Below are 115,343 nucleotides of genomic sequence, written 5' to 3'. Positions count from 1 at the left end.
GCCCACGTACGTGCGCGTCACCAATTTAGATAATCAAAAGCAAGTGATTGTGCGGGTGAATGACCGTGGTCCGTTTCACTCTGAGCGCTTGATTGACTTATCTTTTGCTGCCGCCTACAAGTTGGACATGATCGGTAACGGTACGGCCCCCGTCAAAGTCGAGGCGATAGAGTTTTTATCACCTGCCGTTGAACATCGCTATTATGTGCAGCTATTCGCCAGTGAAGATGCCGAGAAAATCGCGTCATTGCGTGAACAATTGCCCGAAAGTTGGCAATCTCATGCAACTACTCAGTCAAAAGAGAGTCTACATAAGTTACTTTTAGGGCCCCTGCCTCAAGTTGAAGCCAATAAATGGCTGCAGCAGGTGAGAACGGAAGGTTTTCCTAACGCATTTAGAGTTAAAATTACCGCGAATACTGCGGAAGCAACTGACTCGAACCGTCAAAATTGATATAATCCACATTACAAAAGATGTTAAAGCGATAACCATGAAGATAGCTAAAAAGATGATAAAACCACTCGTTACACTCGTTGCTGTGTTTTCCTTTGGTGTTGCAAGTGCTCAGTCGCTTGTGCCAAACCCACCCCAGGTCAATGCTAAAGCGTACATTCTTATTGACCATAAAACAGGTAAAGTACTTGCTGAGGGGAACGCCGATGAGAGCTTGCCGCCTGCAAGTCTGACTAAGATGATGACGAGCTATATTATCGGCAAGGAAATCCAGGCCGGTCGTATTAACAATTCAGACATGGTCACCATCAGCGAGAACGCATGGGCGAAGAACTTTCCTGAATCATCAAAGATGTTCATTGAGGTGGGTACCGAAGTCAGCGTATCAGACCTCAATCACGGCATCATCATTTCATCGGGTAACGATGCCTGTGTTGCGATGGCAGAATACATTGCCGGCAGCGAGGGTGCTTTTGCTGACTTGATGAACACTTATGCCCAAGAAATCGGCATGACTCATAGTCATTTTGCCAACAGTCATGGTCTGCCCGATCCAGAACAATATGTATCGGCACGCGATATGAGTAAGTTGGCCAGTGCGTTAATTAATGAGACGCCAGAAGAGTATGAAATATACGCGCAAAAGTCTTATACTTATAACAACATTAAGCAATATAACCGTAATGCCCTGCTGTGGGACCGAAGCATGAATGTCGATGGCATTAAAACCGGTCACACCAGTGAAGCAGGTTATAGTTTGGTCACCTCAGCGGTTGAGGGCGATACACGACTTATTTCAGTGGTTATCGGCACGAGCAGCGAACAAGCGCGTAAGATTGAAAGCAAAAAATTGCTTAACTACGGCTTCCGTTACTATGAAACCGTCACTGCTTATGAGGCGGGTGAGAGCTTCGTATCTCAGCGCATCTGGGGGGGTGATAAAGATCAAGTTGAGTTAGGTATTAGTGAAGATGTGGTTATCACATTACCGCGTGGCCAACGCGATAAATTGAAAGCTAATTTTGAACTCAATCAAGAGTTAGAAGCGCCATTGCAGAAAGGCGAGCATGTCGGCACCGTTTACCTTCAGCTTGAGGGCGAAGATGTCGCATCGTTCCCGCTCGTTACTTTACAAAGTGTCGAGGAAGGCGGTTTCTTCAAACAAGCAATGGACTATATTAAACGTAAGTTCTCTGAGGAATAAGCAATCAATATGCAAAAAACACGTTTTGATCAGCTAGTCGACTTTCCATGTCACTTTACTTTTAAAGTGATGGGCGTAGCCACTGCTACGCTTCCTGATCAAGTCGTTGAAGTATTACAGCAGCACGCACCGGGGGACTATAGTCCTTCGGTGAAGCCGAGTAGTAAAGGTAATTACCATTCTGTGTCGGTGTCTGTTCGTGTCGAGAGCCAAGAACATATCGAAACCCTCTATCGTTCGCTCGCCGACATCGATGATGTCCGCTATGTGCTATAACTGCTCGTAATAACGCAACGCTAGCCGCCACAATCGCATCTCGTTATAATAGGCCGATGATGGATAAAATTATTATTCGCGACTTAGGTCGTCAGGCATATGAGCCTATCTGGCGTGCCATGCAATCATTCACCGACACACGCGATGATTCGACGCCAGACGAACTTTGGATTGTCGAGCACTCACCGGTGTTTACGCAAGGCCAAGCAGGTAAAGAGGAACACTTACTTGCGCCAGGTGATATTCCTGTCGTTCCTGTGGATCGGGGTGGGCAAGTGACCTACCACGGCCCTGGACAACTGGTGGTTTATTTTATGCTCAATATCCGACGCTTGAGCTTAGGTGTTCGTCAGCTCGTAAACGAGATCGAGAATACCATTGTCGACGTATTAAAAGATTACGATATTGAAGCCGCACCACGCCGCGACGCGCCGGGTGTATACGTGAATGGTGATAAAGTCTGTTCACTCGGTTTACGGATTCGTAAAGGGTGCTCCTTTCACGGTTTGGCACTTAACGTCAATATGGATATGGAGCCCTTCAGCCGTATCAACCCGTGCGGGTTAACCGGCATTAAAATGATTCAAACGGCGGACTTAGGCGGTCCGCAAAGCTTCGATGAAGCAGCAGAGAGGGTAACGCAACGCTTTATTAGTCGCGTTGGCTACCGAAATACTCAATCGGAAACAGGACTTGCAGAAGCTTATGTCAAAGCCAGTTAGAGTGGAACCCGGCGTCAAAATGCGCGATGCCGACAAAATGGCCCTTATTCCTGTTCAGATCGTTCCGACTGAACGCGATCAGATGTTGCGCAAACCTTCGTGGTTGAAGGTCAAGCTACCTTCCAACACACAGCGCATTGACGAAATTAAACAGGCCATGCGCAGTCACGGTTTACACTCAGTATGTGAGGAGGCTTCTTGCCCAAACCTACCTGAGTGTTTTAATCACGGTACAGCAAGCTTTATGATCCTGGGTGATATCTGTACGCGCCGCTGTCCATTCTGCGATGTCGCCCATGGGCGTCCGTTGCCGCCTGATCCAGAAGAGGCTGTAAAACTCGGCAAGACCATCCATGACATGGGTGTGAAATATGTCGTTATTACCTCTGTTGATCGCGATGATTTGCGTGATGGTGGTGCGCAACACTTTGCCGATTGTGTCCGCGAAATCCGTAAATACACGCCGGAAATTCAAGTCGAGATATTGGTGCCTGACTTCCGCGGGCGTATGAAAGTAGCGCTAGATATTTTATCGGATGAGGCACCTGATGTATTCAATCACAACTTAGAGACAGTGCCGCGTTTATATAAAGCCGCGCGTCCTGGCGCAAACTACCAGTGGTCACTGGACTTGCTGAAGAAATACAAGGAAGCGCGTCCGGATGTGCGCACGAAGTCGGGTCTCATGGTTGGCTTAGGTGAAACTAAAGAAGAGATCTTAGAGGTGATGCGCGATTTACGTGCTCATGATTGCGATATGCTGACGATTGGTCAATATCTACAACCAAGCCGTCATCATATTCCGGTCGCACGTTACGTTCACCCTGACGAGTTCGAGGAACTGCGTGTTGCAGGCGTGGAGATGGGCTTTAGCCATATCGCGAGTGGACCATTAGTGCGTTCATCGTACCATGCCGATCTACAAGCAGCGGGTGAAACCGTACGATGAGCACACTACTTTGGTGTTTATTAATCGCAGGTGTCTTGCCGGTTCTGGCTAAGGCGCCTGTGGTGTTTTTTCAGAATCGCGAAAGCCGCTATGACAACCACCACCCGCGCGCTCAACAATCCCGCCTCACAGGTGTTGGTGCGCGCGCTGTGGCGGCACATTATAATGCTTACGAGGCATTTCCGCTCTACGCAGCCGCTGTACTCGCTAACTTGGCCAGCGAGCAAATCAGTCCGCATGCCATAGCACTTGCGGTCAGCTTCATTGTACTTCGCATCGCTTACAACATCCTTTATTTGCTTAATTGGGATAAGCTACGCTCATTGGTGTGGTTTTTCGCGTTCTTGTGCCCTATCTTGATGTTGGCTCAATTGGCTGTCATGCAATAAAAAGGGCTTTTGTAGTCGCTGATATAGTTCGGGCCAGACACCCGATTGATGGCGTTCCATTAAGGTTTCTTGCGCAACAGGCTTCCATGCAAAGCGTCCCGCTACAGCCTCGCAAGTCTGCGCAGCATATAATCCGACACGCTCTAAGTTATTTGAAGACCCCAACTGCCACTGGTCGGCACCCAATGGATGTGCCAGCATGCGCCAATCGCTTACCTGTTCGCGCCACGGCAGTCGATGCCATAATGCCCGTAATTCATCGCTTGTCATGCGTTGCTTTTCCGTAACCACGATATTGACCGGCTGGCTGGCATAGCGTCCTAAGCAAAAATCTCTCGCATACGGCATACGCATGGCATACTCATCAGCAAAACCGAGCCAATGTGCCCATTCATGCTTAATCACATCACTGTCGGCTCGTTGTCCAAGTACCATCACTTTAGGGCGTGTATAAGAGCGTCCTGCCTCGGCAAAAATAATGGTTCTCACGGCGCTGGATAAGTATGCCTCATCACATTGCGCTTGTTGATTATCCGCCACTGAACAGTGTTGTTCGGGTTTACGCTGCCAAGCAAAGCACACAGGGTTATCACTGAATTCGCCTTGCGTACTACTGACCGCGTTAAGCAGTGCAACATAACGCGCTTTGCTCGCGTTTGAACGTGCGATGACAGGCACAACGATAGTACACAACTGTTTATTTTGCGCGGCGATAAGTTTGCGCGCTCGAGCGGATAGTTCAGACTCACCAAAGCGCTCATACCAATCTGACCAAGCGACCACCGGATCGTGTAATGCCAAATCGGCTAACTGCTGCTGAGCGCTCTCGTCGCCTTGTTTGGCAGCGATATTGAGCCAACGTCTATTGTGTTGCGGAAATTCGGACTGTAGTTGCTTAATGGCGTTTTGCGAACCATTTTGGGCGGCACGTTGCCACCATATTAACGCATCACTGGCGCGTTGCTTGTGCCAATAAAGTTCACCCACTTCAAACTGGGCACTAGCGTCTCCTTTAAGCGCCGCGGACCAACGCAATTGTGTTGAGGTGGGATAAGTATCTTGAGCAATAAGGGTCACCGCCAGAGTGACCACTATTAGAACACAGAAGGTTTTCATTGCAGTTGTTTGCGGGTTTGCTCCAATTCAATATCAGCATAACGATGCTCAACAAATTCATGCACATTGGTCGTTAGTGCCAACTTAAAGTAATTTGCTGCTTTACTCCACTGTTGCTGACGCTGACTGTATTTACCGAGGTAAAAGTAAGCCTCGCACAGACGTTCGGCTAGGGTTTCATCCCCTCGTAACTGGGTTGTAAGCTGTTGCAAAAACTCGCTCTCACTGAGTTCTCCCAAGTACAACTCAATAATCCGATTTGCCCAATCTTCTTCGTCAATGCCTTGCTGGTTACGTGCAAGTGCGTTAAGTGCTTCATTGGGTGACTCACGATATTGCGCCAAGAACAACCAAATCACGCGATAAGGGTCACTGGGATCGTTGTTAAGGTGTTGCTGGAAGTCATTGACTGCAAACTTTACTCGATTGTCGTAGTACTCAGCGATACCGCGATTAAGCAATGCATACGGGTGGTCAGGGTCCAGTTCAAGTGCAGAATCAAGTGCCTCAAAAGCAAAGTCAAACTCACCTAACTCGGTGTACTGTATACCTAGATAGTTATAAGCATCAGCTAAACGCGGCTGAATCTCAATCGCTCGCATGAAATCCATGCGCGATAAGGTGCGTAAACCGAGCGCGTCATACAGCGCTCCGCGACGATAATAAGCGAAAGCCAACTCTTCGTCAGATAACGAGTCGTCGCTAACCATCTGATTAATACGCGCGATCTCGATTTCATAGCGAAATTCAGCTTGCTCGGGTTCAGCTAACACCACATTGGGTGTCGGTGCTGCGACTTGCTTTGCTTGATTCGCCGGCTGGGTTGCACATCCTGTTAGGGTCATAGCAAGCAACGCTGCCAAAGAAAGTAATCGCATAGAAAATACCCTTAAGAATTTACTCCATTAGAGCAAAAAAAGCCCCGTTGAGCTAGCTCAACAGGGCTTTTACTGAATAAAGATTAACGATTAATCTTCGCTTTTCTCTTCAGTTTGCTCGGTTGCTTGTTCGTTGCTGGCTTCAGCGGGCTTTTCAGCCGCTTCTTTCATGCTCAAACGAACACGGCCTTGACGGTCAATTTCAAGCACTTTAACTGGCACTGTGTCACCGACTTTCAAGTAGTCATTGACATCATTCACACGTTCTTCAGCGATTTGTGAAATGTGTACCAAGCCATCTTTACCCGGTAATACCGTAACGAACGCACCGAAGTCCACGATACGTGCAACTTTACCTTGATAGATTTTGCCTACTTCAATTTCAGCAGTCAGCTCTTTAATACGCTTAATGGCTGCGTCGGCATCATTTTGGTCGCTAGCAGCGATCTTAATAGTACCGTCATCACCAATTTCAATGTTGGTATTGGTTGACTCAGTCAACTCACGGATAACCGCGCCACCTTTACCAATCACGTCTTTGATCTTATCTTGATCAATCTTGATGGTCGTGAAGCGAGGTGCGTAAGTAGACAGCTCATCACGGTGTTCACCAATCGCCTCATCCATCACAGATAAGATGTGCAAACGTGCTGCTTTAGCTTGGCCTAGCGCGCTTTCCATGATGTCGCGAGTGATACCATCAATTTTGATATCCATCTGCAACGCGGTAATACCTTCGTTGTTACCGGCTACTTTAAAGTCCATGTCACCTAAGTGATCTTCATCACCTAAAATGTCAGACAAGACAACGTGCTTATCGCCCTCTTTAACAAGCCCCATAGCGATACCCGCTACTGAAGACTTGATTGGAACGCCTGCATCCATCAATGCTAACGAAGAACCACACACTGATGCCATTGAACTAGAACCATTTGATTCTGTGATTTCAGACACCACACGAACGGTATATGGGAACTCTTCGTGGCTCGGCATAACCGCTTGAATACCACGCTTAGCAAGACGACCATGACCAATCTCACGGCGTTTAGGCGCACCGACCATACCGGTCTCACCCACACAGTAAGGAGGGAAGTTATAATGCAGCAAGAAACGACTCGTTGACGTGCCAGTCAATTCGTCAATCATCTGCGCGTCACGGTCAGTGCCGAGCGTCGCTGTAACTAACGCCTGAGTTTCTCCACGCGTAAACAAGGCTGAACCGTGAGTACGTGGCAACACGCCTGTTGCTACACTGATAGCACGCACCATGTCTGGGTCACGGCCGTCAATACGCTTTTCGCCCGCTAAGATGCGGCTACGCACGATATCTTTTTCGACGTCGTGGAAGATTTTGCCCGCTTCATCAGTATCGGCTTCTTCGTTTTCAGCAACGAGTTGCTCAATCATCGCTTGCTTAACTTCAGCGATCTTGCCGTAGCGCTCAGCTTTGTCAGTAATACGATAGGCTTCACCAATGCCCGCTTCGGCGAGTGATTTCACTTTCTCAACCAAAGTGGCGTCTTTTTGCGGTGCCTGCCAATCCCATTTTTCTTTACCCGCTTCTTGAGCAAATTCATTGATCGCATCGACCACAACTTGCATCGACTCATGACCAAACATCACTGCGCCAAGCATGGTGTCTTCTGATAAAAGGTTGGCTTCTGATTCAACCATCAAGACCGCTTGTTGCGTACCGGCAACCATCAAATCGAGCTTTGATTCAGCGAGTTCATCTTGAGTTGGGTTAAGTACATATTCGTCGTTGATTACACCAACGCGTGCAGCACCAATTGGACCGTTAAATGGCACGCCAGAGATAGCGAGTGCTGCCGAGGTACCAATCATTGCTACGAGATCTGGGCTTACTTGTGGGTTTACCGAAACAACGGTAGCGACCACTTGTACTTCGTTCATGAACCCTTCAGGGAACAATGGACGAATCGGGCGATCGATCAGACGTGATGTCAATGTCTCGTTTTCGCTAGGACGGCCTTCACGTTTAAAGAAACCACCTGGGATTTTACCCGCTGCATAGGTCTTTTCTTGATAGTTAACCGTTAGCGGGAAAAAGTCTTGTCCTTCACGCGCTTCTTTCTTAGCTACTACGCTGACAAGTACGGTTGTATCGTCCATGCTGGCCATGACAGCCGCAGTCGCTTGACGAGCTACAACGCCCGTTTCCAATGTAACTGTGTGTTGACCATACTGAAATTGTTTAGTTATTGGATTCACGTTTTGCTTTCCTTTACCTAACTGAATGTGAACACCCGGATTGGTGTTCGTTTTCTATCTATTTTCAATCGTCACATAGTATAAGGCATAGATGACAGAATTAAGACCCCTTAACAAAAAATAAGCATAAAAAAAGGGCCCCAAAGGGCCCTTTTTTCGAAATCTTTTGACTTAGCGACGGATGCCAAGCTTTTCAACAACCGCGACATAACGGCTTTGATCTTTCTTTTTAAGGTAATCTAGCAATTTACGACGCTGACTTACCATACGCAACAATCCACGACGTGAGTGGTGGTCTTTCTTGTGCGCTTTAAAGTGGCCTTGCAATTCCGCCAAGTTTTTAGTCAACAAAGCGATTTGCACTTCAGGAGAACCCGTATCGTTCTCGCCTTGACCAAATTCTTTTACGATTTCTGCTTTTTGCTCAACAGTTAGTGACATAATAACTCCTTAAGTTTTAAATGACCCGCTTCCGATCACTAATTCAGCAGCGGAGAGAGCGCGTATTATAAGGCGCTCAGCGAATATTTCAATGACTATTTCAAATCGGACAACTGAAAACCGCAATATTCCAGTGCAAGCACACGCTTGGGCCACAGTTTGCCATCTTTACGTAGCGCTACAACACCCACAAACACCGGTTCACCGTCATTATTTTCGGCACACAAACGGCATTCATCGCCCACTGCCATTGTATCCAGTGTACGATTAAACACCGGCTGCCCGTGCATGACATCACGTGCCTCAGACTGACTAATCGTCTGCGTGGGCAAGGCACTCAGTAAGGTATCAACAGGTTGAAGGCAGGCTAATCGCTGTTCATCCGACAACGTTTCAAGGGCATCAAGTGACCATTGCTGGTCATCCGTCAAATTCGCTACGTGGGTGCGATGCAAATCGCGTACATGAGCGCCGCAGCCGAGCGCTTGACCCATGTCATCCACTAACGTACGAATATAAGTCCCTTTTGAACAGGCGACTTGCAAGGTCACAAAGTCACCATCACGATGCAGCAGCTCAATTCCATGAATACTTATCGTGCGCGTTTTACGCGGCACTTCAATACCCCGCCGAGCGTAATAATAAAGTGGCTTACCTTCGTACTTCAGCGCCGAATAGATGGACGGAGTCTGAGTTTGTTCACCGATAAATTGTTCGATGATTTCATCCAACTGCGCATCGGACACCTGAACCGGGTTTTGTTCAACCACCTCGCCTTCGGCGTCACTGGTGCTGGTGCGAACACCAAGTTGCGCCTCAACCCGATAGGCTTTATCCGCATCTAACAAATACTGCGAAAACTTAGTCGCTTCGCCGAGGCAAACCGGCAATAACCCGGTAGCTAGCGGATCAAGCGCACCGGTATGGCCGACTTTCTGTGCTTCGTATAACCGTTTAATCACTTGGATTGCACGGTTAGATGTCATTTCTTTGGGTTTATCGAGTAACAGTACGCCGTTTATTGGCCGACCCTTACGCGGACGTGCCTGACCCATTTATTCACCCTCAGATCCGTTCTTATCCCGCTTACGCGCTTCATCCACCAAACGACTCATTCGAATGCCCTCGTTAAGCGAGCCATCGTGCTGAAACTTAAGTTCTGGAACCACACGCGCTTTGATGCGTTTGCCTAACAATGAGCGAATAAAGCCTGCCGCTTGGTTTAATACTTTAAGACCGGCTTTGACCTGGTCATCGTCATCATGCAAAAAGGTGACGAAAACTTTGGCATACGCCAAGTCCCGCGAGACTTCAACATCAGATACAGTCACCATGCTGACACGCGGGTCTTTTACTTCGCGTTGCAAAATCATCGCGATTTCGCGCTGTAGCTGATGGCGAACACGTTCTGTACGACTAAATTCTTGTGCCATAACCCTTCCAAACTGAAACCGCGGACAGGACGCCCGCGGTTTTATCATAATCGAAAACAAGCCATCGAGGTTTACAGTGTACGTTCGACCTGTACAGTCTCAAACACCTCGATCTGGTCGCCTTCTTTAACATCGTTGTAGTTCTTAACGCCGATACCACATTCCATACCATTACGGACTTCTTGTACGTCATCTTTAAAGCGGCGTAGTGATTCCAGCTCACCTTCATAGATAACAACATTGTCACGCAAGACACGGATAGGCGCTGAACGCTTAACGATACCTTCAGTGACCATACAACCTGCAATAGCACCGAGTTTCGGAGATTTAAACACATCACGGACTTCTGCAAGACCGATGATTTGTTGTTTAAACTCAGGGCGTAACATACCCGTCATTGCCTGCTTAACTTCGTCGATCAAGTCATAGATAACGCTGTAATAGCGTAAATCTACATTTTCTTGCTCGACCAGCTTCTTCGCAGCTGCTTCCGCACGTACGTTAAAGCCAACAACGATAGCGTTCGATGCGCTTGCCAGTGAAATATCGGTTTCGGTGATACCACCGACGCCACTACCAATGATGTTCACTTTGACTTCGTCTGTCGATAACTTCACCAGCGCGTCAGAGATAGCTTCCAACGACCCTTGTACGTCTGATTTCAATACAATATTGAGTTCAGATACGTCACCTTCGGCCATGTTGGCGAACATATTCTCAAGTTTGGCTTTCTGCTGCTTCGCAAGCTTAACTTCACGGTATTTGCCTTGACGGTAGTTAGCAACTTCACGTGCTTTACGCTCGTCTTTAACAACCGTTGCTTCATCACCCGCTTGAGGGACACCCGACAAACCGAGAATCTCTACAGGAATAGAAGGACCCGCCTCTTTAATCTCTTTACCTGTCTCGTCGCGCATCGCACGAATACGACCATATTCGAGACCACAAAGAACAATGTCGCCCTGACGCAGCAAGCCGCGCTGTACCAATACTGTCGCAACGGGACCGCGACCACGGTCTAAGCGTGATTCGACCACGATACCCGATGCCATACCTGTTTTTTCTGCTTTCAAGTCAAGTACTTCTGACTGCAACAAGATAGCTTCAAGTAGTTCATCAATACCCATGCCACTGTGCGCTGAGACAGGAACGAACATCACATCACCACCCCAGTCCTCAGGGATAACATCATGTTGTGCCAGCTCGTTTTTCACACGGTCAGGGTCAGCTTCTTCTTTATCCATCTTGTTGATGGCAACCACGATAGGTACACCGGCCGCTTTAGCGTGTTGCACCGCTTCCTTGGTTTGCGGCATGACACCATCGTCAGCAGCGACTACAAGAATAACAACGTCTGTCGCACCTGCACCACGTGCACGCATCGAAGTAAACGCCGCGTGACCTGGAGTATCCAAGAAGGTGATCATGCCATGGTCGGTCTCAACGTGATACGCACCAATATGCTGGGTAATACCACCCGCCTCACCCGACGCAACTTTCGCCTTACGGATGTAATCAAGCAATGAGGTTTTACCATGGTCAACGTGACCCATTACAGTAACAACCGGCGCGCGTGGCTCTTCTTCGCCACCTTCAGAACGATCCGATAGCACCTCTTCCTCAAGCGCGTTGTCTTTAACAACAACCGGCTTGTGACCTAACTCTTCAACCACTAATGCAGCTGTTTCTTGGTCGAGAATCTGGTTAATCGTCACCATCTCGCCCATCTTCATCATGGTTTTGATCAGCTCACTCGCCTTGACCGCCATACGGCTTGCCAGTTCGCCTACGGTGATGGTCTCACCAATTTTAACTTCGCGCTCAACAGGTTGTGCTGGCTTATTAAAGCCCTGTTGCAAGCTTGAGCCACGGCGACCACCTTTGCGGCGTTTCTCACGACGCGGGGTGCGCTCATCAGCTTCTTCATCTTTACGACGACGCTTTTTGTTACGACGACGTGACTTACGCTCTTCGTCATAATCTTGAGCATCTTCAGCTTCTTGGGCAGTCGAAGAGGTGGTAAAGTGAACTTCTTCTTGTTCCGCTTTTTTACGCTCTTTCTCTTCTTCTTCCCAACGCTTGGCATTTTCTTCAGCTAAACGACGTGCTTCTTCCGCTTGCTTTTCAGCTTCTTTCTCAGCTTTTTTGCGCGCTTCTTCTTCTTGCTGCATACGTAGTTTATCTGCTTCTTGCTTGGCTTTATCGGCCGCTTCACGTTCCTCCGGCGTCATTGCCGCACGACGTTCTGCTTCCGCTTTCTGTTTAGCTTTTTCTTTCTCTTTACGAGCCGCTTTCTCTTTTTCTTCAGCCTCGCGTGCTGCTTTAGCTTTGGCTTCAGCCTCCGCTTGTTGGCGTTTTTCTTCTTCCGCCTTGGCTTTGGCTTCTTCTTCGCGACGCTTCGCCTCTTCCGCTTCCTTCTCTGCGGCAAGACGCTCTTGCTCTTCGCGCTCTTGCTCTTCAGCAGCTGAACGTTTTACATATGTACGCTTTTTGCGCACTTCGACTTGTACTGATTTGGCATCACGACCACCACCGACACTCAGCGTACTCTTAGTTTTACGCTTAAGGGTCATTTTGCTGGGCTCAGATGAGCCACCGCCGCCATGCTGCTTATTCAAATGTGCCAATAGTTTTTGTTTCTCATCTTCTGTCACGCCATCATCAGGCGTTTTTTTAATGCCCGCTTCAGCAAACTGCTGAATCAGACGATCAACTGTTGTACCGACATCTTTGGCCAGCTTTTCGAGCGTTACTTCTTCCATAGTCTGTTGTACCTCCGCTGATCGTGGTTATTCGCTGAACCAGCAAATATTGCGGGCTTTCATGATTAAGTCGCCAGCTTGCTGTTCATCCAGCTCTTCGATTCCGGCTAAGTCATCAATGCCTTGCTCCGCGAGCTCCTCCAATGAGGTCACACCGCGACTGGCAAGAACGTACGCCAAGTGGCGGTCCATTCCTTCAAGCCCAAGTAATGATTCGTCCGGCTCTGCTGACTCAAGAGACTCTTCGTCAGCCAGTGCTTTAGTTGTTAAATAAGCACGTGCGCGTCCACGTAATTCTTCAACAATATCTTCATCCATCCCTTCAATTTCAAGGAACTCGGCTACAGGAACGTAAGCCACTTCCTCGAGTGAAGAGAAACCTTCGTCTACAAGTACCGCAGCGAAATCTTCGTCGATATCGAGACTGGTAATAAATAAGTTTAATAAACGATTAGTTTCCGCTTCGTTTTTCTCGTTGAAATCATCAACGGTCATTACGTTGAGTGTCCAACCACTCAGCTGGCTTGCTAAACGTACATTCTGTCCGCTTTTACCAATCGCTTGCGCTAGGTTATCAGCTGCAACAGCGATATCCATGGTGTGGGCATCTTCATCGACTACGATTGAAGCCACTTCTGCAGGCGCCATTGCGTTAATAACGAATTGTGCAGGGTTATCATCCCAAAGAACGATATCAACACGTTCACCACCGAGCTCACCTGATACTGCTTGAACACGTGCACCGCGCATACCTACACATGCGCCCACGGGGTCAATGCGACGGTCATTGCTTTTCACAGCAATTTTAGCACGTGATCCCGGATCGCGAGCAGCGCCTTTAAGCTCGATCATTTCCTCGCCAATTTCCGGTACTTCGATACGGAACAGTTCCATCAAGAATTCCGGACGTGAACGTGTAACGAACAACTGCGCACCACGCGCTTCTGGGCGCACATCGTAAAGCAAACCACGTACTCGGTCACCCGGGCGCACAGATTCGCGCGGCAACATTTCTTCACGATACACAATCGCCTCAGCATTGTTACCTAAGTCTAGGATAACATGTTCACGGTTAGCACGTTTGACCGTGCCCGTAACCAGCTCACCAACTTGGTCGCGATACTCGTCAACCACTTGCGCACGCTCAGCTTCACGCACTTTCTGTACAATTACTTGCTTGGCGGTTTGTGTAGTGATGCGATCAAACTGAATCGACTCGATTTGCTCTTCTACATAATCGCCCAGTTGTAACTCTGGGTTTTCATATTGTGCCGCAGACAAGCTAATTTCACGATATGGATTTTCTAATCCAGTATCCGTATCTTCAACAACTAACCAACGACGGAACGTATCAAATTCACCGGTAGCACGGTCAATATCAATACGTACGTCAATATCACCGTCATACTTCTTTTTAGTTGCATGTGCTAACGCTGATTCTAACGCTTCAAAAATTTTCTCTCGAGGTACTGCCTTCTCGTTGGAAACAGCCTCAGCTACCAACAGGATTTCTTTACTCATGATTCTGCCTCACCAACGCAAATCGTTAATCAAATGACGGTACTAAGTGGGCCTTCTTTATTTCGTGCATGCCCACCGTCAACGACTCTTGACCAACGCTGAGTTGCAGTTGGTCATCTTCAATTCCTTCCAGAACCGCTTGAAACTTCCGTTTATTTTGCTTTGCTACGGTTAGCTCGAACGCTACCGTTTCACCAATATAAGGCTGCATTTGTGCAATCGAGAAGAACGGACGTTCCATCCCCGGAGAAGAAACTTCCAGGTTATATTCCGTATTAATCGGATCTTCTACATCGAGTACCGAGCTGACTTGATAACTGACATCGGCACAGTCATCAACACTGATACCTTCTTCTTTATCAATGTAGATACGTAACGTTGAAAACTTGCCCGCACGAACAAATTCGACGCCCCATAATTCAAATCCCAAAGCCTCTACAGCTGGGCGAAGCATGTCCGATAAACGCTCTTCTATACGTGCCAAATTGCCTCCTAAAACAAAAAAAGGGCGCGAGCGCCCAGTGTTGTGACTATCCTTAAGATAGCTAAGGCCACATAGCAAAAAGCCCCGAGCTTCTGCGGGGCTTTTTAAACACTGGACCCTTTGTCTATTTCAAACACTCAACTAGAGCATTCGAAATTGGTTGCGGGGGCAGGATTTGAACCTACGACCTTCGGGTTATGAGCCCGACGAGCTACCAGACTGCTCCACCCCGCGTCCGAAACTTGCTTGATATTATAGGGATTTTTGCACTCATTTCAAGCACTGAGTGCGATTAATATTGGTGCGGATGGCGGGACTTGAACCCGCACGCCCGAAAGCACTACCCCCTCAAGATAGCGTGTCTACCAATTCCACCACATCCGCGTAAACCCTATGCCAACTCAACTAAAATTAGTTTGTCGGCGGAACCTGCTGCCCGTCCTGCTCTTCAACAGGCGGTGTTTGCTGCTCTGGCGCGCTCAAGTCAGAGAAATCTTCTGCAGTATCAGAGGTTGCAGTTGATAAATTACCTAAAATCAACGCCAAAACAAAAAAGATAACAGCCAAAATTGCAGTAGTACGACTCAAAAAGTTACCTGAACCCGATGAACCAAACACCGTGTTTGATGCACCTGAGCCGAATGAGGCACCCATATCCGCGCCTTTACCCTGCTGTATCATGATGAAGCCAACAAGAACAATGGCTACAATAAGAAACATCACCATTAATACTTCAAACATAAACTCTATCCCTTGGCTGCCCGACAGATTGCACTGAACTCATCGCCTTTAAGGCTAGCGCCACCAATCAAGCCACCATTTATATCTGCTTCTGAAAACAATGATTCAGCGTTATTTGCTTTCACTGAACCACCGTATAAAAGTGGAACCTTCGCCCCTACTTGTTGGTAGTTTTCCACTAACCAACCACGAATTTTTGCATGTACTTCTTGCGCTTGTGCTGGTGATGCAGTTTCGCCTGTCCCAATCGCCCAAACAGGCTCATAGGCAACCACCACACGCGCCATTTGTTTAGCACTTAAGCTAGCCAAGCTGTTTTCAAGCTGCGCTTTAATCACTGACCATGTTTTATCAGCTTCACGTTGCGATTTATCTTCGCCTACGCATACGACCGCGGTCAAACCTGCTTGCGTAACAGCCGCAGCTTTCGCCGCTACAACTTGATCGCTTTCTTGCTGCTCGGCGCGACGCTCGGAGTGCCCGAGTAATACATATTCAACGCCTAATTCTTGCAGCATAGCTACCGATATTTCACCGGTATGAGCGCCACTTTCATGCTCGCTCACATTTTGTGCACCTAACGCTATTTCATCGTAATAGATGTGCCCCGCCATTTCGGCAAGTAACGTAAAAGGTGGACAAATGACTACCTTCACACCGTTAAAGTCGGCTTGATTGTCACGCAGAACTTCACTCATTGTGCGAGTAAGTGCTCGGTTACCGTTCATTTTCCAATTGGCAATAACCAGTGATGCGTTAGACATTGAAGCTCCTCTCTTTAAGGCGCGGGAATATTAGCTGATGCGAACCAAAGTTACAAGTACCAATTTCATTCCCGCGCACTGACTGCCTAATTTGTAGCCGCTTCGACCTCATGGGCAATTTGTTGTGCAAACGTCTTAACAATGCGTTTATCAGCACCTTCAACCATGACCCGAATCACTGGCTCAGTACCAGACTTACGCAATAAAACACGTCCATTACCGGCAAGCGCTGCTTCCACTTCGGCTACGACGGCTTTCACTTGTTCGGTTTCGAGCGGATCAGCACCCGGTGTATAACGAACGTTAACGAGCGTTTGAGGTAGCTTTTTAAAGCCTTCCAGCAGCGATTCAATATCGCGCTCTTCGGCCACCATGGCCGCTAACACTTGTAGACCCGCTAAGATGCCATCACCCGTAGTATGAAAATTACGATTGATGATATGCCCCGAATTCTCGCCACCAAGCGCCCAGTCGTGTTCTTTCAGTTGCTCAATGACGTAACGATCGCCCACTTTGGCTCGAATAAAAGGAATGTTAAGCGATTCACAGGCTTGCTCTAACGCAAAGTTACTCATTAAAGTGCCAACCACTCCGCCCTTTAACGTGCCCATACGCGATGCGTTAGTCATCAGCACGTACAGTATTTCGTCACCATCAAGAATACGGCCTTTATCACTCACCATCATGATACGGTCGCCATCGCCATCCAAGGCGATACCAATATCGGCCTTTTGCTTCAATACTTCTTGTTGCAAGCTATCTAAATGTGTTGCACCACAGCCTTCGTTGATATTGAGTCCGTCAGGACGGGTACCCACTTCAGTGACTTTGGCGCCCAGTTCGCGAAATACATTGGGTGCAATATGGTAAGTCGCGCCATTTGCACAATCGACGACAATATGCATGCCAGTCAGCGATAGGTGGCTTGGGAATACGCTTTTGCAAAACTCGATATAACGCCCTGCCGCGTCATTAATACGATTCGCTCGACCCAAATGTTCGGACGCGACGCAATCCATTGGTTCATCAATTAAGGACTCGATATCCAATTCGACTTGGTCAGGTAGTTTGTGTCCGTTGTCTGCAAAAAACTTGATGCCGTTATCATAATACGGATTATGAGACGCGCTGATAACAATACCAGCGGCTGCCCGAAAGGTACGTGTCAGATAGGCGATACCAGGCGTCGGCATCGGCCCAAGAAAATCAACATTAACCCCGGCAGCTGACAACCCGGCCTCGAGCGCTGACTCAAGCATATAACCACTAATTCGGGTATCCTTACCCACTAGTACTTTACGTGTGCCTTTGGCCGCCAGCACTTTACCCGCAGCCCAGCCAAGTTTTACAGCAAACTCAGGCGTTATGGGATGTTGTCCCACTAAGCCACGCACACCATCCGTACCAAAGTATTTCCTTTCTGTCACAAAAAATCTCCTTCCAGCGTTGCTGATACGATACGCATCGCATCGACTGTTTCTGCCACATCATGCACACGAATCATGCGCGCACCTTTATAGGCCGCTATTGTGGCCGCTGCAATACTTCCTGACAAGCGTTCATCAACAGTTTTGCCTGTCACGTGTCCAATCATAGATTTACGTGATACACCAATGAGCAGTGGGCAACGTAATTCATGAAAGGCTTGTAGCCGTTGCAACATTTGATAATTATGTCGTTGCGACTTGCCGAAACCAAAGCCTGGGTCGAGCCAAATTCGACTCGGTTCAATACCGCCTCGTTCACATTGCTGAATGCGATCTTCAAGAAATGTTTTAACTTCGCACACAACGTCTTCGTAGCGCGGATCATGCTGCATGGTGCGAGGTTCACCTTGCATGTGCATTAAACACACTTCGACATTACTCGCCGCCACCGCTTCAATAGCACCTGGTTCACGCAACGCATTAACATCATTGATCATGTCTACGCCTGTTTCGATAGCCGCGCTCATAACCGTCGGCTTGACGGTGTCGACAGATACCTTCACATCCAACCGTTGTTTAATAGCCTTCAGCACTGGAATTACGCGGTCGAGTTCTTCAGCTTCAGCAACTGCCTCCGCGCCAGGCCGTGTCGACTCGCCGCCAATATCCAGCCAAGTAGCGCCAGCCTCGATCATCGACTCAGCACGTCGTAGTGCATCATCAACATTATTGTAATGGCCACCATCACTAAACGAGTCTGGTGTAATGTTCAAAATACCCATTACACTCAGCGGTCGAGCAAGCTTACCCATGGTCTATTCCTCGCATTATTTATTCTCAAGCTACTGACAAAAAAAAGCCACCCAATTGGTGGCTTTTTACTGCTTAATTGTTACGACGTGGCGTCGCCGGGCTTGTCCACATTAATAGGACGCTCCGGTCGCTCTTCCTGCTCAGATTTCTCGGCAGTGCCTCCGCTGGTACCATTGCCATTGTCGTCTTGGTCGTCCCAACCTTTAGGTGGACGCACATCACGACGGTTCATCAAGTCATCAATCTGCTCTGCATCGATGGTCTCGTATTTCACCAAGGCATCTTTCATCGCGTGTAAAATATCAACATTTTCCTCTAAGATTTTCTTAGCACGTTGATAATTTTGATCAATAACTGATTTAACTTCTTCATCAATGGCACGCGCTGTATCGTCGGACATATGTTTATGCTGGGTGACTTGGCGCCCTAAGAAGACCTCATTTTCGTCTTCGGCATAAAGCAAAGGACCCATTTTTTCTGACAAGCCCCATTGCGTAACCATTTTACGCGCGATTTCTGTTGCACGTTCAATGTCATTCGAAGCACCAGTGGTAACTTTATCCACACCATAAATAATTTGCTCTGCGAGACGGCCACCAAACAAGCTCGAGATCATGCTCTCTAGATGTTGCTTAGAGTGACTGACACGATCTTGCTCGGGCAAGTACATCGTAACGCCTAAAGCACGCCCTCGCGGAATAATCGACACTTTATAAACCGGATCATGCTCGGGTACCAAACGACCAACGATTGCATGACCTGCTTCGTGATAGGCGGTCATCGCTTTCTCATCATCCGTCATCACCATCGAACGTCGCTCTGCGCCCATCATGATCTTATCTTTCGCTTTATCAAACTCTTCCATCGAAACAACGCGTTTGTTGCCTCGTGCGGCGAAAAGTGCAGCTTCGTTAACTAAATTGGCTAAGTCAGCACCCGAAAAGCCAGGCGTACCGCGAGCTATCAAGTCTGCACGCACGTCGTCACCTAACGGGACTTTACGCATGTGAACTTTAATAATCTGCTCACGTCCACGCACGTCTGGTAAGCCCACCATAACTTGACGGTCAAACCGACCTGGACGTAATAACGCAGGATCGAGCACATCAGGACGGTTAGTTGCTGCAATAACGATAATGCCCTCGTTACCTTCAAAGCCATCCATTTCAACGAGCATTTGGTTAAGTGTTTGCTCACGCTCGTCGTGACCACCGCCCAGACCTGCGCCGCGCTGACGACCTACCGCATCGATTTCATCAATAAAGATGATACAAGGAGCCGATTTCTTAGCTTGCTCGAACATGTCGCGAACACGTGAAGCGCCCACACCCACAAACATCTCAACGAAGTCAGAACCGGAGATGCTAAAGAAAGGTACTTTTGCTTCACCAGAAATTGCTTTTGCAAGCAACGTCTTACCTGTACCTGGTGGACCTACCATCAATACGCCTTTGGGAATTTTACCGCCCAAGCGCTGAAATTTTGATGGGTCTTTAAGATAATCAACCAGTTCAGTGACCTCTTCTTTTGCCTCATCACAACCCGCTACATCTCGGAATGTTGTTTTGATTTGGTCTTCGCTCATCAAACGCGCTTTGCTCTTACCAAACGACATCGCACCGCGACCACCGCCGCCTTGCATTTGACGCATAAAGAAGATCCACACGCCGATCAACAACAACATCGGGAACCAAGAAATGAAAATCGAGGTAAGAATGCTTGGCTCTTCAGGTGGCGTGCCCGAGAACTCAACATTTTTAGCCGCTAACTGGTCCACAATTTTAGGATCGGATTGGGTTGGAATGACTGTCTTATACGACTGGCCATTTCGAGTCATCACCGTGATGGTACGGCCATCTTCACCAAAATCGGCGCGCCGTACATTACCGTTGTCCACCTGCTTTAGAAACTCGCTATACGCCATGCGAGACCCAGCGTTTTCGCCAGGGCTAAAGCTCTGAAAAACGCTCATCAACACAACGGCTATGACGAGCCACAAGATGAGATTTTTTGCCATATCGCTCAAAGCCTATTACCTCTAGTGTATTTAAATAATCAATCTTTCATATCAGGGTACTACAACTTGTAGTCTGTCGCTACCAAGTAAACCTCGCGTGACCGTGATCGCGAAGAACTCGGCTTACGCGTCTTAACGGTTTTAAATGCCGCCCTGACATCCTTAAGAAACTCTTCAAAACCCTGTCCGTGAAACACTTTGACCGCAAAACTACCGCCAGGTTTCAGTACTTGATGACACATATCTAGCGCCAACTCCACTAAATACATAGCTCTTGGCTGATCGACATTATCATTACCGCTCATGTTGGGTGCCATATCAGACAACACTACATCTACGTTTTTTCCACCAATTCGGCTCAATAGTGCGTCTAAAACAGCTTGCTCACGAAAGTCACCTTGCAAAAAATCGACCCCTGCGATTGGGTCCATCGGTAAAATATCACAAGCGATAATTTGTCCGTCACCGTTAAAATAATCGGCCACGTATTGCGACCAGCCGCCAGGGGCCGCACCCAGGTCAACAACAGTTTGCCCTTTTTTAATCAATTTATCACGCTGTTGAATTTCTTCTATCTTAAATACGGCGCGTGAACGTAATCCACGTTTCTGTGCCTTTTGCACAAAAGGATCATCGAAATGTTCTTTTAACCAACGTTGGCTGCTGACGCTGCGCTTTTTACCCATTAATACTATCCAGACTGTCTGATTAAACTAGCGTGTACCCATTAGATGGCGTTACAATACATATAATTCAAGCTTAAATTACAGGATTATTATCATATGTCGTTAACCAATAAGCAAAAACAGTTTTTAAAAGGCGAAGCACATCCACTCAAACCTGTCGTTTTACTCGGTACTAATGGGTTAACTGAGGGTGTCGTTGCAGAAATCGAACAGGCGTTAGAAGACCACGAGCTGATTAAGGTAAAAGTGCCAGAGGAAGAGCGCGAGTTGCGCAAGCAAATGATGGCCGCGATTGTACGTGAAACCGGTGCAGAACAAGTTCAAGTGATTGGTAAAACACAGATCTTGTTCCGCCCCGCCAAAGAGCCTCGGATGCGTTTACCTAGAGCCTAGTTATAATCATAGGCTGGTGAATCAGGGCATGAGACACGTCTCATTGCCCGCGCCACGCATCCCATTGCCACCTCCGTTTTAACCCACCCCTCCTGAGCTAAAAAATATACATTTAATAGTTCGTTACGATGCGACTCCGAATTCTCTAACTGATGCTTTTTCAAAGTGGGCTCTACCATCTGCATCGCTTTCCAATAAAAACGATAATCTTGTTCACAGGTCAATGAACTCAAACTTTCTGAGAGTTCTGGTGTTGTTTTCGGGTACAGCAGCTTGACGCCCGGCGCGAATAGCCAGTCAATCGAGATCCCTTCATTCATCAGCTTTGTGATAAGTAACTTATGAGGAATGACCTGACGATAGCGCCAATTTTTGTAATCGTGATAACTCACACCTAACCACTCTACAACGCCTTTAATCGTTTGCGTTCGAGCAATCGGCTTGAGTCGTTCCATCAACTCCCTGATAGTCGGCTCACCCCAAGCGTAATTTGGGGCGAATACAGCGTTTCTTTCCATGAAACCTCCACAACATATTATTAACACAGCATTAATACTTTCTAAAAAATCAAAGTGTTTTGCAACCTCTAAGCATAAAAAAACCCAGTTTTAAAAAACTGGGTTTTTGTTAGATGCCGATGTAGGAGATTAAATGTATTTAACTTCGACAACCTCGTACTCAACCTCACCGTTGGGCGTTGTAACCGTAGCAATGTCGTCAATTTCTTTGCCGATAAGCGCGCGAGCTATCGGTGAATTAACCGATATCAAATTAGATTTGATATCTGCCTCATCGTCACCAACGATTTGGTAAGTCACTTCTTCATCAGTTTTGGTGTTGTACACTGTCACGGTTGAGCCAAAAATGACTTTACCGTTGTTAGGCACTTTAGTGACATCAATAATCTGCGCATTAGACAGCTTTGATTCGATTTCTTGAATACGCCCTTCACAAAAGCCCTGTTGCTCCCGTGCAGCGTGATATTCTGCATTCTCCTTCAAATCACCATGCTCACGCGCATCAGCAATCGCTTCCACAATACGCGGACGGTCTTCTGTTTTAAGTCTTTTGAGTTCTTGGCGCAGCTGCTCTGCGCCACGTTCCGTCATTGGAATCTGGTTCATACTAATGCAACCCTTTTATGTAATTCTTGTACCGAACTGACACGCGCACGGTCATCTGCCGTGTTCGCTTTCACGGTCGCGAATGCTGCGTTCAGCGTCGTGGTATAAATTACTTTGTTTAACAATGCCTCGCGACGAATATAAACCGAATCCTCGATGGCTTGACGGCCCTCGACGGTATTAATGATGTAACTATATTCGCCATTTTTAATCGCATCCACGATGTTCGGGCGACCCTCTTGTAGTTTATTGACTACCGAGCAGTCAATGCCCTCTTCTGCTAACATTTTAGCAGTACCGCGGGTCGCTTCCAATTTAAACCCGAGCGCCAACAAGCCACGTGCAAGATCCATTAAACGTCGCTTGTCACTATCACGGACAGAAATCAGCGCCTTACCTTTCTTAGCAAGCGCAGCGCCTGCACCGAGGTTGGCTTTGGCGTAAGCTTCTTCAAAGCTTTCACCGACGCCCATTACCTCACCAGTCGAGCGCATTTCCGGTCCGCGAATCGGATCAACACCTTGGAACTTAGCAAAAGGAATGACAACTTCCTTTACTGAATAATAAGGTGGAATGACTTCGCTCGTGTAACCTTGCTGTTTCAATGATTGACCCACCATTACACGGGCAGCGACTTTAGCAAGCGGTACACCCGTCGCCTTCGAAACAAAAGGTACGGTTCGCGCTGCGCGAGGGTTCACTTCGATGAGATAAATTTCATCATCTTTAACTGCGAACTGGGCATTCATTAAGCCTTTTACATTCAGCTCAAACGCGAGCTTACGGATTTGTTCGCGTAACTGTGCTTGAATGATGTCACTTAATGAGTAAGGTGGTAGTGAGCATGCTGAATCACCGGAGTGAACACCTGCTTCTTCGATATGCTGCATGATACCGCCAATCAACACATCCTCGCCGTCGCAAATAGCGTCAACATCAACTTCGATAGCATTGTCCAAGAAACGATCGAGCAATACCGGTGCATCATTCGATACTTTCACCGCATCCGTAAGATAACGCGTCAAGTCTTGCTCATCATAGACAATTTCCATCGCTCGACCACCCAGTACATATGAGGGACGCACAACGAGCGGATAACCAATACGTTTGGCTTCAGTTAACGCTTCTGAAATACCAGTAACCGTCGAGTTTTCTGGTTGCTTCAGCTTCAAACGGTTAACCGCAGCTTGGAAACGTTCGCGATCTTCCGAGCGGTCAATCGCATCAGGCGATGTACCAATAATCGGCACACCGTTCGCCTCAAGCGCACGCGCAAGTTTAAGCGGCGTCTGACCACCGTATTGCACAATAACACCTTTAGGCTGTTCGATACGCACGATCTCCAACACATCTTCTAAGGTGATCGGCTCAAAGTATAACCGGTCAGAAGTGTCATAATCAGTTGATACGGTTTCTGGGTTACAGTTAACCATGATGGTTTCGTAACCATCTTCACGTAATGCCAGTGCCGCATGAACACAGCAGTAATCAAATTCGATACCTTGGCCAATGCGATTAGGACCGCCACCAATCACCATGATTTTGTCGCGATCCGAGACGTCTGCTTCGCATTCATCATCATAGCTTGAGTACATATAAGCAGTGCTCGAGGCAAACTCAGCCGCACAGGTATCCACGCGTTTATAAACGGGATGGATTCCTAGCTTGTGGCGACGTTTACGAACCTCTGATTCGCTAACATGCAATACATCAGCAATACGTTCATCCGAGAAACCGCGACGCTTGAGTGCACGCATGACATGTTCATTCATGCCTGCAAGTCCCAATGCATCCAGCTCTTCTTCAAGCTTGATAAGCTCTTCAATCTGAATCAGATACCATTCGTCAATACGCGTTAATTCAAACACTTCGCGCACGGTCATGCCTAAGCGGAATGCATCACCAATGTACCAAATTCGCTCCGCACCCGGCTCTTTCAGCTCACGGATAACTTTGCCGCGCGCTTCATCGCTACTTAAATCAACCATGCTATCAAAGCCATTGGCGCCCAGTTCAAGGCCGCGCAATGCTTTTTGCATCGATTCTTGGAAGTTACGACCAATCGCCATCACCTCACCCACCGATTTCATCTGAGTGGTTAAGCGATCGTTACAGTTAGCGAACTTCTCAAAGTTAAAACGAGGGATCTTAGTCACAACGTAATCTAACGCTGGTTCAAACGATGCTGGGGTCACACCGCCGGTAATTTCGTTCTCGAGTTCATCCAGCGTATAGCCCACCGCAAGTTTGGCGGCGACTTTCGCAATTGGGAAGCCTGTTGCTTTCGAGGCGAGCGCTGACGAACGTGACACGCGCGGATTCATTTCAATGATCACCATGCGGCCGGTGTCAGGGTTCAAGCCGAACTGTACGTTTGAACCACCGGTCTCAACACCAATTTCACGCAATACCGCCATTGCCGCATCACGCATCAACTGAAACTCTTTGTCAGTCAATGTTTGAGCCGGTGCAACGGTGATCGAATCACCGGTGTGGATACCCATTGGATCAAAGTTTTCAATGGTACATACGATAATGCAGTTGTCGCTTTTATCACGGACCACTTCCATTTCGTATTCTTTCCAACCTAACAGCGATTCATCAATCAGTAGTTCGTTAGTAGGCGATAAATCCAGGCCGCGTCGACAAATTTCCTCAAATTCTTCACGGTTGTAAGCGATACCACCACCGCTCCCCCCCATAGTAAACGATGGGCGGATAATGCATGGGAAGCCAAGACGGTCAAGTACGTCAAACGCCTCTTCCATGCTGTGGGCCATTTCAGCATTCGGCGTCTCTAAACCAATCTTTTTCATCGCTTTATCGAAGCGGTCACGGTTTTCCGCTTTGTCGATAGCATCGGCATTGGCGCCAATCATTTCGACTTTAAAGCGGTCTAATACACCATGACGATCAAGATCAAGCGCACAGTTCAGTGCAGTTTGACCGCCCATGGTTGGCAAAATCGCATCGGGGCGCTCACGCTCAATAATTTTTTCGACCACTTCCCAGTGAATCGGCTCGATATAGGTTGCATCAGCCATTTCTGGGTCAGTCATGATCGTCGCCGGGTTCGAGTTCACCAAAATCACTCGGTACCCCTCTTCGCGCAGCGCCTTACATGCCTGTGCACCCGAGTAATCAAACTCACAGGCTTGACCGATGACTATCGGTCCTGCACCAAGAATCAGAATGCTTTTTATGTCAGTACGTTTTGGCATAGTTTCGTTCTATCCTTTGCTGCACTAGTTTAAGCGCGTGCTTGCATTAATTCGATAAAGTGATCAAAGAGCGCATCTGCATCATGTGGGCCTGGGCTCGCCTCCGGATGCCCCTGAAAGCTAAATGCGGGCTTATCGGTTCTGCGCATGCCTTGCAGGGTGCCATCGAACAATGACACGTGAGTCACCTCAATATTATCCGGCAAGCTCGTTTCGTCTACCGCAAAACCGTGGTTTTGACTGGTAATCATCACGCGCTTAGTGCGAACGTCTTGTACCGGATGGTTTGCACCATGGTGGCCAAACTTCATTTTGCTCGATTTAGCGCCACTGGCGATACCAAGTAATTGGTGACCCAAACAGATACCAAAAATAGGGATGTCTTTATCGAGTAACGTTCTAATTGCTTCAATCGCGTAATCGCAAGGTTCTGGGTCACCCGGTCCATTGGATAAGAATACCCCGTCTGGGTTTAACGCCATCACCTCATCAGCTGAAGTTTGAGCCGGGACCACCGTGATGCGACAGCCGCGATCCGCGAGCAGTCTTAGAATATTCTGTTTGCAACCATAGTCGTATGCGACGACATGGAATTTATCTTGCGCAGGTGAGGTATGTCCTTCGCCAAGTTGCCAACTCCCCTCGGTCCAAGCATGCGTTTCTTTGCAAGACACAACTTTAGCCAAATCCATGCCTTTAAGACCTGGGAACTCGCGGGCTAATTTCAATGCTTTTTCTTCGTCGATGGCTCCGGCCATAATGCAACCATTTTGCGCACCTTTTTCGCGCAAAATTCGCGTCAGCTTACGCGTGTCAATATCAGCAATACCCACTACATTGTGACGTTGCAAATATTCTGTCAAAGTCTCTTGCTTACGAAAGCTACTGGCTTTTAAAGCGTTATCACGAATGATCAAGCCTTTCGCCCACACTTCGGGGGATTCTTCATCTTCGTTGTTGGTGCCAGTATTGCCAATGTGGGGGTATGTCAGGGTGACGAGTTGTTCAGTGTATGAGGGGTCAGTTAGAATTTCTTGGTAGCCTGTCATGGCTGTGTTAAAGACGACTTCTCCAACAGCGGAACCTTCGGCTCCAATCGCTGTGCCATGAAAGATGGTGCCGTCGGCTAACACCAGTATGGCTCGGTTAGCGGATTGACTCGCTAAAATACTCAAGGGCAACCTCCGTACATAAAAAAACGGGTGAATCAATACAAAGTTGACTTCCCCGTTTAAGGTCCTTACCGCGCGTTCTTTGCTCACTGAAATTAGCAGATGACTAACATCAGGCAAATTGACCGTATTGTACGTCTTTTTTTACGTAGCGTCCAGCGCTGTTTTTAATCAAACAGTTGCGCAAGTTGCTTTTTTAAATCCAGCACATCAGCCATTCGATAGCACTCGCCTGGCGCCTGAGCCGTTAGCCACTTTGCCGCGCGCAACGCGCCCTCAGCAAAAATGCGACGGTCACTCACGCGGTGTGACAATTCGATACGCTCTCCAGCTTGCGCCAACCAAACTTGATGCTCACCGACAATATCGGCAGCGCGTAATACACTGAATCCTATACCCTGTTCGCTACGCTCACCATCACCCCGAATGCCATCATTAACGATCTCAAACCTAACTTTTCTACCGAGTGCTGCCGCCTCGCCTAGTGCTAAAGCAGTGCCTGATGGCCCATCCTTTTTGTGTCGATGGTGCGCTTCGAAAATTTCGATATCTGCGTCTTTAAACGCGCCTGCTGCGATGCGCGTTAGTTGCTCCATCAGTGCCACACCCAAACTGGTGTTACGCGCATGTAGTGTGGCTACTTTCTGCGCTGTATCCTGAAGTAGGTGCTGTTGCGCGGCATCGAGTCCGGTGGTGCAAACGACAATCGGGCATTGATGGGTTTGTGCATAAGCCAAGTTTTCTTCCAGCGCGTTGGGTAGGCTAAAGTCAATTAATACGTCAGGCGCATCACTCGCCTCTGCTACATGACGAAAGTGAGTTTCACCCACGGGGCTACCGAGCGAACGACTCTGCTTGCTTACGAAAGCATGCGACACATCAAAACCATAAGCCTCGGCATATTTAATAATTTGTTGTCCCATACGCCCACTGGCGCCCAATACACCTAATTTCATGCGCTTTCTCTAGCTTCCTTATAAGTGCTGTTATCCTGCAATAAGTTTTCGCTACGCGCAACTACGCGTGCCACCATCATATCGCCGGTGACATTAGTCATGGTGCGCGCCATGTCGATGATGCGGTCAATTGCGGCAATAAAAGCGATTCCCTCGAGCGGTAAGCCAACGGCATTTAACGTGACCGTTAACATCACTAATGCAGTACCCGGTACCCCCGCTGTTCCAACCGACGCCAAGGTCGCTGTCATCATGATTAAGCCATAGTCCATCCAATCGAGCGGAATGCCATACAGGTTAGCAATAAAAATGCTTGCCACGGCGGGATAAATTCCGCCACAACCGTCCATATTAATAGTGGCTCCGAGTGGCAACACAAAACTCGCGTAATCTTTCGACACGCCCAAGCGTTCAGTGACGGCACGGTGTGCCGCCGGCAAGGAACCAAATGAACTACAGGTTGTAAAGGCAACGACTTGTGCATCAAACACGGCTCGGAAAAATTGCCAAGTACTCATGCCTCCCATGGTGCGGATAAAGCCACCGTAAACCACCACAATGTGGATCAGCACCGCTAAATAGATCACGCCAACGAATTTGGCCAAAGGCAATAAACTTGCAATGCCGTATTCACCGATCACCCACGCCATTAAGCCTAAAACGCCAAGCGGTGTAAGTTGTAAGACCATGCGAGTGACCTGGTACATCAACTCAGCACCCGATTTAATCACTCGACGTACCGGTTCGGCAGGTTCGCCCAACTTCTGTATTGCAACACCGATGATCGCTGCAAAAACAACAATTTGAAGCACATTGCCTTCACTTAGCGCAGCAAATGGATTAGTTGGTACAAAGTTAAGTAGTACTTGTGAGACGCTCGGAATGACTTTTTCGGTTTGTTCTGTTGCGGTGAGCGCTTGAGCCGGGCTCATATCGATAAGCGTACCCAGAGTCAGGCCGATAGCGCTGGCGATAATGGCCGTCAGCATGAACATGCCAATCGTTTTAGCCCCTAAACGTCCTAGCTTTTGGCCATCGTTTAAATCGGTAATTGCACTGACGATGGCGCAAAATATAAGCGGTGCCACCAGCATCTTGATTGCACGAATAAACAGGTCGCCCAACGGCTTAAGTGCTTGTCCAACCTCTGGAAACAATGCACCTATCAACGCACCTAAAACAAATGCACCCAGTACGCGTTGCCAAAATGGAATATTAAACCAGAATTTAAACATAGAACGTCCGCGTTGAGAAAAATGCGGATAATCTAGCGCTAATCAGTCGGCCAGCGAAAGAAAATTTTTGACTAGCATATAACTAAAAGACCAAGCCAAAGCGAATTTGGCTTGGTCTTATCAATCACGAAGAAGGCTTCTCACAAGTCGGGTTGTGACCTTGTTGATGGGCTTGTTGTACTCGCGCGCTTAGGCTCGGCGCATAATCTTCTATGGCATCAATCCGCGTTTGCGGTGATGGGTGCGTTGATAGTAATTCTGGCGGAGCGCCTTTCGATTGCTTAGCCATGTTACGCCACAGATCAGCGGCTTCAATCGGTTTAAAACCTGCATCCGCCATATAGTCGAGTCCCAACTGGTCGGCTTCAGACTCATGCGTTCGACTGTAAGGCAACAAAATACCTACTTGCGCACCAATCCCCAGTGCACTCATCAGTAACGCTGCGTTTTCGCTCTCCAGCTCTTGATTGGCAAAAATGGCGCCGAGTTGCAAGCCTGCACCAACAGCCATATTGCTCGATACCCGCTCATTACTATGTTGCGCAATCACGTGACCAATCTCATGACCAATCACGGCGGCCAACTGATGTTGGTTTTCTGCAACATCTAATAACCCACGATAAACGCCGATGTTGTTACCCGGCAACGCGAAGGCATTTACGGTATCTTGATCGAATACAGTGATTTCCCAATCAGCCTTGCTATAAGGCTCAGGTAACACATCAATCAATGCATGACTGACACACTGGACATACGCATTGATAGCAGGGTCGTCACTAATTGGCGTCTCGGCTTTCATCTGTTCATAAGACTGCTCACCCATCTGGTTTAGCTGACCTTCAGGTAAAAAAGCTAACTGAGAACGCCCTGTGGGCGACTTTGAACAACTGACAACTGCAACAGTCGCAAGTGTCAAAGCCGCTATTTTCCAAGCCCGCATAATGCCTCCTTAGGGCAAAACAATTGATACTACTTACTAACGATATTAGCCTTAGCTACGCAAGTCATCAAAAAATTGTTTAACACCGTCAAAGAAGCCTTTTTCTTTCGGTCTGAACTTGGCCGCTTCATCACCTTGCCCCATCGAACTCTCAAGTTCATCGAGCAACTCACGTTGACGTGAGGATAAATTGACCGGCGTTTCGATAACCACTTTACAAATCAGATCGCCGACAGCCCCCGTACGAACTGACTTAACGCCCTTACCACGTAAGCGGAAATGTTTGCCCGTTTGAGTCTCTTTAGGCACTTTCAGTTTGACCTTACCTTCTAAGGTCGGAACCTCAATTTCGCCACCCAGTGCCGCTTTGGTAAAGCTCACCGGTACTTCGCAATATAAATTGTTACCATCCCGCGCAAAAATAGGATGTTCACGTACATGCACCTGAACGTATAAGTCGCCTGCTGGCGCACCTTTTTCTCCAGCTTCACCTTCGTTCGCTAAACGAATACGATCACCGGTATCCACGCCTGCAGGAATTTTAACCGATAGCTTTTTGGTTTTTTCAACGCGACCCTGACCATGGCAGGTATTACATGGGTCTTTGATGATAGATCCCGTACCACGGCAATGCGGACACGCCTGCTGCACAGCAAAGAAGCCCTGACGCATTTGAATCTGACCAGAGCCGTGACAGTGACCACAGGTTTCTGGTCGTGTGCCTTTTTTCGCACCTGAACCATCGCAGTCACCACACTCGACCATGGTCGGAATCTGCAATTCGACTTCTTTGCCCTTCACCGCATCTTCTAGCGACATTTCTAGGTTGTAACGTAAGTCCGCACCGCGCTGAGGACGCGCTTGCTGGCGGCGGCCGCCACCAAAAATATCACCAAATACATCGCCAAAGATATCAGCAAAATCGGCACCACCGCCACCGAAACCACCGGCGCCAGCCCCGCCACCTTGGCGCGCCTGTTGAAACGCTTCGTGCCCATATTGATCATACATCTGGCGTTTTTGTGGATCCGATAACACTTCGTAAGCCTGTTTAATTTCTTTAAACTTGGCTTCTAGTTCCTTATCACCTTTTGTGCGGTCGGGGTGATATTTCATCGCCATCCGCTTGTAGGCTTTCTTAATATCTCTCTCATCGGCGTCTTTGCCAACACCTAAAATCTGATAATAATCCTGCGCCATAATCGTAATCTTCTTTTGTGATTTAACACCTGTCTAAAATAAATACACGGGCATTACCTTTCGGCAACACCCGTGTTGATATCGAAGTTGCCTAGTTAAGCTTACTTCTTATCGTCGTCTTTCACTTCCTCAAACTCAGCGTCAACAACGTCGTCATCTTTAGATGACTGCGCTTGCTCTGCACCTGCTTCTGCACCACCTTGTTGTGCTTGCTGTTGCTGAGCTGCTTCCATCAGTTTTTGTGAAGCTTCCATTAACGCTTGAGATTTCGCTTCAATGGCCTCTTTGTCGCCATCTTTTGAAGCTTGCTCAAGTTCGTCGCAGGCGGTTTCGATAGCTTTCTTGTCATCTTCTGACAAGGCTTCACCGACTTCTTTCAACTGATTACGCGTTGCGTGTACTAAGCCGTCCGCTTGGTTACGCGCTTGCACTAACTCTTCAAACTTCTTGTCATCTTCAGCGTGCGCTTCCGCGTCTTTAACCATTTTTTCGACTTCGTCCTCATCAAGACCCGATGAAGCTTTGATGGTGATCTTCTGCTCTTTACCCGTGTCTTTGTCTTTCGCTGACACGTGCAGGATACCGTCGGCATCGATATCAAAGGTCACTTCGATTTGCGGAACACCACGTGCCGCTGCACGAATACCTTCTAAGTTAAACTGCCCTAACGACTTGTTATCGCTTGAACGTTTACGCTCACCCTGCAACACATGAATCGTTACAGCCGACTGATTGTCTTCAGCAGTCGAGAATGTTTGCGACTCTTTCGTTGGAATCGTAGTGTTTTTCTCGATCAGCTTGGTCATCACGCCGCCCATGGTTTCGATACCTAATGACAGCGGACAAACGTCAAGCAGCAATACGTCTTTCACATCGCCTTGTAAAACACCCGCTTGAACAGCTGCACCCAATGCAACCGCTTCATCAGGGTTAACGTCACGGCGAGGCTCTTTGCCAAAGAAGTCAGTCACAGCCTGTTGAACTTTAGGCATACGTGTTTGACCACCGACCATAATGATGTCTTTAACATCGCTCACTGACATATCAGCATCAGCCAACGCTTGCTTCAATGGCTCTAGCGACTTCTTAATCAAGTCTTCAACCAACGATTCTAATTTAGCGCGTGTTACTTTGATCGCTAAGTGCTTAGGGCCGGTGTTATCAGCCGTGATATATGGCAAGTTGACTTCCGTTTGTTGCGCAGAAGACAGCTCGATTTTCGCTTTTTCAGCGGCTTCTTTCAGACGTTGCATCGCCAACGGATCTTTACGTAAATCGATGCCTTGATCTTTCTCGAACTGCTCAACCAAATAGTTGATCAAACGGTTATCAAAGTCTTCACCACCTAAGTGCGTGTCACCGTTCGTCGCCAGTACTTCAAAGGTATGCTCGCCTTCGACTTCATCGATTTCGATGATCGAGATATCGAACGTACCGCCACCTAAGTCATAAACAGCGATAACGTTGTCGCCTGACTTCTTGTCCATGCCGTAAGCCAGTGCAGCAGCGGTTGGCTCGTTGATGATACGCTTAACTTCTAAGCCTGCGATTTTACCAGCGTCTTTTGTTGCCTGACGCTGCGCATCGTTGAAGTATGCAGGCACAGTGATAACCGCTTCGGTGACTTTCTCACCCAAGAACTCTTCTGCAGTTTTCTTCATTTTCTTCAATACTTCAGCAGAAATTTGCGGTGGCGCTTTTTTATCACCATCGATTTCTACCCACGCATCGCCATTGTCAGCTTTGACAATGTTATAAGGCATGATGCCGATATCGCGCTGAACTTCATCATCTTGGAAACGACGACCAATCAAACGCTTTATCGCAAATAAGGTTTTATTTGGGTTAGTGACTGCTTGGCGTTTCGCCGGTGCACCTACCAAAGTTTCGCCATCGTCGGTAAACGCGACGACAGATGGGGTTGTACGATCCCCTTCACCGTTTTCAATAACACGAGGTTTGCCGCCGTCTAAAACCGCGACACATGAGTTTGTTGTACCCAAGTCAATGCCGATGATTTTACCCATAATTAATCTCCACTACTTCTATTCTGTTCAAACCGCTCTGGTTTGAGCGTTAATGATTTCGATAACTGTTATTTGGGGGCTGTATCTAAAATTACAAGCCCTAACGCATAATTTCTCTTACAAATTATGCTTTTGTATCCACGCCGCCGTTACTATTGCGTGCCACCATCACCATGGCAGGGCGGAGTAAACGTCCGTTTAACTCATACCCCTTCTGCATAACGGCAATAATGGTATTATTTTTATGCTCTGCCGACTCTTGCATCGACATCGCTTGGTGCAGGTCTGGATTAAACACCTCGCCTTCTTCGCCTACCGCTTTAACACCAAACTTCTCGAGTGTTGAGGTCAAGCTTTTATAAGTCAGCTCGATACCTTCTAAAAAGTTTTTCAACTCAGCATTATCGGTGTCGGCGGCTTGCATCGCGCGCTCGAGATTATCGACACTGGTGAGTAGTTCGTTGGCAAACTTCTCTAACGCAAATTTATGTGCTTTCTCTACATCCTGACTTGCGCGGCGACGTACGTTTTCCATTTCAGCTTGGGTCCGCAAAACCGACTCTTTTTGTTCGTTAACTTTAGCTTCCGCCTTGGTCAACGCGAGCTCGAGTTCAGCGATACGGTCCGCCTGGTTGTCAGCTGCCGCTGCGGTTTGCTGCTGCGTTTCCGGCTGCTCATCGCTACCTAACGCTTGTTCAGCAGCTTTCTCGGCTGCTTCCTTCGCGGCTTCTTGTTGAGCGGCTTCTTGTGCTTGTTGCTCAAAGTTTTCGGTTGTTTGCTTCGATTGCTTATCACTCATAACCCATACTCTTTAAATGTCCAATGAACGTATGCGTTGTTATGTGGGGATAGTCGGATTAAGATTCAAGACCTTTATTTCGCTTGATAAAAATTAAAGCAACACGTAGCGTTAACTAACGACTTGAGGACAGCGGTAAGCCCTATGACACAACCCGCATTTAAGCGCGTCGCGCTTTTAGGAAAAATTAATGATACAGGCACTCGCCATACGCTTGAGGCGCTTATCAGTGCCTTGTGCGAAAGTCAGTATGAGGTCTGTTTAGAGGAACGTTGCGCAACCCAAGTGCGACCGGGCAGTTGTATCGATACAGGCTCGCTCGAAAAACTCGGTAAGTGGGCCGACATTGCCGTGGTAGTGGGGGGAGATGGCAATATGCTTGGTGCCGCTCGCGCTTTGTGTGACCATGATGTGGCGGTTATTGGAGTGAATCGCGGTAACCTTGGCTTCTTGACCGATTTAGCGCCAGAGGACGCAGTGAGCGCACTGATGGATGTACTGGCAGGCGACTATGTAAGAGAAGAACGATTTTTACTCTCTGCCTCGGTAAAAGGTGAATCAATCAAGCAACAAGGTGTGGCGGTGAACGAGATTGTGCTCCACTCAGACAAAGTGGCACACATGATCGAATTTGAGCTGTACGTGGATGATCAGTTTGTCTTCTCGCAACGCTCTGATGGCGTTATTGTCGCCACACCAACCGGCTCTACAGCGTATTCACTTTCGGGTGGCGGTCCCATTCTACACCCCAACTTGAACGCCATTACGTTAGTACCTATGTTTCCACATACGCTGAGTAGCCGCCCTATTGTGCTCGACGCAAACTCACAAGTGCGACTGCGAGCGGCTAAAGATAACGACCATCTACAAATTAGTTGTGACGGCCACGGCCGACTTGATGTGATGCCCGGAGACGAAGTCATTATCGAAAAACACCCGCACACGCTGACTATGGTGCATCCAACAACGCATAGCTACTACCACGTACTGCGAAATAAGCTAGGCTGGGGCAGTCGTCTTTTCTAGCTGACTAAAAAAAAGTCACTCGCTGCATTGCATTTGAACAATAATACTGTATAACTACTGTATATACTGTATAGGTAAACAGTGTTACTGTTATTTTTATTGTGAGGAGCCCAGCCATGTTGACTGAGTTACACATTCGCAATTTTGCAATCGTCAAGCAGTTAGATATTGAGTTTAAAAATGGTATGACCGCCATTACCGGCGAGACCGGTGCGGGTAAATCAATCGCGCTTGATGCGCTCGGGCTATGCCTAGGTGGACGTGCCGATGCCAATTGGGTAAGACCTGGTTGCGATAAAACGGATATCAGTGCCCGTTTCACTATTACCCACGAGAGCCCCGCTCACCGCTGGCTTATCGACAATGAGCTCGACGATGATTTAGAGTGTGTTTTACGTCGCACCATTAGTAAAGATGGGCGCTCACGCGCTTGGGTCAATGGCGCCCCCGTCACCCTGACACAACAGCGTACTTTGGCGCCGACGTTGGTCAATATTCATGGCCAACATGAGCACCAGCTGCTAGTAAAGGAAGAACACCAACGCGAGTTACTCGATCAGTTCGCACAACACGATGAACTGATTACAGAGGTGCAAAGCTGCTATGGAAACTGGGCGAGCACCGAAAAGCGCTTCCGCCAACATCAGCAGCGTAAAGAAGAGTTAGCAGCGCAGAAGCAACTGTTAAGTTACCAAGTTAAAGAGCTGAATGAATTTAATATCGCTGACGGTGAATTTGAACAACTGGAAAGTGATCATAAACGGCTGACTCATGTTCGCGCATTGACTGAAAACAGCGCCTTTGCTTTAAATGCGCTCTATGACGGAGAGCACAATAATGTGTCAGGACTCATTCAAGCAGCGCATGGTCGGTTAGAAGAATCTGCCGAGCTCGATGAACAGATTCAACCAATTTTGGCATTACTTGAACAAGCTAAAGTCCACATCGAGGAAACCGCTTTGGAACTGCGTAATTATCAAGAGCAGCTTGATATTGATCCCGAGCAACTTGAAGTCACTGAGCAACGCATGAGTCAAGCTATTGCCCTCGCTAAAAAACATCATGTTGCTCCGATCGACTTGTATCAACATCATCAACAGTTACAGCAACAGTTAGATGAACTCGAACGCGCCGAGGAAGACAACGAACAGTTGGTCGAACAGCGTCAAGCATTACGTAGTCAGTATCGGCAAGCCGCGCTTAAGTTATCGACTAGCCGAAAACAAGCAGCTGATCACCTCAGTGGAGAAATTTCCCGTGCCATGCATAAGTTAAACATGCCCCATGGTGAATTTGTCATTCAAGTCGATCACGACGATAAAGCCACGGCAACACGCTGGGGCACCGATGAAATTTGTTTTACCGTCACCACCAACCCTGGGCAGCCTCTGCAAGCACTGAGTAAAGTTGCATCAGGCGGGGAACTATCGCGTATTAGCCTTGCCATACAGGTCATGTGTGCCAATCAGAATACGGTACCTACCATGATGTTTGACGAAGTCGATGTAGGCGTCAGTGGCCCTACCGCAGCAGTTGTGGGTTCCATGTTACGTAGTTTAGGCGAGCAGTGCCAAATTATCTGTGTAACTCACTTACCACAAGTCGCTGCAAAGGGACATCATCAAATGCAGGTACTAAAGCAAACCGATGGCGCACAAACAGAAACACAAGTTTGGCAGCTTAATGAAGAACAACGAATCGATGAACTGGCTCGCCTATTAGGCGGCGATAGCATTACCGAAAAGACTAAAGATAACGCGCGTGAGTTACTTATTCATTAAGTTTTCCTGCGCCAACGCTAGCTAACTCGGTTTTGTTTGTTTATCATCGGTGACAACATTTAACGGTAAGAGTAGTTAATGAAACAAATCGGAAAAACTTTGGCCGCTGTAGCGGTCGTCGCAGGTCTATCAGGTTGCTCTGTATTAAATGACTGGGTGTATCGTATTGATATTCCTCAAGGCAACTATCTCGAACAGCGCGATGTCGATAAATTACGTATCGGTATGACACAAGAGCAAGTGGCTTTCGTTTTGGGTCGCCCTGTAGCGGAGAACAGTTTTAACAGTGATCGTTGGGTTTATGTATATGATATGAATCCAAACGAGGGCAAGCCGTTTCGAAAAGAGTTAGTTCTTGATTTTAACGAAGGGCAACTTGCAAGTTTATCGGGTGATTTTGATAAACCAGAAAACTTCGACACGCCGCTCGACCAGTAACGGTTTACAGCCCTATGACGCAACCGCTCAGAGAAGAGCTCGGTGAAGTTGTAAAGAGCCCCAAAGATGCACGGACCTTTCGTGCCATAAGACTGCAAAATGGACTGTCAGTTTTATGTGTGCAGATTCCGAACAGTAAAAAGGCGTCTGCAGCACTGGCTGTCAGAGCGGGTCATTTCAATGATCCGCTTGAGACCCAGGGTCTTGCCCACTTTCTCGAGCATATGCTCTTTTTAGGCAACAGCCAGTACCCTGACCCCAACGAATTCCCAGAGTTTTTAAGTGCCTATGGCGGCCAACAAAATGCGTGGACAGGGTCTGAATTCTGTAACTTCTTTTTTGATTGTCAAACGCGTGCCCTATCCCGCGCACTCGATTACTTTTCTGCTATGTTTACAGCACCGCTGTTTGATGAGTCATTAATACAAAAAGAACGTCAATCCATCGATTCCGAGTTTCGTTTAAAAGAAAAGGATGAATTACGCCGTCTGTATCAAGTGCATAAGTCGACGTGTAACCCCCAGCATCCCTTTAGCAAGTTCTCAGTGGGTAATTTAGATACGCTAGTCGAAAATAGTAGCCAAACATTACAAGAGCAACTACGCGAATTTTTCGATACCTATTTTAATGCCAACAATATGCGTTTAACGATTGTCGGTGCTCAATCAGTTGATGAGTTAGCCCAGCTTGCCGATCAGCACTTTGCCAAGCTTCCGAGCGGCATCGCAAACAATCCGCAACAATTAGAGGCTTTACCACTTTACTTACCCACGCAAATGGGTGTTTATATTCAGGTCAAACCGGTCAATCCAGCACGACGGTTGATTATTACTCTACCGTTGCCGGGCATCGATGATGATTACAATAACAAGACCACCAGTTTTATTGCTCACATTCTTGGCTACGAAGGTCCTCATAGCTTATACGCCGCGTTAAGAGCACAAGGTTGGGTAAATAGCCTTTCGGCGGGCGGCGGCATGAGTGGTAGTGGCTACAAAGATTTCAATATTAATATTCAACTGACCGAGGACGGTGTGGACAACGCGCTCAAGGTCGCGCAAACAGTCTTCAACTACATCCGTAAAATTAAAAATGAAGGTCTCGAAACTTGGCGGTATGAGGAGAAACGGTTAACTTCAGAGCTTTCTTTTCATTTTCAGGAAAGTCCACCGGCAGGCGAGCTAGCGCCGCAACTTTCGGTCAATGCGCATCATTACCCCATGCACGACGTTGTTTACGGCGATTACCGTATGGATGGGCTCTCGATTCAACGAGCGAGACACACGCTTGATCTCATGGTTCCCGAGCGAGCGCGTATTACGTTAATCCATTGTGATGTGACAACTGATCAGCAAACCGAGCTGTACCATACGCCATACAGCATTCGAGCTTTGTCGACAGATGAGCTGGCAATACTTAAGGCTTCGCGCGTGCTCATTGATACGCGCCTTCCAGCACAAAACCCTTACATCACCGATCATGTTGAGCCCTATCCATTGGAGCGTAAAGCCAACGAGCCTAGCGCTGTGATTAAGAAAGATGCGGTCACCATTTGGCATTTTCAGGACCCCGACTTCAGGGTGCCTAAGGGTCATATTTATCTCAATCTAGAATCGCCGACCGTTAATCAATCGGCCACGCATTTTGCGGTCGCGCGGCTTTGGTCTGAACTGCTCATCGACTCATTGAATGAAGCTTTGTACGATGCAGAAGTTGCTGGATTACACTTTAACATTTACCCGACTCAGTCAGGCATGACAATCCATACAATGGGTTTATCCGCAGGCCAGCTTCCACTACTTAAACAATTGATGAAACAAGCGTGGAAGGTAAAATTTCAACGTAATCGTTTTACTGCCGTTGCGCAGCAATTACAACAAAATTGGCAATCAGCGCACAAAAACCAACCACTGAATCGGCTATTTGCCGAGCTCAACTTAACGCTACAACCACGCCTGTTTGCCCTACACGATATGGCGGAGGGGCTGGGCCGCTTAAATTATAAAACGTTTTCTCAAATGAGCAGTGAGTTGTTTAAGTCAATGACTGTTTCGGCGCTCATTCACGGTGATTGGAAAGCAAAGACTGCTTGCGAGCTACATCAGTTGATTAGTGAAAGCGCAGAAGGACGTTTAACCGCGCAGCCACCGCAACTCAGCCCAACGCGACTTGAGCAAGGCGAAGTGCGCAAGCAAACGATCGCCCAAACGACAGACGATAACGCTACATTAGTATATTTCCAAGGCGATAATGATAGCCCTGAACAGCAAATAACATGGATGTTGGCGCAGCAACTATTAAATGCAGGCCTATTTGACGAACTGCGCACTCAGCGTCAACTGGGGTATGTCGTGGGCAGTCAATACTTCCCCGTGCGCCGTCTCCCTGGCTTTATGGTATTTATACAATCACCTACTCACGAGCCAGACCAGCTACATCAACACATCCTCTCCGTGCTCGCTGATAAAGTAGCACAATTGGATGATCTTTTGACTTTACAGCGTTGGAAACATGCGAAACATACCCTTGCAGAGCAGCTCACTGTCAATGACCGCAGCTTACGCACGCGTAGCCAAAGATTCTGGGCAGCGATTCAAATGGGTGAAACTAACTTCGATCGCAACCATGAAATGTGCCAAGCGTTGGAACAATTACAACTTTCTGATTGGCTTAATGAGACCAGACGCTTAATTATTGAACAACCAAGACAGATTGTATTGTTATCCTGCCAGCAGTAAGGGTTATAATAGCTTTGACAGATTTTTGTCTTTAAGTTAGCGTAACACTCAGTTAACAAATTATAAGAGCTGTAGAGCAGCCATTAATCAGGTCCTTAAGTTGCGTGCCTCATTCATCACCTTAGCTTGCCTTGTTTATTTCGCATTGGCTACTTTTAGTCCGCATTCTCTTGCGCATGACACGCCTCACGCGACCGCGCAACTCGACGAGCCCATTATTGACATTGAGTCTGGCCCGCTCGGCTTTCTGTGGTTAGCCACCCCGGAAGCGATTTATCGTTTTGACGGCTCCAGCTTACGTAAAATTGATCTGATCGACGTCGTTACCGGCAAAAGTGTCCCCAAAATCCATGGCTTAACGAATAACCAAAATCAGTCCCTACTCATTGGCAGCAGTCTCGGTATTTATTCCTTGCCATTCAGATCACATGATCTAAAGGCCGCTCTCATATTGCACAGTGAACACCTTCTTGATACAGGTATTCAACATATCACCGCCATTGCAGGCTCACCGCTTATCGCACAAAACCAAAATTCGTTATTAATCGAGCATCAAGGGGAGTTGTTGCCACAGCCCTTGCAGTACGATGATGAAGCCGTCCAATCCATTCGTTTTATCAAGCCAATTAATGACTGGATCTGGCTAGCCGAGGGGCGCGACATCTATGTGTGGGACGGGTTGGGCAGTAACCTATTCAAGCTCACTATCGAAAACCCGATTACCGCAAAGCTTCCCGAGGGACGCTTAATTGATATAGAGCCTACCGATAATGGGATGTATTTGCTTTATAGCGACTTCATCGTTCAACTCGATAGCAGCTACCGCTTAGTACATAGGCAACCGTTAGACGTACTAGATATCAAAGGTGCTGTGCGACAACTTAGTCTTGCGCAGAACCAAGAGTTGACCTTATTAACATCCTCTAATTTATATCGACTCGAAGCGTCCGCAGACGGCGCCATAGTTGCCAACTCATTTAATCCCTCTAAGCATATTACGGGCCCTTGGCAACAGTATTACACCGCCCACGGATTTAATGTGCTCATCAATAATCGCGGTGAACTTGAGGTGATCAATGCGCCCGATCCCTCTCAGGCTAAATTGTGGCTGAATGCCGAGGTAAGCTCATCAGGTGCGGTATACATAGACTATTCAAGACCTGCATTTAACCTTACACAACCGCAAACATTCGAATACCGTATTGACCCCATTCAAACGGCTTGGCAAAAAACCTTTCAGCCGCTTCAAGCGGTCAAGATTAAGAACTTAACAGACGGTGAATACACCTTGGTAGTGCGAGCAACGCTGCCCGTTCAAGATACCGAGGTGATCAGTCAACAAAGCTTTATTGTCGATACAGCCGGCTTTAGTTCAATGCACTACAGTTATGCAGGCTTAGTCCTCTTGCTAACCGGACTTGTCATTGGTTACTACTTCATCGCTGCCAAGCTAAAAGCCTACCGGAAACTCCAGGATGCTCACTCATCATTGCATCACTTGTTGGAAGGCACGAAACAACAAATGTGGACTTGGCATATACCTAAGAACGAAGTCGAACGCGTGCACATTTGGACACATTGCACTCAGTTTCCGCTCGATGGGGTGCGCTTCGGTCGGGATCAACATGAAGAAAGTAACATTCACCCCGAGGATATTCGCCAACTCGTTAAAACGCTAGAGCGCGTAAAATCAGGTGAATTAGCTCATTATCAGAGCACCTACCGACTACAAAACGATCAGAAGTGGCTGTGGGTTTTAGAGCGTGGTGAAGTGGCACAAACGGATCTGGACGGCGTGCCAATCAAAATTCAGGGTGTACTTAGTGATATTTCTGACATCATAAACAGTGATGAACGACTTGATATGTTAGCCACATCACTGACGAATATTTCTGATGGCATCTGCATATTTGATCGCTTTTTCAGGAAACGTGAAATCAATACCGCTTATGAGCGCATTACTGGCTACGAACGCGCTCAAGTTATCGGCCAAGCATTCACCTTAGCCCACTATGATAGGGACTTCACAGATCAGATAAAACATACCGTACTCCGCCAAGGACGCTGGTCGGGGGAAGTCACCGATTTTAAAGCCGATGGTTCGGAATTACTGCTTGAACTCACACTCGATGCGGTGCGTACAGATAATGGTGATATCAAACTAATCGTCGCCAGTTTTTCCGATATTACCGAGCGCCGTAATACAGAAAATGAGCTCCGTCGGCTATCCAATACTGATAGCTTAACAGGCTTACCGAACCGCTCCTACTTCCAAGTCAGTCATTCTAACCTGGTACGCAAACGTGTTTCTCACGCCTTGTTATTATTTGATTTGGACGATTTTAAACGAATTAATGATTCATTGGGCCACGAAGTCGGCGATGAACTTTTATGCCGAGTCGCTGACCGTTTAGCAGAGTTAGGAAGGCGGCAAGACACCCTGTACCGCCTTGGTGGCGATGAATTTGGTATTCTGGTTGAGGACAATACCGATATTAATGTCATCAGCTCCATTGCCCAACAAGTAAATACTGAAATAGCTAAACCTTACAGTGTAAAAGGGCATGAGATTGCGTTAGGTAGCTCAATTGGCATTGTGCTTTATCCGCACGATGCGCATACCTCTCAGGAATTACTGCAAAAGGCAGATACAGCGATGTACCATGCCAAGCAACGAGGGGGTAACTGTTACCAATTCTTTAACGCATCGATGAACGAAAACGCGATCCAAAGGCTAGTATTAGAAAGCCAAGTGCGTCATGCCATTCGCACCGAACAAGTCGAAGTGTTTTATCAACCGAAAATGGAAATTGCCACGGGGCATATCTCTGGTATTGAAGCGCTTGCGCGAATCCGCGATGAATACGGACAATTCATTAGCCCATCACAGTTTATTCCACTGTGCGAAGAAACTGGTCTGATTATTCCGCTCAGTGAACAAGTGTTACGCACTGCCTGTCGCGATATGCGTCAGCTACTCACGTTACAAGGTGCGCCTCGCAGTGTCGCGATTAATCTATCTGCACGCCAGTTTACGCAGTCAAGTTTGGCCCTGTTCATTGAGCAGGTGTTGCAAGAAGAAAACATGCATCCCCGTCACATCGAGTTTGAGATTACGGAAGGTATGGTGATGAGCGATCCTGAACGCGCGATTGCGATGCTAGAAAACCTCGCTGATATGGGCGTACAACTTGCACTTGATGACTTTGGCACAGGGTATTCCTCGCTCGCTTACCTTAAACGCTTCCCAATGCATACGCTTAAAATCGATAAGGAATTTGTTGACGACATTACCTTCGATGAACGCGATCGTAAGATGGTCGAATCGATAATCGGCATGGCTCATAATTTAGGATTGAAGGTTGTCGCTGAAGGCGTTGAACAAAAAGCTCAATTGGACATTTTGGAACGATTACAATGCGAGTATATACAAGGATTCTACTTCGCAAAACCGATGAGCGCCGAAGCGCTCATCGAATTCATTACTAAACAGCAGCCTGCTTACTCATAAAAGCGCTTACCCTGCTCAGCCATTTGCTTCAGTAGCGGAGCGGGTTGGTAACGATCACCGCGTTGCTCTGCTAAGCGCTCCATACGCTTCACAATACTGCCAATACCCTCGGCATCCATATAGCGGAACGGACCGCCTCGGAATGGTGGGAAACCAATACCAAACACCGAACCAATGTCACCGTCACGGGCACTGCGAATGATGCCCTCTTGCAGGCAATAAGCCGCTTCGTTAAGCATTGGCAAAACACACAGCTCAGCAATTTCATCCCCTTCATGCTTCGCCTGCGGTTCGATATTCAGTAAACCGTACACCGACTTATCAACCGGCTTGCCTTTCACACCTTTGCCATATTGATAGAAACCTTTGTTGTTCTTCTTACCCTTACGACCGTCATCAATCAGTTTGTCGAAAGCCGCAGGTGCCTCAAAGCGTGTACCGAGTTCCTTTACAAGAATCGGCGCAACTTTCGCGGCGACATCGATTCCTACCTCATCCAATAACGTAATTGGACCGACTGGAAAGCCAAATTTAACCAAAGACTTGTCAATATGCTCAATCGGCTCACCCGCGATCAACAAACGCGCCGCTTCGTTCATGTAAGGCGCTAAGATACGGTTAACAAAGAAACCGGCACCATCTTTGACAACGATAGGTGTTTTGCCTTGCTTTTTAGCCAACGCGACCGTGGTAGCAATGGTTTCCTTTGACGTATTTTCGTGGGTAATAATTTCCGCGAGTGGCATTTTATCGACAGGCGAAAAGTAATGCAGACCGATGACGCGATCGGGGTGTTGAGCGCCCTCGGCGATCTGTGTGATCGGCAACGAGCTGGTATTGGTCGCGAAAATGACGCCATCCTTACCATTGTTTTCGACATCAGCGACCATTTTCTTCTTCAGTTCGAGATCTTCGAACACGGCTTCAATCACCACATCAACACGGTCAAACCCGGAGTAATCAAGCGAACCGCTCAGCGAGAGCATAGTTTTCTCTAACTCTGCACGACGCATATGACGGCGTTTAACTTTCTTATTCAAACGCTCGTAACTGTAATGCAGTGCGTGAGTAATACCCTCAGGACTAATATCCTTGATGCGCGCTGGGATACCGGCTTTGGCCGCAGTAACAAAGGCAATTCCACCGCCCATTAAACCGCCGCCTAAAACACCCACACGCTTAATATCCGCTGGCTTAACACCATCCGCGCCGGTCTCTTTTTTCATTTCCGTTGTGGCAAAGAAAATCTGTCTAAGCTGATAAGACTCAGGGGTCATCGCGAGTTCCCCAAAAGCCCGCGCCTCATAGTCAAGACCCGCATCGCGACCTTTTTCAACGCCTGTTTTGACCGCCTTAATGATCTTATCGATGGCGGGATAATTGCCCTTCGCTTTAGCCTGCGCCTGCTCACCTGCCTTTTTATAAATGATGCCACGACCATAAGCGGTTGCCTCAAGCAACTTGCTCATGCCTTTTAGGTTCGCTTTTGAAGGCTTGGCCTTTGCCTTTTTAGCCTGTTTCACAGCAGCTTCTAGCAAGATTGATTGCGGTACAACCTCATCGACTAAGCCCGCCTTGAGTGCCTGCTTAGCGCGCAACTGTTTACCCGTTAGGATCATGGTGAGACCTTGCTGCACGCCTACTAATGCAGGTAGCCGCTGTGTTCCACCTGAACCGGGTAGTAAGCCGAGTTGAACCTCAGGTAACCCCAATGCTGTTTTATCACTGTCAGTACAGACTCGCACATGACACGCCATTGCTAACTCAAGTCCACCACCTAAGCAGGCGCCATGGATAGCGGCAACAACCGGAACATTAAGCTGTTCGATACGATCAAACATCGCCTGACCTTTGCGAGCCAAACTCTCTGTATCAGCTGCGGTTTCACAGTCATTAATCATGTTAATGTCGGCACCCGCGATAAAAGAGTCAGGCTTACCGCTTATAAATACGACACCTTTCAGCTCACTATTATCTTCAAGGCGGTTCATCAAACGACCTACCTCATCGGCAAAGCTATCTTTTAAAGTATTCATGCGTTCGCCGGGAACATCGATGGTAATCACCGCAATACCATCATCTCGGATATCTAGATGAAATGCGTTATTGTCTGTCATTATTCGCTCTCCAAAATCATCGCTGCGCCCAAGCCGCCCGCTGCGCAGGCTGTTGTCAGTGCAGTTCCACCGCCACGACGACGCAATTCATACAACATTTGTGTAATCATCCGTGTGCCCGTTGCTGCAAAGGGGTGTCCATAAGCAATCGAGCCACCCAATACATTGAATTTATCCGGGTCAACTTCACCAATTGCCGCATCACGTCCCAATTTTTCTTGCGCAAACTTCTTACTCGAAAACATTTTCAAGTTGGTCAGCGTTTGCGCCGCAAAGGCTTCATGCATATCGATCAACGTCAAATCATTGAGCGTCATACCCGCACGGTCTAGGGCGATAGGCGTCGCATAGCTCGGCCCCATCAACATGTCCTGCTCGACTTCAAGTGCAGCAAATGCGTAGCTACGCAGGTAACCTAAAATCGGGTAACCCAGCGCTTTGGCACGGCTTTCCGTCATCATCAATACCGCCGAAGCACCATCGGTCAGCGGTGTTGAATTAGCTGCTGTCACTGTGCCATGTTTTTTATCAAACACGGGTTTGAGTTTGCCGAGTTTCTCTAAAGAAGAATCGCCACGAATGTTGTTATCTCTATCAATGTGCTTTTTATAAGGCTCTGGATAAGCGGTCATAACCTCATCATCAAGGTAGCCTGCTTCCCAAGCTTCGTGCGCGCGGCGGTGAGAGTTCACCGTTAATTGGTCTTGGTCTTCGCGTGAGATATGATGGCTTTTTGCCATTTGCTCCGCAGTTTGCCCCATACTCAAACCGGTTGAGTATTCCGCCACTGCGGGGGGCACGGGAAGTAGATCTTTAAGACCTAGTCGACGTAATATCGCGATTCGCTGACCTAAGCTCTTGGCCTTATTCAAGTCAACCAATGCACGGCCTAGTTTTCGGCTCACGCCAATCGGTAACACCGACGATGAATCAGCGCCGCCGGCAATACCGATATCGACATGCCCTGCCATCATGGCTTCGGCGATATTAACCGCTGACTGGAAACTCGTCGCACAGGCTCGGGTTACACTGTAAGCATCTGTTGACACCGGAAGCTCCGTGCCGAGCACGATCTCACGGGCAATATTAGGTGCAGCTGGCATCTGTACCACCTGTCCAAATACCAATTGCTGTACCAATTTACCGTCAATTCCCGTACGATTGATAAGCTCTTGGACGACCATTTTGCCGAGATCGACAGCGGGGATGCCATGAAAGTCTGTTGCCTGGCGTGCGAAAGGTGTTCTTAGTCCCGCAACAAAAGCAATGCGGTCCCCTTTCGGTGTTAGCAACCGTTCAGTTGCAGACATATGATTTCTCCATTAAAAATTAAGCGTCAAATACTGGTCTGACCACACAAGATGTTACAAATTCTAGCTGTTTAATCTACAGATTAAAACCTTGGTTTTCGTTAAAGTAGAGAACATCATTGAAAATAGCATGCTCAGGCTGCATAACAATACAGCTGAGCACAAATCATTCGCAAAATAGATAGTATAAGCGGGAGCATCATGGCTGCTGAACAATTCAAACAACTGCAAGCATTTCTAGATAGTCAGGTATTGGGACAGCCCGAGTTCACCAAGAACTTGTTAATCGCGGTACTCGCAGACGGCCACCTACTTGTAGAGGGCCCACCAGGACTTGCTAAAACCCGTGCTGTACAAGCGTTGGCGAAAGGTATCGAGGGTGACTTTCACCGCGTTCAATTTACCCCGGACCTACTCCCTGCCGACTTAACCGGTACAGATATTTATCGACCTGAAACAGGTGCCTTTGATTTTCAACAAGGTCCGTTGTTTCATAACCTTATTCTCGCCGATGAGATCAACCGGGCGCCGGCTAAAGTGCAGTCCGCGCTGCTTGAAGCGATGGCCGAGCGGCAAATTACCGTGGGTCAACGTAGCTATCCGTTATCCGACCTATTTATGGTGTTAGCAACACAAAACCCGCTTGAGCAGGAAGGTACCTATCCTCTGCCTGAGGCACAATTAGACCGCTTTCTGATGCATCTAAACCTCGATTATCCCGATGCCGATACTGAATTGAAAATTTTACGTCTGACACGTGGCGAGGCAATTGATGGTCAAGCAACGATGCCCACGCCGCTGACGCAAGAACAACTTTTTCAAGCCCGCACCCAGGTAATGCAGCTATTCTTGGATGAGGCCGTTGAGCAGTATCTGGTACAGCTGGTCATGGCTACGCGCGTACCGACCAATTACGATGAAACACTTGCCAGTTGGTTAACCTATGGTGCGAGTCCTCGAGCCACAATAGCACTTGAGCGCTGTGCGCGTGCCAACGCATGGCTGAATGATCGCGACTTTGTCACCCCTGATGACGTCCGCGAAGTGTTCTTTAATACGTTACGTCATCGCATCATTATTAGTTATCAAGCCGAGGCCGACGGCATTAGCTCAGACACTGTGCTTGAACGTATTCTCGAACTTGTTCCATCGCCGTAACAATGATGCAAAGTTTAACCACTGAACAATGGCTAGAAAGACTGCATACCGATGGTTTGCAGCCCAGTATGCAAGAGCTGATGTACTATCGTACGAAGCTCCCCGCCTTTGCTCGCCATCAACGTCAACTACCCGCCTCTTCTCAGGCGGGCGCGTTAATGAGCAAAACACGTGGGCGCGGGATGGAGTTTGATGAAGTGCGTCATTATCAGCCAGGCGATGATGTTCGCTCAATCGATTGGCGTGTTACCGCACGAACGGGTAAAGCGCATACAAAGCTCTACCGAGAGGAAAAAGATCGTCCCGTTTACATTGTGGTCGACTTAGCGTTAACTCAGCTATTTGGTAGCCGCCTACTGTTTAAGTCCGTACAAGCCTGCCACCTTGCGTCCGCACTTGCATGGCAGACGCTTCAGCGAGGCGACAAAGTCGGCGGTATCGTAAGCAATGGATGGCTACAGAACGAGTACAAACCCAGTTTACAACATAAGTCAGTGATGCACTTCTTGCGTGGACTTACGGAGATTCATCAAGATAGTTTGGCGCGCTGGCGTCAGCAGACGCCCCCGCATGCCGCCCCGCTCGTCAAAAGTATCGAACATTTAACGCAACTAGTGAAGCCCGGTAGTCTCATCAACGTTATCAGTGACTTTGAGCACGTAAGTAACACGACACTGGAACAATTAGCTCGGTTGAACACTCGAAGTTCTGTGCGCACCTTTAAACTATTCGATCCGATGGAGCAGCAGTTGCCAGAAGGCTACTCGAGTCAACCCCTAAGCGTGCACGACGGTGAACGACAGGCGATGGTTAATTTAAATAATGTGCGCCAACGCCGTGATTACCACCAACGCGCTGTCAGCGAGCTGGAGCAGTTATCAGAACGCTTTAAACAGTATCGTCTACCCATGACGCAGGTGAGTTCTGCAATCGCTCTTGAGCAACAATGGCCCGAATTACGGTGATGACATGTCCGGTTTAATACAGCAACAAGCAGATATCAGTCAGTTAAAAGATATTGTTGAACCTCAAGGCGCCTCCTTTTTACCACTGGCAACGCCTGTATGGGTTATTTTAATTGTGCTTTTGGTCGTTATTTGCGTTACCACGATTTATATTTGGCGTGCGCGGCAACAACGCAAGCCGTTGCGTTATGCGCAACAAACACTCAGGCAACTTGAACACCCGACAGTCAAAGACATCACTTTCATTGCTAAGCGAGTCGCGTTGGTCTATTTCCCACGTCGTAAAATAGCCCAGTTGAGCGGACGCGCTTGGCTAGAGTTTTTAGGTGCTACCGAACAACAACACAGTGAACTGTTACGTAACGCTGATCGCGTGTTATTCCAGCCAGGACACAGCGAATGGGTAGATCAATACCAACAGTTAGTGGACGACTGGCTTAGCCAGTCGCCAAGGAGGTTAACTCGTCATGTTTGAATTTGCCTGGCCATGGCTATTTTTACTCATTCCACTGCCGTTGTTCGTACGTTATTTTTTACCCAAGGCGCAACAACAAGCATCTGCAATCCGTATTCCTAATCTTCATGGATTAAGTGACGGACACCGGGATGCGCGAGCACGGCCATTCATGTGGGCACTATTGTGGTTGTGCTGGCTATTGATCGTCGCTAGCGTTGCACGTCCTCAATGGTTGGGTGAGCCATTACCGGTGCGCAATGAAGGCCGTGAAATTATGTTAGCTGTTGATTTGTCCGGCTCCATGGAAATCGCCGACATGACACTGAATGGACGTAATGTTGATCGCTTGGAAATGGTCAAAGCCGTTTTAGGTGACTTTATTCAGCGGCGCACAGGCGACCGCCTCGGGCTCATTTTATTCGCCGATACTGCGTTCCTACAAACCCCGATAACCTACGACCGAAAAACCGTACAGAAAATGCTCAACGAATCTGTGCTTGGCCTTGTCGGCGAACGAACCGCTATTGGTGATGCCATTGCACTGGCAGTAAAGCGATTTAAAGGTAAAGAAGAAACCAATCGCGTACTAGTGCTTCTGACCGACGGACAAAACACAGCAGGTAACTTAACCCCGGAACAGGCCTTAGAGCTGGCTAAAGCCTATGATGTAAGAATTTATCCGATCGCTGTAGGTGCTGAAGAGGTCGTTGTAGATAGTGTATTCGGCCAACGTAAAGTCAATCCATCGCGCGATCTCGATGTGCCTTTAATGCAGAATTTGGCGGAAGAAACCGGGGGTGAATACTTTCGTGCGCGCAGTACTGCGGAACTCGAACGCATTTATCAATTACTGGACGAGTTGGAGCCCGTTCGAGGCGCAGAGCAGCAGTTACGTCCAAGACAAGCGCTGTTTTTCTGGCCATTATCAGGCGCGCTCATATTACTCACGGTGTTAAGTGTAATGCACTATCGACCATGGAGAAGTCAACATGGCTGATTTTCACTTTTTACGTCCAGCTTGGTTGTTCGCGCTACTACCTCTGGCATTTCTATATTGGCGCATTTTGTTTATGCGCAAGCACCAATCGGGTTGGCATCAGTGGCTTCCTAAACACCTGTCCAATGTACTGGTCGACAGCGCTGGACAAGTCACCTTTTGGTCAGCGCATCGACTGGGGCTTTTTTGGCTAGTCGCGATAGTGGCGCTCAGTGGTCCCACATGGGAGCGCTTACCTCAACCCGTTTACCAACTCGATAGCGGACAAGTCGTGGTACTCGACATGTCTCCGTCATTACTCGCCGAGGATGTTAATCCTAATCGGCTGACTCGAGTACGCTTTAAAGCCATGGACCTGGTTCGGTCTGGCCTCGATGGCGATACCGGATTAGTCGCTTACTCGGCTGATGCATTTACTATCAGCCCATTGACCGAAGACAATAATAACCTGTTAACGTTAATTCCCTCATTGGCGCCTGATATCATGCCGGCACCCGGTAATAATCCGTTACGCGCCCTTAAACATGCTAATCAACTACTCACCAATGCAGGCTATGCTCAGGGTGACATATATTGGATCACCGATGGTGTAGATAGCCAGGACATGGCGGATGTGAGCAATTATTTGCGCTCCACTGAACACCGTGTTTCGATTCTTGGCGTCGGCACATCCGATGGCGCCCCCATACGTAAAGAGGACGGCGCACTGGCAAAAGATAAGTATGGGCAAGTTGTAGTGGCTAAGCTCTATCCCGATCGCCTAGCGGACCTAGCTCAGCTGACGGGTGGCGTCTACGTCACCTCGACTTCAACTAACCAAGATATCGAGCAATTGACCGCGTTAGAACCGCTGTCACGTAAAGGCAAAGAAGGTGACAGTCAGCAACAAGGCGATCAATGGCTTGATATCGGTCCATTCCTTGCTCTACTACTTATCCCAATGGTTTTATTCAGTTGGCGGAAAGGCGGCACGCTAGGCAGCTTTTTTATCGGAATGATATTGATGTCCCTATCTACGCTACCGAATACAGCATTGGCACAAGAGCAAGTGGAAAGCCCAGGCTGGTGGTTGAATAACGAGCAGCAAGCGCAGCAGCTGCTGGAGTCAGGTAATTGGCGTGAAGCGGCAGAACGTTCACAAGCGCCCATGCGTAAAGGGGCCGCTTTGTATCGTAAGGGGGACTATGCAGCCGCCGCCGAGCAATATGCGCAAGTTGACACCCCTGAGGGTTGGTACAATCGAGGAAACAGTTTAGCACGGCAAGAACAATACCAAGCAGCCATTGACGCATATGACCAAGCTTTGCTTAAGCGTCCAAACTGGGAGGCAGCACAAGCTAACCGTCATTTGATGGAGCAATTATTGCAGCAACAACAGCAAAAGCAAGGTCAGAAACAAGGCGATAACAACAAGGGTGAGCAGGAGAAAGACGATAGCCAAGAAGGGCAAGGGCAAAATGACTCGGGACAGCAACAGGGCCAACAACAAGGTGATCAACAAAACCAGCAGCAAGGTCAGCAGTCCAATCCTCAATCCCAAGATGACCAGCAGCCGGAGACAAATAGCCAAAAGCAAAAGCAAGAGCAAGAGCAACAAAAGGAAGCTGAGGCGTCTCGAGAAGAATCTGAGCAGCAACAGCAGCAGAACGATCCTGCTCGACAGCAACGAAGTCAGCAGACCGAATTTAGCGATGACATTGATCCCGAGCGGGCGCGTCAACTGGAGCAATGGATGAATCGAGTGCCAGACGATCCGAGTCTATTATTACGTAGAAAAATGTATTTAGAGAGTCAACGTAGACAACAGCAAGGCGTGCGTGATCCAGAAGGAGTAGAGCAAAAATGGTAAGTCGTTGGTATCACTTATGTATCACATTAGTGTTGGTATTCGTATCGATCAGCGCTGATGCAGCGGTGACTAAAATCACCAGCACAGTCGACAAAAACCCCGTGATCGCAAAAGAGTCGTTTGTATTGACTGTGACGTTCAACGATGACGTGCCTAACTCAGCCTTTCAGCCAGATATTTTGTTGAACAACTTTGTTGTCGGTCGTACCAGCGTGAGTCGTCAAACATCGATTGTTAACGGCGACTTAAAAAAGCTGACGCAATTCACCACGGTACTCGTGGCCAAAGACCCTGGCGATTACCAAATACCGAGCATTAGCCTTGATGGAGCCAGCTCTGATCCCATTACCATGACGGTGGTCGAGCCGGGTTCTGATGCAGCTAAACGCAGTGATAAAGTGGCCTTTGTGGATGTATCGCTAGATACCTCAAAAGTATTTCTACAACAGCCCATTCACTACATAGTAAGACTTTACTTAGCCGCTGACCTTAATAAAGGTAACCTCGTCCCACCGCAAATGGACAATGCAGATATACGCCAAATTGGCAAAGATGAGGAATTTAGTGAAATGAACCACGGTCGTCGCTACCGTGTTTATCAGCGTACTTATCAAATTACTCCCAATCAATCCGGCTCGTTTGAAATCGAGGGTGCCCGATTTGATGGCGAGGTTTATGCATCGGGTCAACGCTCTATTTTTTCTTCGTTTTCAAACACCCAACCGGTCAGCGCCATTGCCGAAACAAAGACTGTTGAAGTCAAACCCATACCACAGAACTGGACAGGTCATTGGCTACCCAGTGACTTAGTGACTATCAGTCAAACCGTTAATCCCAAACAAGATGAATACAAAGTGGGTGACCCCATTTCGGTCTCACTGATGCTGACTGCCGTGGGGGTTAAACCTGAGCAGCTACCCGATATTAGTTACGATTATCCAAATAGCGTGCGTATATACCCTGATAAAGAGAATACCGACCAATTTGTACGCAATGGTATTAATATCGCCCAAAAAACGATTGAGTACGCGATTGTCCCGCAAAAACCGGGGGAAATAACGTTACCGGGCATTGAAGTGCCTTGGTTCAATACGAAAACTCAACAACGCGCGATAGCAACAACGGATGACCTGACTTTTAATGTAGCAGGCTCGCCAATAGTCCAACCGAAACCAGCCCAATCAACGCAACAACCCGCGGAGACTGTGCAAGAAAACACGCCAACACGCAGCCAAGAAGCGTCTCAAGCGACCACTGATGACCATTGGAATTATTGGGTTTGGGTTGTGGTCGCCTTAATTATCGCGTTAGTGGTGAGCGTAGGTATCAACATCATGCTTTATAAGCGTCGTAATAAGGCAAGTCACCTGCAACAAGCCCAAGACACGGTCATACAGCCGATAACAAAGAATGAAGCTTGGCGTCAGTTTCAGCAAGCCTGTGCGAGTAGCCAGCCTCAACGCGCTGAGCAAGCCTTAAAACGTTGGGCGCATCAACGTTATGGACAACGTGTTACCACCCTTAGCGATGTGGCTCGTCTGCTGGATGTAACAACTGAAAGCCATGTAGTGAGTGAGCTTAATCAACTTCAAGCAGCCCTGTACAGTGCACAACAAAGCAAGCAATGGTCACGCGGCAAGCAACTGTATCAAGCCGTTAGAACAGCTCAGCAACAACAGGCTAGCACGAAATCAAATACATCGCCTTTACCACCGATGTACCCGATGGACTCATAGTTCAAATTCGTCGCCGACTCGACAAAAAAAAACCTGACATCATCATGTCAGGTTTTTTTGCTTTCGTCGTTAACAACGACGCTATGATTAGTCGTTAGACTGCAGACGCGTAATAGAAGCCTGCTCGACTAAAGTTTCGATAAACGCTTGTAACATTAACTGTGACTGGCGATTTTGCAGTTGTTCAACAATCTGCTGGTTCGCTTCGGTTCCTTCAATACTCGCTGCATTCACTTGTGTTAATGCAACCACCGCTGCGTCCCCGTTTGGCATTTCGATGGTCGTTAATGCTGCTGATCCATCGGCGGTTGGTGCCTCAGAGAACAATGCACGCAGAACAGCACGTGGATGACTTTGGTTATCCATACCAACAGCGTCTAAGGTCAAGTAATCCGCCTCAGGCTCGCCTTGCTCACTCCACTGTTGCTTCCATGCTTCTGCCTGCTCAAGCGCTAACGCTTGGGCTTTTTTCACGCGCAATTGCTGAACGATTTGATCTCTCACCTGCTCCAGTGGTTTAACCGCTTGCGGATTATGCGCTAACACACGCACCACAAGTGACCGGTCATCAGCCGTCTCAATAACATCACTGTTCAACTTCTCTTCGATCAAGTCGCGATTAAAGATACGATTCAGTGTGGCTTCGTCGCTTAACGCGGTTGGTGCGTTTTGGCGAGTAAAGAGATCGGACGTACGTACACTGGCACCAATCGCTTCAGCGGCCGGCTCTAAGGTATCTGGTTGTTCGAAGCTAACTTCCGCAAGTTTTTGTTGTAACTCAAAATACTTATCATCAACTTGCTGAGATTTCAGTTTCTGACGAATCTCACCTGCGACTTGTTCAAATGGCGTAACCTCACCTGCGCGTAAATCAAGTAATTTAATAATGTGAAAACCAAACGATGTCTCGACAATCTCCGATACATCGCCCACATTTTCTAGCGCGAAAGCTGCATTATCAAAGTCTTCATCCATCGAACCTTTGGTGATCCAGTCTAAATCGCCACCCTGCTCAGCAGAAAAAGTATCATCTGAATATTTCTTTGCCACATCAGCAAAGTCTGCACCACTGTTTAATTCAGCTAGCGCTTCTTCTGCTTTAGCCTTCGCATTATCAGTACCATTTTCAATCAGAATATGGGCTACGCGACGCTCTTCGTCAGTACGGTATTGATCAATCGAGCCATCGTAGTATTCACGGACTTGCTCGTCACTGACCTCGACCTGATTATAAAGCGCTGCTTTTGAAAGCTGTACGAAAGCAACTTTCAATTGCTCAGGTGTCTGGAATTGTTGCTGGTTGTCGTTGTAATAGTTTTCAATATCGCTATCACTGAGCTCGACCTGATCAACAAAGTTACCATTCTCAGCAATGATGTATGCACCACTACGAGTTTGCTTCTGCAGGCGTTGTAAAGCCAGTGCTTCGGCCGGTAACGCGAACTCGGTTGAGCCAATTGCTTGGGCAATTTGGCTTCTGATCAAATCATCACGCAACACCGCGGCAAATTGCTCGGGTGTGTAACCTGCATTACGCAACGCCATCAAGTAAATATCGTTATCAAACTGACCGGCGGAACGGAACGCTGGAATATCACGAATCTCTTGCTTTACACGTTCAGCAGAAACACGCATACCATGGTCACGTGCATACTGGACTAGCAACTCTTGCTGTATAAGCTGCTCCAATACATTAGCACGCACTGACTGCATGTAGCCGGGTTGCGAGCTGACCGCTTCGAACATATCACCAAACTGCTCCTGCAGACGACTACGTTCATTTTCGTAAGCTCGCTCTAACGCTTGCTGACTAATTTCGGCATCGTTAACTTCTGCCACAGTGGTCGTGGCACCACCGGTAACGTAGCTGCCCACGCCAGCCAAGGCAAAGGTCAATATAATCAGGACCAGAACGGCTTTCGCAGTAAAGCTCTGCGACCCTTCTCTTATCCGCTCTAACATAATCAGGACTTCCTTCAATCGCTCATTTTAACGGTGCAGTATTATATCTAAACCGCTATAAATCGCATCCTTTAAAGCAAAAAATAACCCGAAGCGTCGGCTTCGGGTTACTCGTATTAACAAATAAAAAGCGCTTTAAAAAGCGCCTTGAATTAGTTTACTGCGTCTTTCAGAGCTTTACCGGCTTTGAAAGAAGGTACTTTAGCCGCAGCGATTTGAATAGTCTCACCCGTTTGTGGGTTACGACCAGTGCGCGCAGAACGCTCGCGAACGCTGAAAGTACCGAAGCCAACCAATGCAACTTGGTCGTCCTTTTTCAATGCTTCAGTTACTGCGTCGATCATTGAATCCAATGCACGACCCGCAGCAGCTTTAGAGATATCTGCACCTGCAGCGATTTTATCAATTAACTGAGACTTGTTCACAGTATCATCCCCTTCGATTGTTATTATCAAATTTCCGTGGTTCCATTCGGATTTTTAAATGGTCCGAATTTGTTATATCAAGCTTAGTTACTATCTTCAACACCATTTTCCGAACGATGTGACCATAGAAGCTACCCGGTAACTGATTACAACACCGGTATAAGCTTTAAACCTTAGGCTACCACAGTCGTAACAATTGAAAACCCTTTTTTGCTAAATTTTTAACGAAAAAATGCGGTCTGTAGAGCAATTCCCCTGCTCGAGACCGCATTTGTCCGTTTCTATACCAAAAAACTGAGTTAAAAATTAAGCATTTGTTGGGTTACGTTCCAATGCCACCTCAAGTACCTCGTCAATCCATTTTACGGGTTGAATCTTGAGATCTTGCTTCACGTTATCTGCGATTTCTTTCAAATCGCGCTCATTGTCTTTTGGAATCAACACATGCTTGATACCGCCGCGGTGCGCAGCTAAAAGCTTTTCTTTCAAACCACCAATAGCCAGCACTTCGCCACGCAATGTAATCTCACCGGTCATAGCCACTTCAGAACGGACCGGGATTTTAGTCAACGATGACACTAACGCCGTCACCATAGCGATACCTGCGCTTGGGCCGTCTTTCGGCGTCGCGCCTTCCGGCACGTGCACATGAATATCACGCTTCTCGTGAAAGTCTTCCGCAATGCCCAGTTTATCAGCACGGCTTCTCACCACCGTGAGTGCGGTCTGAATGGATTCTTGCATGACATCGCCAAGCGACCCCGTCGAAGTAATCTTGCCTTTACCCGCGACATTGGTCGCTTCAATTGTCAGCAAGTCACCGCCCACTTCTGTCCATGCGAGACCCGTGACCTGACCAATTTGGTTAGCCTCTTCCGCTTTACCATAATCAAAGCGCTGAACACCTAAGAAATCGCTTAGATTGTCTTGGTTGATAGTCACTTGAGTAATGGACTTATCCAACAAAATGGTCTTAACCGCTTTACGGCATAAACGCGAAAGCTCACGCTCTAAGTTACGTACACCTGCTTCACGCGTGTAATAACGGATGATGCCGAGAATCGCGCTATCTTCAACGTCAATTTCTTTCTTTTTCAGTCCATTACGGTCGATTTGTTTAGGTAACAAGTGACGTTTAGCAATGTTGAGCTTTTCATCTTCGGTATAACCCGATAAACGAATGACCTCCATGCGATCCAGTAACGGCGCCGGAATATTCATGCTATTCGATGTCGCAACAAACATCACGTCGGATAAGTCATAATCGACTTCCATATAATGATCGTTGAAATTAACGTTCTGCTCGGGATCCAAGACTTCCAACAAGGCTGACGCTGGATCACCACGCATGTCGGATGACATCTTGTCGATTTCATCGAGCAAGAACAGCGGGTTACGTACGCCCACTTTTGACATCTTTTGAATTAATTTGCCTGGCATAGAACCAATATAAGTTCGACGGTGGCCACGTATCTCAGCCTCATCACGCACACCGCCCAGCGCCATGCGTACGTACTTACGACCCGTTGCTTTGGCAATCGACTGACCCAATGACGTTTTACCAACGCCCGGTGGACCCACCAAACAAAGAATAGCGCCCTTTACTTTGGATGTACGTTGTTGAACAGCAAGATACTCGATAATACGTTCTTTGACTTTCTCAAGACCGTAGTGGTCTTCATCCAAAATACGCTCAGCATTACCCAAATCTTTCTTTATACGTGACTTCTTCTTCCACGGGATGGACACCATCCAATCAATGTAGCCACGCACAACGGTCGCTTCTGCAGACATCGGCGACATCATTTTCAGTTTAGAAAGCTCCGCCTCGACTTTTTCACGGGCCTCCGCAGGCATGTGCGCATCGTCGATTTTTTGCTGTAATTGCTCAAACTCGTCGACACCACCTTCACTTTCGCCAAGCTCTTTCTGAATGGCTTTCATTTGCTCATTCAGATAGTACTCACGCTGGCTTTTCTCCATTTGTTTTTTAACCCGACTGCGAATACGCTTTTCGACTTGTAAAATGTCGATTTCGCTTTCCATTAACGCCATCAAGTATTCAAGACGTTCGCGTACGTCGGTTATTTCTAGGATATGTTGCTTATCAGCAAGTTTCAGTGGCATATGTGCAGCCATGGTGTCAGCCAAGCGATCACACTCATCGATTCCCGACAGCGAAGTTAATACCTCGGGCGGAATTTTCTTATTGAGTTTCACATAGCCTTCAAACTGATTCATTGCCGAACGAACCAACACTTCTTCTTCTTTTTCTGGCAAGCTTTCCGATGCTAAATAATGAATGCTCGCCTGAAAGTATTCGTCGCTGTCTTTGAGTTGATCAAGCTCAGCGCGTTGCTGACCTTCAACCAATACTTTGACGGTGCCGTCGGGTAGCTTCAGTAATTGTAAAATACTCGCTACCGTGCCCACACGATAAATGTCCTCTTCCGTCGGCTCATCAACCGATGCATCTTTCTGGGCTGCTAAAAACACACGTTTATCAGCATCCATTGCAGCCTCTAAACAACGGATAGATTTTTCGCGACCCACGAATAGTGGAATCACCATATGGGGGTAAACCACTACGTCACGTAATGGGAGAACAGGCATATCTAGTTGCTCTGTACGTTCTTCGCTCATCAAATTCTCCTGACCTTAGTTCTGTCTTTAATATGTGGTCTATATGGCAAAGTTCAACGGTTTGCATAAAAAAAGGGCCAAAACGGCCCTTTTTGTCAACTTTGGGCTGAACACACCCGCTTATTCGCCTGATGCGTGTTTTTCATCCGATTGATTTGAATAAATCAAAATGGGGTCTGATTCGCCAGCCACCACTGATTCATCCACTACAACCTTAGATACGCCTTCGATTGAGGGAAGATCATACATAGTGCTTAATAACACGCCTTCTACGATCGAACGTAGACCACGCGCACCGGTTTTACGGTTCATCGCTTTCTTAGCGATAGCACGTAATGCATCTTCACGGAACTCAAGCTCCACGTCTTCCATTTCAAACAATGCGGAATATTGCTTTGTAAGGGCGTTTTTCGGCTCACGTAAAATCTCAACGAGCGCATCTTCGCTCAGTTCATCCAGCGTTGCCACCACAGGCAAGCGACCAATAAACTCAGGAATCAAGCCGTAGCGAACCAAATCCTCAGGCTCAACTTGGCTGATAATTTCACTTTGAGCCGCACTGTTGGGGCTTTTGACTTGTGCGCCAAAACCAATACCCGTGCCTGTTGCTAAACGTTGCTCGATGACACGCTCAAGGCCGGCAAAGGCACCACCACAAACAAACAAGATTTTTGACGTATCCACCTGCAAAAATTCTTGCTGTGGATGTTTACGCCCGCCTTGCGGTGGGACCGAGGCAACGGTGCCTTCAATTAACTTCAACAAGGCCTGTTGCACCCCTTCACCACTGACATCGCGTGTAATCGAAGGGTTCTCAGACTTGCGAGAAATTTTATCGATTTCATCAATGTAAACGATACCGCGCTCTGCTTTCTCGACGTCATAGTCACATTTTTGCAGTAGCTTTTGGATGATATTCTCAACATCTTCACCGACATAACCCGCTTCTGTCAGCGTAGTCGCATCGGCCATGGTGAATGGCACATCCAAAAACCGCGCCATCGTCTCAGCAAGAAACGTTTTACCTGAACCCGTTGGACCTATCAGCAAAATATTACTCTTACCGAGTTCAACGTCATCTTTACCCTTACCTGCGTTGCGTAAACGTTTATAGTGGTTATACACCGCTACTGACAACACTTTTTTAGCACGCTCTTGACCGATGACGTAGTCGTCCAAGTGCTTACGGATTTCTTTTGGCACAGGCAGCTTATCGTGATCGGGGGCTGCGGCGATATTCTGAATTTCTTCCTTCAAAATATCGTTACATAAATCGACGCACTCATCACAAATAAACACCGAAGGCCCAGCGATCAGCTTTTTCACTTCGTGCTGGCTTTTGCCGCAAAAAGTACAATACAGCGGCTTATCACCGTCGCCTTGCGTTTTATCGGTCATTCGACTCTCCTACTACTCTTCGCCGCGCTTATTCAAAATGCCGTCAACTAAGCCATAGTCGACCGCTTCAGGCGCAGTCAAGAAATGGTCACGATCAGTGTCACGTGCCACCTTCTCATAATCTTGTCCAGTATTCTCAGCTAACATACGGTTTAGGCGCTCTTTCAGATCCAAGATTTGTTTTGCATGAATCTCGAAATCTGATGCTTGTCCTTGGAAACCGCCCAGTGGCTGGTGAATCATTACGCGCGAATTTGGCAAGCAGTAACGTTTACCTTGCGCACCACCGGCTAACAAGAATGCGCCCATGCTGGCTGCTTGGCCCATACACACAGTACTGACATCAGGCTTGATAAAGCGCATCGTGTCATAAATCGCCATGCCTGCTGTTACTACACCGCCCGGTGAATTGATGTAGAGGTAAATGTCTTTATCAGGATTGTCTGATTCCAAAAATAATAATTGGGCAACAATCAAATTAGCCATGTGGTCTTCGACCTGTCCACAGCAAAAAATGACACGCTCTTTTAACAGTCGCGAGTAAATATCGTAGGAACGTTCACCTTTTGAGGTTTGCTCCACGACCATCGGGACGAGCTGTGCCATGGGATCCTGAATATCGTTAGACATGAATGATAAAGCTCCTAATAAGAAAAAGGCTCGTATGAGTTACATACGAGCCATTAAACCAAGCACAGACGGAGCTCGTCAAGGGCTCCGTCGATTTATCCTAACGGATAGATTATTGCTTAGGGTTCATGATGTCATCGAAGCTCGCTTTCTTCTCTGTCACTTTTGCTTGCTCAAGTACAAACTCGACCGCTTGCTCTTCAAGTGCAACGTTGCGAATCTGCTGCATCATGTCGTTGTTTGACTTGTAGTACTCGATAACTTCTTGCGGATCTTCGTATGCTGAAGCGGCATTAGCGATGATGGTATCAACGCGCTCGTCTTCTGCTTTCATTTCGTTAGTACGAATAACTTCGCCTAATAAAAGACCCACTTTAACGCGTTCTTTCGCTTGCTCTTCGAACAGCTCAGCTGGTAAGTCAGGCATTTGCTCTGCATTGCCGCCAAAACGTTGTGCTGCCTGCTTACGCAATGCGTCGATTTCTTGATCGATCATCGCTTTTGGCAGTTCAACTTCGTTTTGCTCAACGATGCCTTTCAATACTTGCTCTTTTACCTTGCTTTTAACCGTGTTGCTCAGCTCACGTTCCATATTTTTACGAACTTCAGCTTTCAGCGCGTCAACACCGCCTTCTTTAACGCCGAACAAAGCAACGAACTCGTCGTTGAGTTCTGGCAACTCGCGCTCTTCAACTTTCTTCGCGGTTACAGCAAACTGTGCTTCTTTGCCTTTCAGGTTTTCCGCATGGTAGTCCTCAGGGAAAGTCACCTCGATGGTTTTCTCTTCGCCTGCTTTAATACCTTTAATTTGGTCTTCAAAACCAGGGATCATGCGGCCTTCACCCAGTTCAAGCGCAAAGTCAGACGCTTTACCGCCTTCAAACTCTTCACCATCAATCGAGCCAACGAAGTCCATAGTGACACGATCGCCATCTTTTGACTTACGCTTAACTTCTTTCCAGCCCGCGTGTTGCTTACGCAATGTCTCTAGCATGCTATCGACATCCGCGTCAGTGACTTCAACGGCTGGCTTTTCAATCTCGATTTTGTCGAGGTTTTTAACCTCAACTTCTGGGTATACTTCAAAAGTTGCAGTAAACTCTAGGTCTTGACCTGGTTCGTTAACTTTAGGCTCGATCGCCGGCGCACCTGCAGGGTTAATTTTTTCCTGCATGATTGCTTCGTAGTATTTGCTCTGCATTACGCCAGAAGCGGCACGAGAGCGTGCTTCGCGACCAAATAGCTTCTGCAATACGTGTGGAGGAATTTTTCCCTTACGGAATCCATTCACACGGCGGTGACGGTATTCTTCTTTTAATAAACGTTTTACTTCGTTATCAATAACGTCCGCCGGTACCGTAATCGTCACACGACGTTCTAAACCTTGTGTTGTCTCTACAGAAACCTGCATTGCCTTTTTACCTCGGTTTCAATCAGTGAAGTGTTGCCTGCCCTTAAAAACTAACTTAGTTCACACCAGTTGAATGTAATCCAAGCCACTTTAACGCAAACAACGGCGTTATCCTTTAAAAATGACGCAGCATTATAGCGAGTCGAAGGCGATTAGTCGAGAGTGAATTCTGAAGTGCTGACGCAGACAGGAACAATGATTAGTATTTATTCAGTTGAAGCGTGGTCGGCGAGACTGGATTCGAACCAGCGACCCCTTGGACCCAAACCAAGTGCGCTACCAAACTGCGCTACTCGCCGATTTTAATAAAGGATTTAGAAGAGAAGAAGTGGGGTGGATGATGGGACTTGAACCCACGACAACCGGAATCACAATCCGGGGCTCTACCAACTGAGCTACACCCACCACTGTATTGAATCTTCATGGCGCGTTCTGGCGCACCCGGCAGGATTCGAACCTGCGACCGACGGCTTAGAAGGCCGTTGCTCTATCCAGCTGAGCTACGGGCGCAATCGAACATTCCTGCTACCCTAAAGTCAAAATGGTCGGCGAGACTGGATTCGAACCAGCGACCCCTTGGACCCAAACCAAGTGCGCTACCAAACTGCGCTACTCGCCGATTTTGACTTGTGGCGGTGACAGACAATGCTGCCTGACAACGGGGGCGAATATTACCCATAAGTTTCCCATGCGTCAAACTTTTTTTGGCAAAAACGGGTTGTTTGGCTACTTTTGCGCCAAGCTGACCATTATTCCGACAATCAGTGACATTTCACCTTAAATAACGGTAAACTACTAAGCCATTCAAAGCTTTTTCAATTCTAATTTCATTGACAAGCAAGGGTCCCTATATGCCTGCACAGCTAATTGATGGTAAAGCAATCGCTGCAAACATCAGAGCATCCGTAAAAACACAAATTGACGAACGTCTCAGCGCCGGTAAACGCGCACCTGGGTTAGCGGTCGTTTTAGTTGGACAAGATCCCGCATCAGAAGTTTACGTGGGCAATAAACGACGCGCCTGCGAGCAAGTCGGTATTCGCTCTTTCGACTATGATATGCCCAGTGATACATCGCAGGCAGCACTTGAGCAACTGATTGATGAGCTTAACGACAACCCAGATATCGATGGTATCTTGTTACAACTTCCATTGCCGGCAGGATTAGATGCTACCCCGATTCTTGAGCGCATTCACCCGCACAAAGATGTCGATGGCTTCCACCCCTACAATGTCGGTCGTCTAGCACAGCGTATTCCTGCGCTGCGCCCATGTACGCCGAAAGGCATCATCACACTACTCGATAGCACTCAGATTGATTTACATGGACTCAATGCTGTGGTGGTGGGCGCTTCAAACATTGTCGGCCGGCCAATGAGTTTAGAATTATTATTAGCAGGCGCAACTACAACGGTGTGCCATCGTTTTACTAACGACCTCGAAAAACACGTACGCCGCGCTGACATTGTGGTGGTGGCGGTCGGTAAACCCGAGTTTATTCCAGGCGAATGGATTAAAGAAGGAGCGATTGTTATCGACGTCGGCATGAACCGCCTTAACGATGGCCGATTAACTGGCGATGTCGAGTTTGAAGTCGCAGCGCAACGAGCCGGTTGGATTACTCCAGTACCGGGTGGTGTTGGCCCCATGACGGTCGCCTCACTCATTGAGAATACACTTCAAGCTTGCGTTGAGTACCACGATCACGCCTAGTACCTCGGCAGGATATTTAACGGTAGCCGCTAAGCATGCGATGTTCAGCGGTTGCCGTTAACGGCCAAAAGCTATCTCCTGTGACTTGCTGAGCTAATTGACAACGCGCTGACAAAGGCGCCAGCGACGCTAATACTCGATCGGCTAAGGGCACGTTAAGCTCGAGACACCAAGTCACCTCGATTTTCAAAGTGGTAGCAGCGACAAATGCATCCTCATTTTCAGCCGCGCGGCGACGTGCCCAATAGTGGTCGACTGGAATCTCTTCAATCCATTGCTGCGCTTCACTATCGTAATAACGCTCTTTAAATTGACTGAACATCTCATCGGTCGGCTGTATCACTTCAATGCTTGCAAACTTTAAGCCGTGCAATTGCTGAGCAGCAACCGATTTAAGTATGTTTTGCCAACTCTCAATGTCTTTATCTTTAGGTACCAAACTTGCCATGGTTGCCGCGAGAATGACACGCATCGGTCGTTTCTCGCCGTGGTTAATGGCGCCCACCCGAGCAGCGTACTGACTTGCGACAAACAGTGTTTGTTGTGCCCACCAAAGGTAAAGCAGCTGCGCCAGCAATAAACCAAACAGCAACATTAACGGCAGCACAATGACCGCCTCGACTAAACTTTGGCCCCGCTGTTGTTGTGGTTTTTTACGGCGTCCCCATAACACGAATCGTAACCTCATCGCCCTGCTGTTCAAATGGTAAATGTTGGCCAAGCATCAGTTTCGGCTGCACCCCCTTAAGTTGAGTACGCATCAGTAATTGCTCTGTATAAAAGGGATCCGGCACAAAGCGCCACGCAGTTGCGAACGGCCAAGTAGGAATCACATAGCGCCCTTGTCTCGCCAATTGTGCTTCGGTCAGCGCAAACTGACCGAAGCGTCTATAATGCTCACGTTGCGCCTGAATCAACATGATTAACTGCTGTTGCCACTGTAAACGTGTTTCGAGGTTTTCCTGCCAACGCCAAAAGGCGAGCGATACCTGCCATAAACCAGCAAGTACCGCAGCAGCGAGTATCACTTCCCAAAGACTAAAACCTTGATGACGCATTAGCCTTGGAAGGTAACTGTAAAGTCGCCATCGGCATATGAAGTTAACGCTGAAATATCGGTATAGTCACGGACGAGTCTTTGACCCTCCTCCGAACTTCCAACATTGGTTAATCTAATAATATACTTAGTTGCATCTACAGTATCAGGGCCAATCATAATATCACCCCCCCAAGGGTTCTTACCCACACCATCGGCCCAATCGGCAGGGACCGCACCAATATTGCTCAGCTCCGTCATACTGATGCCGGTAAACTCACCACTAGCTGGCTTCCACATCTGCGCCCCCGCTTGTAACGTGGTAATTACGTTTTTTGCCTCCGACACGCGCGCATTACCAACAGCCCAGTCTCGAAGCACTAACGTGCCGAGTGACGCAATAGCTATAATGCTAAGCACCGCCAAAACCTCAATAAAAGTGAATCCTTTAACTTTCGTTCGCATCTCCATCGCTCCTTGCAAAGATTAAATCGACGTCATCACGCGCATCATGGTGTTGCCAACCGCACTCAATAGTAATAACAACAAGCCCGTAATCAGCAGATAACACAACGCAATCCATAGGCGTTGTTGATAAGCGACACTGCGTTGAATATCAACGTAGCTTCGCTGCGCTACTTTAATCAGCGCCTCCCGTTGACCACTGAACTGTTGTCGATGGCTTATCCGAAATAATTGCCGTGGTAGCAATAAACCGGTATCGAGCACCACCGCTAGACTCACCCGCCCCTGTGCCAGACGCTGTTGCATCCGTTGTAAGTGCCAACGCGCATAGGGTGACGCCACACGAATCAGCACAGCAAAAATAGTATCGAGTGCAACGCGATGATGCATGAGAAGTGCGACCAAACGTGTCAGCCACAACGCATTGAGCGCACGGAATTGAGAAAACATCCCATAGCGTTCCACTCGTGTGCGGTGAATACCCACCCAATTGTGCGCTAACCAACGCCAACAAAACATTGCACCCACGAGACACATCGTCATCCACCACCACCCATCAGCAACAAGCCGACCGAACGCGATCACCCCCTCCGTAACTGGGTCGTTTTGCTGTGTAGCGGTATAACTGAGAAGCTTGGGTAAATAACTCTTTGCTGCGTAGGCATAGGCGAGCAATACCGTCAGTAGAATAGATACGGGGTACATCAATTGTTTATAAAACGTCCAACGTAGCCGCTGTAATTCGATCGTCACATCACGGTAATCGTTAAGTAGATCGGTTAAGCAGTTGTATTGCTGACCAATGAGGAAGAGTTCTAATAAATCTCGTTTAAGTTCACCCTGTAAGGCGTGCGCGATGGTTTGTCCGCGTCTCAGACCAATTTGCAATCGCTCAGCTAATTTTTGCTCTGGCCGCAATTTAAAATAGGCCGCTTGAGTACACATCGCTTCAGCTGCTTCGCGAGGGCCACTGCCATCCTCGAGCCAAACGCAGTAGTCTTCTACCCATTGCCACTGGCGCTGCTTACCCATTCGGTTCATTTTGCCTGCGGTCCTTCATCTGAGTAATGGTATTCGCGTGGCGCTTCCGCAATGACCTGCGCCGCTCCCCGTTTAGCTAGGCTCCGCCAACCGCAACGTTTAAGATGTTCACGCCAACCCACGTAATCGTGACTCAACGCAAATTGCCGAGCGACCTGGTCGAACACTACATACTCAGCAACCAACCTTGGCTGACCCTGTTGATACGTTAAGCGTTGTGCAATGATTCCTCGCAACACGCCTGGCGTGAGTAGTTGTTCTAGCGCACAACCGAGATCACGGAGTCGCTCTAGCGCCGATAACGCATCGCTAGCATGCAGCGTAGCGGTCACTAGATGACCGGTTAACGCAGCTCGAATGGCCGCGGCGGCCGTTGAATTATCACGAATTTCGCTGACCGAAATCACGTCAGGGTCTTCCCGCAGCGCAATTTTAATTGCATTTGCAAACCCCTCTTCTTCGCGCGTTGAGTCTATCCAACGTTGCTCAACGTTGGGTTGTTTGAGCTCGACAGGATCTTCGAGCGAAATAATCTTTGCCGACTCACTGAAGCGTTGATGAATAGCTGCCAATGTGGTTGTTTTGCCCTGTCCGGTAGGCCCGACAATGAGCAATAAGCCACTATTTTGTTGAAGCATGCAATCGACGCCTTTGATAATGTCTGGCTCAAAACCCAAAGACTCTAGCGACAAAGCACTCGATATCTCAGTCGCCAATAGCCGTAACGTAACAGCAAACCCATCGCTTAGCGGTGATTTCTGTAGCCGCACTTTTATTTCCGACAATTGACTATCAGCACGACTCAACGGCACCAATAAGCTCGCGCTATCGGTACTTTGTTCATTAAACACTTGGTTATAGTCATGACTGCGCGTATTGAGCGCTGCGGCAATCGCCTCGGTCATTGCCTCACGGTTACGTTGGTGATGGTCGACTAATACCCCTTTTACTCGATAGCAGGTTCTACAAAAGTGCTTACTGAATCTTAAATGAATATCGGATGCTCCTTTAGCCAACCCCTCAGCAACTAAATCCGAAAGTAATTGCTGAGCATGCGTTTGATCGGTCGCTTCGGCTTGCTGCTCGGCTTGCGGACGTCCTGTACGATAGGTCAGTATGGCGGCCCGAATCACACGCGCGTCAGCGACTGCACACTGCACTGGCTGCTGAGTGTAGTCGCGTAAAAGTTTTTCCAAGTTTTCGCGCTCGAGTACTGCTTGCCTAAATGCCTGCGGCGAACAGACTAAAAGTCCTGATTCCGTCGCTAACACCGCCTTATCATCACACCCTTCTTGATGCCACTGATTCAGCAGCATCTCACAGTATTGAAAGATAACAGGATGAATCGTACAGCCATAAAGCGCTTTGGCATCGAGCTGTGGAATACCTTCCATGATCAAAAGCACCTCCTTTGTGAGTCATGTTCTGCGTCAATCAGCGATCCCCAATACCAGTGGGTCGCATCACGCTGTAATTGCCAATCGTGGTTGGCTACACGAATACAATTACTCGGTTCAACCCCCTTTTTACGTACTGTCGGTTGTAAGAGCCGCTGTTGATGAGCGATCTCCACTTGTTTTTTAAGCCAATTTAATTGCAACTCCGCAAGGGCTAACTCGCGCTTTTTGTGTTCCATTGCCGCTTGCCAATCTTGATAAGCTTGCAGCTCCGCTTGCCATTGCTGTGTCACATTTGGCTTAGATTCAGCTTCAATGTCGTGTTGCTGCGCGAGCACTGGAAATGAACACAACACAACAAAACTAAGTGGGCTGAACCAACGGATAGTCCAGCGTCCATTGCACAGACCAGTAGCCATGTTGGTACCTCATTGATAAGGAAGAAAGTATCAGTTCAGGGTGTATTGCCAGCCACGCCGCTAATTGTTGGAGGTGTCGATAAGACATCATGTCGTAGGTAAGTTGCCATTGCGTAGCACCTTTGGTAACAATTTGCGCGTCATAAAACTGTTGGCGATAGTCATCTAATAGGTCATTGCTGGATAGCAGCTGACTGTTCTGCGATACCTGATAAGCTTTTAACGGCGCGGGTAATGTCTCTTGGCGTATAGCAGAGCGTGGCGACGTATTCGATATCGCCGCCTGCTGCCATGTCAGACGAATACCCGAGCGCGCCACTTCGATCTGCACCAACTGTTGCCGCTCAAAATACGGACGACTCATCAGTTGCCCGAGTTTATCGATCACCAGCACATGATCGAGCTGTTTGACGACCTTAGGCTCAATCTGGCTCGAGTCATGTTGCGGCGCGTCAAACAGCGTTATGAAGCCAACAAGCGCTGCCAACACAACGATTGCAGTAAAACTCACTGTCCACTTGATCAATGAGGAAACACGTTTCGCCATGCGCTCCGCGGGCGCCAATCGAATGAAGCTTTCTGAACATTGTTTTTCCTGCATTACCAATCCCGGCCAATCATCAGGTGCAGGTTGGCACGAACACCAATACCAATACTCTGGGCTCTGAGACTTCGGATATTCAGTTTGCCAAACACCGACGCGCTTAATTAAGCTTTCCACTTCGCCCTGTTCGATTGCAGCCAGCCGTTCGCCTTGCCAAACGACTAACCGAGCCGGCTTTATGTCTGCAATAATCCAGCCGAAAATACGTTCCTGCGGCCAATCATTGCGCGCACAAAATAAAATATCGAGGCCGGGTTGGTGACTTAAACTCAGCCACCACTGCTGCATGAAGAACACCAAACCACAGTAGGGATAGTTCCACTGCGCAACGGTCGCTAACAATTGCTTATGTGATGGCTTCTTATTGCCCAGTCGCAAGCGAAAACTTTGCGTAACCCAATCACTCATTCGCGACTCCTACAATGCGCGGAGTAATGAGTAGTAGCGTTTCACTATTCTGTTGCTTTTGTTGCTGCCCACCACCCAGTAGCCAGCTCACCCCCGAACGGGTTCGGCCTGCTTCGGTTTGTTGATTTCGAAAGCCCGTCAGCAACAAAGTTTCTGAGTGACCAACCAAAGCCTTTAAGAAAAAGTGTTTGCGAGCGGTATGGGGAGTCTGAATCATGTTATCGCCAGACTGCACCACACTCATGCCCTGCAACGCACTCATTTGAGAAGATAAATGTAACAAGACATCTCTTTCTAGAATGTTCGGCAGTACAAATAGTCGGAATCCCGTTGTCACGCGGCCCGGTTTGAGTCGCTGCTGTTGTCCCACATAAGGCGTACTACTCACTTCCGATTCAGCCAAATAAGCTTGCTCTTCTTCAACCAAAAGTTGAGCGATTTGGTGGTTTAATGTCAGTAAACGCGGGTGGTGGCTCACTTTGACATGACCCTGCTTTTGCAACGCCTGCACTAACACTTCAACTGAATTACGCGAACCATTTAATGGGCTCAGAATAAAGCGTCCCGCGGCCTGTTGCAGCCAATTTTCTGAACCATTTTGAGAGGTTAACCAAGGTGCGCCCTGACTGTTTCGTCTGACACTCGACCAATCAACGGTGTATTGCTCGTTATCGCTAAAGCGAATTTCGACCACTTGGACATCTAATGCAACTTGTCGAGTTAAACTATTGTTCAACTGTGCAATGTAACTATCCACTTGCTTAATCACACTCGGTGTATCTTTCACCAGTAAGGCGCTGGCATTTGCGTTGAGGGCGACCTCGCCACTATCAGACAACATTAGCGTGATAGCGGCTTTCAGCTCATCCCAAGCCGGTTTATCGCCTGACTTAAAACCCAGCTGTCCTGCCGCGTCGTTAGACGATCGCTGAGAACCTTGTTCATTCAGCGAAAACTGTGTCATACCGGCTAGAAACGCTAAATCATAACGCTTTACTTGATATCGCTTTAGATGAACCGCATAGGGTTCATACTCAATAAACAGCTGCTGTCCATTACTGAGCCAAGCAAGCCATTCGCCGACTGTGCCAGTAAAATGACTCGATATCAGCGTATCGGGCTGAATTTCCGGATCGAGTAAAACCGCAACATTGAGCGGTGTGAAAACAGTTTGTAACGCTTGTAACAACGGGACTTTACTAAGTTGCGTTTGTAACGGTTGGCTGTACCAAATCGGCTTATCTATCGAACTTTTTGCCAAAGCAGGTACGTAAAACTGGTCGCTCTTTACCACGATCTCTGGTGGTTCTGGGGCAAGTTGATAGCCGTATTCGCTCGCTAAATGCTGATGCTGTTGTTCGGCTAGGGCGTCAGCCTCTGCGATAAGGGCAGCCGGGTCATAACTGCACGCTACGCAGAGCAGACCGCCGAGCAACGTGGATACAACACGCAAATAACTCACAACGGCGATTCCTGATAGCGCACCACGGCGCCTTGATTGGCGTAGAGCACGAGTTGCAGACCAAATGGCTTAAGTAGACGGGTAAAAAAGCCTTGCCAATTGTCCGCCTCAAGCAAGTAATCCGTTGGCCATTGATGATGATGCGACGCCTGCCAATCGACAACCTTAATCGCTAAATGTTGCTTTAATAGCTTTATAACCTGCGGCTCGAGTAGCCCAGCTCTAACCATCGCAGCAACGCCCTGGCTTTGTGATTGCCACTGCATCGGCTGATCAAACTCAGCGGGACCTAAATCAAGTGATAGGCAATCTTGCGCCATACTGATGGGTGCCACGCCACTCGTCAGTGCGGCAATCAGCACTAAATAGCAGGTTAGTTTTTGCAGGATCATGACCTTTACTCAGTTGGGTTAATTCAATACCCCAAACTTTATAAAGCGCATAAAAAAGGGGCGATACCCGATCGCCCCTTCGTTTAGTCAGTGATGGATTATTTTTTATCGATGACCCACTTGCCACCCTTGTAGTGAGCCTTCCAACCGGTCTGCTTTTTATGGACCTCGGTCACCACGTATTGCTCTTTGTTTTTCCGCGAGAAGCGAACGATAGCCTCGTTACCCTCGTCATCTTCCTGTGGCGCTTCGGCAAGATACTTAAACTTGTCAGGCAAACGGTCTTTAAACCGCGCAAGCTCCTTGACCTTAACCGCTCGCGTCTCACGCGACTTAGGAAAGGTGTTCGCTGATAAGAAAATACCTGAAGCGCCATCACGTAACACAAAGTACGCGTCCGAATCCTCGCACGGAAGCTCAGGCAACGGTACGGGATCTTCTTTCGGTGGTGCGGGCTCACCATTGCGTAATAGCTTACGCGTGTTTTTACACTCATCATTGGTACAGTCGAAGTATTTACCAAACCGTCCAGTCTTAAGCTGCATCTCCGAACCGCATTTGTCACACTCAATGGTCGGCCCATCATAGCCCTTAATACGAAACTCACCTTGCTCAATGAGGTAGCCATCACAGGTGGGGTTATTACCACACACATGTAACTTGCGCTTCTCATCAATGAGGTAACTATCCATTGCTGTACCGCATTTAGCGCAACGCTTTTTGGCTCGCAGTGCTTCAGTCTCGCGCTCATCCTCGTCAGTGACCTTCACCGCCTCTTCGCCTGGCGTTAAGTTGAGCGTTTGAGTACAGCGTTCCTTCGGCGGCAAGTTGTAACCTGAACAACCCAAGAAAACACCCGTTGATGCCGTGCGAATGCCCATTTCACGACCACATTTAGGACACTCAATATCGGTCATGACCATTTGGTTGCCGCGCATACCGCCTTCATTCGGGTCGCGCTCGGCTTGTTCGAGATTTGCTTTAAAGTCCTCGTAAAACTTATCGAGCGTTTCTTTCCAATTACGTTTGCCTGCGGCAATGTCATCGAGCGCCTGCTCCATCTCCGCGGTAAAGTTGTAATTCATTAACTCGGTAAAGTTTTCAATGAGTCGATCGTTAACGATTTCACCCATTTTTTCGGCGAAAAAGCGGCGATTATCGACCTTGACGTATCCGCGGTCCTGAATCGTTGAGATAATCGATGCATAGGTCGAAGGGCGACCAATGCCACGCTTCTCGAGCTCTTTTACCAACGATGCCTCACTGTAGCGCGCAGGTGGCTTGGTGAAGTGTTGTTGCGGATCTAATTGGTTGAGTGCAAGGATTTCACCTTTACCGATATCAGGTAAGGTCATATCTCCGTCTTTCTTCGACGATGACGGCGGTAGCACCTTGGTCCAACCCGCAAAACGCATCACGCGACCACGAGCTTTAAGCTCAAACTCACCCGCTTGCGCAATCAGTGTCGTGCTATCGTATTTTGCCGGTACCATTTGGCAAGCCACAAACTGACGCCAAATCAATTCGTACAGGCGCTGAGCATCACGATCCATGCTCCCCAACTTATCGGCCTTGATATTCACATCCGAAGGACGAATCGCCTCGTGCGCTTCTTGTGCACCCTCTTTTGAACCATAGCGATTCGGTTGTTTCGGCAAGTAATTAGCGCCAAAGCTCTTTTCTATGTAATCACGACACGCGCTCACTGCATCCGCACTCAAATTAGTTGAGTCGGTACGCATGTAGGTAATGTGACCCGCTTCATACAAGCGCTGTGCCAAGGTCATGGTTTTCTTTACACCAAAACCTAAACGCGTACTGGCTGACTGCTGCAACGTCGAAGTGATAAACGGAGCCGATGGCTTGCTCGACGTGGGTTTGTCTTCGCGTGCAATAACTTCGTATTCGGCGTCTTTTAACTGTGCCAATGCCGCGTCAGTCTGTTCTTTGTTCGCCGGTCTGAAGCTCTCTCCGGCTTGCTTCACGACCTGCATGCGCAGATCGTCTTTAGCTTGTGTGGCTAAATCCGCGTGTACATCCCAATACTCTTCCGGAACAAAGGCTTTAATCTCACGCTCGCGTTCGACCACCAAGCGAACGGCAACGGACTGCACGCGTCCGGCAGATAGCCCGCGGGCAATTTTCTTCCATAACAAAGGCGATACCATGAAACCCACAACACGGTCTAAAAATCGACGTGTTTGTTGTGCATTGACGCGATCCAAGTTGAGTTGTGCTGGGTGCGAGAAAGCATCTTGGATCGCATTTTTGGTAATTTCGTTAAAAACCACACGTTGATATCGGTCGTTTTCGCCACCCAACAGTTCACGCAAGTGCCAGGCGATCGCTTCCCCTTCGCGGTCCAAATCCGTTGCGAGGATAACTTTGTCCGACTTTTTCGCGAGCTGAGTGAGTTCCTTGACTACTTTTTCCTTACCGGGCAACACTTCATAGTGCGCATCCCAATCATGCTCGGGATCGATCCCCATTCGCGCAACCAAACGTTTAAAGTCTCGTTGCTGTTGGTACGCCGCTTTGTCCTCCGGCGACATTTTGCGGACTTCCGCCGCCGATTTGCTCGGTACCTTTTCTACCGCCTTGGTAGGAAGGTCGCGCACATGCCCTACGCTGGATTTCACGATAAAATCGTTACCCAGGTATTTATTAATTGTTTTGGCTTTTGCCGGGGACTCGACAATAACGAGCGATTTCGCCATAGAGTTTAGCTTCTCTTTTCTTTAACTGTCAGACGATATAGGTTCATAACCACTGAAATACAAGTGGCAACCCGATGATTCTGCCTTTTTTAAGATATATCGGTTATTTTCTTAAGAAACAACCATAACCTGTGCATTTGATAAAAATTCGCACAATTTAGATAAACAGTCAGACTCTCATAATTTTCAGTAAGCCCACGAAAATAAAGGCTTACAAGCCGTTATTAACAACGTATAATAATTCTAATTCGATCATATCAGGCTAAACAGTAGCCCCCCCGAAAGGAGCGCGAATACGTGACTATGCAACACTTTGAAGTGAATTATGACGGCCTTGTCGGTCCGACTCACAATTACGCTGGTTTGTCATTCGGCAACGTTGCCTCGCTAGCCAACGCAAAGGCTGTTTCTAGCCCTAAAAGCGCCGCCCTACAAGGGCTAATGAAGATGAAAGCGCTACACGACATGGGCATGAAGCAAGGTGTTTTGGCGCCACAAGAACGTCCAGATATTTATGCGTTGCGACGCCTGGGCTTCACAGGTACCGATGGCGAAGTATTATATAAAGCGGCAACCGAAGCACCGGCTATTTTCCAAGCGGTATGCTCAGCATCAAGCATGTGGACCGCCAACGCAGCGACTGTATCACCCAGTGCCGATACAGCAAATGGCAAAGTGCATTTTACACCGGCTAACTTAACGAATAAGTTTCACCGCTCACTCGAGCCAGTAACCAGTGGCAATATTCTTAAAGCCATGTTTGCACATGAACGTTATTTCGAGCATCACACTCACCTGCCTGATAACGAGCACTTTGGCGATGAAGGCGCAGCAAACCACACGCGTTTATGTGAACAATACGGTCATGCCGGTGTTGAAATCTTTACTTACGGTCGTTGCGCATTTGATAGTACCCAACCTGCACCGCAAAAGTTCCCTGCGCGGCAAACGTTGGAAGCATCTCAAGCCATCGCTCGCTTGCATGGTCTAACTGATGACAACACCGTTTATCTGCAGCAAAACCCCGATGTTATCGACCAAGGCGTGTTTCATAACGACGTTATTGCCGTGGGTAACCAAAACGTATTGTTCTATCACGAGCAGGCATTCCGTAATACCGAGCAGAAATTCGCTGAAATCCAACAAAAGTTTGGCGATACCCCAGTGCACTTCATCGAAGTTAAAACCGATGAGGTGAGCGTACAGGACGCTGTATCAACTTATTTGTTTAACACCCAGTTGATTACACCGCCGGATGGCATCATGACCCTCATTGCACCGACCGAGTGTCAAGAAAACCCGCGTGTAAAAGCTTATCTTGAGTCACTGGTGCAGCGCGATAACCCTATCAAGCGCGTTGAGTTCTTTGACGTTAAACAAAGTATGCGTAACGGTGGTGGACCTGCCTGTTTACGTCTACGAGTAGCGCTCAACGACGAAGAGCTTAAAGCCGCTAATCCGAACTGTTTGATGAGCGATGAGCTGTATCAACGCTTAACTCAGTGGGTTGATAAACACTATCGCGAAGAGCTTGCCGTTGACGACTTACGTGACCCTGCGTTGCTCGAAGAGTCGCGTTCTGCGCTTGATGAGTTAACGCAAATCTTAAAACTCGGTTCGGTATACCCGTTCCAACAAGACTAAGTCGAAAAGATGACATAAAAAAGGGGCGCTCAAAGCGCCCCTTTTTGGTAACCGACCTGGTTAATCATTGTCGTTATGTAGCTCGAGGTTAGCATCACCACCACCATCGCGCTGTGCTTTCGCCATATCATTGCGAGCAGCATCAAGTTCATCCAAATAGTCTTGGTTAATATCGCCCGTAATGTATTCACCGCTGAATACTGATGTTTCAAAACGTTGAACGTTGGTGTTCTCTTCTCCAACGGCCGCTACAAGATCGTCTAAGTCCTGATAAATAAGCCCATCAGCACCGATCATCTCGCAAATTTCGTTACTTTCACGACCATGACCAATCAATTCATTAGCGCTTGGCATGTCGATACCGTAAACGTTAGGGAAGCGAATTTCAGGCGCCGCTGAGGCAAAATAAACGCGCTTAGCACCCGCTTCCCGTGCCATCTCGATAATTTGCTCAGAAGTGGTGCCTCGAACTATAGAGTCATCGACCAATAACACGTTTTTGCCCTTAAACTCAGCACTGATCGCATTCAGTTTACGACGCACTGACTTACGGCGCTGTGTTTGACCCGGCATGATAAAGGTACGACCAATATAGCGATTTTTAACGAAGCCTTGGCGGTACGGGAGGTCGAGTACGCTAGCAATCTCTAACGCGATATCACAACTGGTTTCAGGGATTGGAATCACTACATCAATATCGAGATCGGCGTAGTCACGTTTGAGTTTTTCGCCCAATTTACGTCCCATGTTCACGCGTGATGCATACACAGAAATACCATCAATAAACGAGTCAGGACGCGCAAAATAGACATACTCAAAAATACAAGGGCAGTGTTTTGGCTTATCCGCACACTGACGCGAGAAAAGTTGACCATCGTTGGTGATATAAATCGCCTCACCTGGCTCTACGTCGCGTACATATTTGAAGCCCGTACCATCGATCGCCACACTCTCTGAGGCAACAATATATTCGTCACCTTCAGCCGTCTCACGCTTACCGAGTGCAAGTGGACGAATGCCCCACGGGTCGCGAAAAGCAACCAAGCCATGGCCTAGGATCATCGATACAACGGCATAAGCACCACGCACTTTACGATGTACTGCGGTAATCGTTCTAAACACGTCATCTGCACTGAGTTCAAGACTTTCATTTTTATCGAGCTCGTTGGCAAATACGTTCAATAATATCTCAGAATCCGACGTTGTATTAATATGGCGACGCGCGGTTTTAAATAAGTGAGCATGCACATCCGAAGCATTCGTTAGGTTACCATTGTGCGCCATGGCAATGCCGAAGGGTGAATTAACATAGAACGGTTGTGCCTCAGCAGAACTTGAGCTGCCCGCTGTCGGATAACGCACGTGACCAATACCGACATTGCCGGCGAGACGATGCATATGACGTGTATGAAATACATCACGCACCAAACCATTGGCCTTGCGTAAGCGCAATGTATTGTACTCATCCACCGTCATGATGCCGGCAGCATCCTGTCCGCGGTGTTGGAGCATGGTTAAGCCGTCATACAGCGCTTGATTGACCGGCTGTTTGCCGACGATACCAACGATACCACACATAACTTTACGACCCTCTTAGACTGATTGCGGGACTAAAAAACTTGAACTGCTTTCTAGATATTCAAAAAACCACTGAATAAACACGCCAAAATGCGGTATCAATACCGACTCCCGCCACCACTCACTATTCGAGAGGGTGGTAAATGAGTCCATGAAGAACAACAATGCACTCACGATTAATACACCTCGAAGCGCACCAAACACTAAACCAAGCACTCGATCTGTACCAGACAGTCCAGTATGTTGAACGAGTTTCGAAAGGATGTAGTTGAGGATGGCGCCGATTATCAGCGTAGCAACAAATAAGGCGGCAATAGCGGCCGCATTTCGGACAAGCGGATCTTGGATTTCAGTAAAATATACGGCTAAATCTTTGTAGAACTGACTCGATATAACAAAGGCAGCTATCCATATCACTAAAGATACAGCTTCCTTAACAAAGCCTCGAATCAAACTCACCAAGGTTGAAATGGTGATAATGATGATGATTGCGTAATCTATCCAGAGCATAAGCACTCAGTCGCACTGAAAAAGTGTGCAGATTTTAACAGAATCGAATTAAAAATGCGGCTTTTTTTATTTCTTTACGGTTTATAGCTTAATACCTTGCCTTGTAGACCGGTCAACTCTTTAAGCGCACTCAGTTGCTGTTCCAGCGCTTGCTTAGATGTGTCAGGACCAACCATGAGCTTAGTCAATTGACCTTGGCTTCCACCTGGCTCGATAAATACCGCAAAACCTTTATCTTGCAACTGCTTTTGTAATGCCAACACGCTGTCGCGATTACTAAAAGCACCGAGCTGGATAACGTAAGCATCGCCGCTCAGTGTCACTGATTTCATTTCACGTTGCGGTGCTTTCACTTGCTTTTGCGCGTCAACTGTTGGCGCATCATCCGCTGTCACTTCATCGTTCTGCTGCTCACTCGCCGCAACGGGCTGAGGCTCAAACTCGGTCGGTGCCTGCAGCGAAGCACTCTGTTCTGGTTTCAAGGGGATCGTTTCGAAGTCTTCAACCGCTTCCGTTTTTTTACCATCCAAAACATCTGGTAAGATGATAACCGCGAGCGCGACCAAAATGAGGGAGCCCACAATTCTGTTTTGCAACCGACTTGCCAAGTTGAACTCCTATTCGTTAGACGAATTAATTTTTGCGAAAATATGCCCTACAGTGTAAAACGAGCCAAACGCGAAAACCAGTGCGTTTTTCTGCTGTGCGCGCTCTACGGCAAAATCAAAAGCCGCTTCAACACCCTCAAAGCAGCTTACTTGGGCTTTATTAAGCGCCTCACAAGCAGCCAGTTGCTCGGCCGTATTGCCGCGCGGTTCATGCAAGGTGCCTAACGCCCATTCAGTAATATGGGGCGTTAACGCTTCAAACACGCTATTGGCATCTTTGTCTTTCAGCATTCCCACGACAGCTATGATCTCGGGATGCGGCGTGCGCGCTAATTGCTGCGCCACGTAATTTGCCGCATGACCATTGTGAGCAACGTCAAGCAACACATCAACCTGCTGATAACGTAATCGCTGCATACGCCCCATCAGCGACGCTTTAGCTAAACCGAGTTTAATGGCATCTGCACTGACCGCCAGCGGTAAGCATTCTAACGCCGCTAACGTTGTTACAGCGTTCACTAGAGGTAGCTTCGGCAACGGTAACTCAAACAAGTTAACGTTCAAGCCGTAATAATGCCAGTGCTCATCGTATCGCTTACTTGAAAAATCACGCCCCACTTGCTTCAGATCCGCACTGATTGATGAGGCATGGGCAGCTATACTCTTCGGTGGATAGCTATCGCCACAGATTAACGGTGTATTTGCGCGTGCGATTCCGGCCTTTTCAAAACCTATTTTTTCTCGGTTATCACCGAGAAATTGCACATGATCAATGCCGATACTGGTGATAACAGCTACATCAGCGTCCACGACATTCACAGCATCTAGCCGACCACCTAAACCCACCTCAAGAATGGCCACATCGAGTTCAGCACGTTGCATTAACCAAAGCGCCGCCAATGTGCCCATCTCGAAATAAGTCAACGAGGTTCCTTGGCGGGCGTCATTAATCGCAGCAAAAGCGGCGGCATGGTCCGCCTCGGATAAGAGTGCGTCATTGATTTGCACGCGCTCCCGGTAATCCACTAGATGGGGCGATGTGTAAACACCCACTTTATAGCCGGCTTGCTGCAGCACTGAGGATAACATCGCTACGGTACTGCCTTTGCCGTTGGTACCCGCGACAGTAATAGTAAAACGAGCGGGTTGTGCGATTGCGGCACGATCGCGCACTTGATGCGAGCGCTCTAGGCCAAGGTCAATTTCGGTTGGATGTATTTTTTCAAGGTAGGTCAGCCAGTCCGACAGCGAGCTATTCGCTGTCGGGGCTATCATGTGCTCGCTCATCACAAATCAGCTGCTTCCATTTCGCTTTGTGCCGGGCTTTCTAGGTTTTGGAATTTAGCTAACAAACGTGCCACCGTTGAACGCATCTCGCGACGATCAACAATCATATCAATGGCGCCATGTTCTAGTAGGAACTCAGCACGCTGAAAACCCTCAGGCAAGGTTTGGCGTACCGTCTGTTCAATGACACGAGGACCAGCAAAGCCAATCAATGCTTTAGGCTCAGCAATATGGATATCGCCGAGCATTGCCAAACTTGCACTCACTCCACCCATGGTCGGATCGGTCAGAATAGAGATGTACGGCAGACCTGCTTCGCTCATTTTAGCCAAGGCTGCAGAGGTTTTTGCCATTTGCATCAACGACATCAAAGCCTCTTGCATACGCGCACCACCGGATGCCGAGAAGCACACCAATGGTAGATTGTGTTCTAAGCACAGCTCAGCGGCTTGCACGAACTTAGCGCCTACTACGGAGGCCATCGAGCCCCCCATAAAGTTGAAGTCAAACGCTACAGCGACCACGGGAACGCCTAATACCGTTCCGCGTTGTGCAATCAATGCATCTTTTTCGCCACTACTTTTCTGGGCTGCTGCAATGCGGTCCTTGTACTTTTTCGAGTCTTTAAACTTTAGGATATCTTTAGGTTCAAGATCCGCCGCTATTTCTGAGACGCCTGCCTCATCTAAAAAGATGCGTAACCGTTCGCGGCCCGTCAAGCGCATGTGATGACCACATTTAGGGCACACATTTAAACTACGGTCTAAGTCGTTGCGATACAAAATAGCATCACACGCAGCACACTTGCTCCACACACCTTCGGGAACATTGCGACGTTTGTTGACTTTAGGTTTAGCAAGAATACGTTCAATCCAGCTCATAATGGTCCGCTTAATCAGCTTTAATAAAAAATTTTGAATAGATTACATGGTAGCACAAATGGGTCAAGCAAAGAGGTCGTAACAGTCGCTGTTTTTTATCACTCTGTAAACCAAAGCGGACCGGGTTCAGCTTTAGGTAGCTGCCATTCGTCTGGATAATCCACTTCGACCAAGTACAGACCGCCTGGCTTGGCAGTCGCCGCTGCTTTGGTGCGGTCTTTTCCGGCTAGTAGCTCACCGAGCCAAGTGGGATCTTGTTGATGACGACCAATAACAATGAGGCTACCCACGATATTACGCACCATATGATGCAAGAACGCGTTGGCTTTAATATCAACGATAATGAAATCACCACGGCGATGGACATTGAGGTGGGTTACTTCGCGATGAGCCGAATGTGACTGACATTGCGCGGCACGAAAAGCACTAAAGTCATGCTCACCCAATAATGCTGGCGTCGCTGCTTGCATAGCGGCTACATCCAACGGATGATGATAGTGACTCACGCCATGACTATGGATGCCGGGTCGTAACGAGTTGTTGGCGATGATATAACGGTAACGACGCGCAGTCGCACTAAATCGCGCGCTAAAACTGTCGTCCACTGGCTGTGCCCACCGTACAGCAATATCAGGCGGCAAGTGACTATTGACGCCAAGCGTCCAAGCAGCCGCTCGGCGCGAGGTCGACACATCAAAATGCACCACTTGGTTAGTTGCATGAACCCCTGCATCAGTGCGTCCTGCGCAAACAGTTTCCACGGGTTCATCGGCCACTTTACTGAGCGCCGCCTCAAGACGCTGCTGAACTGAATCGACTTCTCGCTGACGTTGCCATCCATAATACGCGCGTCCGTCGTACTCCAGTCCCAATGCAATTCGCATACAACTCCCTTACGAACCTAATTATTCCGATTGCAGACGCTTCAATAACGTACGTGCTTCATCGGCAACGTCATCATCGCCCTCTGATAAACCCGCAAGTATTTGTTCAGCGTCCTCTTTTTCATCCATATCAATATAAGCACGCGCTAAATCGAGCTGCCCTAAACGCTCTTCGTCAGCTTCATTTATCTCATCATGAGACGTTTCCACGCTATCTTCGTCAGCTAATACACGACCGACATTTTCCGAGGTGTAATTATCGGTTTCTTCCTCGCTATCCGCCTCTTCCATCAAATCGTCAATATCAACATATTCGCTATCTGAAGCGGTCTGTTCGGTATCAGGTTCCGATTCAGGCTCTGCATCAGAAGCAGAATCCAAGTCCGAATTTACTAGATCGCTATCACCAAACAACGAATCAAGCGCTTCATCCGCCGCTTGTTCAGAGCGTTCGAGTTCTTCGTCGTCTATTTCATCCGCATCTGAATCATCATCCTCGGTTAACTCACTGAGCGACTCTTCCAACTCTTCCGATTCAGACAACAACCGATCCATCTCCTCCTCAGAGACATCGTCGATATCCTGCTCGTCGTCTTGTTCATCGGGTTCTATACCCAGTTGCGCCAAGGCATCATCAAGCGGGTTATCATGCTCGCCGTCATCGAACTCCGCTTCTTCATCAGAGACTTCCTCAGACTCGTCATCCGCTTCGCCTTCTGAGGCCTCAGCGGCTGCCTGTTCGTCAAAGATATCATCACTCACCAACTCATCCGCTTCATCATCGGCAGTGTCCTGCTCATCCGACTCCGCTTCTGATGACTCCTGCTGGCTATCAGTTTCCGCCTCAGCTTTCTCGCTCGGCGTAGAAGTTTGTTCCGAGTCTTGCGTTGGTTCGGGCTCGTTCGGTGACTCGACTTCTGTCTGTTGCTCAGATTCAGGTTCCGACTCTGGCTGTTCATCAGCCTCATCTTCTAAGTCAAGGTCAAGTGCAGGCGCTTCATCACTATCCGCTTCACCAAATAACTTATCGAGTTCATCTTGCGATAATTCTGAACTTTCCTCTTCTGACTCGCTTTCTGGTGCGTGCTCTACTTCAGACTCTGGCTCAGGCGTCGGTTCATCGTGTTGTTCGGGCTCTTCGTCAGGTAAAACCTGTTGGTCCAACTCATCAACATCATCGTCATCGGTTACTTCTGAAGCTGACGCTTCTTCATCATCGCTGTCGAGCTGAATACTGAAGTCATCTTCTTGGTCGGTGTTTTGGTTCGATAACTCAGCTTCTAAATCACTAAGGTCATCGCCCTCTTCATCATCGTCCTCAAGCTCATTACTATCATCAAGGTCGAACAGTCCATCACTGTCCTCGACACTCGTGACCGAGCCACCCATGAGCTCGCGGTCAAGTTGCTCGGCGGCCTGTTCTTCAGTGAGTTCTTGCTGCTTTTCTTCAGCATCCGATGCATCTGTCTCGCTTTTCTTACGACGGAAGAAGAATAGATAAATCAGCGCAAAAATGAGTAACGCCGGAACAATGGATAATAAAGCAATATTGAGCGGGCTCTGAAGCCACTCAAGCATACCCGAACTCTGCTGCTGTTGTTGTTGACTCAATAATGCTTGTTGCTGCTCGAGTAACTGATCAAATTGGGCTTCTAGGCCGTCCGTCTGTTTCAGTTGTTCGGATAAGGTAGAAATACGTTCGGCAAGTTCATCCAAGCGTTGCTGGATAGATTCATTTTCAGCATACACTTGTTCGACAGCTTTCATCGAATCATCAACCCGCGCCTGCAGGTCGGCAAAATTATTCTGTTGACGCGATTCAACTTGTTGAATCGCTTGTTCAGCTTTCTCTCGCGCTTGTTCTAATAGCTGTTGTTGCTCAACCCTTGTCTGTTGTGCTTGCTGTTCAATCTCCGATAAGCGCTGCTGTTTGTCTTGCAATGATTCGTCGGCCATAACCTGTCGGCGAGCCGCCTCAGGATTGACCATTTTGATTTCTTGCAAGCTGGGTATGCGCAAGTAGAAGCCATCAAGCATACGGTTCATGTTGCCGTCGACAAACGCGCGCGGATTCGCTTGCACGATCGCTGCCATCGTTTGATAAACCGTAACACTCGAATGAGGACGGTACTCAGAGGCTATTGACCACAACGTGTCACTGGACTGAATTGGCCCATAACGCTCTTGCCCCATGCGCACATCAGTGGACTCGGCACCTTTGGGTCCCTTAATAATAGTGCCATCTTGCACTAATGCGTGGGCAGACAACGGAACAAATGACAAGGCAACCAGTGTGCTCGACACAAAGAAGCCTCGTTTTAAATGCCTAATCAATTGCATAATCCCTTTATTATCATTTGTTTGGGAATCACTCATGTTCGATCTCTTGCCCACGGTTCACTAGTCTATTTAACGGCGATTAACGTTAAAACTTTACGCTAATCCACAAGACTATTACTAGTACTTACCAGTATTCTTTGATTAGTAGTTCAGCAATCTGAATCGAGTTAGTCGCTGCACCCTTACGAATATTGTCTGAAACCACCCATAAGTTGAGTCCTTGGGGATGGCTAATATCTTCGCGTATACGACCAACAAATACGTCATCCTTGCCGGCAGCGTCACTGACTTGGGTTGGAAACTCTTGACGATCTTCGCACAAGGTAACACCCGGTGCATCTCGCAATAATTCCTTTGCATATTCAGCAGTGATCGGCTGTCGCGTCTCAATATGAATAGCTTCAGCGTGGCCGAAGAAAACAGGCACGCGAACCGCTGTCGGATTTACACGGATGCTCTGATCATTAAGAATTTTTTGCGTTTCCCACACCATTTTCATTTCTTCTTTGGTGTAATCATTATCTTGGAACACGTCAATTTGTGGGATGCAATTAAACGCGATCTGACGACTAAACTGACTAATAGTAGGTTCTTTAGCATTCAACAGTTCAGCGGTTTGTTTCGCTAATTCTTCCATCGCTTCTTTGCCCGCACCTGAAACCGATTGATAGGTCGCCACATTGATTCGCTCAATACCGACCGCTTCATGTAAAGGTTTTAGGGCCACCATCATCTGGATGGTCGAACAGTTCGGGTTGGCAATAATATTGCGATTTCTAAAGTCAGCCAATGCCCAGCCATTAACTTCTGGCACCACTAATGGAATATCGGGTTCGTAGCGGAACTCAGACGTATTGTCTATTACCACACAGCCCGCTTCTGCAGCTTTGGGCGCGAATACTTTTGAAATGGCGCCGCCTGCTGAAAAGAAGCCAATGTCTGCCTCACTCCAATCAAAGGTCTCGGCATCGATGACTTCAATATCTTCACCCTTAAAACTGACCGTTGCGCCGACTGAGCGAGAACTTGCCAATGGATACAGCTGCGCGACGGGAAAGTCACGTTGCTGCAAAATTTCAATCATTTGTTGACCAACGAGCCCTGTCGCTCCTAGCACTGCGACGCGAAAACCTTCTGCCATATTTACTCCTAAAGCTTAACAAACTTGGTATGCATTAAAGCCAAGCTGTCTAAATCGTATAACCTGTGCGGCATTATGACACGCAATAGGCTGATTGTTGAGTTGTCGACGAGGATTATCTTTACGGTAATTCTTTCGCAGATGATCAAAACCTGACGCCGTTAAGCCATCAGTACGCATGATACGGTCGTCTTCGTCAATCGAATACAGTGACAAAACCAAATCCGCTAAATCGGGCAAGCGTTGAATGCTGACAGCCCCCAAAGTACGCCAATCAAGTTGCGGTAACACATCACTTAATTGCATTGAAAAAGCGATATCAAAGTACCGACACAATGCCGCCGTGACTTGATAGGCGCCGCCCACTTTGCCCTCCAAGCTATGCCCAGCAATATGAGGCGTCGCAATAGCAAGGTGGGGTAAGATAGCCGCGTTAACCGAAGGCTCGCCCTCAAACACATCAAACACCAACGTCGGGCATTCGCCTTGCTCACAGCGGTCAATGACTGCCTGATTGTCCACCACTGCACCACGGCAGGCATTAATGAGTAACTGCCCAGGATGCAACGACTGAAGCGCTTCAATATCAATCAAATGATGTGTCGGATTTGAGCCATCACGTATCAACGGGACATGTAAACTAATAATGTCAGACGTCAGTACGCGCTGCCAGTGCGCATGCGCCCGACTGTCGCCCTGTGCCGCCAGGGGCGGGTCGTAGTAATGTACATTCATGCCCAAGGCAGCTAGGCGCTGACCCGCGGCACTGCCCGTATGACCCGCACCAACAATCGCCACATCTAAATCAAGCACTTCGTGCAGTCGCTGTTGCTGACGTAACACGCGTAACACAGCCGCCAAAACATATTCACCGACAGAGTCAGCATTACAGCCAGGGGCATTAGTCCAGTATATATTGCGCGCCGCAAGCGCTTGCGTATCTAAGTGCTCTTTACCAATGGTTGCGGTAGCGACAAACTTCAGCTGTGGCGCTTGCTGCAGTAATGCAGCATCGACTTGCGTGATGGAGCGCACCAGCAGTGCATCAGCGGTATGCAGTAATTCGGGAGGCGGTGTCCGTTCACTGTAACAAGTGAGGTGTCCTACGTTGCCCAATAGTTCGGGCAACGCAGGAATATTTTGATCGGCAACGATATGGATACGCTGGGACCGATTCAAAATCGATTAGTCTTGATATTCGCGCAGTACCAATGATGCATTGGTACCACCAAAACCAAAGCTGTTTGACATAACAGTGCGTAGCTTCGCCTCAGTCGGTTCGCGCACGATATTCATGCCCTCAGCAGCTTCATCAAGGTTATCAATGTTGATGCTTGGCGTAACAAAACCATTTTTCATCATCAATAATGAATAGATGGCCTCATGCACACCGGCTGCGCCTAGGGCGTGACCTGTCATTGCTTTGGTTGCACTAATAAATGGCGTCTTTTCAGGGAACACCTCACGAATCGCTTCTAATTCCTTAACATCCCCCACCGGCGTGCTGGTACCGTGCGTATTCAAGTAATCGATCGGTGTGTCGACGGTTTCCATCGCCATCTTCATGCAGCGAATAGCACCTTCGCCCGACGGAGCCACCATATCGTAGCCGTCAGAAGTCGCACCATAACCGACGATTTCAGCATAGATTTTTGCGCCACGTGCTTTAGCCGCTTCAAGCTCCTCAATCACCAAAATACCGCCGCCACCGGCTGGAACGAAACCATCACGGTCGCGATCGTAAGTGCGTGAAGCTTTTTCTGGTGTGTCATTATACTTGGTGCTCAGCGCGCCCATGGCGTCAAATTCCATACCGAGCGTCCAGTGCAGTTCCTCACCGCCACCTGCAAATACGCGATCTTGCTTACCAAACTGGATAAGTTCAAGTGCATGACCGATACAGTGCGCAGAAGTCGCGCATGCTGAACTGATGGAGTAGTTGGTGCCTTTGATTTTAAACGGTGTCGCCAAACAGGCCGAGGTCGTCGATGCCATGCAGCGCGGCACCATGTAAGGTCCTACGCGTTTAACACCGCGCTCGCGAAGCGTATCTGCAGCAGCAACTTGATGCTCACCCGATGCGCCGCCCGAGCCCACGACAAGACCTGTACGTGGATTAGACACTTCCTCTTCGCTCAAACCTGCGTCTTCGATGGCTTGATGCATCGCGATGTAGGCGTAAGCTGCCGAGTCACCCATGAAACGTAAAGCTTTACGATCGATGTGGTCTTTAACGTCTAAACGTACAGGTCCCCAAACTTGGCAACGTAGCCCCATTTCGGCAAAGGATTCTGAACGCTCGATGCCCGATTTACCGGTGCGTAGCGATTCAAGGACTTCTTTCTGATTGGTTCCGATACTCGATACAATGCCGAGTCCGGTAATCACAGCTCTTCTCATTACTTATTCCTGTATTGGCGATGGGCCGATAAATTAAAATTTTTCTTATGTTGTATGGTAACGAACAACGGGTCAACAGGTGGTCTGCTTTGTTTAAAATTTTTCTTGCCAACCCCAGCGTCGTCAATGACTCGCTCTAAACTCATCAACTATTCGATTGAAAGTTGTTATTATAGCGATCATTGAGTAAGAATTCATGGTGTTAAGCATGCCAAATCATGCAAAAATTCAATTTAATGAAGCCGGCGTCCCCGTCTCGCAAGCATTTGACGACATTTACTTTTCTGTCGACAGTGGTATCGATGAAAGCCGATACGTATTTCTTAGGCACAATGGATTACCGGAACGCTGGGCTAGCTTGCCAGTTCATTATGACTTTGTTGTGACAGAAACGGGTTTTGGCACGGGCCTGAACTTCTTACTCACGTGGCTCAATTTTAGCGCTCATGCGCAACCTTGTACACGTCTGCACTTTGTGACTGTAGAGAAGTATCCGCTGAGTAAACAACAGTTAGCGCAAGCCCTCGCTACATTGCCCGAGGTTGCCGAAGTGGCTGATGAGTTAATCGCTCACTACCCTGCGACGGAGGCTGGTTGTCATCGCTTGATTTTCGACCAGGGTCGAGTGGTGTTGGATTTATGGATTGGCGATGTCGAGACAATCTTAGAAGAATGGCAAAGTTGTTTAACAGCGCGGGTTGATGCTTGGTTCCTTGATGGTTTTGCGCCAGCAAAGAATCCAGCTATGTGGCAGTCAGCCTTGTTCGAAACCATGGCACAAAGCGCCCATCGCGATACGACCTTTGCCACCTTTACCGCCGCCGGTGTGGTCAAGCGCGGACTCGGTGAAGCCGGATTCACAATTAATAAAGTTAAAGGCTTTGGTCGTAAGCGTGAAATGCTCTGCGGTCACTTTCCCAGCCAAACGGTAAAAGCCAGTCGCAATTTAACTCCGATTACCGTGGTCGGTGGTGGTATCGCGAGCGCCTGTTTGACGCAGGCATTGCACCAACGCAGTATTCCCTGCCGCGTAATCAGCCAGGGTAAAGCTGATGGCGCATCAGGTAATCCACAAGGTGCCGTATATCCGCTCCTTCACGCCGAGCGTACGCCATTGAGTCGTTTCTACTTGCAAGCAACATCAACCGCGCTGAGCTACTACACGCCTTGGCGTGAGCGTTATTGGTTTGCCTCAGGCGTGCTGCAACCCGCGTTTAATCCTGCCCGTATCGAACGCATGCATAAAGTCACAGCGTGTGACTACAGCGAAGCGACAGTACGGCCTCTCACATCAGAGCAAAGTTCGTCAGCCGCCCACCTTGCGATAGAACAACCTAGTTTGCTGTATCCTAATGCGGGCTGGCTTAATCCTGCGGCCTTCGTACGCACCCTGTTTGAACAACATCAGCCCGAGTGGATTAGCGATACCGTTAAGCGTATTAGTACCGCTCAAGACACCGCTTCAAGTCCGAGCTGGAGCATCTTAGGCACAGATGCTGAGTATACAACAGCGCGGGTTGTGTTAGCGGGCGGTCATCACTCCGCTGACCTTATCGATACGCCACTCAAAATAAAACCGGTCAAAGGACAGATATCGATGGTACGTGCATCGGCTGAAACGGCGCAATTAACCACGGTGCTATGCTACAAAGGCTATATGGTGCCTGCACAACAGGGAGAACACTGTATCGGCGCAACGTTTGAACGCGATCAAGCCGATCTGAATAGCTCATCAACGGCCGATGAGGCCAACTGTGAATCGCTGGCTAATTGCGCTCAACAAGCTTGGAGCAAAGATTTAACGGTAACAGGGCATCGCGTTAGCGTACGGGCAACTACACCTGACCATCAACCAGCAGCAGGGCTGTTGCAGCCAGGGTTGATGCTGTTTTGCGGTTTAGGATCGCGCGGTTTAACTTCGGCTCCAGTGCTCGCCGAGTTACTTGCCGAACAATTGAGTGGCGGCGTAGTACCGTTAACAAAAGACGCGCGGTCGCGTTTACAACCACAACGCCTGATCACATAAATTAAACGCTACGAACCACGGTGTCGAGCTGCTCAACTAGATTATTAACGTGCGTCTGGTCTGCGGGTGCGAGCTCATGTTTCGCTTGCTCCACGGCGGCTTGTAAATTGGGGATAATTGCCTGCGCATCGGTTTCATCGTTCATTTCCATGCGGGCAACGACGAGGTCAAAATGGCCTCGTAAATAGCCACTCGCAAATAACTCGTCATCGGTTCCGTCGACATACACCTGATCGAAGACACTTTCTAACTGCTCTATTACCGCATTAAACGACATCAAATCACCTTTTTTCGCATTACTGAGACGTTATTTTAACGATGTTTTTGCTACAATGCACCCATCGAAACTATCCAACGAGGTTGTTATGTCGTTGCAAATCGGCCTGTTTTATGGCTCAACTACCTGCTATACAGAAATTGCCGCTGAAAAAATTCAGCAAGCCATTGGCGAAGACATTGTCTCGATATTTGATATTAAAGACACGCCGCTAAAAGAGGCAGAGCAGTTCGATATCCTTATTTTTGGTATATCGACATGGGACTTTGGTGAGCTTCAAGAAGATTGGGAAAGTCACTGGGACGATATTACGCCACTCAATTTACAAGGTAAAATCGTCGCGCTTTATGGCATGGGTGATCAAGAGGGCTATACCGACTGGTTTCAGGATGCGCTCGGCATGTTGCACGATGCCATAGCTGACAAAGACTGCAAGCGCATCGGCTTTTGGCCTAATCAAGGCTATGACTTTGCAGCCTCTAAGGCGCTCACCGACGATGAGCAGTACTTCGTCGGTTTATCCCTTGACGAAGACACACAGTACGACTTATCTGAAGAACGTATCGAGCAATGGACAACACAGATTCTCGAAGAAATAGCTGATCAACTATAACAACAAGAAGGAAGCCAACATGCGGAATTTTATTCGCGTTGTATGGGTCAGTATTGCGTTGTTACAAGCAAGCATAGCAACAGCCGCCACTGAACCGACCCCGAGTGTTGCAGAGTTCACACAATCGATGGAAAAGGCAGAAGGCTTTTTTGATCTTTATCACGATAGCCAACACGGCAAATATTATCTTTTTGTGCCTTACACCGAAAACTCATTTATTTTTCAGACCAGCTTGCCGTGGGGATTGGGCTCGAATGATGTCGGCCTTGATCGCGGTCAACTGGGACAAACTCAACTGGCTCACTTTAAAGTGCAAGGCCAACGGGTGTTATTAGTTGCTGAGAATACCCAATACCGAGCGGGTGATAAAAACCCAGCAGAGCATGCCAGTGTGCAGCAAGCCTTTGCCGATAGCACACTGTTTGGGTTTGATGCTGTCGCATCAAATGCGGACGGTGTATTAATAGATTACACGCCATTCTTAATGACTGATGTTCATGGGGTAAGTGAGCGCTTACAACAGACGGACCAAGGCCAATATAGTATCGATAATAGCCGCTCCGTTGTTTATCCCGATCGCTCTAAGAGCTTTCCTGATAACACCGAGCTAGAGGCAACGGTTACTTTTGTAGGCCAAGGTAAAGGGCACTACGTGAACGCCATTTTACCTAATGCCGATGCGCTGACCTTGCATTTGCATCACTCGTTTATCCGCTTACCCGATAACAATTATCGTCCGCGTGTCTTTGCTCCTAATAGTGGCTTCTGGGCGCAAACCTATTACGACTATTCGGCTCCTTTGGGCGAATCTATTTCACAACGTGTCATTCCGCGTCATCGTTTAGCCAAAAAAGATCCTATTGCCTCAAGTAGTGCCCCACAACAACCTATCACCTACTATCTTGATCCGGGCGCGCCAGAGCCCGTGAAATCGGCCTTACTTGAAGGCGCCTCATGGTGGGCACAAGCATTTGCAGCAGCTGGCTACGAAAACGCGTTTCAAGTAAAAATGTTGCCCGCTGACGCTGACCCTATGGACGTGCGTTACAACGTGATTCAGTGGGTGCATCGAGCCACGCGAGGTTGGTCGTATGGTTCCTCAGTCATCGATCCGCGCACAGGTGAAATCATCAAAGGCCATGTCACGTTGGGTTCTTTGCGCGTGCGTCAAGATATGAAAATTGCTGAAGGGTTAATAGGCCCTTTCAATAAAGAAAATAGCGAAGCACTAAAAGAAAAAATCGAGCAAATGGCATTGGCGCGGATTCGCCAGTTGAGCGCCCACGAAGTCGGACACACACTGGGAATCGCACATAATTTTGCGGCGAGTAGTGACAATCGTGCATCAGTGATGGACTACCCACATCCACTTGTGACGCTTACAACAGACGGTGAAGTCAGTCTTAACGATGCTTATGACACTGGGATTGGTGAATGGGATAAGCAAGTTATCGCTTACGGTTATAGCGATTTCGGTGGTATGCCAAGTGAGCAAGAGCAACTTGACCGCATTTTACAGCAAAATAAGTCGCTCGGTTTAAGCTTCATTTCCGATCGCGACGCCCGCCCTGTCAGTGGCGCCCACCCGACAGCGCATTTATGGGATAATGGTAGTGATGCGGTGACCGAACTCGAACGTCTACTCAACGTGCGTAAACAAGTGCTCAGTAACTTTGGCCAGCATCAGCTATCTTCTGACGCTGCGCTCAGTGACTTGCAAGAAGTGTTCGTACCGATTTATCTATTGCATCGTTATCAAACCGAAGCCGCAGTAAAGTGGTTAGGGGGCGTAAACTATCAATATTACATCAATGACCAAAAGCCAAACGATTACGGCCCAGTCAGTCCAGCCGCGCAGAAGCGCGCGCTCGATCTACTGATTGAAACCGTACGCGCAGATACCGTTCGCGTGCCACAGAGCATCCAAAAATTGTTAGTACCGCTGGCTTACGGTTATTCTGATAATCGTGAACGATTCGGCGGTCGAACCGGATTAATACCGGATCCTGTGAGCATGGCGGCAAGTGCTTCGGGCTTTAGTTTATCGCTGATTTTCAATCCACAGCGTCTGAACCGGTTAAGTCAGCAACACGCGATGAAGAGTGAAGTCCCTTCACCTGTTGCTGTGGTGAATACGCTATTTAATACGCTACTTGAAGACTGGCAGGCTCAGCCTGACGACCCTGTTAGTCAACGCGTGCTTGTGACGGCAGCCAATGCACTTGTCGAAACCATGCAAAATGAGAGCGTCGCGCCCGAGGTTCGCCTTGCATTACGTAAAGCCACGGCAACGCTCGTGGGCAAGCTAAAGGGTCATGTAGTTGTCGAAGCCCTCGGCGAACAGCTAGAGCATTACTTAACTGAAGGTGAGTGGCCTGCGGGGTATGCGCCAGCGGCTTTACCACCCGGCTCTCCAATCTAACCACTCGGTCGTTGGACAAAAAAAACGGCGCACGAAAATGCGCCGTTTTTTATCTCATCGATATTAACTTTCGAAGTTAAACTCATCCAATTCTTCTTTCGTTTTGCCATGAGGTGTCGGTTGACGGGTCTCTGGGTCAATATGAACGAAAACAATATCGTCAGCAGTACAAATATTTTGCTTGGTGTGTTTATTTCTAACCACGCAAGTAATGTTAAGTGACGTGCGACCTGCCGATTTAACTTGCAAACCAAACTCTACCACATCACCTTGGAAAGCTGAGGTTTCGAAAGTAATCGCGCCAATGTGTTTAGTCACCAAACTCTTAGCACCCAATTGGCAACTGGCAAAGATATAGGCCTCTTCGTCAATCCACTCGAGGATACGACCACCGAATAAAGAACCAGCAAAGTTAAGGTCATTAGGCATGACCAAACGGCGAGATAAAAAGCGCATAGCGACTCCTCAACAGTTTAAGTTCGTTTCAGAGTCGCTAGTATAACCTATTATTGCTTCAGCGTTTGTTGAAAAAAGTTGGCAATGAGTTGGTAACGGTGAATGCGCGTGTTCTTGCCATTAAGCGAGTGCTTCTTACCCGGGTAATTCATCATTTGGAATGGCTGTGCGTTATCCTGCAACTGCTTATATAGCTTTGTGCTATGAGTGAATAGCACATTATCATCAGCCATGCCGTGATAAATCATCAAATCACCGCTCAAACCGTCCGTATAGGGAAATACCGACGCTTTCTCGTACGCGTCACCTTGCTGGGGCATCCCCATATAGCGCTCGGTGTAGTGCGTGTCGTATAGACGCCAGTCCGTCACAGGCGCGCCTGAGACGCCAGCGGCAAAATACTCAGGCGCTTTAAACATCGCCATCAAGGTCATATAACCGCCGTAGCTGTGACCGTGAATACCGATGCGCTCTGGGTCTACATAATCCAAGCTACGTAAGAACTCGACACCGCGTATTTGATCAGCAATTTCAGGAGTACCCATATTTTTGTAAATCGGCGCTTCAAATGCTTTGCCACGGTTAAACGAGCCTCGATTATCCACACTAAATACCACGTAACCTTGCTGCGCCATATACTGTACTAAGTAGTTACCCCACCCCTTAGTCACGACCTGAGCACCGGGGCCGCCGTACACATAGACCATCACTGGGTAGTGTTTAGTTGAGTCAAAGTTCGCTGGTTTAGTCAGTTGGTAGTATAAGGTTTGCCCATCATCGGCCTCCAAGGTACCAAATTCTGGATACAACCAGTCGCGCCAGTATGGTTTAAGCGGATGTTGCTCATCGATTTTGTTTTCTTTAAGCCAAGTCAGGCGCTTACCCGTCGGGCCATTCAAACTGATCTGCGGTGGCTGTTGATAGGACTCGAATGTATCAACATATGAACTACCATCAGCAGCAAACTGAATATGGTGCATCCCTTCGCGTTCAGTAATACGACTTGGCGTAGCCGGTGATGTCGTATTTAATTGGTTACGATATAAATGCAGCTCGAGCGGTGACTTCTCGCGCCCGGTAAAATAAAACACGCCCGTTTTTTCATCGATCGCAGCGAGCTCGTCAACCTGCCAATCACCCGAAGTCAATTGACGAATTAAACCACCGTCGACGCGATACAGATAAAGGTGTTTGTAGCCACTGCGCTCTGATCCCCAGATGAAATGTTTATTGTCGTCAAGAAAGTACAAGTCATCGTTGAGGTTAATCCAGCTATCACTGGTCTCAGTCAAAATAACTTCATCACTTTGGTTGTTGGCGTCGACGATATGTAAATCAAGCTTTTGTTGATCACGGCTCTGCCACTGATAACTAAAGTGCTGACTGTCTTTGAGCCACTTCACTCGAGCTAAGTAACCGTCACCTAATGCCTCCAGACCCAGCCAATCAATAGACGACTCAAGGTTCTTCTGGTCTTTGATATCAACGTTCACTACGCCAAGGTCGACATTCACGTTTGGAGTGCCCGCAAAAGGATAACGTTGCTCGATCATGTCAATATGGTCAGCATAGATCTCACTACGCACGGCAATGTCAACGGGCGACTCGTCCACTCGCGTCAAGGCAATTTTTTTTTCGTCAGGCGCCCACCAGTAGCCTGTCATGCGATCAATTTCTTCTTGAGCAACAAACTCGGCCATACCGTACTTTATCGTATCGCCTCCTGTACTCGTTACGGCTTGCTCTTGACCCGTTTCTAACGAATATACATAAAGGTTCTGCTCACGAATGTACGAAACATAATGGCCTTGAGGCGAGAGCTTAGCATCGGTTTCAAACGCTTCGGTTTGAGTGATTTGGCGCGCTTCTCCGGTCGCCAACGAGTAGTAGTAGACGTCGCCCGCGAGAGGGAATAGCAACGCGTCCGACTGCGCCGACCACTGGTAGCTCACAATACCTGAACCACTTAAACGTAAACGCTCACGACGCGCCTTTTCCTCATCGGATAACACTTCTTCGCCGGCAAACACGTCATCCGCATTCACCAAACGTTGATGTTTTTCAGTCGCTAAATCGTAAGACCAGAGATCGTAATGGCTGGCATCATCAGCACGACCTTTTAAATAGGTTAAACGTTGACCGTCGGGTGAGAAGCGCAACGCGCGCATTGAGTCGCCGGATAGCGAAGGTGAGCTAAAAATTCGCTCAATGGATAGTTCTTTACTTGCGGCATGTGGTTGCATGACCGCTGAGGCTAGTATCACACCAGCCGTTAATAATGAAAAACGCAACATCATTGGTTTCCTGTCTTATTTTTTAACCGGACAAGAATACCAAAGATGCTGCGCGATGTTCAGCCTCTGCGGTCAATAAACAGGGTTAGAAGGTCACTGACACGCCGACTTTAAAGTTACGACCCGCCATCGGCGCATCATCTTTCAAAAACGAGCTATGCACGCGACCTAGTTGATTAGTCAAGTTTTCACCTTTCAAGTAAACAGTCGCACCATACTGTGCTAACCAATTGGGATAAAAACTTGCGCGCGCATTTAACAAGCCAAAACCGTCAGTTTCAGTTTCGTTAGCTGCAATCTTGTCTTGCGTTAAGTAGCGCGTATAACCAATAGCACCATCCCAATTTGTTGCTTGATAACGTACTTCAGTACCTACGCGTTGCGCTGGGATGCGTGGTAAATCGCCCCCATCGCGCAATTCGGCACGGGTATAATCGCTAAAGCCATGTAATGACCAAGCATCGGTTAAACGATAATCAGCTTCCAACTCATAACCGTAGAGGTTAACGTCTGCCTGTGAAAATTGCACAACCATTAAACCCTCTTCGTCATGCTCATGGTCGTGGTCATGCGCTTCTTCACCCACATGTTCATCATGGCCCTCATCGGTATGAATCGCTGTTGAACTAATACCCGTGAAACGTTCATAGATGAAGTCATCGACGCGGTTATAAAACACATTCGCTTGTAAGTGAAAACGTTCTGTTTCGTAGTGATAACCGAGATCAATATTATTTGAGGTTTCAAGCGCCATATCCGCATTTTCTTGATGCAAATGGTACTCACCATTACCTTCGTCATGCAGCTCGTATAATGTGCCTAATTCATAAGTACGTGTTGCGAAGTGCTCACCGTTCGAGAATACTTCAGTCGCACTCGGGGCGCGCTCCGAATGCGATAGATTGATTGAGAATGAGCTTGCATCATCAATGTGATACATGTAACCCGCCGAGAGCGATGTCGCATTGAAGGTGTCTAACGCCAATTCGGTGCTGCTCAAGTCAGTTCGCTCTTGGCGAATACCTAAGTCAACATGGTGATCGCCAATCTCACGCTCGACAACCCAGAAAACACCTTGACTGCGACGTTGCGTGTCGGGGGTGAACGCTTCTTCACCCGTCGCTGTTTTATCAGAAATATCCCATTGAAAACCAACAGCGCCGGTCCATCCAGCTAACGGTGCGTGCTTAGCTATCACGCACACTTCTTTTTGTTGGTTCTTGAACTGAGTGCCAACGGTTGCGCCTTCAATTTCACTGTGTTGATAGTCAGTGATAGCTGCGCGCATTTCCACCGCTTCAAAACCTGCAAAGGGATCACGCAGTTCACCTGCTATCTGCCAACGTTGCTGCTCTAAATCAGCAAAAGGACCCGCCTCTTCAGCGTGTTCGTGTCCCTCGTCATGTCCTTCCTCTTCATGACCTTCGTCCTCGTGGTGGTGATGCTCATGACCCGGAATGCCATACTCTTGATAAAGGCCCTGATAAGAGATACCAAAGTAGCCTTTATCGAACTGATAAGAAGCACCCACAGTGCCACCTTTCGAATCGACAAAGCTGTTTTCAACCTCGTCTAACACTTCACCTTCATCATTCATAAAGTCAGGTGTGTCATAGTTATCCGACAAACGGCGATGCGCATCCACATACAGCGCCCATTCGCCGTTGCCCATCGTCATATCATACGAACCGCTGCGTCCATTGTTAACGCTGTCATAACTGGCATTAACGCCACCTTCGATACCATAAACCGGCTCTGATGGGATACGTTGGTCAACCACGTTGACTACACCACCGATCGCGCCACTACCATATAATAGCGTTGCTGGGCCACGCATTACTTCGATTTGTTCTGCGGTACTGGTCTCTGTAGTAACCGCATGGTCGGGGCTGCCGCGCGATACATCACCGGTATCCAAACCATTTTGTGTCACTTTTACGCGCGGCCCACCCAAACCACGAATAATCGGACTACCCGCCACGGTCGCGAAATGCGTGTTATTAATGCCTGGCTCAAGCGCAAGGGTTTCGCCTAAGCTATGCGCCTGCTTCTGCTTTAAGTCATCGCCAGAAATAATATTGACTGGCTGTGTGCTCTCGAGCGCCGTTTTATTCAATGGGCTCGCTTGGATAACAATGGTCTCATCCACTTTCTTTGACCGCGCTTGATCGTTGCCTTGCTGTTGCGCTTGAGCAAGAGCGCAGGCAGGAAGTGCTGCCAAAACAGCTAATGTAATTGCATTTAACGACTTCATAGACATACCTACTGTTGTTTTTACTCAGGGAGAGCTTCTAACGTTTAATGTGATAATATAACATTACATAACTAGTTTACGTTTTGCAACACTCTTGTTCATCGAGTTGGTAGTGATCCTGTACGACGTGGGGTACACTGTGGTTGATGTAATAACAAAGACAACTATGGGAATTTAACTGATGAAAGTAACACGCTTGCTCATCCCCACGCTGTTAGCTGCGTCGCTAGCAGCATGTGGTGGTCAGGATACAACCACTTCTCAAGCACCTGAAGTCAGTGCGCAAAAACAAAACATCAAAGCGCATCTTGAGTTCTTGGCAAGTGACGACCTACGTGGTCGTGAGACGGGTAGCCGCGGTCATGAAATCGCCGCTAAATATATCGCCTCTGAGTTTAAGCAAATGGGCTTACAACCAGCAGGGGAAGATGGCACCTATTTCCAACGTATCCCGTTTAGAATCAGCACGTTGGTACCTAACAGTGCCAAAATGTCATATACCGTTGACGGTGAAACAACAGAACTTACGTTCGGTAAACAATTCATTACAGGTCCAAGTCACTATAGCCAGTTAAGCGAAGTCACTGCGCCGTTAGTGTTTGTTGGCTACGGTATGGAAGCACCTGAATTTGGCTTAGACGATTATGCAGGTCTTGATGTTGAAGGCAAAATCGTTGTTATGCTGACAGGTCGTCCAGCAGACTTACCGAGCGAAGAAGGTGCGCATCTAGCTAATATCAAAGGTGATATCGCACGCGAAAAAGGCGCTGTCGGTATCATTACATTGCACACGCCAGAGCGTGAAAAAGTGCGCGAGTTCGAAACCAGTGTTTACTACACCAAAACGCCTCGTATGACCTGGATTGGTCCAAATGGCTTGCCGCAAGGTGAAGAACAGCAATTAATGGGTTCTGCCTATGTAAATATTGATGCGGGTAAAGCGATGTTTAAAGGTGCTGAACAGCCGCTGGAAGCTATCTTTAAGCAGATCGAAGAAGATCCAAACGCTTCACCAAAAGGCTTCCCGCTAAACGGCTCTGTATCTTTAGCTAAAGAGTCTAATCACGAAGAAACCACCAGCCCTAACGTGGCGGCGGTGTTGCCGGGTACTGATGAGAAGTTAAAAGACGAGTACGTGGTATACACAGCTCACGCAGACCATATTGGTGTCGTTAAAGACTTAAGCAGCGATGACACCATCAATAACGGCTTGATGGATAACGCATCAGGTGTGTCGGTGATGTTGGAAACAGCACGTATGTTTGTTGAGTCGGGTCAAGAAAACAAACGCTCTATCATGTTCTTGGCAGTGACCGCAGAAGAAAAAGGTCTATTGGGTGCTGACTACTTCGCTAATAACCCAACCGTACCACTTAATAGCATCGTCGCTAACGTGAATTTGGATATGCCGGTACTGCTGTATGATTTTGCTGACGTCATTGCGTTTGGCGCATCACACTCAACACTGGGTGATACTGTTTCGAAAGCAGCCGCTAAGTTCAATATTGAGCAAAGCCCTGATCCAATGCCTGAGCAAGCGATCTTTACCCGTTCAGATCACTACACGTTGGTTAAAAAAGGTATCCCCGCGGTATTCTTAATGACCGGCTTTACTTCTCGCACTGAAGGTGAAGATGGCGGTGAAGTGTGGGGTAAATTCTTCGCTGAGAACTACCACCGTCCAAGTGATGACCTTCACAACCTAGAAGTGAACTACGAATCAGCAACGCGCTTTACTGATATTAACTACGAAATCGGTAAAGAAATCGCCAATGATCCACAGCGTCCACATTGGTTAGAAGACTCTTACTTTGGTAAGCAGTTTAAAGACTAAAACAGTCGCCTAAATGAAAAAAGCCTCGCAAATGCGAGGCTTTTTTGTATCCAGTGATCGAGACGTTATGCGTCCTCACCCAAATAGCGTTTACGTTTACGGGTCTTTAAACGACTGATATCGACCAACACCAAACCGTCGATTGAGTCGCTAAAATCAGGGTCCACACCAAACTCTAAGAACTGCACACCACCTTGCTCGCATAAGTCAGAATACTGCTTATACAACGTCGGTACACTCGCGCCCAAGCTACCCAAATACGATTTTAACGCTTTAAAGTCGTCGTCATAGCTATCTCCATTGATCTCAAAGCCGGGATGTTCAGTCACCCGAAACGCATGATTAGCAACGGCCAAGCACTGCTGAGCCGGAAAATAATGCCGATAGAAGGCTACCAGCGCTTGCTTGGCAGGCTCTGGCAACGTATTGCTAATGCTCACCGAGCCAAATAAATAACGATACTCAGGATGCTGCTTTAACAGTGCACCGATCCCCATCCACAGGTATTCTAGGCTTCGTTTGCCCCAATAGCGCGGCTGTACGAATGAACGGCCTAATTCCAAACCCTCGGCAAAAATATCATCCATGCCCCGTTCAAATTGGTAAAAATGACGGCTATAAAGTCCCTTAGGACCTACCTTCTGGATGATTTTCGCGCACTCACCGAGTCTGTAAGCCCCTGCAATTTCAAGATCTTCTGTGTCCCAAACGATAAGGTGCATATAATACAAGTCATGGTCATCCAAATCGCGGCGCTGCCATGTACCCTCACCTACCGCACGAAACGCCACTTCTCGCAAACGCCCAATTTCGCGTAGTAATGGCGAGCTACCATCGAAGCGGTAGCAATAAATCGCTTTACCACAAGGCGTGTCACCTAAATGTTCACACGCCTCTATCGCTTGCTTCAGTGCTTGTCTAGGCTCAGGCCGTGCAATCGGTGTTAAAGTCGGCAAGATAGTCGGTTTAGCCGTACCTACACGATACAAGTGCTTCTTAAACAGCTTCACTTGCTGTTTCATGGCAAGGTGTTGATGCTGCGTAATGGTCTTATGAGGAATCAACTGGCCAATACGACAACTGACCTGCTTGGTTTGCTGGCGAAACATCTCCTTCACCAACAATAGCGTCGCTAACGGCTTGTACACCATTGATGCCGTATAAAATAGTGCCGAGTTGTGTGCTTCCAGGCGGATCGGCAATATATCCGACTGCGTGGCTTTAGCTAACTTTAAAAACCCCGCTTGCCACTGTGTATCGCGCACACCTTGTGGCTGCAATCGAGACACCTCACCCGAAGGAAAAACAATCACCACCCCCTCGTCATGTAAGTGCCGATGAATGGCTTTAACATCGTCACGACTCGTACGCCCGTTAAAGACCCGCACCGGCAACAACATGCTTTGCAGCGGTGGTAGTTTCATCAGCAAATCATTGGCAACAATTTTTACGTCGCTACGCACTTCACTGACCATTTTTAATAAGGCGAGACCATCGAGCGAACCAATCGGATGGTTGGCAATGATTACCACCCGTCCAGTGGTCGGAATATTATCCAGCTCTGCACTACGGTAGGAGTAAGTAAAGTTGAAGTAATCAAGGACTTGCTCAACAAAGTCAATGCCTTGTAGGTTGGGATAACGCTGACTGAAGTCTTTAATATCGCTTTCGTGAAGTAAATTTTTAAGAAGCCAAGTGGTGGGTTTATATAGCCAAGGCTTGTTCTCAAGCTTGGGAAGTCGTTCTTTTACGACTTGTTCAACGTTTAACATATCAGATGCCTCCATGTGCGACATGGTAAAAGGCTAACGTTGAATTATGACGAATTGATGAATTAACAAACACAAAAAAGGTGGACCGTAGCCCACCTTTAAACTAACGCGTTAGCGCTTCGTATTTAACGCTTTAAGTAATGCGCAGACAAGCAAGTCACTGGCGCTGCAGTTGGCTTACCATGCTGCCAGTCGCCTCCCTCAACGCCGCTACCAGCGATATCGACATGCACATAACTGAGCGGTTTATCGCTATCGATACCGTGTGCATCCAGTCCCGACACGCCGACTAAGAATGCCATCGGGAATTGGTGTCCGCGTGCAGTGGTCGCCGAAGGCCCATTGTTGGACGACAAGAGGTCATCGCACAGGGTGTGTCCCTTCACAAAGTCAAAGTCTTCACGACGTGACCATGAAATCTCTGCTGGGTCGCCGTAGACTTCGCCCACATCAAACAGTTGCTGCGCAAGTTGACCACGGCGCGCAGGACCATTCGGTACTAGCGCTGTGTATGGCCCTTTTGCTAACGCAGCGTGGCCCGTTAACGTCGCTACAGTGTATAGCTCACTTGGTAAATCACTTGCCGCCGCTTCCTCACGCAAGTGCGAAAGTAAATCGGCCATCACGAGGCGCCCTTCAGCATCGGTGTTACCAATACGTACCCGCTTGCCGCTATGTCCAGTAATGATTTCGTCGGCAACAAAAGCATCAGAACCGATGCTGTTACGGACCGCCCCAATTTCAGCGATCACATGTAAGTTAGCCGGCTCAAGTTCAGCGACGGTTTTCACAAATCCAGCCACTGCAGCCGCACCACCTTTGTCACGGCTCATGCCCGCCATGTGCCCACCGACTTTAAGGTCGGCGCCACCCGTATCGTAAACAATCCCTTTACCCGCAAACATCACTTGACGCTCTGGCTGGCTACCTTTGTATTCTAAACGGATAACACACGGACGATGGCGCTCAACACTCACTGATGCACGCCCTACAGCGGCTGCAAGCGGATATTCGTGCTCGAGCTGCTGGAAATCATCGATCACAGTCACTTTAACCGCCGTGTGCGCAAACGCATTGCGGCAGTATTCGGCAAAGCGCGGTGGTGCCATGCGTTCAGGCTCAGTGCCAGCCAAATCACGAGCAACACGTTTGCCCGCTTCAATCGCCATAGCCCATTCGGCATCCAAGGAGCCCACTAAAGTCACATCATGGGTCGGTTCGATTTCATCCTCGCCATGATACTCGCGCGCTTCGAGCGGCTGATAGAGCGCTTGGCAGAAGCCTAAATAAGCGGCGAGGAAAGCCTGCTGATAACGTTCGTCTTCAACGTTCACACCGTTGAGCAAAATGACCGGATGACGTGCGCCTGCATCTTGCGCGATTTTTGCAGCTTTATGCGCAGCATCAAAGACTTGACGAACATCGTCATAGTCTCGGTTTAAAGGTCCTGTTGGTGCAACCACCATGCGGTTGCCAGGCACATCATTTGCACTGATAAGCAGTGCCTCTTTACCCACGCGTTGGTCTGTGCCCTGAGCAGCACGAATCGTTTCGCTCAACTGCGTGTTTTCAATATGTGCAAAATGACCGATAACAATCAGCGCATCGGTCTGTTCGTTATCAATGGCTTGCTGAAGTTCATCAACACAATGCAAGGTTGCAAATGCCATAATTTCCTCTCTTTTTTATGAACGTCGCCACTGCGTGCCGTTTGCACCATCTTCAAGCACAATCCCCATCTCAGTAAGACGGTCACGGGCTTCGTCGGCAGCGGCCCAATCTTTTTCGGCTCTTGCTTTATTACGCTGGACAATCAATGCCTCGATCAACGCAACTTCATCATCAGCGCCACCTTGCAGGAAACTCTCCGGTGACTGCTGTAAAAGTCCCAGTACATCAGCGAGTTCAATCAATACATGAGCAAGCTGTGCAGCACGCCCAGCATCATTATCACGTGCCTTGTTAATTTCACGCACCAATTCAAATAACACGCTCATGGCTTCGGGTGCGTTGAAATCATCATTCATCGCATCGGTAAACTGGTTCCAGTACGGTAAACGCAGATTCTCGTCGGGCTGCTTTGGTGTAAGCCCGCGCAACGCAGTGTAGAGTCGTTCAAGTGCCGCATGCGCTTGCTCTAGGTTATCTTGCGTGTAGTTCAGTTGCGAACGATAGTGGCTTGATAGCAAGAAGTAGCGCACAGTTTCAGCATCGTAAGCGTTTAATACGTCACGTATGGTAAAGAAGTTGCCCAATGACTTCGACATCTTCACGTCATCCACCTGCACCATACCACTATGCATCCAATAATTTACATAGTTGGTTTGATTCGCACAGCAGCTTTGTGCAATTTCATTTTCATGGTGTGGAAACGTTAAATCCGACCCACCACCGTGAATATCAAAGGTTTCACCTAAGTGCGCTTTATTCATCGCTGAACACTCAATGTGCCAGCCTGGACGTCCTTCACCCCAAGGTGAATCCCAGCTCGGCTCGCCCGCCTTTGCCTTTTTCCATAACACAAAATCCAGCGGGTCCAGTTTACTGGCTTCCACGTCAACACGCGCGCCTGCTTGCAACTGTTCCAAATTTTGGCGACTTAAACGACCGTAATCATCAAAGGTCGATACATCAAACAGCACATCGCCATTGTCCGCTTGATACGCGTAGCCTTGAGTTACCAGCGATTCAATCATACGAATAATGTCATCCATATGCTGCGTAACGCGCGGCTCAACATCGGGCTCCAGCAAGTTTAAGGCGGCAAAATCACGATGCATCTCATCAATGTAACGTTGGGTCAGTGCATCAAAAGGCTCACCATTTTCAGCTGCTCGCTTAATAATTTTGTCATCCAAATCGGTAATGTTGCGAACATAAGTCACGTCGTAACCAATTTTTCTTAAATAACGGACCACCACGTCAAATGCTACATAGGTGCGTGCATGACCAATATGACACAAATCGTATGTGGTCACGCCACACACGTACATACCCACACGGCCTGCTTCTCTTGGTGTAAAGGTTTCTTTCTCGCGGGTCAGGGTATTAAACAGTGTCAGTGCCATAGTATCTCCGTAATTTGGCTTTAATCGACAAAACGAACAAACCGATTCAGTTTTTATGATTCAACCACTAATGATACCACTGAACGGTCGGCTCTGGTACACTAGCGACCGATTAGTCGTAGTATTAAGGAACCCAAAATGCAGGTTGTTTTACATACCAATTATGGTGACATCACCTTAGCCATGCACACTGAGACCGCACCTAAAACGGTCGAAAACTTTCTTCAGTATGCACGCGACGGTTTTTATGAAAACACGCTATTTCACCGTGTAATCGATAACTTCATGGTACAAGGTGGCGGTTTTGAGCCCGGCATGTCGCAAAAAGACACTCGAGGCACTATCGAAAACGAAGCCAAAACAGCAAAGCCGAACCTGACTGGTACAGTCGCTATGGCACGCACCCCCGATCCACATTCAGCCTCGTCACAGTTCTTTATCAATGTGAACGACAACCACTTCCTTAATTTCCAAAACGAAACACCCAACGGCTTTGGTTATTGTGTATTTGCTGAAGTGGTTGACGGCATGGACGTAGTCAACAATATCAAAGGCGTTAAAACATCAACGGCCGGCTTCCACGCCGACGTTCCAGTTGAAGACGTCGTTATCACAAGCGTTACCGTCCAAGAGGACGCATGACCACAGCGTTTATTGCTGACCTTCACTTGAGCCCTGAACGCCCGGATATCACCGCGGCGTTCGAGGCTTTTTGTGAGCGCAATGTCTGTTTAGATAAACTCTATATCCTCGGTGATCTGTTTGAGGCTTGGTTAGGTGACGACGACCCCAGTGAGTTTGCTGTGCACATTAAGTCGTTACTCAAGCAATTGGTAGACCACGGCGTGCAAGTGTATTTTATGCCCGGCAACCGCGATTTTATGCTGGGTAAAAAATTCGCACGGGAAGTGGGACTGACGCTGCTCAAAGATGAAACAGTTATCGAACTCAATGGTGTACGCACGCTATTAATGCACGGTGATACGCTCTGTACGGCGGACCATGATTACTTGCGCTACCGCGCTGTCATTCAACACCCTATCACTCGCTTTTTACTTGCACGCTTACCGCTCAAAACCCGCATGGGTATTGCCAAGAAACTGCGTGCCAACTCGGGGACCCAACGAGAACTGTCGCATCAACGTTTGCAGCAGATGGATGCTCAGCACACTGCTGTCGTTAAGGCGATGAATAATCACCAAGTTCAACAACTTATCCACGGTCATACACACCGCGCGGCAATACACTGTTTTGAACTCGCGCCCGAACGCCCTGCTAAACGTATTGTTTTAGGCGACTGGTACGACGCACAAAAAATTCAGCAACAAACGAGCTACGTCGGTATCTATATGACATAAAAAAAGAGCCCGAAGGCTCTTTTTTGTTGTTTGGTGGTAATTTTATCATGACCATTAAGACATGAAACGCGGACCAAAACCGTTAGTCCATAATATCGCTGTAGCGACCATCAAAATCACCATCAAGATCAAACCTGCAGTGACTACCGAGCTGGCGTATAAGAAGCCCCGCTCCTCAGGAATATGCATGAGTACTGGAATACCTGCGTACAGCAAATACACCGAATAACCCACACCGGCTAAAAATACCAGTGATACGAACCACAGCTCCGGATACAGCGCACTAATGCCCGACATGATAACTGGGGTCGCCGTGTATGCCGCGAGCTCGAGTGACTGTGTAAAGGTCGGATCGGCACCAAAAGTTTTCGCCATCCAAAATACTAGATAAGCTAACGCAAACGCGGCGGCAAGAATGCCAACATACATAGCAACCGCAAGCATAATCCCGCTGCCTTGAGTCAGTGATATCGACTCGCGCGCACCAATACTCCACCCCACGTGAACCGATGAGTAGTAAGCGGCTAAGCAAGGTAGTAGCGCAACGAACAATAAATGCGTGAATGAGTGGCTAAAGCTCTCATGGCGTGCATCAATTGTTTTCCATTCTTCCATTGGGTGAGCATACAAACCCCAAATATGATTAAGTAACATAATCGCTTCCCCTTGTGTTAAGGCGCTGTGCCTCGAAACTTGCATCGAAAAAACGCACCATACCTTGTTGTTATTGTTGCGTTGTTATTATTGCCTAACCTTTTATTGTTGAGCTAAATAGTTAGACGCTTGATATGGCTAAAAATTCAACGCTTTACACTAATATCAAGAACATTTCTCATACTGTCAAGATCGCACTGATATTTTTTAATACGTTTTTTTAACAAAAATCGATCCAGCTCAAGTTGAGGTTTTCGTTTCCCCTGTAAGCACGTAAAATATCCCTTTATTTAGAAACGAAGTATAGTCATCAACATGCCACACATGAGTTCCGATATAGCCGAGTTGCTCGAACCAATTAACGACTTTCTACCGTGCTCCACACCTCAAGCATGGATCGACAAGGCCAAAGAACCTGAGCAACTGCCGGTGCTTCTGCGTGATCACATGGTATGTGAGCTTAAAGCCGCCCAAAGCGCTATGCTATTAATCCGCCGTTACGCGGTCGATGAAGCCAGTGGCCAGGCGTTGTTGGCATGGCTAAAGCCTTATGAGGACTACACCTACCGCCTTGTGGGTGACTGGCAAGCACTGGCTGACCATAACAAGCTCAATAAGCGTATGGTGCCAAAAGCTAACAAACCCTATAGCGAAGAGTTGATTGATAAAATGGTGCTGTTGATAAAAGAGGAGTTACATCACTTTTATCAAGTTCTTGAAATCGCGCACTCAATGAATATTGAGTATGACAAAATCACCTCAAGCCGTTATGCGCGTGGACTGCTCAGTCACGTGCGTACTTACGAACCTGCCGCACTGATCGACAAGTTAATTTGTGGTGCTTATATCGAGGCACGTTCATGCGAGCGCTTTGCCGCACTTGCACCTCACCTACCTCAACCACTGACCGATTTTTATATCTCTTTGTTACGCTCTGAAGCACGTCATTACCAAGATTATTTAACCTTGGCGCAGCAAATTGCCGATGAGGATATCAGTGAGCGAATTGCTTTCTTCGCAAATATTGAGGCGGAATTAATAAAGTCGCCGGATGGCGACTTTAAGTTTCATAGTGGAATGCCCGTTTAATCGATTTAAATGAAACGGGTTGTCGCGCCTAAGGCGCGACCTACAGTTCTTCCAGTTTCTTGCCGGCTTCTTTGTCGTAGAAGACTTCTTCGTCGAAGTCGCCTTCCGACTTGGCAACAACGCAGCTGACCATGGCATCCCCTGTCACATTGACCGCAGTACGGGTCATATCCAGTAAGCGGTCAACACCGATGATTAAACCAATACCTTCAACAGGTAGACCCACCTGCTGTAGAACCATCGCGAGCATGATTAAGCCAACGCCCGGCACACCTGCCGTACCCACCGATGCGAGTGTTGCGGTCAAAATCACCATCAGATAATCAGCGACCGACAGGTCAAGACCATACACTTGGGCGATGAATACCGTCGCCACCCCCTGCATGATGGCAGTACCATCCATGTTAATGGTTGCCCCAAGCGGCACGGTAAACGAGCCGACAGAGTTACTGACGCCTAAACGCTTAGTCACGGTTTCAAGCGTAATCGGCATGGTTGCATTGCTACTAGCAGTGCTAAAACCAAAGAGTTGTGCATCACGCATTTTGCGAATAAAGATGCCCGGTTTAACACGCGCCAGCAAGCCTAATAAGAATGGATGAATAATAAACCCATGAATCAGTAGCACGATGAGCACTAAGAAGAAGTACTTCGCCAGACTGGATATCATGCCCAGTCCGGTTTCGGTGAAGAGCTTAGCCATCAAAGCGAAAACACCATAAGGCGCAATGCTCATCAAAATCACCACTAGCTTCATGATGACTTCATTAAAGTCCTCAAACAGTCCCTTGATGCGCTCCCCAGGCTTGCCTACCAATGCCATCGCGATACCCAGTAATAAGGCAAACACGATAATCTGCAGCATATTACCTTCCGCCATCGCGGTGATTGGGTTATCCGGGAATAGATCAATAATCACCTGCGACAACGATGGTGCCTCAGAAGGCTCAAAAGTCGCGTCACTTGCACGTTCGACACCACTACCGGGTTGAATCAAAATCGCCGAGAAAATAGCAATTGAGATCGCAATCGCTGTGGTAATTAAATACATACCGACAGCTTTTCCACCTAAACGACCGAGTTTACTTGGATCGCTTAATGAGCACGTACCCACTACCAAAGAAACCAACACCAGCGGAACAACTAACATCTTCAACGATGTGATAAATATTTGACCAATGACATTGAACAAACCATTGGTCAAATAACTATCGACCCATGCCGAATCACCCGCAAAGTAGCGTAACGCCATACCCAGCACGATACCTGCCACCATACCGATGACAATTCGGGTCGTCAGACTTAATTTTTTCTTATCGCTCATAAGCGTCCTTTTTGTTGTCTATCGGACTAAAAAAACCGCCATAGCCTAGCAGAAAAGCTAATTAAGGGGTAGTTGCCTTGCGCTGAATGCATGGCAACTACCGAGCAGCTACACGTCGCTACGCGTAAACGAAGATTTTAAAGTATTCACTAACGTCGCGGCGCCTTTTGCAAAACGTTCGCTAAGCGGCTTTTTAATACTATATTCGACTTTTAAAATGCGGTGTGCATCCAGTTGCTTCAACAACCATGCATCACTGGTCACAATTTCATCAACAAGCCCTAACTCAAGCGCTTCAGTTCCTGTCCATACTTCGCCGGTAGCCACTTTCTCGATGTCTAAGTCAGCACGATGCTGAGCGACATGCTCTTTAAACTGACGATGAATAGCTTCCAAATCTTGCTTAAACTTACGTCGACCTTCATCCGTGTTTTCACCTAACACGGTCAATGTCCGTTTATATTCACCTGCGGTGATCTGCTCAATATCAATATCGTGATTCTTCAACCATTTATTGACGTTGGGCAGTTGTGCAACGACGCCAATCGAACCAATAAACGCAAAAGGGGCCGATAAGATTTTGTTGCCAACACAGGCCATCATATAGCCACCGCTTGCAGCCACTTTATCAACCGCGATGGTGACTTTTAAGCCATGGTCAATGAGTCGTTGTAATTGTGCAGCACCCAACCCATAACCGTGAACCACACCGCCGCCACTTTCTAGACGGACTAGGACTTCATCTTGATCGGTAGCCATGCTAACAATGGCATTCACTTCACGCTTGAGGCTGTCAACTTCCTTAGCATCCACCGAGCCTTTAAAATCAATCACAAAAAGTTTTGATTCTGGGCTACGCTCACCTTTACGCGCCTTTTTAAGTGCCTTTTGCGCCTTCTTCTGTGCCTTGCCGTCAAGTAGCTCAATGCGCAAATGGTCGCGCATCTCATTCAATTCTTTTGATAAGTCAGTTACATCTAACTCACCTTTACCTCGCTTTTGCTTCTGCGCAGTCTGTGCCACTACACCCAACACGATAACTAACGCTAATACAATGACAGCTGCTTTTATTATAAAGCCACCAATATCGGCAAGAAACTCCATACCTTCTCCTATATCCAAAACAAAAGGCCAGCAAATCTGCTGGCCTTTATTATACGCAAATGGCTGCGTTCAGTTTAGTCAGTCACCAATCAGTGGCTTACTGTACCACTTCTTCATTAGTCACTGGTAATTGCAACATACCCGAACCAAACCAACTAAAGATTTGCATTTGCATTTCTTGCGTTGAAGCAGGCGAAGCAGCAGGACTCACGATCGAGCCATGGTCGGCTTCTGGGAAACGCACTGCGCCTGACACCGGCTCACCATCTTCTGAGGTGACGGTCGCTGATACGCTCGGCAAGCCCATCAAACGAATAAGCGGCTCAGTACCTGCAAGCGGTTTGCCTTCAACCGCATTCGGAATCACCGTATCACCCACTGCTTCAATGAGATGAATGGGTGAATCATTAGCAACGACTGCTGACGCATAGTTGACCGGATCCGCTGAATCCAGAACTGATTGCGCTGCAAAAGCAAACTGCTCAAAAGTCGCGTTGATTTGAGCTAGTTGCGCTTCAGGTGCTTGCGCGATAAAACCGTCATAAACCTGAGTCAGTAGCTCATCGAACCCTTCGCCACCAGGCACAATACCCGCCTGTTCTGCTTGAGCGTTCACCGCAGCTGCAAACTCTTCACTGCCAGAATAAAGCAATTGGCTCTTAATAGTCTTCTCAAACGCTGGCGAAGCCAGCAGGAAGTTCGCTACGCTGCCGCCTGGCATCGCAAGTGATGTCGCTTGCACAGCAAATTGACCATTCAGCGCACTGAGCGGCGACTGTTCTGCAAACGGTGTATTGGTGATACCGGTAAAACCAACACCCGCGATAGCACCTAGCGAATGACCAACAAAGAACACTTTTTGACCATTGATTTGTGCGCCATCATTAGCTTGGAAGTAGTTCAAGCTGACACGAAGCCCCATTAAATCAGCAATCGACTGACGTACGTTGTCACGCGCTGCTAACAAGTTAGACAAATTCATGTACGCCGTAACGTTGTCCGATGCGTTGATTTCATCAGTGCCATCATTGTTTAAATCAAAACCACGGTCACCGTGCATTGGGTGATCAATTGCTACGGTGGCAAAACCCGCCGCTGCCAATGAACCTGCAATACCGGCCGCGTTAGATTTATCACCCGTAATGCCATGTTGGAAAATCACTACAGGCCAACCACCGGCAGGCACGCCGTCTAAGGTCTCCATACCGCGACTCTGACGAATCTGATTAACCACGGCTAGGTCAGGAATAGTGACGAACGCCGGTACATCAACATCGCCTTGCTTCGCTGGCACTGGGTTAAATTTCGTCAGGTGACGTTCTTCATCAACACCTGGGAAATCAAAACAAGCGTTAGGCGGCAACAGCAAACTTGGATCTTCAATGGCACCGGCAGGAATACCCGCCCCTGCTGGATCAATCACGCCTTGCTGAATCGCACCTAAAATAGACGCAGGACTGTCACACTGCGCACGCCAGCGACCGTTAACCGGTGCTTGCGGGTTAGCCTGTGACGGTAATGGTGAATAGTAAGGTAAAGTGACCTGACCACCGTAAACGCGAGCAGCTGCCGCGATTTGCAGGGTTTGTTGATCCTCGATGCCTTGACCTTGAAGCAATTGCGCAAGCGAGATGCCTTGATCCTGCGCGACAAGCACAGGCGGATTTTGCGCAGCAATTTGTTGTGCCAATAACTGCTTGGTCACGCCCAATACATCGCCGACCGACTGAGTCGTGAAGTTTGATGTGTAAACAACACTTTCCGTATCAACGCCGAATTGCGCTAACGCGCCTTCGTAACTATTAATCAGACGCTGTAATGACACCGCGGAAGCGTCACCAGAAACAGGTTTTTCATCCGCGTTGCGTTTCATCAAAGTGTAGGTTTGTGAGGCTTTTACGTCACGACCTAACGAGTCTTGGATGTTGCTGGTCAGTGCTACAATATACCCTGTTTTAGGTTTAAGCGGACGTAATGGCACGATAGCCACGGTATTATTATCGACCGCTTTCACCGTAAAGTCAGTACCATGCTCGAGCTCACCTACCACAGCGCACGCTGCTGCCGGACTCGCTGCGGCACAGGATTCAGATACAGCGCTGCCGCCTTGTACGGTTTCAAAAATACGAATCGAGCCTTGCGCTTCTAAACTTGCTGGAGTAACCGTCACGCGGTCACCATTTCCGTCAACCGGTAAGGAAAAGTCGAAAGTTAATGTTGAGTGTGTACCCCAGCCATCTAGCCCATTCAACGCCACCTGTGGGTTGCTAATCTCTGATGGGTCTGCAACTGGAATATTCAAGGTGCCGTCAACTGTACCGCTCAGTAGGATGTTACTGGGTACAGGGATAACACTGTTAGACGGATCAAAAGCGACACGTGTCGCTGCTACACTGACTTCTTGCTCAGAAACCGGTGCACTGTCACCGCTACCACAGCCGACAAGTGCCAATGCACTGCCTATCGCCAATGGGAGTAATAATTTTTTCATGTGGATTCCCCAGTCCTTTTTTGCATTATTGTTATTCGCTTTCAGCTTAACGATTTTTATACACCTGTATGAATCAATATGAAAGGTTTTTTCCAGAAATTCTATTCGTTTGCTGAGAAGTTACTCGAATATACGTACAATAGCTTAACGATCTACAAACAGTCCAATGGAATCAAGTAAATATGCAAATCAAAAAGGTACATGACTATCAGGCGCCCGCCGATCTGCTGGCAGGTAAGACGATTCTTGTTACAGGCGCAGGCGAAGGTATCGGGCGCCAAGCCGCATTGAGCTTCGCGCAACATGGTGCCACAGTGATCTTGCTGGGTCGTACAACGGCTAAGTTGGAGGCGGTGTACGATGAAATTGAGGCAGCCGGTTATACGCAAGCCGCTATCGTGCCGCTTGATTTAAAAGGTGCCACGGCACAGCATTACAAAGACATGGCGTCTACCATCGAACAGCAATTTGGCCATCTCGACGGCGTGTTGCACAACGCAGGTATTCTTTCGATTCTGTCACCCTTTACTCATATTGACGAAAACGATTGGAATGACGCGCTGCAAATCAATGTCACCGGCCCAATGCTGATGACTCAGGCGTTAATGCCGGTGTTAGAAAAGGCCCCCTCTGCTTCGCTCGTGTTCACGTCCTCTGGGGTTGGACGCAAGGGCCGTGCCTATTGGGGCAGCTACGCGGTATCAAAGTTTGCTACTGAGGGCTTAGCACAGGTAATCGCTGATGAATATGAGACGACATCGGTGCGTACTAACGTCATTAATCCTGGTGCGACGCGCACTAAGATGCGCTCGAAAGCCTACCCAGCAGAAGATCCAAAAACACTCAAAACGGCGTTAGATATTATGCCGACTTATTTGTATCTCATGGGCGATGATAGTAAAAATGAGAATAATCTGTGCTTTGATGCGCAGTAATTCAACCTGAGGTTTATATGATTGCTTCGATAGCAAAAGGCTCAACTGCATTACTTATCTTATCCAGCGGTGCTACGTTCGCGCAAACCACGACATCGGAACCGCCGGAGGTTGAAGTAGTCACCTCGATTGAGTCCCAACAGTGGATAGGAATAAGCCCAGTCAGTCGTAACACCATCTGGGTATCAGGCGTCGATGGACGTGTTGCGCGATCGACAGACGCGGGCGTCAGTTGGCAGTACTCACAACCCGGTCCTGGCGACTTGCAATTCCGCGACATCGAAGCAATCGATGACCGTCGCGCCTATGCATTAAGTATTGGTGATAATGGTCAATCGCGTATTTATTTTACCGAAAATGGTGGCGCCGACTGGCGTTTACGCTACGGTGCTTCTAACGATACCTTTTTAAACTGTATGGCAGTTTCGCCACAAGGCGAGGCTTGGGTCGCGGGAGACAGCGTAGGTGACGAATGGCGCATGGTTCGCAGTCCCAGCGGACGCAACTGGATAAAAACCAACAGCGCAGTCAGCCAAAAGCCACAAAGCAATGAAGGAGGTTTTGCCTCAAGTGGTAGCTGTGTTCGTTATCATAATGATACTTGGATGATGGGCACCGGCAACGCAGATATCGCAAGAGTACTCATCAAAGCGCGTTTTGGTATCCGATTTGATGTCATCGAGACCCCCATGCAGTCAGGTCCAGGCGCTGGCATATTCGCGGTCTATCCTGATGACGAAGATAACTTCTATATTGCAGGCGGCCACCTTGAATCGGAACAAAATGACACCCCCCGTTTATGGCAGTATAAATCGGGTGAGTTTACTGCGTTACCAGAACCGCCTTTGTCAGGCGCTCTCTACAGTCTCGATAAAGTCGAGCATAAGGGAACCTGGTTACTTACCTCTAACCCTTCAGGTGCTGCCGCATTTCACGTGCAAAGCCAAACATGGCACAAACTTAGCGATGCCAACATTTGGAACGTCCAATGCCATGGAGATGCCGCATGTTGGCTCGCCGGGAAAGAAGGCTACTTGGCTAAACTGGTGTGGAAGCCAGCGCAAGCCCCCCAGACAAATGTTGTACCTTAGTAAAGCCTAATCGCGTGAGCGCATCGGCCATGACGCCGCTGCGCTGACCTGAACGGCAAACACATACTAAAGGCGACGATTTTAACTGCGGATGCTCATGAATAAACTGAATCGCCTCTGTGAGCGGTACGTTAATAACCTCAGCATGAGCTGGCAAATCGTCAACCACATGTTCTTGACGCTCACGTACATCAATAATCGTTATGTCTTCGCGCTGCCACAGCGCGTTAACATCTTCGACCACCTCAGCGGCACACGCTTGCATCGTCTCCGCGAGGACTAGCTGGTGCTCGGCGTCTTTGCGTGGACAAACAAGGGTCTCCTCACTGATACAGTGTTTAATATCCTGAATGGACTGATGCGCACCTAAAAAGGCAAAGTCAACCCGCAGTCGTTCCATTGCCTTAACCGGCTCACTCAGTAAAAA

Annotated in this window: 94 protein-coding genes and 6 tRNA genes (2 of these 100 only partly in view); 29 read left to right on the top strand and 71 right to left on the bottom strand. The window is 48.1% G+C overall.

Going from position 1 to position 115,343, the window contains the following annotated elements; all coding sequences use genetic code 11:
- The 6 genes in view from BFR57_RS08595 to BFR57_RS12735 are tightly spaced (at most 56 nt apart) and all read left to right on the top strand, a layout consistent with a single transcriptional unit that may run on beyond the window.
- A protein-coding gene (locus BFR57_RS08595) for a septal ring lytic transglycosylase RlpA family protein (protein WP_253183618.1) crosses the window boundary here: on the top strand, positions 1-454 show its 3' portion. 368 nt of this gene lie to the left of the window's left edge; only the last 454 of its 822 coding nucleotides appear in the window; its start codon lies off the left edge, out of view; its stop codon occupies positions 452-454.
- A 37-nt stretch (positions 455-491) separates the two neighbouring features.
- Positions 492-1,658 carry a D-alanyl-D-alanine carboxypeptidase family protein gene (locus BFR57_RS08590; protein WP_071463569.1) on the top strand — a complete coding sequence of 389 codons (1,167 nt, stop codon included), beginning with the start codon at positions 492-494 and terminating at the stop codon, positions 1,656-1,658.
- Positions 1,659-1,667: 9 nt separating this feature from the next.
- Positions 1,668-1,934 (top strand): DUF493 family protein YbeD, encoded by a 267-nt coding sequence (gene ybeD / locus BFR57_RS08585; RefSeq protein ID WP_071463568.1) that lies wholly within the window; start codon positions 1,668-1,670, stop codon positions 1,932-1,934.
- 56 nt (positions 1,935-1,990) lie between these two features.
- Positions 1,991-2,656 (top strand): lipoyl(octanoyl) transferase LipB, encoded by a 666-nt coding sequence (gene lipB / locus BFR57_RS08580; protein ID WP_071463567.1) that lies wholly within the window; start codon positions 1,991-1,993, stop codon positions 2,654-2,656.
- The gene (gene lipA / locus BFR57_RS08575) at positions 2,640-3,605 is read left to right on the top strand and encodes a lipoyl synthase (RefSeq protein WP_071463566.1); all 966 of its coding nucleotides are present in this window, start codon (positions 2,640-2,642) and stop codon (positions 3,603-3,605) included. Before lipB ends, lipA begins: the two co-directional genes overlap by 17 nt.
- Positions 3,602-3,994: an MAPEG family protein gene (locus tag BFR57_RS12735; protein WP_083405094.1), complete on the top strand. Its 393-nt coding sequence runs from the start codon at positions 3,602-3,604 to the stop codon at positions 3,992-3,994. Before lipA ends, BFR57_RS12735 begins: the two co-directional genes overlap by 4 nt.
- On the opposite strand, the gene BFR57_RS08570 is transcribed toward BFR57_RS12735, so the two are convergent.
- The 17 genes from BFR57_RS08570 to rlmE all read right to left on the bottom strand — a co-directional run bounded on the left by BFR57_RS08570 (position 3,926) and on the right by rlmE (position 21,309).
- Entirely contained in the window at positions 3,926-5,110 is a 1,185-nt protein-coding gene (locus tag BFR57_RS08570; protein WP_071463565.1) for a hypothetical protein, read from the bottom strand. The two genes, BFR57_RS12735 and BFR57_RS08570, sit on opposite strands and share 69 nt — an antisense overlap.
- Complete coding sequence (gene nlpI / locus BFR57_RS08565; RefSeq protein ID WP_071463564.1) at positions 5,107-5,988, bottom strand: lipoprotein NlpI; 882 nt, start codon at positions 5,986-5,988, stop codon at positions 5,107-5,109. The genes BFR57_RS08570 and nlpI overlap by 4 nt, the downstream gene beginning before the upstream one ends.
- Before the next feature lie 90 nt (positions 5,989-6,078).
- On the bottom strand, positions 6,079-8,220 hold the full coding sequence (gene pnp, locus BFR57_RS08560) for a polyribonucleotide nucleotidyltransferase (protein WP_071463563.1): 2,142 nt from the start codon (positions 8,218-8,220) through the stop codon (positions 6,079-6,081).
- Between the two features lie 171 nt (positions 8,221-8,391).
- Positions 8,392-8,661 (bottom strand): 30S ribosomal protein S15, encoded by a 270-nt coding sequence (gene rpsO / locus BFR57_RS08555; RefSeq protein WP_006955194.1) that lies wholly within the window; start codon positions 8,659-8,661, stop codon positions 8,392-8,394.
- Positions 8,662-8,756: 95 nt separating this feature from the next.
- On the bottom strand, positions 8,757-9,716 hold the full coding sequence (gene truB / locus BFR57_RS08550) for a tRNA pseudouridine(55) synthase TruB (RefSeq protein ID WP_071463562.1): 960 nt from the start codon (positions 9,714-9,716) through the stop codon (positions 8,757-8,759).
- Positions 9,717-10,094, bottom strand: a complete 378-nt coding sequence (gene rbfA / locus BFR57_RS08545; protein WP_071463561.1) for a 30S ribosome-binding factor RbfA — start codon at positions 10,092-10,094, stop codon at positions 9,717-9,719.
- Positions 10,095-10,165: 71 nt separating this feature from the next.
- Entirely contained in the window at positions 10,166-12,856 is a 2,691-nt protein-coding gene (infB, locus tag BFR57_RS08540) for a translation initiation factor IF-2 (protein WP_071463560.1), read from the bottom strand.
- A 27-nt stretch (positions 12,857-12,883) separates the two neighbouring features.
- Positions 12,884-14,377, bottom strand: a complete 1,494-nt coding sequence (gene nusA / locus BFR57_RS08535) for a transcription termination factor NusA (protein ID WP_071463559.1) — start codon at positions 14,375-14,377, stop codon at positions 12,884-12,886.
- A 25-nt stretch (positions 14,378-14,402) separates the two neighbouring features.
- Complete coding sequence (rimP, locus tag BFR57_RS08530; protein ID WP_071463558.1) at positions 14,403-14,861, bottom strand: ribosome maturation factor RimP; 459 nt, start codon at positions 14,859-14,861, stop codon at positions 14,403-14,405.
- Between the two features lie 157 nt (positions 14,862-15,018).
- A tRNA-Met gene (locus BFR57_RS08525) sits at positions 15,019-15,095 on the bottom strand.
- Positions 15,096-15,160: 65 nt separating this feature from the next.
- Positions 15,161-15,245: transfer RNA gene (locus tag BFR57_RS08520), tRNA-Leu, on the bottom strand.
- 27 nt (positions 15,246-15,272) lie between these two features.
- On the bottom strand, positions 15,273-15,602 hold the full coding sequence (gene secG, locus BFR57_RS08515; RefSeq protein ID WP_071463557.1) for a preprotein translocase subunit SecG: 330 nt from the start codon (positions 15,600-15,602) through the stop codon (positions 15,273-15,275).
- A gap of 5 nt (positions 15,603-15,607) precedes the next feature.
- Entirely contained in the window at positions 15,608-16,366 is a 759-nt protein-coding gene (tpiA, locus tag BFR57_RS08510; RefSeq protein ID WP_071463556.1) for a triose-phosphate isomerase, read from the bottom strand.
- Between the two features lie 86 nt (positions 16,367-16,452).
- Positions 16,453-17,793: a phosphoglucosamine mutase gene (gene glmM / locus BFR57_RS08505; protein WP_071463555.1), complete on the bottom strand. Its 1,341-nt coding sequence runs from the start codon at positions 17,791-17,793 to the stop codon at positions 16,453-16,455.
- Positions 17,790-18,605, bottom strand: a complete 816-nt coding sequence (gene folP, locus BFR57_RS08500) for a dihydropteroate synthase (protein WP_071463554.1) — start codon at positions 18,603-18,605, stop codon at positions 17,790-17,792. Before folP ends, glmM begins: the two co-directional genes overlap by 4 nt.
- An 80-nt stretch (positions 18,606-18,685) precedes the next feature.
- Positions 18,686-20,632: an ATP-dependent zinc metalloprotease FtsH gene (ftsH, locus tag BFR57_RS08495; protein ID WP_083405093.1), complete on the bottom strand. Its 1,947-nt coding sequence runs from the start codon at positions 20,630-20,632 to the stop codon at positions 18,686-18,688.
- A gap of 50 nt (positions 20,633-20,682) precedes the next feature.
- Positions 20,683-21,309: a 23S rRNA (uridine(2552)-2'-O)-methyltransferase RlmE gene (gene rlmE, locus BFR57_RS08490; protein WP_071463552.1), complete on the bottom strand. Its 627-nt coding sequence runs from the start codon at positions 21,307-21,309 to the stop codon at positions 20,683-20,685.
- Between the two features lie 96 nt (positions 21,310-21,405).
- Between rlmE and yhbY the strand changes: the two genes are divergently transcribed.
- Positions 21,406-21,702 (top strand): ribosome assembly RNA-binding protein YhbY, encoded by a 297-nt coding sequence (gene yhbY / locus BFR57_RS08485; protein WP_071463551.1) that lies wholly within the window; start codon positions 21,406-21,408, stop codon positions 21,700-21,702.
- On the opposite strand, the gene BFR57_RS08480 is transcribed toward yhbY, so the two are convergent.
- From BFR57_RS08480 to grpE, 10 genes are all read right to left on the bottom strand, one after another.
- Positions 21,699-22,220 (bottom strand): hypothetical protein, encoded by a 522-nt coding sequence (locus BFR57_RS08480; protein ID WP_071463550.1) that lies wholly within the window; start codon positions 22,218-22,220, stop codon positions 21,699-21,701. The genes yhbY and BFR57_RS08480 overlap by 4 nt on opposite strands.
- Positions 22,221-22,349: 129 nt before the next feature.
- Positions 22,350-22,826 carry a transcription elongation factor GreA gene (gene greA, locus BFR57_RS08475; RefSeq protein WP_006955159.1) on the bottom strand — a complete coding sequence of 159 codons (477 nt, stop codon included), beginning with the start codon at positions 22,824-22,826 and terminating at the stop codon, positions 22,350-22,352.
- Positions 22,823-26,047 (bottom strand): carbamoyl-phosphate synthase large subunit, encoded by a 3,225-nt coding sequence (carB, locus tag BFR57_RS08470; RefSeq protein ID WP_071463549.1) that lies wholly within the window; start codon positions 26,045-26,047, stop codon positions 22,823-22,825. Before carB ends, greA begins: the two co-directional genes overlap by 4 nt.
- A 29-nt stretch (positions 26,048-26,076) precedes the next feature.
- Complete coding sequence (carA, locus tag BFR57_RS08465) at positions 26,077-27,222, bottom strand: glutamine-hydrolyzing carbamoyl-phosphate synthase small subunit (RefSeq protein ID WP_071463548.1); 1,146 nt, start codon at positions 27,220-27,222, stop codon at positions 26,077-26,079.
- Positions 27,223-27,386: 164 nt separating this feature from the next.
- A complete protein-coding gene (gene dapB / locus BFR57_RS08460; protein ID WP_071463547.1) occupies positions 27,387-28,175 on the bottom strand; it encodes a 4-hydroxy-tetrahydrodipicolinate reductase in 789 nt (262 codons plus the stop codon).
- A complete protein-coding gene (locus tag BFR57_RS08455; protein ID WP_071463546.1) occupies positions 28,172-29,410 on the bottom strand; it encodes a dicarboxylate/amino acid:cation symporter in 1,239 nt (412 codons plus the stop codon). The genes dapB and BFR57_RS08455 overlap by 4 nt, the downstream gene beginning before the upstream one ends.
- Positions 29,411-29,534: 124 nt before the next feature.
- Positions 29,535-30,350, bottom strand: a complete 816-nt coding sequence (locus BFR57_RS08450) for a M48 family metallopeptidase (protein WP_071463545.1) — start codon at positions 30,348-30,350, stop codon at positions 29,535-29,537.
- 51 nt (positions 30,351-30,401) lie between these two features.
- Positions 30,402-31,553 (bottom strand): molecular chaperone DnaJ, encoded by a 1,152-nt coding sequence (gene dnaJ, locus BFR57_RS08445; protein ID WP_143441064.1) that lies wholly within the window; start codon positions 31,551-31,553, stop codon positions 30,402-30,404.
- Between the two features lie 98 nt (positions 31,554-31,651).
- Complete coding sequence (dnaK, locus tag BFR57_RS08440) at positions 31,652-33,577, bottom strand: molecular chaperone DnaK (protein WP_071463543.1); 1,926 nt, start codon at positions 33,575-33,577, stop codon at positions 31,652-31,654.
- Between the two features lie 124 nt (positions 33,578-33,701).
- On the bottom strand, positions 33,702-34,376 hold the full coding sequence (gene grpE / locus BFR57_RS08435; RefSeq protein ID WP_071463542.1) for a nucleotide exchange factor GrpE: 675 nt from the start codon (positions 34,374-34,376) through the stop codon (positions 33,702-33,704).
- A 144-nt stretch (positions 34,377-34,520) separates the two neighbouring features.
- On the opposite strand from grpE, the gene nadK reads away from it, so the two are divergent.
- From nadK to BFR57_RS08410, 5 genes are all read left to right on the top strand, one after another.
- Positions 34,521-35,402 carry an NAD(+) kinase gene (nadK, locus tag BFR57_RS08430; protein WP_071463541.1) on the top strand — a complete coding sequence of 294 codons (882 nt, stop codon included), beginning with the start codon at positions 34,521-34,523 and terminating at the stop codon, positions 35,400-35,402.
- A 116-nt stretch (positions 35,403-35,518) separates the two neighbouring features.
- On the top strand, positions 35,519-37,183 hold the full coding sequence (gene recN / locus BFR57_RS08425; RefSeq protein ID WP_071463540.1) for a DNA repair protein RecN: 1,665 nt from the start codon (positions 35,519-35,521) through the stop codon (positions 37,181-37,183).
- A 78-nt stretch (positions 37,184-37,261) separates the two neighbouring features.
- The gene (locus tag BFR57_RS08420) at positions 37,262-37,621 is read left to right on the top strand and encodes an outer membrane protein assembly factor BamE (RefSeq protein WP_071463539.1); all 360 of its coding nucleotides are present in this window, start codon (positions 37,262-37,264) and stop codon (positions 37,619-37,621) included.
- A 14-nt stretch (positions 37,622-37,635) separates the two neighbouring features.
- Entirely contained in the window at positions 37,636-40,359 is a 2,724-nt protein-coding gene (locus BFR57_RS08415; RefSeq protein WP_071463538.1) for an insulinase family protein, read from the top strand.
- A 100-nt stretch (positions 40,360-40,459) separates the two neighbouring features.
- On the top strand, positions 40,460-43,870 hold the full coding sequence (locus BFR57_RS08410; RefSeq protein ID WP_071463537.1) for a GGDEF domain-containing phosphodiesterase: 3,411 nt from the start codon (positions 40,460-40,462) through the stop codon (positions 43,868-43,870).
- On the opposite strand, the gene fadJ is transcribed toward BFR57_RS08410, so the two are convergent.
- Positions 43,861-45,987, bottom strand: a complete 2,127-nt coding sequence (gene fadJ / locus BFR57_RS08405) for a fatty acid oxidation complex subunit alpha FadJ (protein ID WP_071463536.1) — start codon at positions 45,985-45,987, stop codon at positions 43,861-43,863. The two genes, BFR57_RS08410 and fadJ, sit on opposite strands and share 10 nt — an antisense overlap.
- Complete coding sequence (fadI, locus tag BFR57_RS08400; protein ID WP_071463535.1) at positions 45,987-47,297, bottom strand: acetyl-CoA C-acyltransferase FadI; 1,311 nt, start codon at positions 47,295-47,297, stop codon at positions 45,987-45,989. Before fadI ends, fadJ begins: the two co-directional genes overlap by 1 nt.
- A gap of 201 nt (positions 47,298-47,498) precedes the next feature.
- Between fadI and BFR57_RS08395 the strand changes: the two genes are divergently transcribed.
- Genes BFR57_RS08395 through BFR57_RS08370 form a run of 6 tightly spaced genes read left to right on the top strand, consistent with a single transcriptional unit; the run spans position 47,499 to position 54,459 of the window.
- Positions 47,499-48,455, top strand: a complete 957-nt coding sequence (locus BFR57_RS08395) for a MoxR family ATPase (protein ID WP_071463534.1) — start codon at positions 47,499-47,501, stop codon at positions 48,453-48,455.
- Positions 48,456-48,457: 2 nt separating this feature from the next.
- A complete protein-coding gene (locus BFR57_RS08390; protein WP_253183617.1) occupies positions 48,458-49,420 on the top strand; it encodes a DUF58 domain-containing protein in 963 nt (320 codons plus the stop codon).
- A 4-nt stretch (positions 49,421-49,424) separates the two neighbouring features.
- A complete protein-coding gene (locus BFR57_RS08385) occupies positions 49,425-49,895 on the top strand; it encodes a DUF4381 domain-containing protein (protein ID WP_071463533.1) in 471 nt (156 codons plus the stop codon).
- A complete protein-coding gene (locus BFR57_RS08380) occupies positions 49,888-50,874 on the top strand; it encodes a VWA domain-containing protein (RefSeq protein ID WP_071463532.1) in 987 nt (328 codons plus the stop codon). Before BFR57_RS08385 ends, BFR57_RS08380 begins: the two co-directional genes overlap by 8 nt.
- Positions 50,867-52,723 (top strand): VWA domain-containing protein, encoded by a 1,857-nt coding sequence (locus BFR57_RS08375; RefSeq protein ID WP_071463531.1) that lies wholly within the window; start codon positions 50,867-50,869, stop codon positions 52,721-52,723. The genes BFR57_RS08380 and BFR57_RS08375 overlap by 8 nt, the downstream gene beginning before the upstream one ends.
- Positions 52,717-54,459 carry a BatD family protein gene (locus BFR57_RS08370; RefSeq protein ID WP_071463530.1) on the top strand — a complete coding sequence of 581 codons (1,743 nt, stop codon included), beginning with the start codon at positions 52,717-52,719 and terminating at the stop codon, positions 54,457-54,459. Before BFR57_RS08375 ends, BFR57_RS08370 begins: the two co-directional genes overlap by 7 nt.
- 87 nt (positions 54,460-54,546) lie before the next feature.
- Here BFR57_RS08370 and BFR57_RS08365 read toward each other — a convergent pair whose 3' ends face one another.
- From BFR57_RS08365 to BFR57_RS08320, 10 genes are all read right to left on the bottom strand, one after another.
- Positions 54,547-56,421 (bottom strand): SurA N-terminal domain-containing protein, encoded by a 1,875-nt coding sequence (locus BFR57_RS08365; protein WP_071463529.1) that lies wholly within the window; start codon positions 56,419-56,421, stop codon positions 54,547-54,549.
- 152 nt (positions 56,422-56,573) lie between these two features.
- Positions 56,574-56,864 carry a nucleoid-associated protein HU-beta gene (gene hupB, locus BFR57_RS08360; RefSeq protein ID WP_157981515.1) on the bottom strand — a complete coding sequence of 97 codons (291 nt, stop codon included), beginning with the start codon at positions 56,862-56,864 and terminating at the stop codon, positions 56,574-56,576.
- Positions 56,865-57,152: 288 nt separating this feature from the next.
- Positions 57,153-59,489 carry an endopeptidase La gene (gene lon / locus BFR57_RS08355; protein ID WP_071463527.1) on the bottom strand — a complete coding sequence of 779 codons (2,337 nt, stop codon included), beginning with the start codon at positions 59,487-59,489 and terminating at the stop codon, positions 57,153-57,155.
- A gap of 120 nt (positions 59,490-59,609) precedes the next feature.
- Positions 59,610-60,887, bottom strand: a complete 1,278-nt coding sequence (gene clpX, locus BFR57_RS08350) for an ATP-dependent protease ATP-binding subunit ClpX (RefSeq protein WP_071463526.1) — start codon at positions 60,885-60,887, stop codon at positions 59,610-59,612.
- 12 nt (positions 60,888-60,899) lie between these two features.
- Positions 60,900-61,517, bottom strand: coding sequence for an ATP-dependent Clp endopeptidase proteolytic subunit ClpP (gene clpP / locus BFR57_RS08345; protein WP_006955134.1), 618 nt, complete (start codon positions 61,515-61,517; stop codon positions 60,900-60,902).
- A gap of 112 nt (positions 61,518-61,629) precedes the next feature.
- Positions 61,630-62,928 (bottom strand): trigger factor, encoded by a 1,299-nt coding sequence (gene tig, locus BFR57_RS08340; RefSeq protein ID WP_071463525.1) that lies wholly within the window; start codon positions 62,926-62,928, stop codon positions 61,630-61,632.
- 222 nt (positions 62,929-63,150) lie between these two features.
- Positions 63,151-63,227 (bottom strand) — tRNA-Pro (locus BFR57_RS08335).
- A gap of 30 nt (positions 63,228-63,257) precedes the next feature.
- Positions 63,258-63,333: transfer RNA gene (locus BFR57_RS08330), tRNA-His, on the bottom strand.
- A 28-nt stretch (positions 63,334-63,361) separates the two neighbouring features.
- Positions 63,362-63,438: transfer RNA gene (locus tag BFR57_RS08325), tRNA-Arg, on the bottom strand.
- A 32-nt stretch (positions 63,439-63,470) separates the two neighbouring features.
- Positions 63,471-63,547: transfer RNA gene (locus BFR57_RS08320), tRNA-Pro, on the bottom strand.
- 232 nt (positions 63,548-63,779) lie between these two features.
- Here BFR57_RS08320 and folD point away from each other — a divergent pair.
- Complete coding sequence (folD, locus tag BFR57_RS08315; protein WP_071463524.1) at positions 63,780-64,640, top strand: bifunctional methylenetetrahydrofolate dehydrogenase/methenyltetrahydrofolate cyclohydrolase FolD; 861 nt, start codon at positions 63,780-63,782, stop codon at positions 64,638-64,640.
- Positions 64,641-64,656: 16 nt separating this feature from the next.
- Here the strand turns inward: folD and BFR57_RS08310 are convergent, their stop codons facing one another.
- From BFR57_RS08310 to topA, 10 genes are all read right to left on the bottom strand, one after another.
- Positions 64,657-65,328 (bottom strand): TadE/TadG family type IV pilus assembly protein, encoded by a 672-nt coding sequence (locus BFR57_RS08310; protein ID WP_083405092.1) that lies wholly within the window; start codon positions 65,326-65,328, stop codon positions 64,657-64,659.
- Entirely contained in the window at positions 65,294-65,698 is a 405-nt protein-coding gene (locus BFR57_RS08305) for a hypothetical protein (protein WP_071463522.1), read from the bottom strand. The genes BFR57_RS08310 and BFR57_RS08305 overlap by 35 nt, the downstream gene beginning before the upstream one ends.
- Positions 65,698-66,141, bottom strand: coding sequence for a type II secretion system protein (locus tag BFR57_RS08300; RefSeq protein ID WP_071463521.1), 444 nt, complete (start codon positions 66,139-66,141; stop codon positions 65,698-65,700). Before BFR57_RS08300 ends, BFR57_RS08305 begins: the two co-directional genes overlap by 1 nt.
- Before the next feature lie 21 nt (positions 66,142-66,162).
- Positions 66,163-67,182, bottom strand: coding sequence for a hypothetical protein (locus BFR57_RS08295; protein ID WP_071463520.1), 1,020 nt, complete (start codon positions 67,180-67,182; stop codon positions 66,163-66,165).
- On the bottom strand, positions 67,179-68,576 hold the full coding sequence (locus BFR57_RS08290) for an ATPase, T2SS/T4P/T4SS family (protein ID WP_071463519.1): 1,398 nt from the start codon (positions 68,574-68,576) through the stop codon (positions 67,179-67,181). The genes BFR57_RS08295 and BFR57_RS08290 overlap by 4 nt, the downstream gene beginning before the upstream one ends.
- 2 nt (positions 68,577-68,578) lie before the next feature.
- Positions 68,579-68,998 (bottom strand): hypothetical protein, encoded by a 420-nt coding sequence (locus BFR57_RS08285; RefSeq protein WP_143441063.1) that lies wholly within the window; start codon positions 68,996-68,998, stop codon positions 68,579-68,581.
- A complete protein-coding gene (locus tag BFR57_RS08280; RefSeq protein ID WP_071463517.1) occupies positions 68,943-70,010 on the bottom strand; it encodes a hypothetical protein in 1,068 nt (355 codons plus the stop codon). The genes BFR57_RS08285 and BFR57_RS08280 overlap by 56 nt, the downstream gene beginning before the upstream one ends.
- Positions 70,003-71,472, bottom strand: a complete 1,470-nt coding sequence (locus BFR57_RS08275) for a hypothetical protein (RefSeq protein WP_071463516.1) — start codon at positions 71,470-71,472, stop codon at positions 70,003-70,005. The genes BFR57_RS08280 and BFR57_RS08275 overlap by 8 nt, the downstream gene beginning before the upstream one ends.
- A complete protein-coding gene (locus tag BFR57_RS08270) occupies positions 71,469-71,864 on the bottom strand; it encodes a hypothetical protein (protein ID WP_071463515.1) in 396 nt (131 codons plus the stop codon). Before BFR57_RS08270 ends, BFR57_RS08275 begins: the two co-directional genes overlap by 4 nt.
- Before the next feature lie 98 nt (positions 71,865-71,962).
- On the bottom strand, positions 71,963-74,581 hold the full coding sequence (topA, locus tag BFR57_RS08265) for a type I DNA topoisomerase (RefSeq protein WP_071463514.1): 2,619 nt from the start codon (positions 74,579-74,581) through the stop codon (positions 71,963-71,965).
- Positions 74,582-74,884: 303 nt separating this feature from the next.
- Between topA and astB the strand changes: the two genes are divergently transcribed.
- Complete coding sequence (gene astB / locus BFR57_RS08260; RefSeq protein WP_071463513.1) at positions 74,885-76,225, top strand: N-succinylarginine dihydrolase; 1,341 nt, start codon at positions 74,885-74,887, stop codon at positions 76,223-76,225.
- Positions 76,226-76,285: 60 nt separating this feature from the next.
- On the opposite strand, the gene purF is transcribed toward astB, so the two are convergent.
- The 10 genes from purF to fabB form a co-directional block, all read right to left on the bottom strand.
- The gene (purF, locus tag BFR57_RS08255) at positions 76,286-77,803 is read right to left on the bottom strand and encodes an amidophosphoribosyltransferase (protein ID WP_071463512.1); all 1,518 of its coding nucleotides are present in this window, start codon (positions 77,801-77,803) and stop codon (positions 76,286-76,288) included.
- 15 nt (positions 77,804-77,818) lie between these two features.
- Complete coding sequence (locus BFR57_RS08250; RefSeq protein ID WP_071463511.1) at positions 77,819-78,313, bottom strand: CvpA family protein; 495 nt, start codon at positions 78,311-78,313, stop codon at positions 77,819-77,821.
- Positions 78,314-78,387: 74 nt separating this feature from the next.
- Positions 78,388-78,921 carry an SPOR domain-containing protein gene (locus BFR57_RS08245; protein WP_071463510.1) on the bottom strand — a complete coding sequence of 178 codons (534 nt, stop codon included), beginning with the start codon at positions 78,919-78,921 and terminating at the stop codon, positions 78,388-78,390.
- Between the two features lie 9 nt (positions 78,922-78,930).
- Positions 78,931-80,196 carry a bifunctional tetrahydrofolate synthase/dihydrofolate synthase gene (gene folC / locus BFR57_RS08240; protein WP_253183616.1) on the bottom strand — a complete coding sequence of 422 codons (1,266 nt, stop codon included), beginning with the start codon at positions 80,194-80,196 and terminating at the stop codon, positions 78,931-78,933.
- A gap of 11 nt (positions 80,197-80,207) precedes the next feature.
- Positions 80,208-81,089 (bottom strand): acetyl-CoA carboxylase, carboxyltransferase subunit beta, encoded by an 882-nt coding sequence (gene accD / locus BFR57_RS08235; protein ID WP_071463508.1) that lies wholly within the window; start codon positions 81,087-81,089, stop codon positions 80,208-80,210.
- Between the two features lie 98 nt (positions 81,090-81,187).
- On the bottom strand, positions 81,188-81,973 hold the full coding sequence (gene truA, locus BFR57_RS08230; RefSeq protein ID WP_071463507.1) for a tRNA pseudouridine(38-40) synthase TruA: 786 nt from the start codon (positions 81,971-81,973) through the stop codon (positions 81,188-81,190).
- A gap of 21 nt (positions 81,974-81,994) precedes the next feature.
- A complete protein-coding gene (locus tag BFR57_RS08225) occupies positions 81,995-84,349 on the bottom strand; it encodes a FimV/HubP family polar landmark protein (RefSeq protein ID WP_071463506.1) in 2,355 nt (784 codons plus the stop codon).
- Positions 84,350-84,437: 88 nt separating this feature from the next.
- Positions 84,438-85,454, bottom strand: coding sequence for an aspartate-semialdehyde dehydrogenase (locus BFR57_RS08220; protein WP_071463505.1), 1,017 nt, complete (start codon positions 85,452-85,454; stop codon positions 84,438-84,440).
- A gap of 15 nt (positions 85,455-85,469) precedes the next feature.
- A complete protein-coding gene (locus tag BFR57_RS08215) occupies positions 85,470-86,633 on the bottom strand; it encodes a 4-phosphoerythronate dehydrogenase (RefSeq protein WP_253183615.1) in 1,164 nt (387 codons plus the stop codon).
- Between the two features lie 6 nt (positions 86,634-86,639).
- Positions 86,640-87,854, bottom strand: a complete 1,215-nt coding sequence (gene fabB / locus BFR57_RS08210; RefSeq protein ID WP_071463504.1) for a beta-ketoacyl-ACP synthase I — start codon at positions 87,852-87,854, stop codon at positions 86,640-86,642.
- 208 nt (positions 87,855-88,062) lie between these two features.
- On the opposite strand from fabB, the gene mnmC reads away from it, so the two are divergent.
- Entirely contained in the window at positions 88,063-89,880 is a 1,818-nt protein-coding gene (gene mnmC, locus BFR57_RS08205; RefSeq protein WP_071463503.1) for a bifunctional tRNA (5-methylaminomethyl-2-thiouridine)(34)-methyltransferase MnmD/FAD-dependent 5-carboxymethylaminomethyl-2-thiouridine(34) oxidoreductase MnmC, read from the top strand.
- Position 89,881: 1 nt separating this feature from the next.
- Here mnmC and BFR57_RS08200 read toward each other — a convergent pair whose 3' ends face one another.
- Positions 89,882-90,157 carry a YfcL family protein gene (locus BFR57_RS08200; protein WP_083405091.1) on the bottom strand — a complete coding sequence of 92 codons (276 nt, stop codon included), beginning with the start codon at positions 90,155-90,157 and terminating at the stop codon, positions 89,882-89,884.
- Between the two features lie 88 nt (positions 90,158-90,245).
- Between BFR57_RS08200 and fldB the strand changes: the two genes are divergently transcribed.
- A complete protein-coding gene (fldB, locus tag BFR57_RS08195) occupies positions 90,246-90,770 on the top strand; it encodes a flavodoxin FldB (RefSeq protein WP_216096911.1) in 525 nt (174 codons plus the stop codon).
- A 19-nt stretch (positions 90,771-90,789) separates the two neighbouring features.
- Positions 90,790-93,192, top strand: a complete 2,403-nt coding sequence (locus tag BFR57_RS08190) for a zinc-dependent metalloprotease (protein WP_071463502.1) — start codon at positions 90,790-90,792, stop codon at positions 93,190-93,192.
- A gap of 63 nt (positions 93,193-93,255) precedes the next feature.
- Here BFR57_RS08190 and BFR57_RS08185 read toward each other — a convergent pair whose 3' ends face one another.
- From BFR57_RS08185 to BFR57_RS08175, 3 genes are all read right to left on the bottom strand, one after another.
- The gene (locus BFR57_RS08185; RefSeq protein ID WP_071463501.1) at positions 93,256-93,648 is read right to left on the bottom strand and encodes a hotdog domain-containing protein; all 393 of its coding nucleotides are present in this window, start codon (positions 93,646-93,648) and stop codon (positions 93,256-93,258) included.
- Between the two features lie 50 nt (positions 93,649-93,698).
- Entirely contained in the window at positions 93,699-95,942 is a 2,244-nt protein-coding gene (locus tag BFR57_RS08180; RefSeq protein ID WP_216096922.1) for an alpha/beta fold hydrolase, read from the bottom strand.
- Positions 95,943-96,027: 85 nt separating this feature from the next.
- A complete protein-coding gene (locus BFR57_RS08175) occupies positions 96,028-98,196 on the bottom strand; it encodes a TonB-dependent receptor (RefSeq protein WP_071463499.1) in 2,169 nt (722 codons plus the stop codon).
- A gap of 181 nt (positions 98,197-98,377) precedes the next feature.
- Between BFR57_RS08175 and BFR57_RS08170 the strand changes: the two genes are divergently transcribed.
- A complete protein-coding gene (locus BFR57_RS08170; RefSeq protein WP_071463498.1) occupies positions 98,378-100,030 on the top strand; it encodes a M28 family metallopeptidase in 1,653 nt (550 codons plus the stop codon).
- A gap of 65 nt (positions 100,031-100,095) precedes the next feature.
- On the opposite strand, the gene BFR57_RS08165 is transcribed toward BFR57_RS08170, so the two are convergent.
- The 3 genes from BFR57_RS08165 to cysS form a co-directional block, all read right to left on the bottom strand.
- Complete coding sequence (locus BFR57_RS08165; RefSeq protein ID WP_071463497.1) at positions 100,096-101,802, bottom strand: GNAT family N-acyltransferase; 1,707 nt, start codon at positions 101,800-101,802, stop codon at positions 100,096-100,098.
- 125 nt (positions 101,803-101,927) lie between these two features.
- Positions 101,928-103,472, bottom strand: coding sequence for a leucyl aminopeptidase family protein (locus BFR57_RS08160; RefSeq protein ID WP_071463496.1), 1,545 nt, complete (start codon positions 103,470-103,472; stop codon positions 101,928-101,930).
- A gap of 15 nt (positions 103,473-103,487) precedes the next feature.
- Positions 103,488-104,870, bottom strand: a complete 1,383-nt coding sequence (cysS, locus tag BFR57_RS08155) for a cysteine--tRNA ligase (protein ID WP_071463495.1) — start codon at positions 104,868-104,870, stop codon at positions 103,488-103,490.
- A gap of 138 nt (positions 104,871-105,008) precedes the next feature.
- On the opposite strand from cysS, the gene BFR57_RS08150 reads away from it, so the two are divergent.
- Together BFR57_RS08150 and BFR57_RS08145 are read left to right on the top strand one after the other, a co-directional pair.
- Positions 105,009-105,512, top strand: coding sequence for a peptidylprolyl isomerase (locus BFR57_RS08150; RefSeq protein WP_071463494.1), 504 nt, complete (start codon positions 105,009-105,011; stop codon positions 105,510-105,512).
- Complete coding sequence (locus BFR57_RS08145) at positions 105,509-106,228, top strand: UDP-2,3-diacylglucosamine diphosphatase (protein WP_071463493.1); 720 nt, start codon at positions 105,509-105,511, stop codon at positions 106,226-106,228. Before BFR57_RS08150 ends, BFR57_RS08145 begins: the two co-directional genes overlap by 4 nt.
- Before the next feature lie 54 nt (positions 106,229-106,282).
- On the opposite strand, the gene BFR57_RS08140 is transcribed toward BFR57_RS08145, so the two are convergent.
- A complete protein-coding gene (locus BFR57_RS08140; protein ID WP_071463492.1) occupies positions 106,283-106,882 on the bottom strand; it encodes a Yip1 family protein in 600 nt (199 codons plus the stop codon).
- A gap of 315 nt (positions 106,883-107,197) precedes the next feature.
- Here BFR57_RS08140 and BFR57_RS08135 point away from each other — a divergent pair, with 315 nt between their 5' ends.
- Complete coding sequence (locus BFR57_RS08135; RefSeq protein WP_083405090.1) at positions 107,198-107,971, top strand: tRNA isopentenyl-2-thiomethyl-A-37 hydroxylase MiaE; 774 nt, start codon at positions 107,198-107,200, stop codon at positions 107,969-107,971.
- Positions 107,972-108,011: 40 nt separating this feature from the next.
- Here BFR57_RS08135 and BFR57_RS08130 read toward each other — a convergent pair whose 3' ends face one another.
- The 3 genes from BFR57_RS08130 to BFR57_RS08120 all read right to left on the bottom strand — a co-directional run bounded on the left by BFR57_RS08130 (position 108,012) and on the right by BFR57_RS08120 (position 112,890).
- Positions 108,012-109,295 carry a dicarboxylate/amino acid:cation symporter gene (locus BFR57_RS08130; protein WP_071463491.1) on the bottom strand — a complete coding sequence of 428 codons (1,284 nt, stop codon included), beginning with the start codon at positions 109,293-109,295 and terminating at the stop codon, positions 108,012-108,014.
- Between the two features lie 108 nt (positions 109,296-109,403).
- A complete protein-coding gene (gene sohB, locus BFR57_RS08125) occupies positions 109,404-110,399 on the bottom strand; it encodes a protease SohB (protein WP_071463490.1) in 996 nt (331 codons plus the stop codon).
- A 97-nt stretch (positions 110,400-110,496) separates the two neighbouring features.
- Positions 110,497-112,890: a VolA/Pla-1 family phospholipase gene (locus BFR57_RS08120; protein ID WP_071463489.1), complete on the bottom strand. Its 2,394-nt coding sequence runs from the start codon at positions 112,888-112,890 to the stop codon at positions 110,497-110,499.
- 182 nt (positions 112,891-113,072) lie between these two features.
- Here BFR57_RS08120 and BFR57_RS08115 point away from each other — a divergent pair, with 182 nt between their 5' ends.
- Both BFR57_RS08115 and BFR57_RS08110 read left to right on the top strand, forming a co-directional pair.
- Positions 113,073-113,825 carry a YciK family oxidoreductase gene (locus BFR57_RS08115; RefSeq protein ID WP_071463488.1) on the top strand — a complete coding sequence of 251 codons (753 nt, stop codon included), beginning with the start codon at positions 113,073-113,075 and terminating at the stop codon, positions 113,823-113,825.
- A gap of 17 nt (positions 113,826-113,842) precedes the next feature.
- On the top strand, positions 113,843-114,916 hold the full coding sequence (locus BFR57_RS08110; RefSeq protein WP_071463487.1) for a hypothetical protein: 1,074 nt from the start codon (positions 113,843-113,845) through the stop codon (positions 114,914-114,916).
- On the opposite strand, the gene BFR57_RS08105 is transcribed toward BFR57_RS08110, so the two are convergent.
- Positions 114,864-115,343, bottom strand: partial view of an aminotransferase class V-fold PLP-dependent enzyme gene (locus tag BFR57_RS08105; RefSeq protein ID WP_071463486.1) — the 3' end only. It continues 1,608 nt past the right edge of the window; 480 of the gene's 2,088 nt are visible here — the last part of the coding sequence; its start codon lies beyond the right edge, outside the window — the gene reads right to left on this strand; its stop codon occupies positions 114,864-114,866. The genes BFR57_RS08110 and BFR57_RS08105 overlap by 53 nt on opposite strands.

Origin of the sequence: Idiomarina sp. MD25a, from assembly GCF_001870515.1 — a bacterium.
Lineage (GTDB): Bacteria > Pseudomonadota > Gammaproteobacteria > Enterobacterales > Alteromonadaceae > Idiomarina.
The sequence above is the reverse complement of the archived record's forward strand: the minus strand, read 5'-3'. Positions and strand labels throughout refer to the sequence as shown.

Bases quoted from the DNA above. Each gene is read 5' to 3' on its own strand.
- BFR57_RS08590 (WP_071463569.1), top strand. From the start codon at position 492: ATGAAGATAGCTAAAAAGATGATAAAACCACTCGTTACACTCGTTGCT.
- ybeD (WP_071463568.1), top strand. From the start codon at position 1,668: ATGCAAAAAACACGTTTTGATCAGCTAGTCGACTTTCCATGTCACTTT.
- lipB (WP_071463567.1), top strand. From the start codon at position 1,991: ATGATGGATAAAATTATTATTCGCGACTTAGGTCGTCAGGCATATGAG.
- lipA (WP_071463566.1), top strand. From the start codon at position 2,640: ATGTCAAAGCCAGTTAGAGTGGAACCCGGCGTCAAAATGCGCGATGCC.
- BFR57_RS12735 (WP_083405094.1), top strand. From the start codon at position 3,602: ATGAGCACACTACTTTGGTGTTTATTAATCGCAGGTGTCTTGCCGGTT.
- BFR57_RS08570 (WP_071463565.1), bottom strand. From the start codon at position 5,110: ATGAAAACCTTCTGTGTTCTAATAGTGGTCACTCTGGCGGTGACCCTT.
- nlpI (WP_071463564.1), bottom strand. From the start codon at position 5,988: ATGCGATTACTTTCTTTGGCAGCGTTGCTTGCTATGACCCTAACAGGA.
- rpsO (WP_006955194.1), bottom strand. From the start codon at position 8,661: ATGTCACTAACTGTTGAGCAAAAAGCAGAAATCGTAAAAGAATTTGGT.
- truB (WP_071463562.1), bottom strand. From the start codon at position 9,716: ATGGGTCAGGCACGTCCGCGTAAGGGTCGGCCAATAAACGGCGTACTG.
- rbfA (WP_071463561.1), bottom strand. From the start codon at position 10,094: ATGGCACAAGAATTTAGTCGTACAGAACGTGTTCGCCATCAGCTACAG.
- infB (WP_071463560.1), bottom strand. From the start codon at position 12,856: ATGGAAGAAGTAACGCTCGAAAAGCTGGCCAAAGATGTCGGTACAACA.
- nusA (WP_071463559.1), bottom strand. From the start codon at position 14,377: ATGAGTAAAGAAATCCTGTTGGTAGCTGAGGCTGTTTCCAACGAGAAG.
- secG (WP_071463557.1), bottom strand. From the start codon at position 15,602: ATGTTTGAAGTATTAATGGTGATGTTTCTTATTGTAGCCATTGTTCTT.
- tpiA (WP_071463556.1), bottom strand. From the start codon at position 16,366: ATGTCTAACGCATCACTGGTTATTGCCAATTGGAAAATGAACGGTAAC.
- folP (WP_071463554.1), bottom strand. From the start codon at position 18,605: ATGGGTAAGCTTGCTCGACCGCTGAGTGTAATGGGTATTTTGAACATT.
- rlmE (WP_071463552.1), bottom strand. From the start codon at position 21,309: ATGGGTAAAAAGCGCAGCGTCAGCAGCCAACGTTGGTTAAAAGAACAT.
- yhbY (WP_071463551.1), top strand. From the start codon at position 21,406: ATGTCGTTAACCAATAAGCAAAAACAGTTTTTAAAAGGCGAAGCACAT.
- BFR57_RS08480 (WP_071463550.1), bottom strand. From the start codon at position 22,220: ATGGAAAGAAACGCTGTATTCGCCCCAAATTACGCTTGGGGTGAGCCG.
- greA (WP_006955159.1), bottom strand. From the start codon at position 22,826: ATGAACCAGATTCCAATGACGGAACGTGGCGCAGAGCAGCTGCGCCAA.
- carB (WP_071463549.1), bottom strand. From the start codon at position 26,047: ATGCCAAAACGTACTGACATAAAAAGCATTCTGATTCTTGGTGCAGGA.
- dapB (WP_071463547.1), bottom strand. From the start codon at position 28,175: ATGAAATTAGGTGTATTGGGCGCCAGTGGGCGTATGGGACAACAAATT.
- BFR57_RS08455 (WP_071463546.1), bottom strand. From the start codon at position 29,410: ATGTTTAAATTCTGGTTTAATATTCCATTTTGGCAACGCGTACTGGGT.
- BFR57_RS08450 (WP_071463545.1), bottom strand. From the start codon at position 30,350: ATGCGGGCTTGGAAAATAGCGGCTTTGACACTTGCGACTGTTGCAGTT.
- dnaK (WP_071463543.1), bottom strand. From the start codon at position 33,577: ATGGGTAAAATCATCGGCATTGACTTGGGTACAACAAACTCATGTGTC.
- grpE (WP_071463542.1), bottom strand. From the start codon at position 34,376: ATGAGTGATAAGCAATCGAAGCAAACAACCGAAAACTTTGAGCAACAA.
- nadK (WP_071463541.1), top strand. From the start codon at position 34,521: ATGACACAACCCGCATTTAAGCGCGTCGCGCTTTTAGGAAAAATTAAT.
- recN (WP_071463540.1), top strand. From the start codon at position 35,519: ATGTTGACTGAGTTACACATTCGCAATTTTGCAATCGTCAAGCAGTTA.
- BFR57_RS08420 (WP_071463539.1), top strand. From the start codon at position 37,262: ATGAAACAAATCGGAAAAACTTTGGCCGCTGTAGCGGTCGTCGCAGGT.
- BFR57_RS08415 (WP_071463538.1), top strand. From the start codon at position 37,636: ATGACGCAACCGCTCAGAGAAGAGCTCGGTGAAGTTGTAAAGAGCCCC.
- fadJ (WP_071463536.1), bottom strand. From the start codon at position 45,987: ATGACAGACAATAACGCATTTCATCTAGATATCCGAGATGATGGTATT.
- fadI (WP_071463535.1), bottom strand. From the start codon at position 47,297: ATGTCTGCAACTGAACGGTTGCTAACACCGAAAGGGGACCGCATTGCT.
- BFR57_RS08395 (WP_071463534.1), top strand. From the start codon at position 47,499: ATGGCTGCTGAACAATTCAAACAACTGCAAGCATTTCTAGATAGTCAG.
- BFR57_RS08390 (WP_253183617.1), top strand. From the start codon at position 48,458: ATGATGCAAAGTTTAACCACTGAACAATGGCTAGAAAGACTGCATACC.
- BFR57_RS08385 (WP_071463533.1), top strand. From the start codon at position 49,425: ATGTCCGGTTTAATACAGCAACAAGCAGATATCAGTCAGTTAAAAGAT.
- BFR57_RS08380 (WP_071463532.1), top strand. From the start codon at position 49,888: ATGTTTGAATTTGCCTGGCCATGGCTATTTTTACTCATTCCACTGCCG.
- BFR57_RS08375 (WP_071463531.1), top strand. From the start codon at position 50,867: ATGGCTGATTTTCACTTTTTACGTCCAGCTTGGTTGTTCGCGCTACTA.
- BFR57_RS08370 (WP_071463530.1), top strand. From the start codon at position 52,717: ATGGTAAGTCGTTGGTATCACTTATGTATCACATTAGTGTTGGTATTC.
- BFR57_RS08365 (WP_071463529.1), bottom strand. From the start codon at position 56,421: ATGTTAGAGCGGATAAGAGAAGGGTCGCAGAGCTTTACTGCGAAAGCC.
- lon (WP_071463527.1), bottom strand. From the start codon at position 59,489: ATGAGCGAAGAACGTACAGAGCAACTAGATATGCCTGTTCTCCCATTA.
- clpX (WP_071463526.1), bottom strand. From the start codon at position 60,887: ATGACCGATAAAACGCAAGGCGACGGTGATAAGCCGCTGTATTGTACT.
- clpP (WP_006955134.1), bottom strand. From the start codon at position 61,517: ATGTCTAACGATATTCAGGATCCCATGGCACAGCTCGTCCCGATGGTC.
- tig (WP_071463525.1), bottom strand. From the start codon at position 62,928: ATGCAGGTTTCTGTAGAGACAACACAAGGTTTAGAACGTCGTGTGACG.
- folD (WP_071463524.1), top strand. From the start codon at position 63,780: ATGCCTGCACAGCTAATTGATGGTAAAGCAATCGCTGCAAACATCAGA.
- BFR57_RS08310 (WP_083405092.1), bottom strand. From the start codon at position 65,328: ATGAGGTTACGATTCGTGTTATGGGGACGCCGTAAAAAACCACAACAA.
- BFR57_RS08305 (WP_071463522.1), bottom strand. From the start codon at position 65,698: ATGCGTCATCAAGGTTTTAGTCTTTGGGAAGTGATACTCGCTGCTGCG.
- BFR57_RS08300 (WP_071463521.1), bottom strand. From the start codon at position 66,141: ATGCGAACGAAAGTTAAAGGATTCACTTTTATTGAGGTTTTGGCGGTG.
- BFR57_RS08295 (WP_071463520.1), bottom strand. From the start codon at position 67,182: ATGAACCGAATGGGTAAGCAGCGCCAGTGGCAATGGGTAGAAGACTAC.
- BFR57_RS08290 (WP_071463519.1), bottom strand. From the start codon at position 68,576: ATGGAAGGTATTCCACAGCTCGATGCCAAAGCGCTTTATGGCTGTACG.
- BFR57_RS08285 (WP_143441063.1), bottom strand. From the start codon at position 68,998: ATGGCTACTGGTCTGTGCAATGGACGCTGGACTATCCGTTGGTTCAGC.
- BFR57_RS08280 (WP_071463517.1), bottom strand. From the start codon at position 70,010: ATGAGTGATTGGGTTACGCAAAGTTTTCGCTTGCGACTGGGCAATAAG.
- BFR57_RS08270 (WP_071463515.1), bottom strand. From the start codon at position 71,864: ATGATCCTGCAAAAACTAACCTGCTATTTAGTGCTGATTGCCGCACTG.
- topA (WP_071463514.1), bottom strand. From the start codon at position 74,581: ATGGCGAAATCGCTCGTTATTGTCGAGTCCCCGGCAAAAGCCAAAACA.
- astB (WP_071463513.1), top strand. From the start codon at position 74,885: ATGCAACACTTTGAAGTGAATTATGACGGCCTTGTCGGTCCGACTCAC.
- purF (WP_071463512.1), bottom strand. From the start codon at position 77,803: ATGTGTGGTATCGTTGGTATCGTCGGCAAACAGCCGGTCAATCAAGCG.
- BFR57_RS08250 (WP_071463511.1), bottom strand. From the start codon at position 78,313: ATGCTCTGGATAGATTACGCAATCATCATCATTATCACCATTTCAACC.
- folC (WP_253183616.1), bottom strand. From the start codon at position 80,196: ATGATAGCCCCGACAGCGAATAGCTCGCTGTCGGACTGGCTGACCTAC.
- accD (WP_071463508.1), bottom strand. From the start codon at position 81,089: ATGAGCTGGATTGAACGTATTCTTGCTAAACCTAAAGTCAACAAACGT.
- truA (WP_071463507.1), bottom strand. From the start codon at position 81,973: ATGCGAATTGCATTGGGACTGGAGTACGACGGACGCGCGTATTATGGA.
- BFR57_RS08225 (WP_071463506.1), bottom strand. From the start codon at position 84,349: ATGAGTGATTCCCAAACAAATGATAATAAAGGGATTATGCAATTGATT.
- BFR57_RS08220 (WP_071463505.1), bottom strand. From the start codon at position 85,454: ATGGCAGAAGGTTTTCGCGTCGCAGTGCTAGGAGCGACAGGGCTCGTT.
- fabB (WP_071463504.1), bottom strand. From the start codon at position 87,854: ATGAGAAGAGCTGTGATTACCGGACTCGGCATTGTATCGAGTATCGGA.
- mnmC (WP_071463503.1), top strand. From the start codon at position 88,063: ATGCCAAATCATGCAAAAATTCAATTTAATGAAGCCGGCGTCCCCGTC.
- BFR57_RS08200 (WP_083405091.1), bottom strand. From the start codon at position 90,157: ATGTCGTTTAATGCGGTAATAGAGCAGTTAGAAAGTGTCTTCGATCAG.
- fldB (WP_216096911.1), top strand. From the start codon at position 90,246: ATGTCGTTGCAAATCGGCCTGTTTTATGGCTCAACTACCTGCTATACA.
- BFR57_RS08190 (WP_071463502.1), top strand. From the start codon at position 90,790: ATGCGGAATTTTATTCGCGTTGTATGGGTCAGTATTGCGTTGTTACAA.
- BFR57_RS08185 (WP_071463501.1), bottom strand. From the start codon at position 93,648: ATGCGCTTTTTATCTCGCCGTTTGGTCATGCCTAATGACCTTAACTTT.
- BFR57_RS08180 (WP_216096922.1), bottom strand. From the start codon at position 95,942: ATGTTGCGTTTTTCATTATTAACGGCTGGTGTGATACTAGCCTCAGCG.
- BFR57_RS08175 (WP_071463499.1), bottom strand. From the start codon at position 98,196: ATGAAGTCGTTAAATGCAATTACATTAGCTGTTTTGGCAGCACTTCCT.
- BFR57_RS08170 (WP_071463498.1), top strand. From the start codon at position 98,378: ATGAAAGTAACACGCTTGCTCATCCCCACGCTGTTAGCTGCGTCGCTA.
- BFR57_RS08165 (WP_071463497.1), bottom strand. From the start codon at position 101,802: ATGTTAAACGTTGAACAAGTCGTAAAAGAACGACTTCCCAAGCTTGAG.
- BFR57_RS08160 (WP_071463496.1), bottom strand. From the start codon at position 103,472: ATGGCATTTGCAACCTTGCATTGTGTTGATGAACTTCAGCAAGCCATT.
- cysS (WP_071463495.1), bottom strand. From the start codon at position 104,870: ATGGCACTGACACTGTTTAATACCCTGACCCGCGAGAAAGAAACCTTT.
- BFR57_RS08150 (WP_071463494.1), top strand. From the start codon at position 105,009: ATGCAGGTTGTTTTACATACCAATTATGGTGACATCACCTTAGCCATG.
- BFR57_RS08145 (WP_071463493.1), top strand. From the start codon at position 105,509: ATGACCACAGCGTTTATTGCTGACCTTCACTTGAGCCCTGAACGCCCG.
- BFR57_RS08140 (WP_071463492.1), bottom strand. From the start codon at position 106,882: ATGTTACTTAATCATATTTGGGGTTTGTATGCTCACCCAATGGAAGAA.
- BFR57_RS08135 (WP_083405090.1), top strand. From the start codon at position 107,198: ATGCCACACATGAGTTCCGATATAGCCGAGTTGCTCGAACCAATTAAC.
- BFR57_RS08130 (WP_071463491.1), bottom strand. From the start codon at position 109,295: ATGAGCGATAAGAAAAAATTAAGTCTGACGACCCGAATTGTCATCGGT.
- sohB (WP_071463490.1), bottom strand. From the start codon at position 110,399: ATGGAGTTTCTTGCCGATATTGGTGGCTTTATAATAAAAGCAGCTGTC.
- BFR57_RS08120 (WP_071463489.1), bottom strand. From the start codon at position 112,890: ATGAAAAAATTATTACTCCCATTGGCGATAGGCAGTGCATTGGCACTT.
- BFR57_RS08115 (WP_071463488.1), top strand. From the start codon at position 113,073: ATGCAAATCAAAAAGGTACATGACTATCAGGCGCCCGCCGATCTGCTG.
- BFR57_RS08110 (WP_071463487.1), top strand. From the start codon at position 113,843: ATGATTGCTTCGATAGCAAAAGGCTCAACTGCATTACTTATCTTATCC.